This is a genomic window from Phytobacter palmae, from assembly GCF_039409775.1.
GTDB classification, from domain to species: Bacteria; Pseudomonadota; Gammaproteobacteria; order Enterobacterales; family Enterobacteriaceae; genus Phytobacter; species Phytobacter palmae.
Genome location: NZ_JBCIVJ010000006.1, coordinates 113,578 through 228,920, shown reverse-complemented (window position 1 = coordinate 228,920; position 115,343 = coordinate 113,578). Strand labels below are relative to the sequence as shown.

Below are 115,343 nucleotides of genomic sequence, written 5' to 3'. Positions count from 1 at the left end.
TTCAGTAAGCGGGTCAAACTCATGGCGCCCCTGCTGAAAGCCTGGAAAACTGCGCTTAAAGCGGAAAACGCTGTCGATTTTTCCGGATTAATTCATCAGGCGATTAACGTGCTGGATAAAGGTCGTTTTGTCAGTCCCTGGAAGCATATCCTGGTGGATGAGTTTCAGGACATTTCACCGCAACGCGCCGCGCTGCTGGCCGCATTACGGCGGCAAAATTCGCAAACCACCTTGTTTGCGGTCGGTGATGACTGGCAGGCTATTTACCGTTTCAGCGGCGCGCAATTGTCTCTGACCACAGCGTTTCATGACTATTTTGGCGAAGGCGATCTGTGCGCGCTGGATACCACCTATCGCTTTAATACGCGTATTGGCGAAGTCGCAAATGGATTTATTCAGCAGAATCCCCACCAGCTTAATAAACCCCTGAACAGCCTGAGCGCCGGGGATAAAAATGCGGTGACATTGCTGGCGGTAGACCAACTTGATGCGCTTCTCGATAAACTCAGCGGCTACGCCACCGAGGAGGATCGTATTCTTGTGCTGGCGCGTTATCACCACGGTAAACCCGCCAGTCTGGAGAAAGCCGCCACCCGCTGGCCAAAACTGCAGCTCGATTTTATGACTATTCACGCCAGCAAAGGGCAGCAGGCAGAGTATGTGATTGTGCTGGGGTTGCATGAAGGGCAGGACGGTTTTCCGGCTCCCGCCCGTGAATCCATTATGGAGCAAGCCCTGTTACCGGTGCCGGAGGACTTCCCTGACGCCGAAGAGCGTCGTTTGTTGTATGTCGCCATCACCCGAGCACGTAAGCGTGTCTGGTTGCTGTTTGATAAAGAAAACCCGTCGCGATTCGTTGAGGCGCTCAGGCAGCTTAATGTGCCAGTAGCGAAAAAACCCTGAGAACAGGCGGCACCAGCCGCCTGCATAGATTATTTCAGACGTTCAGCTAGGTAGCGCTGGTAATCCGGGATGAGGATTTCCACACTTTCCGCGAAACCGGGAGACTGGATAATGAAATCAGCGGTGGAAAGGTTCGTGGCCACCGGAATATTCCACACGGTCGCCAGACGCAGCAGCGCCTTAACATCCGGGTCGTGTGGTACTGCATTCAGCGGATCCCAGAAGAAAATCAGCACATCAATTTTCCCTTCCGAGATGAGTGCTCCAACCTGCTGGTCACCGCCCATCGGGCCGCTCAACATGGCATTAACTTCAAGACCGGTAGCGCGTTGAATCAGATTCCCGGTTGTCCCTGTGGCATAGAGAACATGATTTGCCAGTTTGGGCTGATGGCGTTCAACCCATTTCATCAGCATCTGCTTGCAGTGGTCGTGCGCAACCAGTGCGATGTGCTTACGCACGGGTAACGAACGTGTTGTGAGTTCCATAATTCGATTCCGTTAATGTAATTTCGCTACAGATTACTGGAAGCACCTGATGCTGCAAGAGAATGGCATAAAAAAATATGGGCTAATGCGCGTAATGTTAACTGGCGCGGATCATGACGGGGGTTGTTGCTTAATCCATTGCATAAAACGGTCGCGGGTTTGCGGATCTGCCTGTTGATACCAGAATTTCAGCCGCTGCTCTGTGAGAGTCTGCGAGTGCGTCTGTGGCGCGTCCAGCTCGGAGACACCGGAGAGCAAAGCGCTGTCGTCGGCCATTATCTGCGCAAATTTGGGCAGCGAAGCATATTTCCCCGCTTTGTTGTATTGCTCTGTCGCGCGTTCATAGTCAATGACTTTCGTGTTTGCACTGATCTCAAGAATATCCAGTTTCACCGGAATCGGTGTGGCGTTACCATCCAGTAAAGCCAGGTGAGGCGTGGCATTAAACGTCTCGGCCGCCTTTTGCGTGTCGATAGCGGGAAGATTGAAATTCACCTGGCTGATGCGCTGCGTGTCGAAGGTGGCAATCAGCGGTACGGAAACAAAGAGCCGGGATTCGCGATTCCCGGGCTCCACATTTTTTTCAACCCGGAATACCACCTGATGAACTCCGTTTTCCAGTTCGATACTTTCCGCGCCACGCAGCAGTGAGCTGGATACCTTTTTGCCATCAAGAACCAACAGGTCAATATCACCAGACAGACGAAGCGATGTGGCCAGTACATTAACCGGTATCAAACACGTGATAATGAATACTTTCCACCCGCACTTCATTGCGCGCTCCCATGATCGCTTTGCGAAGCAACCTTTCAATATATTTATTAACTTATAGACATATAACCTGCTCGCGCACTCATACTTCTGTATGGGATACATGGTTGTAGCGGAATGTTTGGCATACACTTTGGAAAACCGCAGGAGGAAACCATGAAAGAGACCGATATCGCCGAGATCCTGAAATCGACACGTACCATCGCGCTGGTGGGGGCCAGTGACAAACCTGACCGGCCGAGCTACCGCGTCATGAAATATCTGCTTGATCAGGGCTACCACGTCATTCCGGTATCACCAAAAGTAGCGGGTGAAACGCTTCTGGGGCAGCAAGGATACGCCACGCTGGCTGACGTGCCGGAAAAGGTGGATATGGTTGACGTATTCCGTAATTCCGAAGCGGCGTGGGGAGTTGCCCAGGAAGCTATTGCCATTGGTGCAAAAACATTATGGATGCAACTTGGCGTGATCAACGAACAGGCCGCAGTGTTAGCCTGTGAGGCTGGGTTGAAAGTAGTGATGGACAGATGTCCCGCGATTGAAATCCCGCGTTTAGGACTCGCAAAATAAAAACACCCCGCAGCGCGGGGTGTTGTCAGTTACGCAGGCGGGGGGCCTGCAGTTGCCTGCGGATCGTACGCGCCAGTTCATCCATCGAAGGTTGCTCAGGATGTTCTTGCTGAATCTCGCTGGTTAACTGCGCTTCGGCCAGATAGGTATGAACCGGCTGGCCGTCATCATCTTCCATCACTACATGGTACCAGGGCGCAGCCCGTAGTTCATCGTTGACCGCCAGTTCATCAACTGATGGTTCGTCGAGTGAATACTCAGGGTCAATATCCACCACTACGCCAAGGTAGCCCAGCAGCGAGTGGCGAACCTGCTGACCAATACCGTATTTGCTGGCAATCATTGTCACCTCCCGGGAACCTGTACATAACCCAGATATGCGGGCGAGGCTCCAAAAATCAAGTTACATGACGCGACAGGCAAAACCTTTCAGGTACAGTCCTTCCGGGTAGGGAGCGATCACCGGGTGATCGGCGGCCTGACGGAACTGCTCTATAAATTGTACATCACGACCAGCATCTATTGCGGCATCGGCGATGATTTTCTGAAATAAATCTGTGGTCATCAGGCCAGAGCAGGAGAATGTCAGCAACACGCCTCCGGGATTCAACAACTGGATAGCAAGCATGTTGATATCCTTATAGCCGCGGCACGCGCCCTGAAGCTGACTTTTGTTTTCCACGAACTTTGGCGGATCCATGACGATGACATCAAATTTCTCGCCCTGATCGCGATATTTGCGCAACAGTTTGAAGACGTCATCACGGATAAATTCAGCCTTACTGAGATCAAGCTGGTTTAGCTCAACGTTCTTTTTGGCAACGTCCAGCGCTTCCTGTGAGGTGTCCACGCTTACCACCTGACGGCAATTACCCATCAGTGCGGACACGGCGAAACCGCCAGTGTAAGAGAAGCAGTTAAGGACACGTTTATCGGCAACGTAACGGCGGGTTGCCAGGCGGCTGTCGCGTTGATCGAGATAGTATCCGGTTTTGTGACCAGCCTTGATATCGACATACAGCTTCATACCATTTTCTACGATAGGTAGCAGATCAGGCGGTAACTCACCCACAACCGGACCCTGTGCGAGTTCCAGCCCCTCTTTTTTACGTACTGCAACATCGCTGCGATCGTAGATGGAGCATTGCGGGTAGAGTGTCTGTAGCGCAGAGATAATGGCCGCGCGCTGATATTCTGCGCCAGCACTCAGCAATTGCAGCACCAGGAAATTACCGAAGCGATCGATGGTAACGCCCGGTAAACCATCAGATTCACCTGCGATCAGGCGATAGCTGTCCAGTCCGTCGCGCTGTGCCAGCCAGTCGCGCCATTGCTGTGCCTGCTGCAGGCGACGGGTGATGAACGCGGTGTCGATAATCTCACTTTGATCGAAGGTCCAGACGCGAGCGCGGATTTGCGATTCTGGCGAAAAGGCGCCGCGCGCCAGCCATTTACCCTGCGCATCGACGATGTCGATAGTCTCACCGGAACGGGCTTTTCCTTCCATACGGCTTACGGCACCGGAGAACACCCAGGGATGGCGGCGCAGCAAGGACTTCTCGCGCCCTTTGGCTAACACTAAACGGGGAAACCTTGCACTTGTAGATTCGGTCATACCGGGGAACCTCTGACGAACGTCAATATTAACCGGGGATATCGACCCGGCTCTTGATAGTTAAACGGCGCGTAGGGTAGCACACATGCCCGGGTCAGGCATCAGCCAGAAGGGGTGAGCGTTTCGGCACAAAATCAAAACGTTCAGGCACAACGTTTATGTACGCTAAACCTTAAATTGTATTTCTCAACATCCACGAGGAAATACAATGAAAAAAATCACCTTCACCGTCTTAAGTATTATGGCTGTCGGGAGCATGAATGCCTTTGCGGGCGAGACGTTTAGCCTCAGCAGCACGGATATTCAGAACCATCGCTTATCAGAACAACATGTTTTTGCGGGATTTGGCTGTCATGGCGGCAATAGATCACCGCAACTGAGCTGGCATAATCCACCCGCAGGAACAAAAAGTTTTGCCGTTACCGTTTATGATTCCGCAGCCCCGACGGGGAGTGGCTGGTGGCACTGGACAGTGGTGAACATACCTGCGCAGATACAGACACTGCCCAGCGGCGCGGGGGATACAAAGAGCCCTGTGCTGCCAGCCGGGGCAGTTCAGGGGCGAAACGATTATGGTTATGCGGGCTTCGGTGGCGCGTGCCCTCCCGTTGGCGATAAACCGCATCCGTATCAATTCACCGTATGGGCACTGAGTACTGATAAACTGCCTGTTGATAGCAATGCAAGTGGTGCTCTGGTTGGCTACATGCTCAACAGCAACGTCATTGCGAAAGCAAACTTAACCGCCACATACGGAAGATAAAGGTGACACGGTGCAGAAAGTCCAGTTTCAGCATAAAACGTTAACGGCGGCAGAAGTCCGTTCAAACCATATGCATCGTCTGCATCGCGTAAAGCTTTTTAGTGCTGCCATTTGTCATATTACTCAGGGGAGCAAGGTCATTATCCAGGAAGATAATCGGCTGGTCGCAACACCTGACGAGCTTATTATCATTCCGGCAAATACCGCTCTCGAAATCATTAATCAGCCTGTGCAAGGCCAGTTTCGTTCCGATTTATTATTGTTATCGCCAGAGCTGCTCGCAGAATTTAAAGCGCAATATGTACGTGATTTTCCTGCTGCCAGGCCTGCGTCTGTATGCACACCGCTGAGTAATGGCCTCGCATTTATGTGGAGCAATTTATTGCATGCGGTTCGCCATGATTTAGCGGAAAAGTTACAAAAACATCAGGCGATGGGGCTTTTGCTGGCACTGCTTGAAGATGGAATGGCGGGCCCGCTTCTGATTGAGCGACGCTTTAGTCTGACCGAGCAGGTACGACAAATTGTCATGCTGTCGCCGGCAAAGAACTGGAGCGTGCAGGAGATAGCAGGGCAACTTGCTGTTGGCGAATCCACTTTACGCAGACGGCTTAAAGATGAATCTCAAAGCTACCGGCAAATTGTCGAGGAGGTTCGCATGTCGCTTGCATTGTCCCAGCTACAATCGACCAGACTGCCCATTGGTGAAATCGCCTCCCGATGTGGATATCTTTCGGGTTCGCGTTTTACCGCCAGATTCCGGGAGCACTATGGATGTTTACCTAAAACTGTACGCTGATGATTAACGTTTCTACTATTAAAATAGAGCTGATCCCGCATTAGAGGAGGTCATTATGGCGAACGAAACAACATCGAATTGCGTAATATGCTGGGTTCATGGCATGGTCCAGGGCGTCGGGTTTCGTTATAGCACGCAACGTGAGGCGCAGCGCCTGGGGTTAACCGGCTACGCGCGCAATATGGACGACGGCAGCGTAGAAGTTGTCGCCTGTGGAAATAACGAGAAGGTAGAAGAGCTGATTAGCTGGCTGAAAGCGGGTGGGCCGCGTAGCGCCAGGGTTGAAAAGGTTTTAACAGAGCCTCATCAACCCGGCAGAGAATGGACGAATTTTGGGATTCGCTATTAAATGCACTTTACCGGTTTGGGCAGGCCAGCAATTTTCGTTGCCTGCTTTGCCGGTCCTTTCGGGAAGAGGCGATACAGATAACGGCTGTTGCCTTTTTCTTCACCGAATTTGTTAGCCATCGCTTTTACCAGCATGCGGATGGCGGGCGATGTATTGAACTCCAGATAAAACTCGCGCACAAAGCGCACCACTTCCCAGTGTTCTTCTGCGAGGGCGATACCTTCATTTTCGGCAATCGCTGATGCCAGTGCTTCGCTCCACAGAGTCGTGTCTTTCAGATAGCCTTCGCTATCGGTTTCAATTTCTTTACCGTCAAAGATCATGGTCGTTCGCAAGGTCAGTCAATAACGCGGGGAGTGTAGCAAAAAACAAAGCCCCGCATAAGCGGGGCCTGGTCATGCACGATGACGCGATTAGTCGCGGCTGGCGAAGCCCAGAATACTCAGCAGGCTTACAAAGATATTGTAGAGCGATACATACAGGCTCACGGTTGCACGAATATAGTTTGTCTCGCCACCGTGAATGATGTTGCTGGTTTCGAACAGGATTGCGCCTGAGGAAATCAGGATGAACACTGCGCTAATAGCCAGATGCAGCGCCGGCAGTTGCAGGAAGATGTTAGCTACCATTCCGATCAGCACAACCACGATACCTGCCATCAGCATACCGCCGAGGAAGGACATGTCTTTGCGTGTTGTCAGAACATATGCCGAGCAGCAGAAGAACACCAGTGCGGTTCCCCCCAGCGCCAGGCCGATGATATCGCCCATACCCGCAGAGAGATACGCATTCAGAATTGGGCCCAGGATATAACCCAGGAAGCCGGTAAAGGCGAAGGCAGAGAAAATACCCGCCGGTGAGTTCGCCGTTTTATAGGTCAGGAACATCAGGCCGTACATTCCCACCAGTGTCAGAATCAGACCCGGAGAGGGCAGCATCAGCACAGTGCTTGCGGTTGCCGTGATGGCGGAAAAGGCCAGCGTCAGGCTCAGTAAGAAATAGGTATTGCGCAGCACCTTATGGGTGCTAAGCAACGATGAACGGTCGCGCGAGGAGGTAATAATACGATCCATGAGGCACTCTCTTTTAACATAACAGATGTCATTAAATGTCGAGGATAGGAAATCCCCGTTTCCTTACAAAGTTGTTTTACCCATCTTTACTCAAAAAGCAAGCAAATCCATTTGGTTAAATATACTGCAAATGTTCAAGAATTAAGCATAAGTGCGCATTTGAAGAAAATAACCATACCAGTGTCTTATATGTCACTGAAAAATATTGCTCCGATGACTTTAGCGCGCTAAGAAAGAAGTCGCGTCGTCATCAGGAATATAATCAGGGCGAAAAAGATGAAATCACGACATTTTACCCGTTTTACCCTTAGCGCTTTAACGCTAGGCATTATGAGCGTCTCCGCGTCATTAAATGCAGCGACTGTTCCGGCAGGAACTGAGCTGGCGGCCCAGCAGGAACTGGTGCGTAACAATGGCAGTGAACCTGCATCCCTCGATCCTCATAAAGTAGAAAGCGATGTCGAATTCGGCATTATCAGAGATTTATTCGACGGGCTTGTTGCGATAAAAAAAGATGGCTCTGTTGAGCCACGTCTCGCGCAATCATGGGAAAACAAAGACAATACGGTGTGGATATTTCATCTGCGCCCCAACGTGACATGGTCTGATGGAACGGCCATTACAGCGAAAGATTTCGTCTGGAGCTGGCAGCGACTTGTCGATCCGAAAACCGCGTCACCTTATGCCAGCTACCCCGGCAATATGCACATCGAAAATGCCGCTGACATTGCTTTGGGTAAGAAAACGCCGGATACGCTCGGTGTTAAGGCACTGGATGATAATACGCTGGAGATTCGCCTGACTCAGCCGACATCGGCATTCCTTGCCATGTTGGGCCATCCGTCACTGGTGCCGCTGGATAAAATACTTATCAGCCGCTTTGGCGATAAATGGACCAAACCGGAACATATTGTGACCAGCGGTGCCTACAAACTTAGTGACTGGGTGGTAAATGAGCGCATTGTCGCGGTACGCAATCCGCGCTACTGGGACAATGGCGCCACGGTGATAAATAAAGTCACCTATCTGCCTGTCTCCTCTGAAACCGCCGATGTAAACCGCTATAAAGCCGGTGAGATAGACATCACCTATACCTTGCCGGTAAACCAGTTTGCCCAGTTAAAAAAGACGCTTGGCGATCAGGTCAAGGTCTCGCCGCTGCTGGCGACTTATTACTACGAATTTAATACCACTAAAGCACCGTTCAACGATCCTCGGGTGCGCCGGGCGCTCAATATGGCGCTGGATAAAGATATCATTGCCGATAAGGTGATGGGGCAGGGGCAGCGACCGGCCTGGTTAATCAGCCAGCCAGAAATCGGTGGCGTAACATTGTCCGCAACGGATTATGCCACCTGGCCACAGGAAAAACGGATTGCAGAAGCGAAGCGATTGCTCAAGGAAGCCGGGTTTAATGAAGCGCATCCACTGTCGTTTAATCTGCTTTATAACACCATGGAAACCCATCAGCGCATCGCCATTGCTGTCAGTTCGATGTGGAAGAAAAATCTGGGGGTAGAGGCAAAGCTGCAAAATCAGGAATGGAAAACGATGCTCGATGCCATGCACACAGGTCATTTCGATCTGGTGCGCTACGCCTGGAATGCTGACTATGATGATGCGGCAACCTTTTTAAATACTTTCCGCACGGGCGATAGCGAGAATACCTCGCAATACAGTAATCCGGCTTACGATGACGCACTGCGCAATGCCGCCAGGGCGAGCGATCTCGCCCAGCGAAGTAAGTATTATCAGCAGGCGGAAGATATCCTGGGGCAAGATGTCCCGGCGATTCCTGTCTATCACTATGTGAGAACGCACCTTGTGAAGCCGTGGGTCGGTGGGTTTGACCCGGACAAGCTTGGATATTATTTAACGAAGGATATGTACATCAAAAAACATTGAGGCGCCTGTCGCAAAAAGCGGTTGTAAAATGGTCAGTGTGTTGTTATTTCAGGCGATTAACGCACTTTTGGCTGTTTTTCAGGCATATGAACATTTCAGGGCTTTACAGATGCATCGGGGATGTTTATAGTGCGCCTCATTCCGGAAGTGTGGCCGAGCGGTTGAAGGCACCGGTCTTGAAAACCGGCGACCCGAAAGGGTTCCAGAGTTCGAATCTCTGCGCTTCCGCCAGATTAAACAAGGGCCTACCATTTGGTAGGCCCTTTGTTTTTCTGGTTCCCGGGATAATGTTTGTCTATTTTTCCGCATACCCTGGCACATTGTCAGTTGGCCGGAAGGCGATCTGCGTACAATCAACCCGCGCGGCGAATTGCCGTTGCTGGAGCGGCCTTTTGTGCTGGGGGTTTACGACTGCTGGGGCCTGGTGATGTCCTATTATCGGCAAACGTACGGCATTGAGCTGCCGGATTACCGTGTTGATTATCCGTGGTGGGAGGACCAATACCCCGACAATTTATATCAGGATAACTGGCATGAATGCGGGTTCAGGGAAGTGACTGATGCCCCTCAACCGGGTGATGTTGTGATCATGCAGGTGCAGGCCAACAAATGGAATCACGCCGGGGTGCTGCTGGAAGGTAATATGATGCTTCACCATCTGTACGGGCGTTTGAGCAATCGTGTTCCTTATGGGGGCTATTGGCAAGACAGAACTGTAATGCTCTTGCGGCATATAAATCTGCTATCATGATGCATGATTATCTATAAGGAATGTATCCATGAAGATATTAAAAGGATTGATTACCATATTCATCCTTTCCGGTTGTGTAAATATGCAGGACTTATGAAATAAAAAGCCGGATATTACATTTACTACGAACAAATCAGTGAATGAAGTATCCAGTTGTATATTGGCCGACTGGCAAGTAAAAGTATTTCGTTATGGTAATCCATTTATTCAAGATAACATTAATCTTAATGATGGAAAAACCGTTTACTCTGAAACGCAAAGTGAGATGGTAGTTGTATTCACAGATAACGGTATGACAAGGATTAACTTTTATAATCAAAGTGCTTTGTTTTTTATAGAGTAAATGATCGAATAGGCAGCATTAAAAGATGCTTGTGATTTCACTAAATCTGCTATGGCAGGGTTTTTTATTGGTGTCTTATGAAAGAAATAATGACTCGTATAGAACTATTTGGTGTTCTTGGTAAAACATTCGGCAAAGTTCATCATCGGTTAATAAGAAATACACATGAAGCCACCAGAGCGTTAGCAGCAACCATTACTGGCTTTGAAAAATTCATGATAACCAGTAAGCGACGCGGGCTTACCTACGCGGTATTCAAAGGCAAAAATAATATCGGAATGGATGATTTGGGATTTCCGGTTACCGGAGAGGTCATCCGTATAGTGCCTGTCATTATAGGTAGTAAGCGTGGAGGACTACTCCAGCCTATCCTCGGCGTTGCCCTTGTCACTGTGGCGGCGATTGCAACAAATGGTGTTGCTCTCGGCATTGGTGGCGGTGCCGCATTTGCTGGTGGCTGGGGGGCCGTTGCCGCTATGGGGGTATCTATGACACTCGGCGGTGTCATTCAACTGTTATCCCCTCAGCCTACCGGTTTGGCAAAAACACAATCAGTAGACAATAAACCGTCATATGCATTTGGTGGCGTAACCAATACGACATCGCAGGGGTATCCGGTGCCACTGTTGTACGGTAAGCGCCGTATCGGTGGCGCAATTATTTCTGCCGGGATTTACATTGAAGATCAGCAGTAAATTAACCTCGCAGTTAATTAATCTCACTTGAATAACCGCCTCCAGGCGGTTTTTTTATGGGCGAAATATGGCAAATAAGAAAATTCAGGGGCGAAAGGGCGGCTCTTCATCTCCCCGCACGCCGACAGAACAGCCCGACGATCTCCAGTCGGTCGCGAAAGCAAAAATCCTGCTGGCACTGGGTGAGGGTGAATTTTCAGGCGATCTCACCGGGCAATCTATTTTTCTGGATGGTACACCGCTACTGAGTGCTGATGGTTCGTCAAATTTCAGAGGTGTAACCTGGGAATTTCGCTCTGGTACTCAGGCGCAAACCTACATTCAGGGAATACCTGGCGGCGAAAACGAAATCAGTCTTGGCGGCGTGGTTGTTTCAAGTAAGTCGCCGTGGACCCGAACACTCACCAATACTCAACTTTCTGCAGTTCGTCTGCGTCTTAAATGGCCGTCCATTTTCCGACAGGAAGATGACGGAGACCTGGTGGGTTACACCATTAATTATGCGATTGATTTGCAGACGAATGGCGGCGCTTTTCAGACGGTAATCAGTGCTTCAGTTAACGGGAAAAATACGTCAGGTTATGAGCGCAGCCATCGCATCAATCTGCCAGCCGATGCCACAACGTGGACGGTTCGCCTGCGTAAAATAACTACGGACGCGAACAGCGCAAAAATCGGCGACACGATGACGCTCCAGAGCTACACGGAAGTGATCGACGCTAAGTTGCGTTATCCGAATACCGCTCTGTTGTACATCGAGTTCGACTCCAGCCAGTTTAATGGATCTGTCCCGCAGATTTCATGCGAGCCTCGCGGTCGAGTAATCCGCGTACCTGATACTTACGACCCTGAAACACGCACCTACAGCGGTACATGGTCAGGGGCATTTAAGTGGGCATGGACGGACAATCCGGCATGGATTTTTTATGATCTGGTGGTGAGTGACAGATTTGGCCTGGGTGACCGCCTGACAGCGTCGAACATCGATAAATGGATGCTGTATCAGGTTGCGCAGTACTGCGATCAACTTGTCCCTGACGGTAAAGGCGGTGGAGGAACTGAGCCACGTTATACCTGCAACGTTTACGTCCAGGACCGTAACGACGCTTATACCGTGCTGCGCGATTTTGCGGCCATTTTCCGGGGGATGACGTACTGGGGCGGCAATCAGATTGTTGCCCTGGCTGATATGCCGCGTGACGTCGATTACAGCTACACCAACGCAAATACCCTGGACGGTAAATTCACGTACAGCAGCAGCACCTCTAAAACCCGCTATACCTCTGCACTGGTTACATACTCCGACCCGGCGAATGCGTATTCCGACGCAATGGAGCCTGTATTCGAGCAGGATCTGGTGCGTCGCTTTGGCTTTAACCAGCTTGAAATGACGGCTATCGGCTGCACCCGGCAATCGGAGGCAAACCGTAAGGGGCGCTGGGGCATTCTGACCAATAACAAAGACCGTGTGGTCTCCTTCTCTGTTGGTCTTGACGGGAATATCCCGCAGCCGGGATACATCATTGCAGTCAGTGACAGGGACCTGGCCGGAAAAGTGACAGGTGGCCGCATCAGCGCGGTAAGTGGTCGGGTTCTGACGCTCGACCGCGTGCCGGATGCCGTGGCGGGTGATCGCATTATGGTTAACCTGCCGACAGGCGCATCACAAAGCCGCACCATTCAGGCTGTCAGCGGTAATAAAGTCACCGTTTCGACGGTGTTCACTACAACGCCCGAGGCTGAAGCGGTATGGGTTATTGAGTCAGATACGCTTTACGCAGAGCAATATCGTGTTGTCAGCGTTACGGAAAATGACGACGGCACCTTCACCATCGCGGGTGCCGCACACGACCCGGATAAATATGCTCGTATCGATACCGGAGCGGTAATTGATGAGCGTCCAATCAGCGTGATCCCTCCGGGTCACCAGTCCGCACCTGCGAGCATCGTCATTTCCAGCTACGCCGTTGTAAATCAGGGGATCAGTCTGGAGACGATGCGTGTCAGTTGGGACCAGGCACCAAACGCTATTTCGTACGAGGCCCAGTGGCGGCGCAACGATGGCGACTGGGTGAACGTCCCCCGCAGCTCTACCGCGTCGTTTGAGGTGCCAGCCATTTACACCGGGCGTTATCTTGCGCGGGTGCGGGCTATTAACGCGGCTGAAATTTCCTCCGGCTGGGGATACTCAACCGAGACAACACTGACCGGGAAAACGGGAAATCCGCCGAAACCTGTCGGTTTGATGGCATCAGACCATGTGGTTTTCGGCATTGAACTGAACTGGGGATTTCCTGCGAATACCGACGACACGCTGAAAACGGAAATTCAGTACAGCGCCACGGGGACGACTGATGAGGCGGTTTTGCTGGCGGACGTGCCGTATCCGCTACGTAAATATCAGCAGATTGGCCTCAAAGCGGGGCAGGTTTTCTGGTATCGCGCACAACTGGTGGACAGGACCGGGAACGAGTCGGGTTACACCGACTGGGTGAAGGGACAGGCCAGTATTGACGTGTCTGATATCACCGATGCCGTGCTTGAGCAGATCAAGGACACTGAACTGTTCAAGGATCTGATTGAAAATGCCGTGGAGAGCAGTGAAAAGGTTGCTGAACTGGCAGAGGCGGTCAGGCAAAACGCCGACCAACTGGCGGCTACAGTGGGCGCGAACCGGCAGACAGCAGAGGCCATCATTGGTAATGCCCTGGCCATCGCTGATGTGGTGGTGAGGCAGTCGGCGCAGAACGGGGCAAACTCGGCATCGTTCACTCAGTTGCGTGAGGTTATCGCCACCGAAACACAGGCCCGCGTTACCGACGTGACGCGCCTGGAGGCGAAAACTGACCAGAATGCGGCACAGGTAACGCAGCTCACGCAGGCGCTGGCTGATGAGACTCAGGCCCGCGCCACGGCGGTTAATACGCTGACGGTACAGACGGAGGACAATGCCGCTGACGTAACTCAGCTTACACAGGCTGTGTCCACCCTCGACAGCGCTACCGCGTCCCGGTTCGACGAACTGTCAGGGAAAACGGCTAATGCTGCTGGTGGGGTGCAAAACACGGCGGTGGCGTTGATTGAGAACACACTGGCGCAGGTGAGCCAGCAGGTAAAACAAAGCGTGCAGTATGGCGCCAGCGTCGCCAGTATCCAGCGCGTTGAGGACGTGGTCGCCAGCGGCAATGAGGCCACAGCGCAATCAATGCTCCAGCTTCGCACGGACGTGGCGGGGAATACTTCGACTATAAACAGTCTGTCTCAGTCCGTATCCAGTTATCAGCAGGCATCTGCCACGCAGATAAATGCGCTGAGTGTAACGGTTAACGGTCATACATCTTCTATTGCCACGAATGCCCAGGCAGTAGCGGATATCAGCGGCAACCTGAACGCAATGTACTCGATTAAAGTCGGTATCGATGCCAACGGTGTTCGGTACGCGGCAGGAATGGGGCTGGGCGTGCAGAATACGCCTGGTGGAATGCAAAGCCAGGTTGTCTTCCTGGCTGACCGTTTTGCTGTCATGTCTCAGGCTGGCGCCGCCGCCACACTGCCGTTTGTTATTCAGAACGGCCAGACGTTTATTCGTGACACGTTTATTCAATATGCGGCAATAACATTAGCGAAAATTGGTGAACTCAGGTCATCGAATTATGTTGCCGGACAGTCAGGTACGATTATGAAATCGGACGGAACGTTTGAGGTTAACGGCGCCACAGCAGGACAGGGAAGCCTTAAACTCACTAGCAACGCACTGATTATTAAAGACAGTGCAGGCCGTATCCGCGCTAAATTCGGTGACCTGAATGCAAGCTAAAGGAGGGTAAATGGCTTACGGCATAATTGTTTCGACCGCAAACAGAACATATCTCGATACATTACAGCCAGTGTGGTATCTGGATTTCAAAGTGATGATTTACGGTGCCGGCACTCTGTCATATGCATTTAACGCCAGCAAATTCAAAATGAGTGTGCTCGCTCTGTCGTGGCATTACGGTAGTGATCCTGTTTTTACCATAAATGGGAATTTATTGAATTATTCCGGGCTCGATGGCTGCACATTTTTAGTCAGAATGGAGAATCTATAATGCTAATTGGGATGGAAATATCGCGGGAAGATGGAACGGTGTATGCCAGCCCGGATACTCATTTCATGCATTTTACCGGAAAAATAACCTTTACAACCTCGACGAATAACGAATGGGGGAAAACGTATATCGATACAGGAGTTCCTGTATCTGCTGCGATGATGCCGTTTATGCGTCAGGTAACGCTGGGACCGGAGGGGGGCGGCGACGGGATTGGTATCGGACCACTTATTAATTATGCAGGGCAGTGGAGAATAGAAGTGTTGTCGTTTTTTCAGCAAGTGATCAACCTCTATATATTCAGCAGTATTAATCCTGTACCTGGCGATTACGGTGTTGCATTTTATAACGAAGCTGAAGAAATTATATATTCGTCCGATACGTGTCCCCTTGAGGTATATCCCCTCGGCGATATTCCATACAAGAACGGTCTTTTGGCCAATCTGACTTTCCCTTATAACGTCGCAGTGTGGCCTGGACCGTGGGGGGGCTATAAAGCTGCAGGGGGAGTCTGGTTTACTGTTATCCCCGCCGCGTTTGGAAATACGATAGCGCCTATGGCTTCATACTTGGATATTTATACGAAATTCGGTTACGCGGGCAACAACGCATTCAGAAGAAATTGGCAGGGAAGTCTGGTTTATATCAATTCAGACCTCTATGATTAATTCCTGACAGCAGAAATAACCGAAAACCGCTCAGGCGGTTTTTTGTCATTTCTAAATGGAGAAAATATGATTTACACAACTGGCACCATAGCTATCAACGGCAACATGCTCACAGGAACCGGTGCGAACTTTATAGCTGCAGGGTCACTGATCCGTGTTGGATGCACGTTAATTTCCCTGACTACTCCTCCGCAGGTTTTTCAGATAACGAACATTACCAGCGCCACCCAGCTCACCGTGACGCCAGCGGCAAACCCGACAATTGCTGCGGGTTCTGCTTACGCCATCCTCCTGAGTGATTCGCTGAGCGTGGACGGACTGGCGCAGAATATCGCTGAGACGCTGACGCTGTTTCAAAAAAATATGAGCGGTTTCGCCGACGTGATGAATGCGTCTGGTGACGTCACTATCACTACTAACGGCGTTGCAGTCACCGTTCCCGGTCAGAAATCGCTGGCAAAAAAAGGGGCAAACTCCGATATCACCAGTCTGTCAGGGCTATCAACACCGCTCAGCCAGACTCAGGGGGGGACGGGGTTAGCAAACCCGTTCGGCACCACCCCCGGAACGTTTTGCCCAGGAAATGATAATCGTCTCAATACAGTTGAAGGGAAAAGCGGTGGCACCATTAGCAGTAGTGTCTATTTGAGAGCCGCATCTCCTGTTGTCGCCCCCGCGGTCGGCACAGAAACAGTGACACCGTTAGCCAGCTCAGGCTGGAATAGCGGCGTGTATAACGGGGCACAATTCTTGTTTCACGGTCTGGCTGTTCAGGGCTCGGGGTCAAAGGCGATCATCGCTATCCAGCCAACGTCGAATTCAGGTTATACAAGGTATATGTTTGATCAGTTCGGTTCGGCAACAGCCCCTGGAACGTGGATTTCAAACTCTGACGAACGCCTGAAATACGACGTGGCAAGGATAGAAAATCCCCTGGAGAAAATGCAGGCTATTCGCGGTGTTTCGTGGAAACGTCTGGATGGCGTCGCGCCGGGTATCGGTTTTATTGCTCAGGAAGTTCAGTCCGTATTCCCGGATAACGTTTTTGTCACTGGTAACAGAGAGCTGGACGACGGTACCGTGATTAAAGACGTATTAAGCCCTGACACAGCGGGTGTGGCGGCAGCGCTTCATCATGAGGCCATTCTGGCGCTAATGGCTCAGGTTGATGCCTTGACCGCGCGCGTTGCGGAACTGGAAACAAAAAAATCTGATGGGCCTGTAACAGAGTAATTAATCCGCTATTCAGTGCAAAAAATTGCGCTAATGTGTCCACCATTTAAAACCTCTGCTTTCAGATAGAGCGTTTTAAAATGTAATTATCCCCCCGGCAGAAACGATGCTTTTGTCGCGTTCCGTGACGCCATTTAATCCCGAAGGTCGTACTTGCATACTGGCGATTTTGTTCATGAATTACGCATAACGGGCAGCACGCAAACAGATGATGGATCTGAACCAGCTATGCTTTGTCGACAACACGCCAGATTTCAGTGAAAACCATCTCTGGCTTTTGCGAAACGTGGGAATAGTGAGTTGATGCAAGCTCTTGATTAGCTTTGCGCTTCCGTCAGATTAAACAAAGGCCTACCATTTGGTAGGCCTTTGTCTTTTGACTCTTAAAACGCTCATAGAATGTAATCACTTCAAAGCTGGCGGTTCTCATGTCGACGCGACCTTAATTGTTCGGTCATACACCAATACTTGCCCCTGAGTTTTATACCCGCTGAATAGTTTTTTCTCGGTTTCCCGCTTTGTTTTGTTGCATCGGTGGTTTAGTGGTTTGGAATTGCATCTCCCTTTCTCACATCTGCCCACTTCGTATGCCCGGTTCGGGAAAAATGGGTTATCAGATGAACCAAACCTGAGCAAGTTTGCTAATGTGCTCAGGCATATGGCGGCCGGGATTCCCCGTGCAACCGATACATGGTCCCGTATCTTTTCATGTGTGAAGGATAAGCAGGCCACCTTTGCTGTAGGGCTAAAGCCCTACGATAGCGATAAACAGAAGATCTCAGTAAATACTCAAACACATGTTATTTTCGGAGTGATTTAATCGCTTCTTCCACCAGCGCGGCATGTCTTTTCATATCTGCTACGATATTTTTATCCTTATCCCCGGTAGATTTAGATGGATTGGTGATTTTGCAGATTATTTCTGCTCTCCTTACGATTTCATCGCTGATTTGAATCAATCTTTCGGACCTGGTAATTGCCATGACTTTCTCCCTGTTTGAATTAACCATATAACGGCGGTTTCAGAAAAGTCTTAAATTTATTCTTATCTCCCTTCCAGTGCAAGTGGGATTTTCTTGCAGGAGTCAGATAACAGAGTCTGTATTCATAGAATGAAGCATCCCTTTCGCAAATTTACGGTGATGAACTCATGTTGTACGGAGCAAATAGTGAGTTCCCAATGTTCCGGCTACTGGATAAGAGCGAAAGCTAGCACCACGGTAGCTGGGATTAAAAAAACGAGGAGCTGCGCTGGCAAACGAGATCATGAAAAATGACATTACCGCGACTTAATGATAACGAGGGCGGCAAGAAATAAACGAGGATATATATTATATCTTTCGGGTTCTTAAAGCTGATGCGAAACCGTAATTACAGCATGGAAATATAATGAATACCCGCACAGAATATCAGCTTATGAATCCGGGCGCAGCTTTGATTTTTCTGTAATTTAACCTTCATGTAGCACGGCTTAACTTTTTCATAAGGGGCACGGAGAGAGCGGAAATGCCAGGAAAAAAGAACTCTTTTCAACTGCTTACGTACTTCACTGGGATGAAGCATGGCATCGTTTTTTTATCATCAGCATAGCCGTCGCAGCGATAAATAAATGAACAATGTGGCAGTCCTGGCAAAGTGATTTTTCGGAAACCGAAAATAATGCTTGAAACCTCTCTTTTACGGGCTCGCAACGCAGAAAATACCTTTTTACAGATGGATATCATGCGCCCGGAGGTGGTGCGGCAGTTAAATTTTTGAGGTATGGAGTATGTAAATATTCCTCTCTTTGCCCGACCGCGTAAACTGGCTGGAAGAAAACATAGCCGATGCACTGCTTAATATCGCTATGCTATTCATGATGCTTATTCTCGTCCTGTTCGTGCTGCGCCAGATTAACGCAAATATGCGAAATCAGGCTGAGTTAGCCCTGGTGTGGAATGAAGTGACGACCATTCATCATACCGTCCAGTTGCTGGTACTGTTTAATGGGCTGACTGGCCTGGCTAATCGCAGACAATTTAATGAGCTTCTTGCCGGGAATACGCCCGCATTGCAGAAATTTCAGCTTCGTTATGATGTTGTGACCGCCATATCAGGACTTACAGAGTGGCTTTACTCTTTGCGTAAATTAAGATGTGTTGCTCGTTACAGCCGATCAAAAACCGTCGACCCAAAAGATTTCCAGAGCCCCGATCTCCGGGCTTCTGCTCAAAACGCGTAACCCTCTGCCCGCATCTCCTTGTGTTTTCTTTCCGCTGAATAACCTTTCGTTTACCGCCTTCCGCATACTCTCAAATCAACTGCCTCACGAGCACTCGCCGCTTCCAGACAAACCCATTCCCGCTCTTCTATAGAAAAAGTCTGCATTAGGCTAGCAATATTAAATCGTAGTTCCCCTGATATCGAAGTGCTATCACTCAGCAAATGACCGAATGCATTGACGCAAAAGGATAACGACGATGTCACTTTCTTCGATTTCTGCCATTACATCATCTTTAGCCGCAGAACAAGGGCTCGCCGCGCTGGAAGCCCGGGTAAAACAAGATCTGGAATGGCTGGCGTTGCCGGCTAAACGCTGGTTGCCGCAACAATCTGACGCACAGGCGCAGGACGTAGCGATCATAGGCGCAGGCATGGCAGGACTGGCGGCGGCATTCGCACTGCGTCTGCAGGGTATTGACGCCGTGCTGTATGACAAAGCGCCAAAAGATTATGAAGGTCCCTGGGCAACAACCGCACGCATGGAAACGCTCCGCTCGCCTAAACATCTGACCGGGCCAGCGCTCGATATTCCCTCGCTGACCTTTCGCGCCTGGTATGAAGCGCAATTTGGCCTGGATGCCTGGGATGCGCTGGATAAGATCCCTCGTTTGCAATGGGCTGCGTATTTGCGCTGGTACCGCGAGGTGCTGGCGCTGGATGTCCGTAACGACCACGCGCTGACCGGTTTGAATCTGCAGGACCCGCAGCGTGTCGGGCTGACCTTTTCGCACCATAACGAGACCCGACGAGTGAGTGCGCGCAAAGTAATCCTGGCTATCGGTATGGATGCGTTTGGCGGGCCTGCTATTCCTGATTTTGTCGCCGATGTGCCAAAGCAGTTTTGGGCACACTCAGAAGAGGCGATTGATTTTGCCGCTCTGGCCGGGCGCCGGATTGCGGTTGTTGGCGGGAGCGCCACCGCGATGGATGTTTCGGCCACGGCACTGGAAGCGGGGGCTGCGGGGGTTGAATTGCTGATTCGGCGCCCTGATTTTCCCCGCGTCAACCTGTCGAAAGGGGCTGGTAACCCGGGTTTTGAAGCGGGTTATTTTAACCTGCCGGATGAGTGGAAATGGCGACTGGCTCAGCATATCGCGACCGTTCAGATACCACCACCACACGGCAGCACGCTGCGCGTGTCGCGTCATCCCAACGCCTGGTTCAATTTTAACGCTCCGGTTGAGCGGGTGGAAACCCGGCAAGAGGGCATAGTTGTTCATACCCCTCAGGGCGAAGTGCCGGTAGATTTCCTCATCCTCGCCACGGGGTATGCCCTTAACTGGCATGCGCGTCCGGAATTTAATGCGTTGGTGGATCAGGTCAAAACCTGGGGCGATGCCTGGCAGCCACCCGCCGATAAGCAGAATGCTCAGCTGGCGAGTTATCCCTATCTGGGAGCCGATTTCGCGTTTCAGGCAAAACATGATGACAGCCCCTCTTCGCTGGCTCGCTTGCACTGTTTTAGCTATCCGGCGCTGTTAAGCAATGGTCATGTTGTCGGTCTTATTCCGGGCATCAGCCAGGGCGCACGCACTCTGGCACAGCATATTGCCGGGCAGCTTTATTTTGAGGATCGTGAACACCATTATCAGGCCATTATCCATTACGACGATCCCGAACTGTTGGGCGATGAGTGGCAGCCTGCCGTGCCGTATGCCTGGCGCGAACGCTAATGTCCTTGAGATGTTGCATGGGGCCCTGGCGGCATTTTCTTGCCTCCACTTTGCCCCATGTTGCGCCTTACCGTCTGATTACGAGCGCCGTCTGTTTGCTTTGCTCGCAGCATGGAGTCAGCTACGGACCCCGTACTAACGCCGCCCTGGCATTACATCTCGCTAACAAATTTACGCATATTCATTATCAGTATTGTTCTTTGCGGTTTACGAATCGCTGTGAAAATATCGACTCAGGTTTCGGACGGCTAGCCGCCTGTATCGCGAAGGCTGGCCGCGCTCAGCACGACGCTTAAACGGTAACTACAGGAAAAATAACAATGTCGATTTTGCACTCCACATACCGATTTCGTCTTTTCGCCACGATGGCGCTGGCAGGGATCAGTTCCGCTTCGGTTGCCGCAGAGAACGCGCCCAAAAATGGCGGCACGCTGATCTATCTGGAACAACAGGCACACACCAATCTCTATCCGCCTGCGGGTGGGTTTTATCCTAACGGCGGCATTCTTAATCAGATAACCGACAAGCTGACCTGGCAAAACCCGAAAACCCTGCAGATTGAGCCGTGGATTGCGCAATCCTGGACCACTAACGAGGATTACACGGAGTACACGTTTAAGCTTCGACCGGGCGTGACCTTCTCTGACGGCACTCCGCTTGACGCTAAGGCGGTGGCGAAAAATTTCGATACCTACGGTCTGGGCAATAAAGCCCTCAACCAGCCAGTTTCCGAGGTCATCAACAACTACCTGAAAAGCGAAGTGGTCGATCCGCTAACGGTGAAGTTCTTTTTTAAATCACCATCACCAGGCTTCCTGCAGGGCACCTCGGCCATTGGCTCCGGGCTGGTCTCACTCGCAACACTTGAGAAAAATTTTAACCAGCTTGGCAATGCGCGCAGCATTATCGGCTCCGGCCCGTTTGTGGTAGAGAGCGACCGTCCGGGGCGTGAGGTAAAACTGGTGGCGCGCAAGGACTATAACTGGGCTCCACCCAGCTTTGCCCACCAGGGGCGCCCTTATCTGGATGGTATTAACGTTCTGGTGACGCCCGAAGACAGCGTGCGCATTGGGGCCCTGCTTTCCGGCCAGGCGGATGCGATTCGCCAGATTCAGGCCTACGATGAGAAGCGGGTCTCCGACAAAGGTTTTGCCGTTTATGCTTCGCCCACGCGTGGGGTGAACAACAGCATTAACTTCCGCCCTGATAACCCGCTGGTGGCGGATCAAAAAGTGCGTGAGGCGCTGTTGCATGCCACCAATACCAAAGAGATAGTCCAGACCCTTTTTTCCGATCATTACCCGCAGGCCACATCAGTGTTAGCCAAAACGGCGGTGGGCTATGTGGATCTTTCCGACAAACTGAAATTTGACCCGGCGCTGGCGGCGCGTCTGCTGGACGACGCAGGCTGGAAAAGCGGCCCGGACGGAGTGCGTCAAAAAGGCGGCCAGTCTCTGACGCTGACGGCGTACGAATCACCACCACAACCGCAGAACAAAGAGACGCTACAGCTGGTAGCGCAACAGTGGGCCAAAGTGGGCGTCAAACTCAACGTCCTGGCGGGTGATGCGGGCAGCAAAACCCTGGATAACCTCGACCCGGCCAAAACGGGTGTCTATCCCAGCATGGTGGGTCGCGCAGATCCGGATGTCCTGAAAAGCCAGTACTATCCGACCCTGCGCAATGTGCTACTGCAAAAAGGGGGCATCAGCGACAAAGTGAAGCAGTTTGTGGAGAGCCATCTGAACGAGTTACTCAATGGTATCGCCTCCGCCACCTCGCAGGATAAACGTATCTCGCTGGTTAACGAGGTGCAGCAATACCTTATCGATAAAGCTTACGTCATCCCCATCTTTGAAGAGCCGCAGGTCTATGCCGGTGCGCCTTCCACAAAGGGACTGAGCTTCGAAGCCGTAGGACGTCCGAGCTTTTACAACACCTGGTTGGATAAATAACGCACGGGTTTTCTCTCGTCCTCGGACGAGAGGGCATCGAAAAGAGGACAAGCCATGGGCAGATATCTGACGGTTCGTTTTGGTCAGGCACTGATAGTGTTATGGGCCGCATTTACGCTCTCCTTTGTGCTGTTACAGGCGCTACCGGGCGACGCAATACTGATCAAATTTCAGAATCCAGATCTCGGGTTGAGTGCGGAGCAAATTGCCCAGTTGCGTCTGAGCTATGGCGCTGACACACCGGTAATGACGCAATATGTGCATGCTCTTGTCAGTCTGTTGCAGGGGGATTTTGGCCTTTCTCTCCAGTCCGGTGTGCCGGTCAGTGAGCTGCTGAGTGAGAATCTTCCTTCCACGTTACTGTTGGCGCTGTTAGGGTTGATAGTCGCTACGTTACTGGCTTTTCTCCTGGCCGCACTCTCATTCCTCTCGCCGTTTAGTTGGCTGCGTGCGGCATTGCAATCGCTGCCCTCACTGTTTATTTCGGTGCCGACTTTCTGGCTCGGTATCGTGTTAATTCAGATTTTCTCCTTCCAGTTGGGATGGATCCCGGTGATTAACCCAGGCCCGTGGCAGGGGCTTATCCTGCCCACATTGACGCTGGCGCTGCCGATTTCGGCACCGCTGGCGCAAATTCTGATGCGCAGTATCGACCAGGTACAAACCCAGCCGTATGTTGCCGTTGCGCGTGCAAAAGGTGCCAGCCGGGCCGGGGTATTATGGCGTCACGTATTAGGCAATGCGCTGTTGCCAACGCTGACCGTCGCCGGGCTGTTATTAGGCGAGCTTATTGCCGGTGCGCTGATAACCGAGACGGTATTTGGTCGCAGTGGCCTGGGACAACTCACTCAGGAAGCGGTCAATACTCAGGACGGTAGCGTGTTGCAGGCTATCGTGGTGATTTCCGCCAGCGCCTTCGTCGTGATCAACCTCGTCATCGATCTGCTGTACCCCTTGCTCGATCCCCGACTGAAAAACAGCACAGGAGTCGCCTTATGACGGTCGTTCCTCAGGGGAAGCTTAGTTTCCCGTCATTGCGCAAACGCGCTCGCATACCCCGTATTACGCTGCGTCCGGGACTGATTGCCGCCTGGCTGGTCTTGCTGACCGTTGTGCTCTGGGCGCTGTTTCCCGCCTGGTTCACCCATTTCAGCCCGACAGAGGGGATTGCGGGGGCCCAGCGTCTTGCTCCTGGCGACGGCTATCTGCTCGGCACTGACCAGTTGGGGCGCGACCTGTATACCCGTATTGTCTACGGCGCTGTGCACTCCCTCTCTGGTGCGCTCATCGCGGTAGGTCTTGGACTGGCGCTGGGGAGTTTATTTGGACTACTGGCAGGGGCAATCGGGGGCTGGTTTGATACCCTGACCATGCGCGTTATCGATATTTTGCTCGCTATCCCCGGGCTGCTGCTGGCGCTGAGCGTCATCATTCTGCTGGGGTTCGGCACGGTGAATGCTGCCATCGCGGTGGGGATCACCTCGATTGCCAGTTTTACGCGCCTGGTACGAGGTGAAACTCTGCGTGTACGCCACAGCGATTTCGTCGAAGCGGCGTGGGGCAGCGGCGGCACCTTCCTCACGGTACTGTTACGCCATATTGTGCCTAACGCCTTGAGTACCGTCTTTGCCTTTGCTGCACTGCAATTCGGTAGCGCCATTCTGGCCATTTCGACCCTCAGTTTCCTGGGGTATGGCGCGCCGCCGCCTACGCCGGAGTGGGGGTTGCTGATTGCCGAAGGACGTAATTACCTTTCAACGGCCTGGTGGCTGACCGCTTTCCCGGGAATAGTGGTTGTGCTGGTCGTGCTGGCGGCTAATCGTATCAGCCAGTCATTGCGCAGGGGGCAGCCATGAGCCTGAATATCAGTCTGCAACAGAGCAGCGCGACCTTGCCGGTACTGGAGCTTGAGGATGTCACCATCCGCTACCGCACCGCCGAAGGTGACCGTACGGTGGTGGAAGGGGTGTCATTTCAGATCAATCCCGGTGAAGTGGTGGCGCTGGTGGGCGAGTCCGGTTCCGGTAAGACCACCACGGCGCAGGCCGTCATTGGTCTGCTCAGTGAAAATGGTCGTCTGACGCAGGGGGCCATTCGCCTTAATGGCACCGATATCAGCCGCTGGTCGCAAAAGCAGCTGGACGGTATTCGTGGCGCGCGTATCAGTCTTATCCCTCAGGATCCGACCAGCTCGCTCAATCCGGTCAAAACCATCGGGGCGCAGGTTGATGAGATTCTGCGTTTGCACCAGCGTGCTTCCCGTCAGGTGATTCGTCAGCAAACTCTGGCGCTGCTGGCCCGCGTCGGATTGACCCATCCCGAACTTCGCGCGCAGCAATACCCCTATCAACTCTCGGGTGGTATGAAGCAGCGAGTCTTGATCGCTATCGCTATCGCGCTCAAACCTGCGCTGATTATCGCCGATGAGCCTACCAGCGCGCTGGACGTGACGGTACAAAAACGCGTGCTGGATTTGCTGGATGAACTTCGGCGGGAGAGTGGCACTGCCGTTCTCTTCGTGACCCATGATTTAGGCGTGGCAGCGGAGCGCGCCGATCGCCTGGTGGTCTTTCAGCGCGGACATGTGCAGGAGCAAGGCCCTGTACAGAAAGTATTGCAGGCACCCCGTAGCCAGTATGCCAGGGCGCTGCTGGCGGATGTTCCGTCGCTCAACGCTACATTCCGTACGCCACGAACAAGCGCTGGCGACCTGGTGATACGGGTGGAAAATCTGGTCCAGACTTATCCGTTATCAGGGGACAACAAAACCATCTTCCGTGCGGTGGATAATTTGTCGTTTACCGTTGAACGCGGCACCACGCATGCCATTGTGGGGGAGTCGGGGTCGGGGAAAACGACGACGGCGCGCAGTTTGCTTGGATTTCATCGCCCTACCAGCGGACAAATTCTGATTGATGGCACAGATATCACCCGCTTAAAAGTCGAGCCGCTGCGTCAGTTCCGATAAAAAATTCAACTGGTCTATCAGAACCCATTCAGTTCGCTCGATCCAGCACAGCGTCTGTTCGACATTGTGGCCGAGCCGCTGCGTAATTTTGGTCAGTCCGACCGGGCAACGCGCGTACATAAAGTACATGAGATGTTTGAGCGCGTGGCGCTGTCGCCGGAGCTGCTGACCCGCAAACCGCATGAGCTCTCCGGCGGCCAGCGCCAGCGCGTGGCCATTGCGCGGGCGCTGATTCTCGAACCCCAGGTGCTGGTGCTTGACGAAGCGGTTTCCGCTCTTGATGTGACGGTACAGGCGCAGATCCTGCGTCTGCTGGACACACTCCAGCGCGAGCTCGGTCTGACCTATCTGTTTATTTCTCACGACCTCTCCGTGGTGCGGCAGATCGCCGACACCGTGAGCGTGCTCCGGCATGGAAAGCAGGTCGAGTCCGGCCCGGTAGAACACATTTTTAGCCACTCCCGTGAACCGTACACGCGGGAGTTGATCGATGCCATTCCCGGCATGACGCACCGTACCCGAACACAGGAGATTTTATGACGTTGCATGACCCTCAGATTCCGGAAAAAGAGACGGCGTTTCACACGTACGACCTGCTCGATAACCTGGCCGGGATAGCGCCGGGAAGTGAACTGGCCGCCGCTCGCCAGACGCGGGAAGCGGCAACGCGCCATACCCAGGGCAGCTATGAGGCGCTTTTTTCCGCCCGGGCTGTACAGGGAAGGCTAACGCTTGCCGTGCGATTCTGGCTGGCGGCGCAGATTAGCAACTGGCTGCGGGACAGCGTACTGCAACGCTATTACGAGCAACGCGGCAAAGACTTTATTGCCCCGAATGTGACGCCGGCACTGAACGCGGCGCTGGCCCATGCCAGAACGCTGACACTACACCCGGTAAGCGCCCAGGAGAGTGACTTAACGGCTTTGCTGGCGGCGGGATGGTCAGAGGACGACATTGTTACGCTTTCGCAATTAACGGCCTTTATCAGTTTCCAGAGTCGCTTATTGCGGGGTTATCGTTTACTGGCGGGCATCGAGGTGGACACCCCACCGGCACAAGCAGTCAGCGCAGGGGAGTGGCATACCCAGGCCCGGACGCTTTCAGGTAAACGGGCACCGGTTGCCTTTACCCAGGCGGAGTTAGGCTGGGAACCGTGGATCTCGGCAAAAGCACTGAGTGATTTTAATGCCGGGGAACAGGCAACCCTGGCCCGCTTCGGTCATAGCGAGTCGGACTATTTCCGCCTGCTGGGGCGTAATCTCCTTGTGCTTGAGCAGCGCACGCTGACCGATAAAGGAATTTTTTATACTGCCTCAGGATTGCCACGTGCCGAACGTGAGCTCGCGGCAACCGTCGCCAGTAAGGTCAACGGTTGCATTTATTGCGCCTCGGTTCATGCCCGCAAAGCAAGCCAGCTCTCTAAACAGCAGGAGGCAGTGCAACGTCTGCTGGAGATAGCCCCAGGCGGCGATCTGACTCAGGGGCAGTCGCCACGCTGGCAGGCGGAGATCAATTTCGCTGCGCGTCTCTCCAGTACACCCGCACAGGCCAGCGCGCAGGATGTGGCGAAACTGCGTGAACAGGGGTTGAGCACCCTGGAGATCGTTGATCTTGTGCAATCAACGGCATTTTTCGCATGGGCCAACCGCCTTATGCTGACGCTGGGTGAACCCTTCTGGCCGCAGGAGTGAACTGTTAAGAGAATATAAGGGATGTTTCGCGATGATAAAAAGCGGATCATCCTTTCCCCCGCCTTTATTTCCCCGTAATAGTTTAAATATGTCAATTTCTGGCAACATCCCATTTCGGAAATGTGTTTTTCAACTTTGCATATGTTTTTTTCTTGTTTGTCTTTGCCGACCTCGCGGCAATATAGTTTTTGTAAAGAAATAAATGCCGCCGTTGCGCATTTATCAGGGATAGCCCGTTGCGAAAATATAATGATGATTGCCATTGAGAAAATCAGTAAAAGTTTTACTGGCGAAAAAATACTAAAAGAGGTGTCGCTTTCCATTAATGCAGGGGAAATTATCTGCATTATTGGCCCGAGTGGTTCGGGTAAAACGACACTGTTACGCACCCTGAATTTTCTGGAACCCGCCGACAGCGGAAAAATACAAATCGACGATGCCGTTGTGGATTGCGCCAAAGCAGGAAAAAAAGAGATTGAAAAAATACGCGCGAAAACTGCGATGGTCTTTCAATCCTGGAACCTGTTTCACAATCTCACCGCCCTGCAAAATATTACCGAAGGCCTGATCTATGCGCAAAAGCGCCCTCGTCAGGAGGCGGTGGCGACGGCGGAAGGTCTGCTCAAACAGGTCGGACTGTTGCATAAAAAAGATAACTATCCGAACAGCCTTTCTGGCGGGCAGAAACAGCGTATCGGGATTGCCCGTGCGCTGGCGATTAACCCGGCAGTGCTGTTACTCGATGAGCCCACGTCGGCTCTGGACCCGGAGAAAGTTGGCGAAGTTCTGACCCTTATTCAGGAGATTGCCGCTAATGGACAAACGATGATCATAGTGACTCATGAAATGGAATTCGCCCGTCAGGTCGCCTCCAGAGTGGTCTTTATGGAAAACGGCGAGATCGTGGAGCAAGGACCACCGGAGCAGATTTTTGGCGCGGCGTTGCATTCGCGCACGCAGGCGTTTCTTGCCCGGTTACGTTTCCACGCCTGAGGCTACTACAGTGAATTCACAACCCTTATTGAGTTTAAACGATCTGTTTTTCATTGTGCCTAAGTTACTGGAAAACCTGCCGGTCACGTTGGGCATCACGCTTGCCTCGCTATTGCTCGGTCTGGCGCTTGGCCTGGTGGCTACCGCCTTGCAGTTTAGCCACTCATCGCTATTGAGGTTGCTGGCGAAAGTGTATACCGATGTGCTGCGTGGCGCGCCGCTGGCTCTGCTAATTCTGCTCTTTTTCTTCGGGGGAAAATTGATTCTCTCGGCGCTGGAACTCCCCGCGCTACTGATAAGTGATACGACCTTTGCCATATTGTCTATTTCAGTCGGTATTAGCCCCTATTTTGCTGAAATGATGCGCTCGGCGTGGAATGCCGTGGATGTGGGACAAAAAGAGGCGATACGCAGTCTCAATATTCCCTGGCACATTGGAATAGCGCGCATTATTTTTCCACAAGGATTGATTATCGCCATTCCGAATTTCGGCAATCTTTTAATCAACCTCGTGAAGATGACATCACTGGTGAATATTATCGGCATTGTCGATATTTTTGGCCGCGCCCAGAAAATCTCGCAAAACAGTTATGGTGCAAAGCAGGTTGCGGCATTTATTAGCGTCATTCTTATCTACTGGCTGCTTAACATGATTATCTTTTATCTCACAAGCCGTATTGAGAAAAAGTATCAATATTTACTGGAGTAAAAGATGGCTATGTTTAGCTTTGATTTTATCCGGGATAATTTCACTTTTATATTAAGTGCACTACCGGTAACGTTACTGATCACCGTTTTATCATTAATATTTTCAACCTTAGCAGGTGGCGTTCTGGCCTGGGTGCTCATTCGCAATGTACCGTATGTGAAATATCTGGTAAGGGCGTTTATCTCTTTCGGCCGCTCAGTCCCCATGCTGGTGATGCTCTATTTTGTTTTTTACGTCTGGCCGTGGATTACCAGTGATCTTTTGGGCGGGCCGCAGGACACGCCATTCAGTTACAAACTCTCACCGCTGGTCGCCGCCGTGGCCGCTTTTTCTGTGGTCTTTAGTGCCTATTTCGCAGAGACCTTTCGTTCCGCGTGGAATGCTGTGGAAAAAGGGCAGAGAGAAGCCGCATGGTCGATAGGGCTGACCGGCTTTACCCAGTTTCGACGCATCATTTTTCCGCAGGCGGCGGTGTCCGCTTTACCCAACTATACCAGCGTCCTGATTGACCTGATCAAAGATACGTCGCTGGTTTATACCATTACGGTCGTGGATGTAATGGCAAAGGCGAATATCGCCGCGGCGCGCGGTTTTCATTATGTGGAGGCCTATTGCATTGTCCTGATTATTTATATTGCGCTCTGTCTGGTCCTGACCCGGATATTGCGACATATCGAGGTGTATCTCAGCAATCGGTGGAAAAGCCATGCACGAAAAGTGGTTCCATCTCACTCATTTTGGGGAAAGAAGTATGTTCAAAAATAAGTTGTTATTGATAAGTTCACTGCTCCTGACGATGAATATGACGGTGGCGCAGGCGGTTGAAAAAAGCTCTGATGCAGAAACTGTGGAAGTTGTGGTGAATGCAAACGGGTTCCCGTTTAGCTTTGTAGACGATAATAATAATATTACTGGTTATGACGGTGAATTATTAAAGATCATTGATCAGAAGCTCACCCACTATAAATTCCATTTTAATGCGGTCTCGCGTGATGCAATGATCGTTGGCTTATCCACCGGCGCGTATACTCTGGCGGCAGACCATTTTTATCTGACAAAAGAGCGCGCTGCGCAATACGCTTACTCTGGCCAGCCTTCGGGCATTAGCGACCTGCGTTTAATTGTGCGTAACAATGAAAACGATATTCATACGCTGGCCGATCTGGCAAGCGGTAAGAAGAAACTGGTGCCGATTCATACGTCCGATGCGCGCTATACCGTGATTGATAACTACAACAAAAAGCACCCAGACCAGCAAATCAATCTGCAGCCGAACGGTGAGCAGTCCGCGGCGGATATTTTCAAAGCCGTGGCTTCTGGTGAATACGATGCGGCTATCTATCCCATCGGTGCGTTGCTGGCGTTAAACAAAGCCCTGAACCTGAATCTGAAAGCCTCGGAGTCTGTCGGCCTGTTCCCTAATGTCTACTTATACAAAAAGAGTGCCGATCCGAAACTGATCAAAGCCATCGACACCGAACTTGAAGCCCTTAAAAAAGATGGCACGCTCGCCGCGTTGTCCCGCAAGTGGTATGACGAAGATGTCTACGCTCTGCCGGGTGCAGAAAATGTCAAAGTGAACACCGACTGGGAATAATCGTACAAGGGGAGTGCTGTCTGATGAGTACAAAACAGCCCGCTTCGGCGCATAACGCGCCGACCCTGGACGATGAGGTTACCCTGGCATTGCGTGCCATTACCGAAAAGCGCGCTGCCACGCTTGGCTATTTGCTTGATGAATCCCGGCAACGCAATCAATCCGACGATTATGCGCGTGACGCAATCCGCCGTTATGGCCGTGATATCGGGCACGCCGTGCGCGCGAAGATGCGTCATGGCGACGATTTACAGGAATTTGCCACTGTGTTTACCCGTGGGCTGGAGTCGCAGGTTTACGAAATGGAGACCGTTTCGGCCAGCCCGTCAGAGTTTATTGTGCTGTTCCATTATTGCCCTTACGTCAATTGCTGGCGTCAGCAGGGGCGCGATGCCCGCCAGATAGAGACGCTGTGTGATATCTGCATGGAAGGGGATCATGCGTTAACCGATGCGTTTAAGGGCATGCAGTTAACGGTTGAAGCTGCGCTGGCGCGGGGGGATCCTGCCTGCCGCCTGCGTTTCTACCAGACTCAGGAGGCGTAATGACAACATTAAAATGGGATCATGCCGTTCAGTTTGTTAACCATCCGCAAGAGGCAATCACAATTTTTACCGCACAGAGGCTCAACGCGCTTGCCGGTGGGCGGCACCCTGGCTGGGGTACCTGGAATGCGCTTAGTTACTTTGGGCTCACCTATATTGAATTCCTCGCTATCTATGACCAGGCTGAACTGGCGTCGGCGCAGACCGATTTTTTGCTCTCCCGCGATGCGGCTCAACTGTTGCCGGAAAACCAGGCGCTGCATCGGGTGGCGCTGCGCACAGACGATATTGATCGCACGCACGCGGATTTGCGCAGTAAAGGGTTGCAGGTCTCGCCCATTGTCGACGGCCAGCGTAACGACCCGCAGGGTAATGTGATTAGCTGGCGCATCTTTACCATCGAGGGGAATTTTAACGGCCTGCCTTATCCTTTTATTTTGCAATGGGGTGAGGACGATGACGCCCGGCTGGCGCGACTACGTGCTCAGGGGCTCGACGCGCCACATTCTGCAGGCGAGGTGATATTACAAAGCGCCATTTTTGACGTGCAGGATCCGCAGGCTGTGCGAGCGCACTGGCACGCATTGTTCGGTTTCAACGAGTTGCCGGAGGGGCTGGCGGTAGGTGAACAGAAATTTATCTTTCGCCAGAGCAGCGCTAATCGGCTAGTCGAACTGGTCTTTAACGTTTCTGATCCGGCGCTGAAGGGCCAACATTTTCGTGTGGGTAACGGCGAATATCGCTTTCAATAAGGAGGAGCGGCACATGGCAAAAGTCCACTTTATTGGTGCCGGGCAAATGGCAGAGGCGATCATTCGCGCCTCGCTGGCGGCGGGAACAGTCCGTGCGCAGGACATTTCGCTTGAAGATATTGACCCTGACCGTATCGCATTGCTCTCTGATCGTTATGGTCTGGCACAGGCGCGGCAGCGCGAGCATCTGCCGGGCGAGGCCGCGCTGGTGGTGCTGGGAATTCGTCCACAGGACGATTTAGCCAGTGTAGCCGCGCATATTCAGCCATATCTTTCTGCCACAACGACAGTCGTTTCTCTGATTGCCGGGGTGACACTGCGCCAACTGGAAGCCGTGTTGGGGGCGGGAACATCCATTGCCCGTGTTATCCCCAATACGCTCACCGATACCGGGTTTGGCTACAGTGGAGTGGTTCTCAATGCGCAGGCGAGCGCCGAACAGGTGGAACCGTTTCTCAATGGCTTTGGCAAGGTGCTCTACCTGCCGGAACGGCTTATCGATATTTTTACCGGCTTTGGCGTCGCCGGACCGAACTACATTTATTACTTTATCGAGTCGTTTACCGATGCGGGCGTACTGGCCGGTCTGTCTCGTGCTCAGGCAAGCGAGGTAGTACTGGAAAATCTGCTGGGGTCGGTGGAGATGTTGCGCCGGAGCCAGAAACACCCACGGCAGCTTCTGGATATTAATAATTCGCCGGCAGGCGTCGGGATTCATGGGTTATATGAGCTTAATAACAGCGATTTTGCCGCAGGTCTGCAACGCAGCGTGCTGGCGGCGGTAAAACGCACCCGTGAGCTGGGTGAGGCACATTAAACGTAATCAGGAGCGATTGCTATGAAGAGAAAAAATACCTTTATTCTTGCCGGGCTGCTTTGCGTGATGGGGGCGTTGAGCACGTCTGCGGTCTGGGCGGTTACGCCCAAATCCCCGATTGCCTGGGGGGAGCGCTGGAAAAAATTACCGCCAACACCTGCTCCTGTGGCCGGGCTTAAATCGGCGTATGCCAGCGTAAACGGAATTCAACTCTATTACGCAACAGCCGGAGAGGGGAAGCCTGTGGTGTTACTCCACGGCGGGCTGGCGAATTCTGATTACTGGGGCAAGCAAGTTGCCGCCCTGGCAAAAAATCATAAAGTTATCGTCGTCGACAGTCGGGGACATGGACGTAGCACGCGCGACGAACGGCCTTACAGCTACGACTTAATGAGTGATGATGTCGTGGCATTGCTCGATTACCTGAATATTCAGAAAGCGGATATTGTCGGCTGGAGCGACGGCGGGATTATTGGTATCGATCTCGCTATTCGCCATCCGACCCGCGTGAACCGTATTTTTTCCTTTGCCCCCAATACCAAAACCAGCGGTGTGAAACCGGATACGGAGAAGAACCCGGTCTTTGCCCGCTATATCGAGCGGGCGGGTAATGAGTACCGCAGGCTGTCCAGAACCCCGGACCAGTACGATGCTTTTGTCGATCAGATAAGCCATATGTGGGCAACGCAGCCCAACTGGAGCGATGAGGATCTTAAGAAAATCACCAGCCCTGTGCTGATTGTCGATGGCGATCATGATGAGGCCATTGTGCGCGAGCATCTGGAATATATCGCCAATACGATCCCAAAAGCCGGATTGCTGATTTTGCCGAACACCAGCCATTTCGCGTTTATTCAGGCACCGAAGGAGTTCAACGATGCCATCCTGAACTTTATCGATTACAAATAAGATTAAGGTCGGGCAACCGGCCTTAACACCCCTTCTTTTGCGTGCTGATTTATGTCCGGGCTTTTTGGCCCCACCTGACAAACAGTATGATTTAACAAAAGGCTGGCGATAACAATTTCACTGAACCTCTCTGAACAGGGAAAAGGTATAAATGAATCTGGCAACCTTTCCTGGTAAACAGGTGCCTGGCATATAAACGGCTTTCCACCAGGACAGTGTGGTTATCCATGTCTGCGGTGTTTTTATTCAGTCGGATAACAATCTGCGGGTTTACTTTCCAAAAGGGCATACCTTTACGGCAGGGGAGTTAGCAATCCTGCATCGGGATAACTTTTCGGGTGTTGATGAGTTCGGTGCGGCAATCTGCGTATATCGCGCTGCGCGATATGCCTGAACCTGAATCGAAAGATGCGGTAAATAAAGTTGGTGTATTGATCACGATGGCCAACGAGCAGCCCATACAACAATGCTGGCGTTTTATCTTCGGTTGAGGGTGATATTTCCCTCATCACCTTCCCGGAATTGTTCAAAGCCCGACTGCAAAAACGTAATCCACACTGCTTTTTTGCCATGGATGAAAGTGCTCACTATACGTTTGAGCGAGCGATAGAATGGAACTATACCAATCGACAGCTAGTCTGTTCTGAGTCAAAAAGAACACTACGCTCGTTTTTGCGATGTTTCTACCGGAGCCTGAAAGTGCGAACACTGTAGGGCCCGTCCGGGAAAGAGACTGGCTTTTGCGTTATGTGCTAAAGGCGCACTGCGGTACAAAAACGACAGTATACTCACCGGAGCGTATTTCCCCTTCTGATAGCTGAGTGCCATGACCCCGATTAAAACCCTTTGCCTGTGTATTCTTTGCATCATTGTGCTCTCTCTTATTGCCAGTCTCGCTCAGGCTATGCATCAGCGAGACTCGCGAGCGCAGGAGGGCTGGTGGTCTGCCAGGCGTGACTCTTCCGGCATGGCGCCCGACGCCCGGCAATTTGCTCAGCTGGCAATTGTTCAGGTTTATGTCGCCCCAACGTGGGGCTGGAAAGGGGTGGTGGCCGTCCATCCATGGATCGTCTTTAAGCGGGCGGGGGAAACGGAATATAACCGTTATGAGGTGATAAGCTGGGGCGGCGGTGAAAAAGTGCGGCGTAACCGCAATGCGCCGGATGGCTACTGGTACGGGGCGAAACCCCGTCTGCTTGTTGAACACCGGGGGGCGCAAGCTGAGGCGATGATCCCGCAGATTGAAGCGGCTATCGCCTCCTACCCGTGGCCGGATACCTACCACGCCTGGCCCGGTCCAAACAGCAATACGTTTATCGCTCATATTGGTCGCCAGGTGCCGGCTCTGAAACTGGATATGCCCGCTAATGCCGTGGGTAAAGATTTTCGCTCATTGCTCAACCCCGTCGGTTTACCTCCGTCCGGGCGCGGTATACAGGTGTCACTGTTGGGTGTTGCGGGCATTACTCTGGGGGCCGAAGAGGGGTTTGAGCTTAACGTACTTGGTCTGAGCATGGGAGTCGATTTCACGCCGTTGCGGTTACGACTACCGTTTATTGGCGGGGTGGGCCGCGATAATCTGCAAAACAGCGAATCGTAAGGCGACAGGATGCGATATTTTCAGGGTATTTCCTCGCAACGCTCCGTGATTTGCAACCATATCACTGCATCCGTCTTCGCCTGCCATCTGCGGTAATCGTACATTATGCCCGCTCCTTGCATCGCACTGCGTCTTATACACAGTCGATAAATAGTTACAACATACTAAAGAAGCAGACTACCTTGCCATCCTCTGATCCTTTTGATCCTTTATCTGGAAAATGCCGATTTTGCTGGTGATTGCCGCCACGCTTGTTTAAAGATTACTACGCTTATTAAGAACCATCTGTTTCCCGGAAAATACCTGAAATTTATGTTTTGTTTAATGTGGCAAATGTAGGGTTTATCGCCTTAAAACGAGTAACTGAAAGTAGACAGCGATGTTTTATTTCAGAATGATAAAAGTATTATGAGGTGTTAGATGTTCAGGCTATTCATTGTGTGCTGGGCTATCGTATGGGCAGCTTTCGTCCCGACTTATGCAGATGCGGCGATTTATGGCGAACAACGGATAGCGGAGTGGTGGGACGGGTTTAAACAAGATGTGACGGAAACCTGGGACCACCCACAGAATTATGATCTCTATTTACCCTTTCTCACCTGGCATAACCGTTTCACCTACGACAAAGAAAAAACGGACCGCTATAACGAGAGGCCCTGGGGCGGCGGTTTTGGTGTTTCCCGTTATAACGCCGACGGAAACTGGAGTTCGCTGTATGCCATGGCCTTTAAGGACTCACATAACAACTGGGAGCCTATTATTGGCTACGGCTGGGAGAAGGGCTGGTATCTGGATCAACGCCGCGATTTTCGTCTGGGGCTTGGTTTGACGGCGGCGGTAACCGCGCGACAAGATTTCGCTAATTATGTTCCTCTACCCGTCGTGCTGCCGCTGCTCTCTGCAAGCTATAAACAGGCCAGTGTGCAATTCACCTATATTCCCGGCACTTATAATAATGGCAATGTACTTTTCGCCTGGTTCCGCTACGGTTTTTAAGCGGTAGCGGATGATGCAAAAGGATGAATAACCGTCGAATGTCATCACTGCGCCTTGCGGGATAAGGCGCAATGTTTATCAGTGTGGTGCTCACCGGGTCTGACGAGTAAGCGATAGCCTATCAAATTTCGTCACACTGTTGACGTTGCGTTGCATTATGAAATGTTATTTTATAACACTTACTGGCGGTTGCGGGCTGCCGGTATCTGGCGACTTATCAAACGACGTCTTCCTTTTTGAGGGCATTACCCTATGAAAATCACTCAGATTTTAGCTATCTCGTTGTCGGTTATTTCTGGTAGCGCCATGGCGTTTCAGGCGAAAGATAAAGACCCCGCTGAATTTACCCGCCAGCAGGTCCGTGGGGCAGAGTTTGCTATCTATGATCAGGCCATTAGCTCGCAGGGAATGCCAGGTTTTAGCCAGCCGGGCAGTTGCGCGGCTACACCAGTGAGCGGCTGTAATTGTCCGTTCTGCACCATGTTGCGCAGCCAGCGCATCTGATTCAGGTCTTACCGGGCATTAACACACTATGCAAAACGGTTCAGGCGTGCCTGTCGTGCCTGAGCCGTTAGCCTCGAACGGTCACGATGCTGTTCCTGCCAGTCTGTCGTTGTCTTAAAAAATAGATGATTGGTCATACCGTCAATGCTCGATTTCATCAGCATCTGCCTGCTTTCGTCAGCTGTATGAGCTGCGCTATTCGTCGGGCTGGCCGCAGGCGTTAACGTTTTTCTCCCGCCGCTTTTTTGATGTGAAGCGGTACAGGCTGCGCCCCGCTAAGGCTTACAAACTGCCGGGAACGCCATCGGCCAGCAACGCTGTGTTGATGGGCTGACTGGGTTCGTCGGTTACAACGGCCTCAAGTCACCGCGTCATACGTGAAGAGTTCGCCAGTGATGGTCTCAACTGGCGAACCGGAGGTCACTTTCAGGCTATCGGGTAGCGAGAGGCAGGGGTCCCGTTACGTGACGCGTTGAATAATGTCAGACGCGCCTCTTCCCACCGCTGCCACAGCGCAAGATCTTCTACCGGTGGAATAGTCACCAGCTCACCCTGATCCAGGCCGGCCAGCGCCGCATCCACCAGATTTTCAGTGGTCATGACCGAACCGGCAGGCAGTGAGTCCAGCGTGACGCCAGAGTTCCCCCAAATTTCTGTCGCCGTCGCGGCAGGTAAAACTGCCTGAATACGCACCGCACTTTCAGCAAATTCTTCCTGTAAACCACGGGTGAAATTCAGTACCCAGGCTTTGGTGGCGCTGTATACGGCGCTGCCAGCCCGGGCGTGAAACGCCAGCACAGAAGCGATGTTGATAATGGTCCCGCGATTTTGTTCAACAAAGCGCGGCAGGACTGCCAGCGTAAGGCGCATCAGCGCCGTGGTATTGAGAGTATTGAGCGCCTCATGGGAGTCGGCGTCCGAGGAGAGAAACGGGGCGAGATTCGCGGCCCCGGCATTATTCACCAGCAGTTCAATGGCGCGCTCTTGCCGTAACGTCTCTTCAACGCGCTGTATACCTTCCGCTTTACTGAGATCGGCTATCAGCGTGGTCACGCGAACACCGTAGCGTTTTTCCAGCTCGCCGGAGAGAGCCTGTAAGCGGTCTGCACGCCGGGCAACCAGTACCAGGTCGTAATTGCGGGCCGCCAGTCGGTCGGCATAAACCGCGCCAATGCCGGATGATGCGCCAGTGATAAGCGCGGTAATGCGTTGCGTAGCCATTGTCATACCTCGTCAAAACGAAAGGGAGATAAAAGGTTTTATAATGAAACCAAATTCAGAATGGGATATTTGGTTTTATAATGCAACCATTTTAGGTGGCAAAATGTGCGATCCGGCGAGGTATGGCGTTAACCTTTTGATTTCACGGATTCAGGATAGCGGGGAGCAATCTCATCGGGTTGCAGGACGCGGCCATCTTCGGCCAGTAGTTGTATTTTTTGCAATGGCTGGCGCGACCGGGCATCAACAAGCACTGTGCCGTGCTCACCCTCGGCAAAAAGATGGTCGTTGCCCCATTGTGACAGGGCAACCAGCACGGTTTGCAGAGTGCGTCCTTTCGCCGTCAGTACATACTCCTGCCAGGCGCTGCCATCCGAGGCGGGCTGCAATTGCAGAATTCCCTCGTCGACCAGCAATTTCAGGCGCGCGGTGAGCATATTTTTGGCAATACCCAGGCTTTTTTGAAACTCGCCGAAACGCTTCACACCACGCAGCGCATCACGCACGATAAGTAAAGACCACCAGTCGCCAATCACATCCAGTGAACGGGCAACGGGGCAGGTGCTGGCTTCAAGTCGTGTACGTTTCATCATCACTCTCCGGTTAATGGTTTTATTATAAAACTACATAAGCACATGGGGAAGCGATGTTGCGGTCGGTCACTTCTATGCCGTAATTCACTGCAAAGGGTCACAAATGTGTCACACTTTCTCTTCACCAACGTCAGGATGAGGAAGTCACGATGAAGCAGTCACTATGGACACTCACGTTTGCCGCGATGCTACCGTTCACCACGACCGCGATGGCAGGGACCGCGCCACAAGGATATCAACTTGAACAAGTGCTGATTATGAGCCGCCATAACTTACGTGCGCCGCTGGCGAACAATGGTAGCGTGCTGGAACAATCGACCCCTAACGCGTGGCCGGAATGGGAAGTTCCAGGCGGACAATTGACCACCAAAGGCGGGGTGCTTGAAGTGTATATGGGCCACTATATGCGTGAGTGGCTGGCGGAGCAGAAACTGGTGACCACTGGGGAATGTCCGGCTCCGGGAACCGTTTATGCTTATGCCAACAGCCTGCAGCGTACGGTCGCAACCGCGCAGTTCTTTATCACCGGCGCCTTTCCGGGGTGCGATATTCCCGTGCATCATCAGGAAAAAATGGGGGCGATGGACCCGACATTTAACCCGGTTATCACGGATAGCTCCGCCGGGTTTGGCGAGAAGGCGATAAAAGCGATGGAGGCACAACATCAGCATGATGCGCTGGGTGAAAGCTATCAATTACTGGAAAAAATCGTCCGCTATGACCAGTCCCCTTCCTGTAAAGAGAAACAGGTCTGCTCACTGACCACGGCCAGCGATACCTTTAGTGCCTCAGTACAACAGGAGCCTGGCGTTTCCGGACCTCTGAAAATCGGTAATTCACTGGTGGATGCCTTCACGTTGCAGTATTACGAAGGCTTTCCGTTGGATCAGGTCGCATGGGGGGAGATCACTACCGACCAGCAATGGCGTTTGCTCTCAAAGATCAAAAACAGCTATCAGGATGCCCTGTTCACATCTCCCGATGTGGCGCGTAATGTGGCGAAACCACTGGTGAAATACATCGATAAAGCGCTGGTGACCGACGCGGCAAACACGCCGAAAGTGACACTGCTGGTGGGCCATGATTCTAATATCGCATCGTTACTGACCGCTCTTGATTTTGCCCCCTATCAGCTTCATGACCAGTATGAACGAACCCCTATTGGCGGCAAGATTGTCTTCCAGCGGTGGTATGACAGCCAGCGCAAACGCGAACTGATGAAAATCGAGTATGTCTACCAGAGCAGCACCCAGTTACGTAATGCGGATGTGCTGACCCTGAAAGCTCCGGCGCAACGTGTCACGCTGGCGCTGAAAGGCTGTCCGATTGATAGCGAAGGTTTTTGTCCACTGGAGAAATTCAATACGGTTGTAAATGCGGCAGCGAAATAAAAAAATCCCCCGCGCAGGCGGGGGAGTGTTTTATCAGACGTTTTGCCGTTCGATCGTTTGTTCACCCCAAAAGAGCGAATCTTTGTCGGTTTTTTTGAAGGCGCGGATCAGTACCTCGTCGCTCCCTTCCTCCCAAATTTTTTCCGCCAGCGCTTCGTCATAATCTGCAACCTCGAAGATCGCTTCTGCAATTTCCGGTGAGGTGTTGCGTAAGCTGGCCCATTCCCCAACATGGTGGGCTTTTGTATCTTGATTAGGCATTCATCTCCTCCTTTGGAAGCTTAGCCGTTCAGTTTGACTGCCAGACCGGCAACATATTCACCCTGATAGCGGGCAATCGCCAGTTCTTCGGGGCCTGGATGACGCGAACCGTCGCCCCCGGCGATGGTCGTTGCGCCGTAGGGGGTGCCGCCACGTACCTGAGAAACATCGAACAGCTCTTGCGCAGCGTAACCGATGGGTACAATGACCATGCCATGATGTGCAAGAGTAGTCCAGGTGGATGAAATGGTGTGTTCCTGGCCGCCGCCGGTTCCGGTAGAGCTAAAGACGCTGGCCAGTTTGCCGTAAAGCGCACCGGATGCCCACAGGCCGCCTGTCTGGTCAAGGAAGGTACGCATCTGGCCGGACATATTGCCAAAGCGGGTTGGGGTGCCAAAAATGATGGCGTCGTACTCTGCCAGCTCCTGAGGTGTGGCGACTGGCGCATTCTGGGTTTTGCCCCCGGCTTTCAAAAACAGTTCGGGTGGCATGGTTTCGGGCACACGCTTGATAACCACCTCTGCGCCTGACACCTTCTCTGCGCCTTCTGCTATTGCATGGGCCATGGTTTCGATGTGTCCATACATGGAATAATAAAGCACCAGTACCTTAGCCATTTTCATCACTCCTCGTTTTGACATTATCAGGCGGCATTTTGCCGCGTCCACTTAAGCGTATGCCCTGGCGGGCAGAGTGCAAATTTGAATGCCATTTCCTTGATTGATAACAATTCGGTTATGGAGAGTCTCTGGCTGTTGCGCCCGCAAGCATCGGCGGTGTTTTGCTGATGTTATCCGGAGCTGTTTACCGCTCCGCGTCAACAAAGCGGCTATTTGAAAGCCAGTGAGGGATAAGTCTCTGCAGGAAGAAAATGACTTCGTGTTTTCAATAAAAGTGATCGCTCATGATGAACGGAAGTCATCGCAATGAAACGGAAACAGACGTCTTGCGGGCCATTGAGTGGCTATTTTTAATGCTCTGGTCGCGTTGATAAGTGCGGATGAATGACGCTATAGCATTGATTAATAGCTTGTTAGTTGAACGGAATCTCTCTGTTGCAATTTGATACATTTCAAACGCAGCCGTTTTTTTAAAGCATAAGAGCGGCTTATCATTTTACCGCTGAAAAAATCAACGGTTTGCCCGATTTCCTGTTGCAGGATATTACGATCCGCTAGCCGATCAAGCCTGCTCTACTAAGCTTAGTTTCACGTGGCGAAGACATCAGTACAGCGATGTCGCCGCGCGGTGAAAGAATCCTCTTTTACTGAATGCAGTATGATGTCTAATGTTTCACAAAACCGGAGGTCAGAAATGGCAAACCATCGTGGTGGTTCAGGTAATTTCGCTGAAGATCGTGAAAGAGCATCAGAAGCAGGTCGTAAAGGTGGCCAGCATAGTGGGGGCAATTTTAAAAATGACCCTCAACGTGCCTCGGAAGCTGGTAAGAAAGGGGGCAAAAGCAGTCATGGTAGCCGCAGCAGCTAGTGCTTAAGTGTTGTGGTCACGGTTGAATATTTCACCGTCACCGTCTGCTCGCCGCCGGGTTTTGCCCGGCGGTTTTTTTTGGGTTGAAGAAATGTGCCACAGGTCGCAAACTAGGCGGTTTCTGTTAACCGGTTTGCAACATGCGTACATCGCGATTTCAGTTCTCCGTCAAGCCTCAGGAAGCCCTCCTGATCCTCATCACCATGTTCTGGGGCGGGACGTTCCTGGCCGTGCAATATGCCGTCACCATGAGCGGCCCGTTCTTTTTTGTCGGCCTGCGTTTTGCGACGGCCGCGCTGGCGGTGGCATTACTCTCCTTTAAGGTTCTCAAAGGTATCACCTGGCTTGAGGTTAAAGCTGGTATCGCCATCGGGGTGGCGATTGCGCTGGGTTACAGCCTGCAAACCTGGGGATTACAGTCTATTCCCAGTAGTAAATCGGCTTTTATCACCGCCATGTACGTCCCACTGGTACCGCTGTTGCAGTGGTTATGCCTGGGACGTATACCGGGACTGATGTCCTGCATGGGCATTTTGCTTGCGTTCATTGGACTGATTTTGCTGGCCGGGCCGGATGGCAACATGCTGGCGCTGGGGAAAGGCGAGATCATCACGCTGGTGGGCGCGGTGGCGATTGCCGCTGAGATCATTCTGATTAGCGCCTGGGCCGGAAAGGTGGATGTGCGGCGCGTTACTGTCGTACAACTGCTGACCGCATCGCTGGTAGCATTCGCGGCTATGGCTCCGGCCGGAGAATCGCTTCCGGAGATTTCTCCGGCGCTGCTGGGACTGGCGGCGGGGCTGGGCATTTTCAGCGCGATTATTCAGGTCACCATGAACTGGGCACAGCGCAGCGTCTCGCCAACCCGCGCCACGGTTATCTACACCGGGGAACCCGTATGGGCAGGTATTTTTGGCCGTATGGCGGGAGAGCGCTTGCCGCTACTGGCTATTCTGGGTGGGCTGTTTATTGTTGTTGGCGTGCTGGTCAGTGAGTTGAAGCTCAAAAAGAAAGCGGCGCCGTTAAAAGCGCCGGAAACTACAGCTGAACCGGAGTCCTGATCAGCAGGCCGGGCGCATCAGCGTGTGGTAATGACGATTAAACCACACCAGGCCTTCCGGGGCAGGGTGGTGGACGATAGCCTGAATTTCACAAAACAGAATATCGTGCGTCCCCACACTTACCACCTGGGTTATATGGCAGTCAAATGAGGCCAGCGCCCCTTCCAGGCGTGGACATCCGGTTTCCCCGGTTTGCCATTGCGCTGCGCCAAAGCGCTCGGCCATCGCCGTCTTCCCGCCAAACAAGTTCGACAGCGCCTCCTGGCCCGCGGCCAGGGTATTGACGCACAGCGCCCGGTTCTGGTTAAACACCGGCCAGACCGATGCCGCCCGGTTCAGGCAGACCAGAAGCGTTGGCGGTGAATCGGTGACGCTGCATACGGCGCTGGCAGTAAAACCCGCCTGGCCTGCTTCGCCGTCGGTGGTGATAATATTGACGGCAGCCCCTACACAGGCCATGGCGTCGCGAAATGTCTGTTGATTAATCGCCATCATCACCTCTCAAATAAGCTGGCAAGCGTCGTTGAACGCCAGTCGCGGCAGGCGGCCAAACAGCTTGTCGGGATCGCCATAGCCGATATTGACCAGCAGGTTACTGCGCCAGGGGGTATCGCTGAAAAATGTCTTATCCACCAGCGCACGGTCGAAGCCGGACATTGGCCCGGTATCCAGCCCTAAAGCCCGGCAGGCGGCAATAAGATAAGCGGCCTGCATACTGCTGTTACGAAACGCGGTCTCTTCTGCCAGTTGTGGGCTTGAGGTAAACCAGCTTCGCGCATCGCCATGGGGAAAGAGTTCTGGCAGCCGCTCGTAGAATTCAGCATCCCAGGCGACAATCGCGGTCACGGGCGCGCTGAGCGTTTTGGCCAGATTTCCGCTCGATAATGCCGGACGCAGCCGTTCTTTGCCTTCCTCGCTGCGAATAAATACAAAGCGTGCCGGGCTACAGTTAGCCGACGTCGGTCCCATTTTGACCAGTTCATAAATCTCGGCAAGCGTCGCATCGCTCACCGGCCTCTCCTGCCAGCCATTATGGGTGCGGGCTTCATAAAACAGGGTATTCAGCGCGCTTTGGCTCACGGCTTCACTCATAACAACTCCTTTTCGGCAACGGGCAGTAAGGTCGCCAGCCCGCTGAGTAACAGGGTATTGAAAGCGTCACTGTAGGTGACATTACAGGCGTGTCCGCCACGTTCCATCAGACGGATCTCACTGTGGGGTAACGCGTCGTGCAGTGCTTGCGAACAGGTCCAGGGCACCAGCAAATCGTCCTGTGAACAGATAATCAATACGGGGCAGCGAATCTGCGCTGCTGTGGCGCTAAAATCGGCGCGTTTTAAAGCGTTCAGGCGCCGGAGCAGGTTGTGCTCTCCCTGAAAATGGGCCAGCGCAAGGGCTTCTTCCGCTTCCATGCGCGGGGCGTGCTCCTCCAGCCAGTCGGCAGGGTAGAGAAACAGCGGCTGTGCCTCAACCCACGCCTGCGCGCCGCCAGCCTGCAATAAGCGCTCGCGAACGTGAAAACAGCGGCGGGTATGATCGCTCAGTTGCAGCCAACCGTTGACCAGCACCAGCGCACTGATGCAGCGGGGGTAATCCTGCGCCAGTTGCAACCCCACTAAGGCCCCCAGCGCGTGGCCTATCACACAAAAACGGTTGATACCTGCCTGTTGCAGGGCGCTCAGCAGCTCTGCGGCCATATCCGCCATACTGTAGCCGTCCGGCAGTGTCGCCGGGTTATTGCCGGTGCCGCATTGATCGTAGCTGACCACCTGAAACCGGGTTTGCAATGCCGCCGTTTGCGCCAGCCAGTAGCTGCCATTGCCGCCCAGCCCGGCAATCAACACCACCACGGGGGCGCCCGCAAAGGGCGGTTCACTGAGGATCAGTTTCATGCCTGCCTCACTTTGCGATATGCGCGACGGTGGCGATTTCGACCAGTGCCTCAGGCTTGACCAACCCGCACTGGATACAAAAGCGGGCGGGCTTATCGCCGGGGAAGAACTCTGCGTAGACTTCGTTAATCGCGGCGTAATTTTTCCAGTCGGTGATAAAAATACTGTTGAACGTCACGTCCTCCATCGAGCCGCCCGCCGTTTCGATAACAGTGCGAATCGTCTCCAGCACGTGACGGGTTTGCGCCTTTGGGTCGCCGGGGTAAACCACATTATTTTGCTTATCAAACGGCAGCGTACCGGAGACATAGACCACGCCATCCGCCAGCGTACCTGGTACAAACGGGGCGATCGGGGTGGTGGTTCCCGGGGGAATAATGACCTGTTTTGGCATGCTGTTCTCCTAAGCGATTTTGACCAGTGACCGGGGGGACAGGGCGCTGCAAAACGTCCCGACATCGCTGACCCAGCCAAAGAAAGTTTCAATGTTGAAAAGCGCGGCCTGTTGGGCGAAGGCCGGGCCCGCCTGATGGGTGGCGTCCTCCAGCACTACCCCGAAATACTCAAGGAAAAAGCCGTCGCGCAGTGTCGACTCCACGCAAACATTGGTGGCAATCCCGGTAAACACCAGATGACGGATGCCCCGACTGCGCAGGATGCTGTCCAGCGGCGTATTAAAAAAGCCGCTGTAACGGGGCTTCGGCAGCACAATATCGCCTTCCTGCGGTACCAGCTCGTCCACCAACTGGTAATCCCAGCCGCCTTTCGCCAGCAGTTTTCCCTGTAGCTCAGGATGTTTGCGCATGGTCTTGAGCGCATTGGATTTGTACCAGTTCGGCGAACCTGGTCCACCGGCCTCTACATACTGCTCATCCCAGCCATTCTGGAACCAGATAATGAGCATGCCTGCATCGCGTGCGGCGGCAACGGCGGTCTTAATCTTCTCAATCACCGGCGCGGTGGCGGAGACATCAAACCCCGCGAGGTCGAGATAACCCCCTTTTGTGGCGTAGGCGTTTTGCATATCCACCACAATCAGCGCGCTCTGCGCCGGGTCGAAACGCAGCGAATCGGGACGGGCATTAAGCGTAATCATCAGGCGACCTCACGGGTTGGAGCAGGGATCTGGCTGCGGCACTTCATCAGTGGCTGGATGCGCTCACCGAAGGCCTCAATACCGCCCAGGAAATCATCAAATGTCAGTAGCACGCCGTCGGTGCCAGGCACGGTGGCCACCTCATCGAGCAGGCGCGCGACGGTGGCATAAGAACCGACCAGGGTGCCCATATTGATATTGACGGCAGAGGTGGGGTCGGCCATCTGGCGCACGTTGGTATCGCTGCCGGAGCGGGTATCTTTCTGGCTTTGCTCGGTCAGCCACGCCAGAGCTTCGTCATCCGCGCCTGCTTTGTAGTGTTCCCATTTGGCGCGTGCGGCTTCGTCAGTTTCATCGGCAATGACCATAAACAGCACGTATGAGCCCACCTCGCGCCCGGTCTTTTGTGCCGCTTCACGCATCCTTTCTGCGGTAGGCGCAAAGGCTGTTGGGGTGTTGACCCCTTTGCCGAAGCAGAAGTTGTAATCAGCGTATTGCGCTGAAAACGCCATTCCGGCGTCGCTTTGCCCGGCGCAAATCACTTTCATGGGCTGCGTCGGCTGAGGGCTGACGCGACAGTCATTCATAGTGAAAAACTCACCTTTGAAGTCACTTTTTCCGGTGCCCCATAAATCCCGCAGGACCTGGACATATTCGGTCAGGTAGTCATAACGGCGTGAGAAGTACTCATCGCCGGGCCAGATACCCATCTGGTCGTACTCTGGTTTTTGCCAGCCAGTGACCAGGTTGACGCCAAAACGACCGCCGGAAATGGAGTCGATGGTGGAGGCCATGCGCGCCACAATGGCGGGCGGCAGCGTTAAGGTGGCAGCGGTGGCGTAGATCTGAATCCGTGATGTCACCGCAGCCAGTCCGGCCATCAAAGTGAAGGACTCCAGATTGTGATCCCAGAATTCTGTTTTGCCGCCAAAACCACGCAGCTTGATCATCGACAGAGCAAAGTCGAAGTGATAATGCTCGGCCTTTTGCACAATCGCCTTATTGAGTTCAAAGGTCGGTTTGTATTGCGGCGCATGGGTGGAAATCAGCCAGCCGTTGTTGCCAATCGGAACGAAAACACCAATTTTCATCTCGTACCTCGCGTTGTCGGTTGAACGTCGGGCGTGGCGTTGCATCCTGCACTCTCCTGTGAGCCTCGCATCAACCATTTAGCAAAGGTGATGCCAGTTTTGAAAAATGCATTGTTATTAACGTGTTAAACAAAGGTTGATAAATTGCAGGTTAAAAAAGTGGACTAAATGGTCAAAAACAGTGCACAAAAAACAGGCGACCTTGCGCCATGTCTGTGCAAGGGTCGAGTCGGCTCGCGCCATTTGATATGCTAAGAAAAATCTGTAAGGAGAAACGCATGGCGCAGGACAGGGCGAAAAAAACGGGAAAACGGACTCAGGCGGTGAACGAGAAAAAAGAGGCCATTCTGGCTGCGGCGCTCGAGACCTTTTCTCTGTATGGCATTCACGGCACGCGTATTGAAAAGGTGGCGGAGCGTGCGGGGGTATCAAAAACCAATCTTCTCTACTATTACCCCTCAAAAGAAGCGCTCTATCTTGCCGTGTTGCGGCACATTCTCGCTATCTGGCTGGCACCGTTAAAAGCGTTTCGCGAAGATCTCACTCCGCTGGTGGCGATTGGAGAGTACATTCGCTTAAAGCTTGAAGTCTCGCGTGACAATCCACAAGCGTCACGGCTGTTCTGCATGGAGATGTTGCAAGGCGCGCCGGTGCTCAAAGAGGAGCTGGAGGGATCGCTGAAAGCGTTAGTGGAAGAGAAATCGGCCATCATTGCCGGCTGGGTCGCCAGCGGCAAGCTGGCGCCGGTCGATCCGCATCATCTGATTTTTATGATTTGGGCCTCAACCCAGCATTATGCGGATTTTGCCACTCAGGTAGAGGCGGTGACCGGCACAACGTTACAGGATGAGGCCTTTTTTCAGCGCACGGTAGAAAACGTGCAACGGATGGTGACCGAAGGCATCCGCGTGCGTTAGTTGGCGGGCGGGAAAGGGCAGCTCAGGTCGCCCTCACCGCACTGCAGGAGCGAGGAGAGCCAGGCTTCGCGCTCATTGGTTTTATCGGTCAGGCACTGGTTGATGACCATGGGCTGTGCGCTGCCTTCTTCTGAGCCGGAGCCGATAAATGCGCAGTCGGCATCGCGCACGGCAATCCAGTTTTTCTGTGCTTTTTTAAGTAACTCCCGCTGCTGCGGCGCAGCGCGTTTTAATGCTGTCTGCCAGGTCTGGTTGAGCTTTTTGTCCGCCGCCTGGTATTGATCGGCGCTACACATGTTCATTTCTGTCTGCGATGTGGCGTTGTCGCAGTCCTCCGCCAGTGCGCTGGCGCTGACCAGCAAAACCACCCCTGCAATCAATAAACGTTTCATAGTTTCTCCGTATGAAAAAATGCCGGATAGCATTGTGCGTATCCGGCATACGGTACTACGGCATCGCGCTGAATTGTAGCCCCGACATGCAGTACATTATCGGGGAATGTGCGCCTTAGCCGATGGTCATCAGGCTGGCATTCCCACCAGCGGCCGCGGTATTAATACTCAGCGAACGCTCCAGCCATAAACGCTCCAGCAAGATATTGCTCTCACCGCGGGCGAAGCCCTGTACCGAGATGATGGCCCCATCGCGCGTGGCGATATGTCCGCACAGTTCGCGTAGCTGATCGGAGTCACCGTGGTAGATAACCGCATCAAACGGCTGTGAAAGCAGGCCATCGACCGCAGCCAGCGTAATCCTTGCGCTGACATTCTCGGGCAATGCGTTATGCAGGGTGCGGTGGAGTTCATCATCCGGCCACACTACCCGGCAGCCGCTGGCGAGCGCTGCCGCAAGTTGTGTCAGGCTATCCTCCGCGTTGTCGGCCATGCAGAGAACCGACTCGCGCGGCAGTAATGTCCAGGTATTGCGTTCACCGGTCGGGCCGGGTAAAACGCGCTGGATCCCGGTCTGGGCCAGTTCGCCAAACTGCTGGCAAAGTGCCTGCAATGCAGGTTTATCCTGCGCCCATTGTGTCAGCGCATCCAGCGGCTGAATCAGCGTCGGTTTAAGCTGTGCGTCAAGCGGGAAGCGGGAGTCATGACGTGACAGTGTCTGCTTGATGGCCGTTTCCGGGCGGCTGGCGAGCAGACGATACAGGTATAGCGGCCCGCCGGCTTTTGGCCCGGTGCCGGAAAGCCCTTCGCCGCCAAATGGCTGCACGCCCACAACCGCACCGACCATATTGCGGTTCACGTACAGATTGCCGACGTGCGCACTGCCGGTAACCTGGGCAATGGTCTCATCAATACGGGTGTGAACGCCCAGAGTCAGGCCATATCCCGCGGCATTAATCTGGCCAATAAGTTTGTCGAGATCGTTGCGGCGATAGCGCACCACATGCAGCACCGGACCGAAGACCTCTTTTTTCAGCTCGTCAACGCTCTCAAGCTCAATCAGCGTTGGCATTACAAAGGTACCGCTTCGCCATTCGCGGGCATCCAGAGGATTTTCATGGGCCGTCTGGAACACCGGGCGGCCTTTCTCGCGCATCGCCTGAATATGTTTCTCGATATTCTCTTTGGCTTCGCGGTCAATCACCGGACCGATGTCCGTTGTCAGGCGGCCTGGATTACCCATCCGGCATTCCGCCATCGCGCCGCGCAGCATGGTGAGTGTGTGTTCCGCTATCTCTTCCTGCAGGCAGAGTACGCGCAATGCCGAGCAGCGCTGTCCGGCGCTATCGAAGGCCGAGGCGAGCACATCGACCACCACCTGTTCAGTCAGCGCTGAAGAGTCGACAATCATCGCGTTCAGCCCGCCCGTTTCGGCGATAAGCGGCGTCGGGCGCCCTTGTGCATCCAGCCGCGTGGCAATATTGCGCTGCAACAGGCTTGCCACGTCGGTTGAGCCGGTGAACATCACCCCGCGTACGCGGTTGTCTGCCGTCAGTTGCGCACCTACGGTTTCGCCACGGCCTGGCAGCAGTTGCAGCACGCCCGGCGGTACGCCCGCTTCCCGCAGAATGGCAACGCCCTGGGCGGCAATCAGCGGCGTCTGTTCGGCCGGTTTTGCCAGCACAGTGTTACCGGCTGCCAGCGCGGCAGCGATTTGCCCGGTGAAAATGGCCAGCGGAAAGTTCCACGGACTGATACAGACTACCGGGCCCAGCGGACGGTGAGTTTCGTTAGCAAAGTCCTCCCGGACCTGGCCTGCGTAATAGCGCAGAAAATCAACCGCTTCGCGGACTTCGGCAATCGCATTACTGAACGTTTTCCCCGCTTCGCGTACCAGAATGCCGAGCAGCGTTTGCATCTGATCTTCCATCAGTACCGCCGCACGCTCAAGGATTGCCGCGCGCTCCTGAGGCGGGGTGGCAAACCAGATAGGCGCGTTATTCACCGCACTTTCCAGCGCTCGCGCCACTTCACTTCCCGTAGCTTCCCGGACATAGCCAACAATATCTTTCGGCTCCGCCGGGTTTACCACGGCCTCCATTTCACCCTCTGCTACCGGAGCTTCCAGCAGCGGTTTGGCCTGCCATTTCTGCGTCGTGCTGTTCAACAGAGAAGAGGAGAGGGAGGCCAGTCTATGTTCATTAGCCAGATCCAGGCCTGCTGAGTTGATGCGCCCCTGACCGTACAGCCAACGCGGCAGCGGAATTTTCGGATGCGGCAGGCCAACATGGCCTTCTTGTATCGCCAGTTTCTCGACCGCCAGTACCGGGTCGGCCACCAGTTCGTCCAGCGGCAAAGACGTATCGGCAATGCGGTTAACAAAGGAGGTATTGGCCCCATTCTCCAGCAGGCGACGTACCAGATAAGCCAGCAATGTCTCATGTGTCCCCACCGGGGCATAAATGCGACAAGGGCGGTTCAGCTTGCCGTCAGAGATTTTCCCTACCACCTGTTCGTAGAGCGGTTCGCCCATGCCGTGCAGACACTGAAATTCATACTGACCCGGATAGTAGTTCTGGCCCGCGAGTTGATAGATAGCGGCCAGGGTGTGGGCGTTATGGGTGGCGAATTGCGGGTAGATCAAATTCGGTACGGCGAGCAATTTTTTCGCGCAGGCCAGATATGAGACGTCGGTATAGACCTTGCGCGTATAGACCGGATAGCCCTCCAGTCCTTCCATTTGCGCGCGTTTGATCTCGCTATCCCAGTATGCGCCTTTCACCAGGCGAATCATCAGACGACGGCGGCTACGCGAAGCCAGATCCGTCAGGTAATCGATGACAAAAGGACACCGTTTCTGGTAGGCCTGAATAACAAAACCAATGCCATTCCAGCCCGCCAGTTCTGGTTCGAAACAGAGTTTTTCCAGCAGATCGAGGGAGATCTCCAGCCGGTCGGCCTCTTCGGCGTCGATATTAATCCCGATATCATACTGACAGGCCAGCAGCGCCAGCGATTTCAGGCGCGGGTAAAGCTCATCCATCATTCTGTCGTACTGAGCGCGGTTGTAGCGCGGGTGCAGGGCAGAGAGCTTAATGGAGATCCCCGGCCCTTCGTAAATACCGCGGCCATTGGAGGCTTTGCCAATGGCATGGATCGCCTGCTGGTAAGAGACCATATAGGCTTGCGCATCAGCGGCAGTCAGTGCGGCCTCGCCCAGCATGTCGTAGGAGTAGCGGAACCCTTTTTCTTCCAGTTTGCGGGCGTTAGCCAGCGCTTCGGCAATGGTTTCCCCGGTGACGAACTGCTCGCCCATCAGACGCATTGCCATGTCCACGCCTTTGCGGATCAGCGGCTCGCCGCTCTTGCCGATAATGCGGTTGAGCGAGTGTGACAGGCTGGCTTCGTTATGAGTGGAGACCAGTTTTCCGGTAAAGAGCAGACCCCAGGTGGCGGCATTAACGAACAGCGAGGCGCTGCGGCCAATATGCGATTGCCAGTTGCCATTGCTGATTTTGTCGCGGATAAGCGCATCGCGGGTGGCCTTATCGGGAATGCGCAACAGCGCTTCCGCCAGACACATCAGCGCCACCCCTTCCTGAGAGGAGAGGGAAAATTCCTGCAACAAGCTCTGTACCATACCCGCCCGGCCGGACGCGGTCTTTTGGTTACGCAGCTTCGCCGCCAGTTGGGTGGCTAATTGCTGGGTGCTTTCTGCTATTGGCTGCGGAAGGCGGGCCTGCTCCAGTAGCATCGGCACCGCATCGGTTTCCGGGCGGCGCCAGGCGGCAGTGATAGCGGCACGTGAGACCGACTGCGGCAAAATATTCTCGGCGAATTCGAGGAAGGGCTGGGCGCTTTCATCAGCGTTGCTATCTGCCTCGTCGCTTTCGGCGTACTGACCAGCATGGGTTGCAGGCAGCTCAGGAATCATTTCGTTATTTTCGAGTTTTTCCAGGTAGCTAAAAATGGCCTGCTTAATCAGCCAGTGTGGTGTGCGGTCAATCGATGCAGCAGCGGCTTTTAGTCGCTCACGCGTCGCATCATCAAGTTTAACGCCCATGGTGGTGGTACCCATGTTTTTCTCCTGCAATTTTTGTTGTGAGCAGACTATCCGTCATGTTGCAACTTTGTGCAACCTTGTTAAATGTGACAGGGTTAACAAGGTGAATATTGAACGATAAGTTAATTGTATGTAACTGGAATTCATATGCTGAATTACTGTTAAAGGCGGGTTAGTTTGCGGTAGTTAACACTTTTTTAAGGTGCAACCTTTAAAAGTGTGACATGGTGCAACCTGGCGGAAAATAGTAAAGGTTTCGGGATGAAATTAATGTAAATGCTGTGTTAAATCATTTGTGAATAACCGGGGCTTCCGGCAGGATACGGTCGCTTCATAACAACAATCACTTCGCTACCCCGTTCCGGTGGTGAATATAACGGGTAAAATCCTGGAGACTTTTATTGATGGCAATTAGCACACCGCTGCTGGTGACTTTTCTCATTTATATCTTTGGCATGATTCTCATCGGGTTCTTTGCCTGGCGTTCTACGAAAAACTTTGATGACTATATTTTAGGTGGTCGTAGTCTGGGGCCGTTAGTGACTGCGTTGTCGGCAGGGGCATCAGACATGAGTGGCTGGCTGCTGATGGGGCTGCCCGGCGCCATTTTCATCTCCGGCATTTCTGAAAGCTGGATTGCCATTGGCCTGACGCTCGGCGCATGGGTCAACTGGAAGCTGGTGGCAGGCCGTCTGCGCGTGCATACCGAGGCCAATAATAATGCCCTGACGCTTCCGGACTACTTTACCGGGCGCTTTGAAGACCAAAGCCGCCTGCTGCGTATTATCTCAGCGGTGGTCATTCTGGTATTTTTCACGATTTACTGTGCTTCGGGCATCGTGGCCGGTGCGCGTCTGTTTGAAAGTACCTTTGGACTGACCTACGAGCACGCGCTATGGGCGGGAGCTGCGGCAACCATCATCTATACCTTTATTGGCGGTTTCCTGGCAGTAAGCTGGACCGATACCGTACAGGCGAGCCTGATGATTTTCGCCCTGATCCTCACCCCGGTGATTGTGATCCTCTCCGTTGGCGGCCTTGCGGACTCGCTGGAGGTTATCAAACAGAAAAGCATCGAGAATGTCGACATGCTGAAGGGGCTGAATTTTGTCGCCATTATTTCTCTGATGGGCTGGGGGCTGGGATACTTTGGTCAGCCGCATATCCTGGCGCGCTTTATGGCGGCGGATTCCCACCACAGCATCGTACATGCCCGCCGTATCAGCATGACCTGGATGATCCTGTGTCTTGCCGGGGCCGTTGCCGTGGGCTTCTTTGGGATTGCTTATTTTAATAACCACCCTGAGCAGGCTGGCGCGGTCAATCAGAACGCCGAGCGCGTGTTCATTGAACTGGCGCAGATCCTGTTTAATCCGTGGATTGCCGGGGTGCTGCTGTCGGCGATTCTGGCGGCAGTCATGTCTACCCTGAGCTGCCAGCTGCTGGTGTGCTCCAGCGCGCTGACGGAAGACTTCTACAAAGCATTCTTGCGTAAAAAAGCCGGGCAGACCGAGCTGGTCTGGGTTGGTCGCGTGATGGTGCTGCTGGTAGCGCTGGTGTCGATTGCGCTGGCGGCGAACCCGGAAAACCGCGTGCTGGGCCTGGTCAGCTACGCATGGGCGGGTTTTGGCGCAGCGTTTGGCCCGGTGGTGCTGTTCTCGGTCATGTGGTCGAAAATGACCCGTAATGGCGCGCTGGCCGGGATGGTTATCGGTGCGGTGACCGTTATCGTCTGGAAACAGTTTGCCTGGCTGGGGCTCTATGAAATTATCCCAGGCTTCGTGTTCGGTAGCCTTGGGATTGTAGTGTTTAGCCTGCTGGGTAAAGCACCGTCCCGCGCAATGCAGGAACGCTTCGCCGAAGCAGACGCGCATTATCACTCGGCACCACCGACGCGCTTGCAGGCTGACTAATCTTTCTTGCAAAACCCGCTTCGGCGGGTTTTTTCTTGATAAAACAGGGCATTTACGTTCTTATCACAATGCTTATAACAATGCTTATAACAATGAGGATAGCGAGATGAAGATGAAGACAGGGGTCACTGCACTGGTATTTGCAGGTTTACTGGCAGGCTGCGTCGCACAGCCTGCAAAACAGGCGGTTCCTGCACAGAGTTGCAAAGCCGACAATCAGATGGAACAGACCACGCTCTATTTCGGTTTAAGTCGTCCGGCAGGGAAAGACATTACCGCCCAGGAGTGGCAGCAGTTTGTCGACACGGACGTGACGCCGCGTTTTCGTGATGGCCTGACGGTGTTTGATGCGCGCGGACAGTGGCTGGGTAACGACGGCAAAGTGGCGAAGGAAGCGAGCAAAGCGTTAATGCTGATCCACGGTAAAGATGCCGGCAGCGAAAGCAATATCGAAACGCTGCGCACACGCTACAAGACCCGTTTCGGACAGGAGTCCGTCATGCGTGTTGATCAGCCGGTTTGCGTACAGTTCTGATAAAAACGGCGGGTGTGAAGCCCGCCGTCGGGATTACAGCACGACGCCTGCAAAGGCGGCGGAAAGCAGACTCACCAGCGTTGCACCATAGACCAGACGCAAACCGAAGCGAGATACGACATTTCCCTGCTGCTCGTTAAGCCCTTTAATGGCGCCCGCCACGATACCGATTGAGGCGAAGTTGGCGAACGACACCAGGAAGACGGAGAGGATCCCAAGCCCACGCGGCGTCATTTCAGCGGCAACTTTCTGCAGCTCGATCATTGCCACAAATTCGTTAGCCACCAGTTTAGTCGCCATAATGCTACCCGCATGCAGAGCATCGGAAAGCGGAATACCGACCAGCCACGCAAGCGGGTAGAATACATAGCCAAGAATTTGCTGGAAACTAATTCCAAACAGGGCAGAGAACAGAGCATTGACCGCGCTAATCAGGGCAATAAAACCAATCAGCATCGCCAGAATAATCATCGCAACTTTGAAACCGGCCAGAATATACTCTCCGAGCATCTCAAAGAAACTTTGTGACTCGTGAAGTTTTTCCAGTTTAATTTCCGGTTCGGCTTCCGGTCGCGTCGGGTTGATGACCGACAGAATAATAAAGGTGCTGAACATATTAAGGATTAACGCCGCCACCACATATTTGGCATCCAGCATCGTCATATAGGCGCCGACGATCGACAGTGATACCGTCGACATAGCTGTTGCAGCCATGGTGAACAGGCGACGTGAGGAGAGGTCGGCCAGAATCCCTTTATACGCAATGAAGTTTTCCGACTGACCAAGGATCAGCGAGCTGACCGCGTTAAATGACTCCAGCTTGCCCATACCGTTGAGTTTTGACAGCAGCGTACCGATAAGGCGAATAAAAACCGGCAGAATACGCCAGTGCTGCAAAATACCGATCAGTGCGGAAATAAAGATGATAGGGCACAGGACGCCGAGGAAAATAAACGCCAGCCCTTTTTCACTCATTCCGCCAAAGACAAATCCGGAACCTTCACCCGCGAATTTAAGCAGTGTTTCGAAAAAGCCTGAGACATATTTAATGAGCGTCAGTCCGCTTTGTGCATGCAAAAAGAACCATGCCAGCGCCAGTTCAATAATCACCAGTTGTAGAATAAAACGCACGCGAACTTTGCGGCGGTCAAAGCTGGTGAGCCATGCCAGTGCCAGAATAACGGCCAGCGCCAGCAGAAAATGTAGGAAGTTGATCATGTCGGAAATTGTGCAGGTAAATGGGGCGCTCATTTAGCCACAGCCCGTATACTCAGTAAACAAAAAGTTAATGATTTGTAAGCTATCTTTTTGCCATATACCTTCGGATTCTGCATAACTACCGTTTCAGGCATCCTTCGCCGCCCCGCCAGTTACATCCTTTCATTATTCATATCATTTTTCGCTTGAGTTTCCTTTTGCCGTAATGATAATCACTATCAAAGAAATTTACTTTTCTTTTCAGCAATTGACCATTGATGACAGCAGAGGCGTCCGCATGTTTGTTCCATTTCTCATTATGTTACGTGAAGGTCTCGAAGCGGCACTGATCGTAAGTTTGATTGCCAGTTATCTCAAGCGCACCCAGCGCGGACGCTGGATTGGCGTAATGTGGATAGGCGTATTCCTTGCCGCGGCGCTATGTCTGGCGCTTGGCATCATCATTAACGAAACCACCGGTGAGTTCCCCCAGAAAGAGCAGGAACTGTTTGAAGGTATTGTCGCGGTGATTGCCGTGGTGATCCTGACGTGGATGGTCTTCTGGATGCGCAAAGTCTCCCGCAACGTCAAAGTGCAACTGGAGCAGGCGGTGGATAATGCTCTCGCAAGCCGTAATAACCATGGCTGGGCGCTGATTATGATGGTCTTCTTCGCTGTGGCGCGCGAAGGGCTGGAATCGGTCTTCTTTCTGCTGGCGGCATTTCAGCAAGATGTGGGGATCTGGCCGCCGGTGGGCGCAATTCTCGGGCTGGTAACGGCAGTGGTGCTGGGCTTTCTGCTCTACTGGGGCGGCATTCGTCTGAATCTTGGCGCGTTCTTCAAATGGACCAGCCTGTTTATTTTGCTGGTTGCTGCGGGTCTGGCGGCAGGGGCCATTCGCGCCTTTCACGAGGCCGGACTGTGGAACCACTTCCAGGATGTGGCGTTCGATCTGAGTAACGTGCTGACCACGCACTCCCTGACGGGCACGCTGCTCGAAGGTATTTTTGGATATCAGGAAACACCGAGCGTTAGCGAAGTTGGCGTCTGGATCCTCTACTTAATTCCTGCGCTGGTGCTGTACGTGATGCCAACGCGTTCAGGTTCGCAGCCTTCCAGAGCTGCACAGTGATAGCGGTATCGGGTGAGTTTTAGTTACAACATACTTTAAGAAGGGAAGGGGTCATGGCAATTCATTTTCGTCGTAGTGCGTTACAGGCAGGGATCGCAACGCTGCTTTCTTGCGCGTTTGCTGCCCATGCAGCGGATGTTCCTCAGGTAAAGGTGACCGTCACGGATAAGCAGTGTGAGCCGATGAATCTGACGGTAAATGCGGGGAAAACGCAGTTTCTCATCGTCAACCAGAGTCAGAAGGCGCTGGAGTGGGAAATCCTTAAAGGAGTGTTGGTGGTTGAAGAGCGCGAAAACATTGCGCCGGGCTTTAGCCAGAAGCTGACCGCTAACCTGCAACCGGGTGAATATGACATGACCTGCGGCCTGCTTACCAACCCGAAAGGCAAACTGATAGTGAAAGGCCAGGCGACGGCGGATGCAGCAAAAAGCGATGCGCTGCTGAGTCTTGGCACCGCTATTACTGAATACAAAGCCTACGTGACGGCCGAGACCGCCGAACTGGTGAAAGGGACCAAAGCCTTTACCGATGCAGTGAAAGCGGGCGATATCGAAAAAGCGAAAGCCCTCTATGCGCCGACGCGTCAGCATTATGAGCGTATCGAACCGATTGCTGAGCTGTTCTCTGATCTGGACGGCAGTATTGATGCCCGTGAAGACGATTACGAGAAGAAGGCGGACGATCCGAAATTCACCGGTTTCCACCGTCTGGAAAAAGCCCTGTTTGGCGACAACTCGGTGAAAGGTATGGATACCTATGCTGATCAACTCTATACCGATGTGCAGGATCTGCAAAAACGTATTAGCGAACTGGCTTTCCCGCCGTCAAAAGTGGTTGGTGGTGCGGCAGGTCTGATTGAAGAAGTCGCAGCGACCAAAATCAGCGGCGAAGAAGACCGTTACAGCCATACCGATCTATGGGATTTCCAGGCTAACGTCGATGGCGCACAGAAAATTGTGAACCTGTTGCGTCCGCAGTTGCAGAAAAACAACGCCGAACTGCTCGGCAAAGTGGATGCAAACTTTAAGAAAGTCGACGCTATCCTGGCGAAATACCGTACCAAAGACGGCTATGAGACCTATGACAAGCTGACGGATGCTGACCGTAACGCGCTAAAAGGGCCTATTACGACACTGGCGGAAGATCTCGCTCAATTGCGCGGTGTGCTCGGTCTGGACTAACTATCATGAATGACAAAGAACAGTACGGCGTTAGCGAGCCTTCGCGTCGCCGTTTATTAAAAGGTATGGGCGCGCTGGGAGGCGCGCTGGCCCTGGCTGGGGGATGTCCGGTGGCGCATGCGGCCAAACCGCAAAGTGCACCAGGGACGCTTTCCCCGGATGCGCGCATGGAAAAACAACCGTTTTACGGCGTACATCAGGCGGGGATTTTGACGCCGCAACAGGCGTCAATGATGCTGGTTGCTTTTGATGTGCTGGCGTCGGACGAAGCTGATTTGCAGCGCCTGTTTCGCCTGTTAACGCAACGTATTGCTTTTCTTACCGAAGGTGGCCCGGCGCCGGAGACGCCAAATCCACGCCTGCCGCCAATGGACTCCGGTATTCTCGGGCCGTTTATTGCACCAGATAATCTGACCATCACGGTTTCGTTGGGCGATTCCCTGTTCGACGATCGTTTTGGTCTGCGTGCGCAAAAGCCGAAAAAATTGCAAAAGATGGAGCGCTTTCCCAACGATGCGCTGGTCTCTTCATTAAGCCATGGTGATCTGCTGGTGCAAATCTGCGCCAACACCCAGGATACCGTGATACATGCTCTGCGCGATCTGATTAAGCACACCCCTGATTTACTGAGTGTTCGCTGGAAACGAGAAGGGTTTATCTCCGATCATGCCGCACGCAGTAAAGGAAAGGAGACGCCAGTCAACCTGTTGGGTTTTAAAGATGGTACGGCTAACCCGGACAGCAGCGAAAACGCGCTGATGGACAAGGTGGTGTGGGTGACGAACGATCAGGCGGAGCCTGCATGGGCCGTCGGCGGCAGTTATCAGGCTGTACGTATCATTCAGTTTCACGTTGAGTTCTGGGATCGTACCCCACTTAAAGAGCAGCAGACTATCTTTGGTCGCGACAAGCAAACCGGCGCACCGCTGGGGATGCACAATGAGCATGATGTCCCTGATTACGCCAGCGATCCTGACGGCGATGTGATTGCCCTGGACAGCCATATTCGTCTGGCCAATCCACGCACCCCGCAGACGCAGTCCAGTCTGATGATGCGTCGGGGTTATAGTTATTCCCTGGGGGTCACCAACTCCGGGCAGCTCGATATGGGGCTGCTGTTTGTCTGCTACCAGCACGATCTGGAAAAGGGATTTCTGACCGTGCAAAAACGTCTCAATGGCGAAGCGCTGGAGGAGTATATTAAGCCCATCGGCGGCGGCTACTTCTTCGTGCTGCCAGGCGTGAAAGACCAAAACCACTATCTCGGACAAGCACTGCTCGAAGCCTGAAAAAGAATCCTGCCTGAAGCCGGGCAGGATAATCTCTTATCTGTCGTATCTGTACACACTTTTTCTGCCATCAAACTATCGATTTTTCGTATGAGAAAGTATCTGTTATTTTTCTGTAATATTCTTCGTAGACACTCTTTTCCATAGCGCAGGGTAAACGTTCGTTATCTTTTAGTGAAAATAATGTTGCGTTTATGCTAATTCCTGATGTACTTATTACATAGAATTACTGCCCTGCGGTGATGTCGTCACCTGGAGATCGCGGATGGTAAAGTCCACAACTGGACGTAACACCAACAAACAGCGCAACACCCGGCTCGGGGATGCACACTCCGGCAGTAAACGCTTCACCTCTGAATTTCTCTCCTTCATTCCTGTTTCTGATTTAACCGACATGGCAGGCGCTGATGCCAGTTGCTTTGTTATGTCAATTTCAAAGGCAAGACATGGCTTACAAGGAAGCCAAACCTCAGACGTTCGTGCGCATAATCGTGCCGATTTTGGTGCGTGTGATGTAAACCAACAACTCAAGGTGCTATCCATGGGAAGACAGAAAGCAGTGATCAAAGCTCGTCGTGAAGCTAAACGTGTGCTGAGACGCGATTCGCGCAGTCACAAACAGCGTGAAGAAGAGTCGGTCACCTCGCTTGTGCAGATGAGTGGCGTTGAAGCAATTGGAATGGCAAGGGATAGCCGGGATAATTCACCAATTGTTGCGCGTAATGAAGCTCAGGCGCAGTACCTGAATGCTATCGAGAGTAAACAACTGATATTCGCGACCGGGGAAGCCGGCTGCGGTAAAACATGGATCAGCGCGGCGAAAGCGGCGGAAGCCCTGATTCATAAGGATGTGGACAGGATAATTGTAACCCGACCAGTACTGCAGGCCGACGAAGATCTCGGCTTCTTACCCGGTGACATTTCGGAGAAGTTCGCCCCTTACTTCCGGCCCGTCTATGATGTGCTGGTGAAACGGCTGGGTGCGTCCTTCATGCAATACTGCCTGCGACCAGAGATTGGTAAGGTAGAGATCGCGCCGTTCGCCTATATGCGCGGACGTACCTTTGAAAATGCGGTTGTCATTCTTGACGAGGCTCAGAATGTGACTGCTGCGCAAATGAAAATGTTCTTAACGCGCCTCGGGGAGAATGTGACGGTCATCGTCAACGGTGATGTGACTCAGTGTGACTTGCCTCGCGGGGTGCAGTCCGGTCTGAGCGATGCGCTGTCGCGTTTTGAGGAAGATGAGATGGTAGGTGTGGTGCGTTTCACCACAGACGATTGCGTCCGCTCCGCACTCTGCCAGAGAACGCTGAAAGCATACTACTAAGCCTTTTAGCGTACGATGAAGCCCGGGAAACCGGGCTTTTTTTTGCTTTAAACAAAATCAACGGGTTATGTAACTCTGACGGGCAACTCCTGTACTAAAACAGGTGGGTACATAACGTCTGATAATCCTGTTAGTGTTATGCGCCGCTTTTTAATTATCAACATTGCCGTTGGCTATTTCGCCTTACCTGTCATGTGACAACTTCTGCGGATCGGGTGCTGCTACTGATTGTCTTTAGGTGATGCTGATAAATGCGGAACATAAAGTAAAAGTGTCATTATTTTAAGAGGGAATTATGCGCGGGATTGTATGTATTTTAGGGCTATCAGTCGTATTGGCCGGCTGTGATAAAGCGGTTGAAGACAAAAAGATTTCTGAACTGACAAGCGAAGAAGCTCAGACATTATGTAAGTCTCCACAGGCAATTGAGCAATTAACAAACAACTTCAAAGCCAGTACCAGTGAGTTTTTAACCCAACATCCCTTTAACTATTATCCTTTTATTGATCGTAACACTGACTCGGCTAAAAGCGTTACCGATTCCGAACTGAGAAGAAAAAGTCGTATTGATGACAGCTTTCTCTATTCTGCTGATACCTTTAACAAAGGCTTTGGCCAGACAGACGTTCTGAAAATCAGTAACCCGACGCTTTCCGCTACAGGCCAGGAAAGTCTGACCTGCAGCGCGCAGGCAGATTTCAGCAGTGATGAAATTTATGGCAAAGCATTCTCCACGCCGGTCTCCTGGACTATCACTAAAGCGGACAAGAAAATTATCGTCGACGGTAAACTTGCGCTGACCGACATGAAGCAAAGTAAAGTCGAGCCAACGGCGGGTCAAAAGGCGTGGCGTGATAAATACGAAGCGGAATTAAATGCAAAAGATAAGGCACTAAAAGATATTGCCGACAGTGAATATCAGCCGATTTCGACAAAAGACCTCTTTTATGTCTATTTTGCCCAGACATCTCGCCAGTTTAGCGATGATGAACTGATGGGACTCTTTAGCAACAAATGGAATAACACCAGCGATTCATTTGCCAAAGAAGACATTAAAAAAGAAGAACTGCCGCAAATTAAAGCCAAAATTGCTGAATATAAAGACGTCAAAAATATTCTGCTTTATTCCACCAGCGATGGCTCTTACCACGATGAGGACTTCCTGAAACTGAAAACTGCATCCGGTGAGAACGGCATCAAAATTAACGATATGGGTATTTTTACCCTTACCGGTAGTAGCTATGATTTCTCAAAGAAAGGGTATGAATATCATAACTTCCTTTGCAACATGAACGGCGGTATCACGGTCAACGAACGCGGTGTGTCGTTATCCGTCGATAAGACAATCCGTGGCTGTACAGTTCAGGTCCCGGACGATCAGGCCCGTGATATTTCAGCGAAGTTTGCTGCTTTGAACGGTAAAGGCAAAAATGTCAGTACTACGGCGAAATATTTCATCCATATCGACAGCATTAATGGCGATCGCAATACCATTGACGCTACGCTGGTAAAAGATGATATACAGCTTATCGACCCTGACACTAAAGACGTGATTTTGCATACGGTAATCAATTAAAAGGGCTCAGCGCGCAACGAAAAATTGCCGCCTGTTTCGCCAGAATTAAAGCCGGGCTTGTCCCGGCTTTTTTACGATTATCGTTTCTGTGATACCCTTCTTTTTTTCTATCCCTTATGCCATCAGGAGAGTCGTAAATGACCGAAGGCCCGTTAAATGAAAATGAATTGCAGTGGCTGGAAGAGACATTAGTCGCTTATGGCCACAGTGATGAGTCCGTACTCGATGTGGCGGAGCTGGATGGCATGCTGACAGCCGTACTGTCCGGCCCGGTGGTTGTCGAGCCGGATCGCTGGCTGGTGGCCGTTTGGGGTGGCGAAAAAAACATACCGCGCTGGAAAAATGATCGCGAGATGAATCGTTTTATCGATCTTTGCTTTAAGCACCTGAACGATATTGCCGAGCGCCTGAGTGATTACCCGGATCAGTTTGAACCCGTCTTTGGTTATAACGAAGTGGACGGCCAGAGCTATACCGTTGTTGAAGAGTGGTGTTTTGGCTATATGCGCGGCGTGGCGCTGACCGACTGGTCAGGCTTACCGGAGGAACGTAAGGCCGATCTGGATGTTATTGCCTTGCACGGACTGGAAGAAAACTTCGCGCGTCTGGATGAATTCACCGAAGAGGAATTCAATGAAAGCGTTGAGGCTATCAGGCCTGCGGCCCTGCGGCTGTATGACTACTGGTCGGCTAATCCACAACAAGCCGTTACTCAGCAACCGCAGGTCAATGGCGTAAAAGTCGGGCGTAACGATCCTTGTCCGTGCGGCAGCGGCAAGAAATTCAAAAACTGCTGCCTGCACTAAAAAAACCGGGCTCCTGATGAGCCCGATTTCTTATCCGGGCTCCGGCAGCATGCCTGCTGAAATCGCAAACTGCACCGCAATAATGACGACACCGCAGGCGATGACCAGGCATAGCGCTGGTTTCCCACCGACAACACGATACACCGCCGTTGGATGGGCTTTACGGCTCTGCCACGTCAGCAGGGCGGGTATCAGCAGTGCCAGTACCGCAAGGGCCACGCCAGCATAACCGAGTGCCATCACAAAACCACGCGGATAGAAGAGGGCGAATGCCAGCGGGGGCAGAAAGGTTATCGCGCCGGTTTGCAGACGTCCGACGGCTGTGTTACGGCGCTGGAACAGATCCGCCAGGTAATCAAACAGCCCAAGCGAAACGCCTAAAAATGAAGTGGCGAGCGCCAGATCGGCGAACAGATGGACAGCCAGTTCCACATGCGCAGAAGCAACCACTGCGCGCAACGCCTCAAGAAGGCCATTCAGTCCGGCATGATTGGCCAGCATCCCCATAAAAGTGGAAGATTCGATGCTGCCAAGGGTGGCCAGTTGCCAGAAAATATACGCCACAAGTGGGATCGCGCTGCCGGTAATAAATATCCCGCGCAGTCTGCGCACGTTACCGCCCATATAGCTGACAATGCTCGGCACGCTGCCGTGAAAGCCAAAAGAGGTAAAAATTACTGGCATGGCGGAAAGGGCAAGCCCTTTTTCCAGCGGCAGGGTGAGTAAATTCATATGATGGACATGCGGCAGTAACAGCACGAGCATCACCACCAGGAAAATAATCTTGGCACTAAACAGGAAGCGGTTGAACAAATCGACCAGCGATGTACCAATACAGACCACGCCACCCGCGATAAAGGTAAACAGACATACTCCGCCTGGTGACGAGACATTTATGCCAGTCCATGCCGTGAGGCTGGATGACAGCAGTTCGCCAGCACCGCTTATATAAGCCGCCGTCAGAGCGTACATCAAAAACATCATGCTAAAACCGGTGACCCACTGCCCGTAACGTCCCAGATAGCGTCGTGCCAGACTACCGAGCCCCGTGTCGGCGGGGACATTCTGATAGACTTCGAGTAATAGCAGCGCGGTATAACACATCAACCCCCACAGGGCGAAGAGTAAAACCAGCGTTACACTAAATCCGACCCCGGCGGCAGCCAGCGGCATAGCGAGCATTCCTGCGCCAATTGTGGTGCCAGCCACAATAAAAACACTACCAAGTGTTCGATTTTTCACACTTTCCTCTGTATTTAATCCACATTCTTTTGTAAATCTGCGGCGCAGAGTATGTGAAAAACGGATCTTCGTCAAACCGGGCTTACAATAGGTGTAAACCAATGATTACAGGGGCGAGTTTTAATTTTTGAATATTTGCCTGGTCGCGCAAAAAGTTGATGCGATGTATCCAAACCTGTCAGAACGCAAAAAATGATCCTGAAGATGTGTTTATCATGCATCTTTTGAGCGGAGGGTATATGACGTCAATTCATGGTCACGAAGTGCTTAATATGATGCTGGAATCAGGGGAGCGATATTCACAGGAGAGTCTGGAAGCGGCAATCTCTGCGCGCTTTGGTAAGGATGCCCGTTTTCATACCTGTTCAGCAGAAGATATGACAGCAGCGGAATTGGTGGCGTTTCTGGCATCGCGTGGAAAATTCATTCCCGCCGCAGACGGGTTTTCAACCCACGAAAGTAAAATTTGCCAGCACTAAAAATAATGCGGTAATGAGTCATCATTACCGCATTTTGCTTAATTTGCCGTGTCGAGAGTAGACAGTTCTTTATCGATAAAATAGAGACCTTCGCCGCTTTTACCGGCCAGTGTCAGTTTATCAATAACCGATTTAAAGAGTTTCTCTTCTTCGTGTTGTTCCGCTACGTACCATTGCAGGAAATTAAACGTCGGATAATCCTGTGAGGTCATTGCCACGTGAGCCAGTTCGTTAATTTTCTGGGTGATTAACTGCTCATGTTCGTAAGTTGCACGGAACAATTCATCCAGCGATGCATATTCGGCAAACGGCGACTGGATAGTGTTAATACGCGGTAAGCTGCCGGTATCTGCCAGATAATCAAACAGACGCTGCATATGCGTCATCTCTTCCTGCGCATGGCGACGCAGAAATGCGGCGGCACCTTCAAAGCTGTTATAGCTGCACCAGGCGCTCATTTGTTGATAAAGCAGAGACGAAAAAAGCTCGAGGTTCATCTGCTCATTTAGTTTTTCAATCATTTCAGCTTTAAGCATGGCGCCGCTCCAGAAAATAATAAAAGAAGTAAGAAGCGGCCACTATAATTTGTTATTTAATTATTTGCAAAAGGTAAAATAAAAAATATTTTTTATTAAAAATGAGAATGGGAATAACACGCATTGCAGGGAAGTAATCAGGTAAATGATAATTATTCTTTAATTTAAATAAAAAGTAATGCCAGTAATAATGCACTGGCATTAACTTTTACCAGGTCCGGGTGCCCGTTGTTGGGGTGAGCGCCATACCACGGCACTGATATTGAATAGTAATAGTCGTATTCATGCAGACAGAGCCACTGATCAGGCTACAGGTCGAAATTGGCTGACCATAGGCCACCGCTGTTGCATAACCCATCTGTTGGCACTGTTTGTTGGCGGTACCCTGCGTGGTGTATTCGTCATAATGCGCGTTTTGCATCATGGCCTGATTGAAACTAAGGCGGATCAGACCATTGGTCGTATCGACATTGCTCACTTTGGGTTCTTTTGTTATTGAGCACCCGGCGAGCAGTAGCAGCGAGGCGGCGACAAGGATTTTGTTCATGAAATCGCTCTGATTCTTATAGGCATTCTTGCATCTTACCGACTTATTACGCGGGCAATCGGCAGAATAGCCAACGTAACTGGCCTTTTTACGCGCAACGGCGCTCAGTCTGCCAGGAGGTATAGATTCTGGCAAACAGGTGTTGTTGCCGACGAAATAAAGCCACCAGATGTAAGTTGAAATGCCAGCCGCTACCAGCCTTGATGTCTGCATTGCCTCTTTCTGGGTGAAAGTGGCTTTATAAAGACGTTTTGTTGTAGCGCGTCATAAACATCGCCAGAGCAAGAACGCTACCCGTAATAAAAGAGAGAACAGCGAGGAGGTCAGCGCCCTCCGACAGTGCATTGAGATTCTTACAGACAAAACTGTGAAGGCAATTTGCTTTTTTAAAACTATTTTTCATTAAATTTGAAAGTATGTTTATCAGGTAGTAAGGTTGATTCATATTGGCTACTTGATGCATTAACCAGGAGATGAATATGAAGATTGCACTGATGATGGAAAACAGCCAGGCAGGGAAAAACGCCATCATCCTTAAAGAATTGAAAGCGGTTGCGGATGAAAGAGATTTTCCGGTCTTTAACGTGGGCATGAGTGACGAAAACGATCATCACCTGACCTATATCCACCTTGGTATTATGGCCAGCATTCTGCTGAATGCTAAAGCGGTCGACTTTGTGGTGACAGGCTGTGGAACCGGGCAGGGTGCACTGATGTCGCTGAACATTCATCCAGGTGTGGTCTGTGGTTACTGTATTGATCCAGCTGATGCTTTTCTGTTTGCCCAGATTAACAACGGCAACGCGCTCTCTTTGCCGTTTGCTAAAGGTTTTGGCTGGGGAGCGGAACTCAATGTGCGCTTTATCTTTGAAAAAGCGTTCACGGGACGTAAAGGTGAAGGCTATCCGCCCGAACGCAAAGAGCCGCAGGTCCGTAATGCCGGTATCCTCAACCAGGTGAAAGCGGCTGTGGTAAAAGAGAACTACCTTGATACGTTACGTGCCATCGATCCGGAACTGGTAAAAACCGCCGTTTCCGGCCCGCGCTTCCAGCAATGTTTCTTTGAAAACTGCCAGGACAAAGCAATCGAAGCCTTTGTGCGTGAGATCCTTGCCTGATATCGCGGAGGGCCAGCTCAGCTGGCCTCTGCTTTCCCCACCAGTAGTAACCCGCCACGTTTTTTCCTGCACTCTCTAAATAGTTTTTAAAAATACTCAAAAAATTTTAGTTTGTAAGTTTCAGATTCGAAACCAGTTTTTAACAAAAATACGCTTCCTGAAAAAATAAAACGTGATTTCTATCACGGAAATATTGCTTTTTGTGATGGAGGTCATATTATATGCACATCAACCGATAACACTTGCATAACAAATCGCCGGAGCAAAACATGAAACTGCGCAAAATTCTGAAAAGCATTTTTGAAACCTACTGCAAAACGTTCAAAGATGTACCGCCGGGCGCGATGTTCTGATGATAAAAAAACCTGCCGAGGCAGGTTTTTTATGTCCGAAAAGACAAAAAAAGCGGCGCTCTCGCCGCTTTTTACTTATCAGAAGAAGGCCGAGACCAGCATGTAGCTGGCAGCGCAGGCGCAACTGACGCCAATCAGACCCGGAATAATAAAGCTGTGGTTAATGATAAATTTGCCGATACGCGTGGTACCCGAGCGGTCAAAACCGATACAGGCGAGGTCACTTGGGTAGGTCGGCAGGACAAAATAGCCGTACGAGGCCGGGAAGAATGCGATCAACATTTTAGGTTCAACGCCCAGCATCAGGCCCATTGGCGCAACAGCGGTAAGCGCGGCAGCCTGGCTATTTACCAGCTTCGAAACGAGGAACAGTACGATAGCGTAGGTCCATGGATGGCTTTTCACCACCCCTTCCAGCGCCATTTTCAGTTCGTTTAAATGAGCCTGGAAAAAAGTATCACTCATCCATGCAACACCAAAGACCGAGAAAATAGCCACCATTCCCGCTTTGAATACCGCACCGCCTGAAATGGCGGAAGCGTTGACCTTACAGACCATCAGCATCACGGCGCCAGCAATCAACATCATCATCTGAATGACCAGATTCATTGAAAGTGGCGAGAGTTTCCCTTTTACGTCAAAAGCCGGGCGCAATTGCGGGAGCGCCCCGAGTAACACCACGACCAGGATGCCGGCAAAGAAGATCCATGTTGACCAGTAGGCCTCTTTTGGGAAGCGCTGATTCATCAGGGTTTCACTACTGCCGTAAATGAATTCACGCTGTTTTGGATCTTTTAATTTTTCCTGAAACTCCTTGTCATCAGCCAGATCTTTACCGCGACGCAGACTCCACAGCGCCGCAATAGCTACACCGAAAAGCGATGCCGGAACAGAGACAGCCAATATTTCAAGAATGCTCCACGCATGACCAATACCGTGCTGCGCGCCAAGGATTGAGACCAGCGATACAACGGCAACGGAAACTGGCGACGCGGTAATTGCCATTTGCGAGGCAACTGAAGCTACGGCCATCGGGCGTTCCGGGCGGATATTTTTCTTAAGCGCAATGTCGGCGATAATAGGAAACATCGTGTAAACCACATGCCCGGTGCCGCAAAGAAACGTTAATGTCCAGGTAGTGAAGGGCGCCAGCAACGTAATATGCTGGGGGTGGCGACGTAATAACCGCTCCGCAAATTGCATCATCACGTTCAAACCGCCTGCGGTTTGCAGCGTCGCCGCGCAACCAATAACGGCAAGAATCGTGAGCATAACATCAACCGGCGGCTTGCCCGGTTCCAGACCAAATACAAAGCTCAGGATAAAAAGGCCAATCCCGCTGATTAAACCCAGCCCCATCCCGCCAAAACGTGTCCCTATTAATAAACAGAGAATTATTATGATAAATTCAATGGTAATCATGACTCACCTGTCCTTGACATTAATACATTGCATAAATCATTACATTTTGTAACGTCTCCCAATGAGAGCCAGATCCAATTTAAGCAAATTTAATAAAAGCAATAAGTTATATACCTTTTATTAACATTTAATTCATACCCTGGCAAAGTAACAGGGCAGCCGATGAAGAAAAATTAAACATCTGCTGACTATTCTCTGTGGGGTTATGAGCGATTATTTACAGGCGAGAAAAATTGATACGAAACAGTACAGTGACCATTTTTTAATTTATGATGATTGTTTTGCAATTCCGCGTAACTTTTTTATCCGATCCAGCATAGCCACATTCATCTCTTCGGCCAGAGATTTCATCGCACAGATGGACAGCACCTGGTTTTCAATAAACTGCCTGATGATATTCTCAACAGAGACAACATTGTTGTCTGCATAGTGACTGGCTTGCTAACCGATCAGACCCCTGATGCCTTGATATTTGAACACCTGCTTCATTCGGGCCACGCGTTTTAGTATCTGAATGTGCAGTAACACCCACCACGCCCGGCAGGTGATGTCTCATGGACCTGTTGCCAGGAGAGATATAAAAAGGCGCCGCATGAAACTCAGGGTTCACAGGAGTCTTCAGTTTTTCCCCATTAAACAGCTCATCATAATAATATTATTAAAAAGAAATTTTTGACCGTAATAAAATGAAAACAGCAAATTACTGGGATATCCCTCTACCTCAATTTGCGTTGCATAGCGAGCCCGGAGAAATAAAAATATCCTGACCTATATTACGTTACCGTTCGTTACGCCCCTATGGCACAGGATTGAAAGTTTTTTATTCTGTTACAGCTCGTCGTTTCTCCTTTCAGGTGGGGCAAATATTCTGGCAAAGGAAAACAGATATTCTGTTCCTCTGGAAAATGTTCCCCTGATCGTTGGAAACGAAATAGTGGTACGCCTCAGGCGGCAAGAATGTGATTTGAGAGTTATTTTGAAACAGTGTTTTGATTTATGATAAGGATAATTATCTACAACAACAGGATCAGGAGGATGTAATGAAAAAAGTGGCAGTGTTATTAGCGCCGGGGTTCGAAGAGGCAGAAGCGATTATTACTATCGACATTCTGAGGCGCCTGCATATCGAGGTTGAAACGCTAGCCTGCGCGGAATCGCGGGCGGTGGTCAGCTATCACAACATTCCGATGGTGGCAGATAGTACGCTGACCGAGCGCGCGGAAACGCTTTACGACGCCGTCGTGCTTCCGGGCGGACCGCAGGGCAGTGTGAACCTTGCCGCGAATGCGGACGTTATCGCTTTTGTTAAGCATCATGATGCACAAAATAAGCTGATTTGCCCGATTTGCTCCGCAGCAGCAAGGGTGCTCGGTGGCAATGATCTGCTGAACGGCCGCCGCTACGTCTGCTCCGGCGATCTGTGGCAAGGCGTCCGGAACGGTGAATATGTTGATGCCCCGGTGGTTGAAGACCGCAACCTGCTGAGCGGCAAAGGCCTTGGGCACGCCTTTGATTTTGCATTCGCCCTGTCGGCGCGCTTGCTGGGTAATGAAGCCCCCGTTCGCGATCACGCAGACCACATTTATTACCGTTGGTAATTTGTACACCCCGATGCACCTTGTATCGGGGACAAGGATAACCGAGCTGGAGCTATGGATTATTCTGCTAGTGCCTTTCTCATTTGTATGACAAAACCCCTCATTTTTATGTCTAAATCCGCTGAATTTATGTACGGAATTACTGTAATTCTGCGGTGTGATATTGCTCTCCTATGGAGAATCAATTTCCCGCTAAAACTACTGCCAGAACAGGTATCCAGGGAAGTACGGATCCTAATGCCTTGTTTTATGACCTTTTAAGTGAACCGATAGTTATTTTTCCCTACAGAAAAGAAAGTCAAAGCTGGAGTTAACCATGCACAAATTCACTAAAGCGTTAGCAGCCATTGGCCTGGCAGCCGTTATGTCACAATCCGCTATTGCTGAAACAATGAAACTGGGTTTTTTGGTGAAACAACCAGAAGAACCCTGGTTCCAGACTGAATGGAAATTCGCCGATAAGGCGGGCAAGGATTTAGGGTTTGAGGTAATTAAAATTGCCGTTCCGGATGGCGAAAAAACGCTTAACGCTATCGACAGCCTGGCAGCCAGCGGAGCAAAAGGCTTCGTTATCTGTACGCCGGACCCGAAATTAGGTTCCGCGATTGTTGCTAAAGCGCGCGGTTATGACATGAAAGTCATTACCGTGGATGATCAGTTCGTGAACGCGAAAGGCGAACCGATGACCTCCGTTCCTCTGGTCATGATGGCCGCCAGCGAAATCGGCGCGCGTCAGGGACAGGAGTTGTACAAAGAGATGCAAAAACGCGGCTGGGATGTAAAAACAACCGCTGTTATGGCCATTACTGCCAATGAACTGGATACCGCGCGTCGTCGCACCACTGGTTCAATGGATGCACTGAAAGCTGCCGGCTTCCCGGAAAAACAAATTTACCAGGTCCCGACAAAATCAAACGATATCCCCGGCGCATTTGATGCCGGTAACTCTCTGCTGGTGCAGCATCCGGAAGTGAAACACTGGCTGGTGCTGGGTATGAACGATAACACCGTCCTTGGCGGCGTGCGCGCCACCGAAGGTCAGGGTTTTAAAGCTGCTGATGTGATCGGCATTGGTATTAATGGTGTGGACGCGGTCAGCGAACTCTCTAAAGCACAGGCGACCGGCTTCTACGGTTCTCTGCTGCCAAGCCCGGATGTTCATGGCTACAAAACCAGCGAGCTGCTCTACAACTGGGTCACCAAAGGTGTTGAGCCGCCGAAATTCACTGCGGTTACCGATGTGGTGCTGATCACTCGCGATAACTTCAAAGAAGAGCTGGCGAAAAAAGGGTTAGGCGTGAAGTAAATCTCTGATGGTTGTGCCCTCCCTTGCGAGGGAGGGCCAGAAGTACACTGAACTGATTCACGGAGACGTTATGCAAGACTCTACTCCTTATCTTTCCTTCCGCGGCATCGGCAAGACGTTCCCCGGCGTCAAGGCCCTGAGCGATATCAGCTTTGACTGCCATGCCGGCCAGGTCCACGCGTTGATGGGGGAGAATGGCGCGGGTAAGTCGACCCTGTTAAAAATTCTCAGCGGCAATTACGCGCCGACCACCGGTACGCTGGCAATTAAAGGACAGGATGTTAGCTTCGCCGATACCACGGCAGCGCTCAATGCTGGTGTAGCTATCATCTACCAGGAACTGCATCTGGTACCGGAAATGACGGTGGCGGAGAATATCTATCTCGGCCAGTTACCCCATAAAAGCGGAATCGTTAACCGCTCACTCCTCAATTACGAAGCGGGTCTGCAACTGAAACACCTGGGACTGGATATCGACCCACAGACGCCGCTCAAATATCTCTCCATCGGCCAGTGGCAGATGGTTGAAATCGCAAAGGCGCTGGCACGTAATGCCAAAATTATCGCCTTTGATGAACCGACGAGTTCCCTGTCGGCGCGCGAAATCGAAAACCTGTTCAGGGTCATTCGCGAGCTGCGTAAAGAAGGGCGCGTCATTTTATATGTCTCGCACCGCATGGAAGAGATCTTCGCGCTCAGCGATGCCATCACCGTGTTTAAAGATGGACGTTATGTACGTACCTTCACGGATATGCAACAGGTTAACCATGACCAGCTGGTTCAGGCGATGGTTGGACGCGACCTGGGGGATATCTACGGCTGGCAGCCGCGCGACTATGGCGAGGAGCGGCTACGACTCGATCAGGTAAAAGCGCCGGGTGTTCGCACACCGATTAGCCTGACCGTGCGCAGCGGTGAGATTGTTGGCCTGTTCGGTCTGGTGGGAGCAGGGCGCAGCGAATTAATGAAAGGTCTGTTCGGCGGTACGCGCATTACCGAAGGGCAGGTCTTTATCGACGGTGCTGCGGTTAACATCCAGAAACCGTCACATGCTATCCGCGCCGGTATGATGCTCTGCCCGGAAGATCGTAAAGCAGAGGGGATTATTCCTGTTCACTCCGTACAGGAGAATATCAATATCAGCGCCCGGCGTAAGTTTATCCATGCAGGATGTTTGATCAATAACGGCTGGGAGGCGCAGAACGCCGAGCATCACATTCGCAGTCTGAATATCAAAACGCCCAGTGCCGATCAGTTAATTATGAATCTTTCCGGGGGTAATCAGCAGAAGGCCATTCTGGGACGCTGGTTATCGGAAGAGATGAAAGTCATTTTGCTCGATGAACCCACACGCGGGATTGATGTGGGGGCCAAGCATGAAATCTATAACGTTATCTATGCGCTGGCAGCCCGCGGTGTCGCGGTGCTGTTTGCCTCCAGCGACCTGCCGGAAGTACTTGGTGTCGCCGACCGTATCGTGGTGATGCGCGAAGGTGAAATTGCCGGTGAACTGCTTCATGGTCAGGCCGATGAACAGCGAGCGCTCAGCCTCGCGATGCCTAAAGTTAGCCAGGCTGTCGCCTGAGCAAGGAGAATATGATGTCATCTGTAACTTCTTCTGGCGCACCGAAGTCGCCATCGCAATTTAGCCTGGGCCGCATCTGGGATCAGTTCGGCATGCTGGTCGTGTTTGCCGCACTGTTTATTGGCTGTGCGGTCTTTGTGCCGAACTTCGCCTCGTTTGTGAATATGAAAGGGCTGGGTCTTGCAATCTCCATGTCCGGCATGGTGGCCTGCGGGATGTTGTTCTGTCTGGCCTCCGGTGACTTCGACCTTTCAGTTGCATCTGTTATCGCCTGTGCGGGCGTCACCACCGCTGTGGTGATCAACATGTCGGGTAGCCTGTGGCTGGGCGTATTTGCTGGCCTGATGTTGGGCGTGGTTAGCGGGTTTATTAACGGTTTTGTTATCGCCAGGCTAAAAATTAACGCCCTGATCACGACCCTTGCCACGATGCAAATCGTACGCGGGCTGGCTTATATCATTTCTGATGGTAAAGCGGTCGGTATTGAAGACGAGAGCTTCTTTACCCTCGGTTATGCCAACTGGCTGGGGCTGCCTGCGCCGATCTGGCTGACTGTCGCGTGCCTGATCATTTTTGGCTTCCTGTTAAATAAAACGACGTTCGGTCGAAACACGCTGGCGATTGGCGGTAATGAAGAAGCGGCTCGTCTGGCAGGCGTTCCCGTGGTTCGCACGAAGATCATTATCTTTGTTCTGTCCGGGCTGGTATCCGCAGCGGCCGGGATTATCCTCGCCTCGCGCATGACAAGCGGCCAGCCGATGACGTCTATCGGATATGAGCTGATTGTCATTTCAGCCTGCGTATTAGGTGGGGTATCGCTCAAAGGCGGCATCGGCAAGATCTCCTACGTGGTCGCCGGGATCCTGATTCTCGGAACCGTAGAGAACGCGATGAACCTGCTGAACATCTCGCCGTTTGCCCAGTATGTGGTGCGTGGTTTGATCTTGCTGGCGGCGGTGATTTTTGACCGCTACAAACAAAAGGCTAAACGGACGGTTTAACCCCCTACATCACTCTGATGCTTGATCTTTAAGCATACTTCCAGTAACCCATCAACCGCCAGAATGGTTGATGGGTTATGTATAAAATGGCGAGCAGCGTCACACTGTCTATACTTACATGGCTAATGATAATGAAAGGTTATCGAACGAGACCTTTCACCGTTGACCATTAAGGAGGAAACCAGGGTGGCTGACCTGTTATCTGAACCGCCTGTCTTTTCCGGGAATTTTGCTTTTTTCTTCGATCTTGACGGAACCCTCGCCGATATCAAACCTCACCCTGACCAGGTTTTTGTACCGCCGGATGTTCTCAGACGGCTCGCACGCCTTGCTGAAATGAATGATGGCGCGGTGGCATTGATTTCAGGGCGCTCAATGGCAGAGCTGGACGAGCTTGCCAGACCTTACCGTTTTCCCCTGGCTGGGGTTCATGGGGCGGAGCGTCGCGATATCAATGGTCAAATACATCGGGTCACATTGCCAGAAGAGATCATCGAGCCACTGGAACAGGCACTGAACACGGGGATGGCAGCGCTTAAAGGCGCCGAGCTGGAAACCAAGGGGATGGCGTTCGCTCTGCATTATCGGCAGGCACCGGAGCATGAAGAGGCAATCTTTGCACTGGCGCGCAAAATGGTGGAGACCTGGGGACAACTGGCGATGCAGCCAGGTAAATGTGTCATTGAACTTAAGCCGTCTGGCATCAACAAGGGTGCCGCTATCGACGCGTTTTTACAGGAATCGCCGTTTAAGGGCAGAAAACCGATATTTATTGGTGATGATCTGACGGATGAGCACGGCTTTGAAGTCGTGAATGCGAGATCAGGTATTTCAGTGAAAGTAGGGGCTGGTGCAACTCAGGCGCAATGGCGTCTGGGTTGCGTGAATGACGTTCATCAGTGGCTTAAACGTATAACTGACCATCAAGAAAAAGAAAAAAAGGCGCTAACAAACAGGAGAGATGGCTATGAGTCGCTTAGTCGTAGTATCTAATCGCATTGCTCCGCCTGATGATAAAAAGACCAGCGCAGGCGGGCTGGCCGTAGGGATTCTGGGAGCATTAAAAGCCACGGGCGGATTGTGGTTCGGCTGGAGTGGAGAAATTGGTGATGAGGATGCACCGCTTAAAAAGGTCTCCCGCGGAAATATTACATGGGCTTCCTTTAACCTCAGCGAAGAGAATTACGATCAATATTATTCTCAATTTTCCAACGCCGTGTTATGGCCCGCTTTCCATTACCGCCTGGACCTGGTGAAATTCCAGCGCGAGGCGTGGGAGGGGTATCAGCGGGTAAATTCTCTGCTGGCGGATAAATTATTACCGCTGGTCGAAGATGACGACATTCTGTGGATCCATGATTACCATCTGCTGCCTTTTGCCAGTGAGTTACGCAAGCGCGGTGTGAACAACCGTATTGGTTTTTTCCTGCATATTCCTTTCCCAACGCCGGAAATCTTCAACGCGCTACCGCCGAATGCTGAGCTACTTGAGCAGTTGTGCGACTACGATCTGCTGGGCTTCCAGACCGAGAGTGATCGTCTGGCGTTTCTTGACTGCCTGTCTATGCAAACGCGACTGACAACACGAGGCGGTAAGCACCACAGCGCATGGGGTAAAACGTTCCAGACCGAGGTTTACCCTATCGGTATCGAACCGAAAGAGATTGCCCGGCAGGCTTCGGGGCCACTGCCCCCCAAACTGGCTCAGATCAAAAATGAGCTGAAAAACGTGAAGAACATCTTCTCCGTAGAGCGTCTGGATTACTCCAAGGGGTTGCCGGAACGTTTCCTTGCCTATGAAACATTGCTGGAGAAGTATCCTCAGCACCACGGCAAGATTCGCTATACGCAGATTGCGCCGACCTCACGTGGTGAGGTACAGGCTTATCAGGACATTCGTCATCAACTGGAAACGGAAGCAGGGCGCATTAACGGGAAGTATGGCCAGCTTGGATGGACGCCGCTCTACTATCTGAACCAGCACTTTGATCGCAAAGTGTTAATGAAGGTCTTCAGATATGCGGAAGTCGGGCTGGTGACACCATTGCGTGACGGGATGAATCTGGTTGCGAAAGAGTATGTCGCCGCGCAGGATCCTGCGAATCCGGGCGTACTGGTGCTCTCGCAGTTTGCCGGTGCGGCCAACGAGCTAACCTCGGCACTGATTGTGAACCCCTACGACCAGGATGATGTGGCCGCCGCAATGGACAGGGCATTGACGATGCCGCTGGCAGAGCGTATTGCGCGCCATGCAGAAATGCTTAAGGTGATTGAGCAAAATGACATCAACCACTGGCAAGAAAGGTTTATCAGCGATTTAAAGCTCATCACGCCACGTAGCGCACAAAGTAGCCTACAAAACAAAGTGGCGACTTTCCCGAAAATGGCCTGACCATAGCCCCTTCCGCAGCGCGGGAGGGGTTATTCGCTCAAGGGCACCAGCAAGACATCCACTTTACACGAACCGACTATCGCTTTAGCGGAGCAGGCTGCTCGCGCAAAGAAACTCTGATTGTGATTCCCACAGATAACCAGGTCTACACCTTGTGTACGGCAAGTATGCAGGACGTGCTCGCTGAGCTCACCGGAGGTCATAATTACCTGTTCAATGGGGTAATCAGCACGGCTTACCAGTTCGTCCATAAATTGCTGTGTCTCTTCCTGCAGAATTTCACGCACGTTTTCCATCATCGGCGCTGCAAGCTGATTATACATTTCGGGATCGGACGTTAGTGTGATGAGAGTTAAGCGGGACTGAAACGGACGTGCTATTGACACCGCTTTTGCCACCAGCGCGTGGCTTTCCGGAGAGGCCGATACCGCAACCAACAGATGTGTGTAACCCATGACTGGCTCCTTATCTATGAGGTTCACATATCACCATTACTCCGTTTGCGCCAACGTAGCAATAGACGATTATGGCAAACTTGTGAAGAAAGTCATAAATATTCATTAATTAAACTTATGAAATGGACAGCATGAAGTTTAACCATCTTAATTATAATTAAGCGCTTAAGTGAAATTTTAAGAATTTAAAGTTAAATCTTTAAATTATTAATCGTCTTGATTAACAAATTTAAAATGATCCCGCACGGCAATTAATAAGCGATGCTGTATTTCTAATTTGTTGTTTTATATGGATATTTATTATTGTCTCTTTATTAGAAACGTATCGCCTATTTTAAACGCGTAAAGATAGTACACATCTGACCACTGTGCCGCATTTTGATATGTCATATGAATGAGTATTCGCATTAAAAGAATAGAAAAATGTGTTGTTAGAACAAAAAATAATCAATTCAGAAGCAGGACTGATAGATTTCTTACCAGGAAATGCGTAAATTATGTGACGTGGATCACATTTTTTCCAAAATTTCACTCTGGTCACATTGTATGTCTCTGCACCTACGAGTACAGTTGCGTCGAATTAGGAAAAATCTTAGTTCTTTGTAAGAAATGATTAAGAGTGTGGCAAGGTAAAAACATTTGAGCGAGAGACCTGCCGCACGAGATCCTAAGTCTGTTATGCATTTAGCCTTTCTTTTTATACCGGGTTTTTCCCGGCGACATCACGGGGTGCGGTTTATCCGCATAAGATACAAGTTGGTTATTCGGGATGGGAAAAATGCATACATCCGAGTTGCTGAAACACATTTATGACATCAATCTGTCATATCTGCTCCTTGCTCAGCGTTTAATTAGTCAGGACAAAGCGTCCGCCATGTTCCGCTTAGGCGTTAACGAAGAAATGGCTAACACGCTGGGGGAGTTAACACTTCCGCAGATGGTTAAGCTCGCTGAAACGAATCAAGTCATTTGTCAGTTCCGTTTTGACAATCATCAGACTATTACGCGTCTGACTCAGGAATCACGTGTGGATGATTTACAGCAAATCCATACCGGCATTCTGCTCTCTACTCGCCTGTTGAATGAATCCAGCCAGTCAGGTGAACCAGCCCGGAAGAAAAGGGCGTAATCATGAGCGAGAAAAGTATTGTTCAGGAAGCCCGCGACATTCAGTTAGCAATGGAACTGATCACGCTGGGCGCACGTTTGCAAATGCTGGAGAGTGAGACGCAACTGAGCCGTGGTCGTCTCATCAAGCTTTATAAAGAGCTGCGTGGTAGCCCGCCGCCGAAAGGTATGCTGCCATTCTCCACCGACTGGTTTATGACGTGGGAGCAAAATATTCATGCTTCAATGTTCTGTAATGCCTGGCAATTCTTACTAAAAACCGGGTTATGCAGCGGCGTTGATGCAGTAATCAAAGCTTATCGACTCTATCTCGAACAATGCCCTCAGCCTGAGGAAGGGCCACTGCTGGCTCTGACTCGTGCCTGGACTTTGGTACGTTTCGTGGAAAGCGGAATGCTGGAGTTGTCTCGCTGTAACTGCTGTGGTGGTAACTTTATCACCCACGCGCATCAGCCTGTTGGCAGTTTCGCCTGTAGTTTATGCCAGCCGCCTTCTCGTGCGGTAAAAAGACGTAAACTTTCCCGGGATGCTGCCGATATTATTCCACAACTGCTGGAAGAACAGATCGATCAGGCTGTTTGACCGAATAAGGTGTGGGACAAACTCCAGCAGCGGTGAAGTTATACCGCTGCTTTTTTTTTCCCTGCCATTCGTCAAAACCCTGCGATTTGTCTTCCTTGCCATAGTCATTAGCGGAAGGATGATGTCGTGCTTATCGTATTAGGTTACATAGTGGTTGTGGGTGCTGTCCTTGGCGGGTATATGATGACCGGCGGGCACCTTGGCGCACTTTATCAACCGTCCGAGCTTATCATCATTGGTGGCGCTGGCATCGGTGCGTTTATCGTCGGCAACAATGGTAAAGCCATCAAGGGCACCATCAAGGCGTTACCTTTGCTGTTTCGCCGCTCCAAATATACAAAAAGTATGTACATGGATTTGCTGGCGCTGCTCTATCGCCTGATGGCGAAGTCCCGCCAGCAGGGGATGTTCTCCCTCGAACGGGATATTGAAAACCCGAAAGAGAGCGAGATTTTTGCCAGCTACCCGCGCATCATCGCCGATGCCACCATGCTCGAATTTATTGTTGATTATCTGCGCCTTATCATCAGCGGCAATATGAACACCTTCGAAATTGAAGCGCTGATGGACGAAGAGATCGAAACCCACGAAAGCGAAGCGGAAGTTCCGGCAAACGCCCTGGCGGCGGTCGGGGACTCATTGCCCGCATTTGGTATCGTTGCGGCGGTTATGGGCGTGGTTCACGCACTGGCCTCAGCGGATCGCCCGGCAGCGGAGCTTGGTGCGCTAATTGCCCACGCGATGGTGGGAACCTTCCTTGGTATTTTGTTGGCGTACGGCTTTATCTCTCCACTGGCCAGCGTGTTGCGTCAGAAAAGCGCCGAAACCACCAAAATGATGCAGTGCGTCAAGATAACTCTGTTGTCGAATCTGAACGGCTACGCGCCGCCAATTGCCGTCGAGTTTGGGCGTAAAACGCTGTACTCAACCGAACGTCCGTCGTTTGTCGAACTCGATGAACACGTGCGCGCGGTAAGAAACCCTAACCAACAGACAACGACTGAGGACGCATGAAAAATCAGTCCCATCCTATCGTCGTCGTAAGACGCAAGAAACATAAAGGACATGGCGGGGGAGCACACGGCTCCTGGAAGATTGCCTATGCCGACTTTATGACGGCGATGATGGCTTTTTTCCTGGTTATGTGGCTTATCTCAATTTCTAGCCCTAAAGAACTGATTCAGATTGCCGAATACTTTCGTACACCCCTTGCAACAGCAGTAACGGGTGGACCAAGAATTTCGAATAGCGACAGTCCTATTCCGGGCGGTGGCGATGACTACACACAGCAGCAGGGTGAAGTTAAAAAACAGCCGAACATTGATGATCTCAAGCAACGTATGGAGCAAGCGCGGCTGAAAAAATTGCGCGGCGATCTGGACCAACTGATCGAAGCCGATCCGAAATTGCGTGCTCTGCGCCCGCACCTCAAGATCGATCTTGTTCAGGAAGGTTTGCGTATTCAGATTATCGATAGCCAGAATCGCCCGATGTTTAAAACCGGCCGAGCAGAAGTGGAGCCCTATATGCGTGACATTTTGCGGGCTATAGCACCGGTACTAAATGGTATTCCGAACAAAATTAGCATTTCCGGACACACCGATGACTATCCCTACGCCAACGGTGAGAAAGGATACAGCAACTGGGAACTTTCAGCGGATCGTGCAAACGCATCGCGACGAGAACTGGTTGCTGGGGGTCTCGACGATGGAAAAATGCTTCGAGTCATTGGCATGGCAGCCACAATGAGGCTGGCAGAGCGCGGACCGAATGAGGCGATCAACCGCCGTATCAGCCTGTTGGTGCTAAACAAACAAGCAGAAGAAGCCATTCTGCATGAAAACGCCGAAAGCCAGAATGTGCCAATAAGCGTCATTACACAGCCGGAGGCAGAAGCGGCGCCAGCGCCAGCATCCGAGCCTGCGGCGGCAGTTACAACATCGCCACAACCCGAGTCGAGGTGATTGCGTGAGCATGGATATTAGCGATTTTTATCAGACGTTCTTTGATGAAGCTGACGAGTTGTTGGCCGACATGGAGCAGCATTTGTTAGATCTGGTGCCAGAAGCGCCGGACTCTGAACAACTCAATGCCATCTTTCGTGCCGCCCACTCTATTAAAGGCGGTGCGGGCACGTTTGGCTTCACCATTTTGCAGGAAACCACGCACCTGATGGAAAACCTGCTTGATGAAGCCCGCCGTGGGGAAATGCAGCTCAACACTGACATCATTAACCTGTTTTTGGAAACCAAAGATATTATGCAGGAACAGCTCGATGCCTATAAAAGCTCTTCGGAGCCGGATGCCGCCAGCTTTGAATATATCTGCAATGCGTTGCGTCAGTTAGCGTTGGAAGCCAAAGGGCAAGCTGTTCCGGCCGCAACCAATAGCGCCAAATTGTCCGTTGTTGAAAGCGCCGTACAGGAGGCAGAGGCTGCCGCTCCGGCGACCGCCGCCGATGACGGAAAGCTGCGTATTGTGCTGTCGCGTCTAAAAGAGAACGAAGTCAGCCTTCTGGAAGAAGAGCTGGGTAACCTCGGCACGCTTACTGACGTTGTTAAAGGGACCGATACCTTAAGCGTCACGCTGGACGGCGGCGTAAGCCAGGAAGATATCATTGCGGTGCTGTGCTTCGTTATAGAAGCAGATCAGATTGCCTTTGAAAACGCCAGCGTACCTGTGGAAGCCGCCCCTGCGGAAAGCGCACCGGTCGATGCCGTTGAAGAAGCCGCACCGACAGCAGCTCCGGCTCCGGTTGTCCAGGCGGCTCCCGCCCCGGCACTGAAAGCGGTCGCCAAAGAGCAACCCGCAGGCCGTGAAAAACCGGCACGCGCCAGTGAGTCAACCAGTATCCGTGTTGCGGTAGAAAAAGTTGACCAACTGATTAACCTCGTCGGCGAGCTGGTTATTACTCAGTCGATGCTGGCTCAGCGTTCAAACGAACTGGACCCGGTCACCCACGGCGACCTTATTACCAGTATGACGCAGTTGCAGCGTAACGCACGCGATCTGCAAGAATCGGTAATGTCTATCCGTATGATGCCGATGGAATACGTATTCAGCCGCTTCCCGCGTCTGGTGCGTGATCTGGCGAGCAAGCTGGATAAGCAGGTTGAACTGACGCTGCAAGGTAGCTCGACAGAACTGGATAAGAGTCTGATTGAACGCATCATTGACCCGTTAACGCACCTGGTGCGTAACAGCCTTGACCATGGGATCGAAGTTCCGGAAAAACGCGTTGCAGCAGGCAAATCGCCGGTCGGCAACCTGATCCTTTCCGCTGAACATCAGGGTGGCAATATCTGCATTGAAGTTACCGATGATGGTGCGGGCCTCAACCGTGAGCGTATCCTGGCAAAAGCCATATCGCAGGGCATGCCGGTCCACGAAAACATGAGCGACGAAGAGGTCGGCATGTTGATCTTCGCACCAGGCTTCTCTACCGCTGAGCAGGTAACCGATGTCTCAGGGCGTGGTGTAGGCATGGATGTGGTGAAACGTAACATCCAGGAGATGGGCGGGCACGTTGAGATCAAATCACGTCAGGGTGCAGGTACGACGATTCGCATTCTCCTGCCGTTGACGCTGGCAATCCTTGACGGCATGTCCGTTAAAGTGAGCGATGAAGTCTTCATCCTGCCGCTGAACGCGGTGATGGAGTCGCTGCAACCTCGCGAAGAAGATTTGCACCCACTGGCTGGTGGTGAGCGTGTACTTGAAGTACGCGGCGAGTACCTGCCGCTGGTAGAGTTGTGGAAAGTATTTGATGTTAATGGCGCGAAAACCGAAGCTACGCAGGGGATTGTCGTTATCCTGCAAAGCGCAGGCCGTCGCTATGCATTGCTGGTCGATCAGCTGATTGGTCAGCATCAGGTAGTAGTGAAAAACCTTGAAAGCAATTACCGCAAAGTGCCGGGAATTTCCGCGGCAACTATCCTTGGGGATGGTAGCGTTGCGCTGATTGTTGACGTTTCGGCACTACAGGGATTAAACCGTGAACAACGTGTGGCGCACACTGCCGCCTGACTGAGTTAAAAGAAGGTAAAAACATGACCGGTATGAGCAATGTAACAAAACTGGCTGGCGAGCCATCGGGCCAGGAATTCCTGGTATTTACCCTGGGCGATGAAGAATACGGTATCGATATTCTGAAAGTGCAGGAAATTCGTGGCTATGATCAGGTCACCCGTATCGCCAATACCCCTGACTTTATTAAGGGAGTCACTAACTTACGCGGCGTTATCGTTCCTATCGTCGACCTGCGCGTGAAATTCAGCCAGGGCGAAGTTGAATACAACGATAACACGGTGGTCATCGTACTGAACTTTGGTCAGCGTGTGGTGGGGATTGTTGTCGATGGTGTCTCTGACGTGCTGTCGCTGGCGGCTGATCAAATCCGCCCGGCGCCGGAATTCGCGGTTACTCTGTCCACTGAATACCTGACAGGTCTTGGCGCGCTCGGTGAGCGTATGCTGATTCTGGTGAATATCGAAAAACTGCTGAACAGCGAAGAAATGGCTCTTCTGGATATCGCGGCTACCCACGTCGCGTAATTTCCACCTCCATAAACCCCTGCGTCATTGCGTGGGGGTTTATTTCCCTTCCTGCCGTTTATGCGCGCTTCTTGTCTCTTTATATTTATCTGTCCTGTTTCGAGTATTTATCACCGTTAATATTGCGGCGCTAAAAAATAGATGACGATAAGTAATGAGGGTGACCGTTAGGTAGCGTATTGGTACTTACGGTACATTATATATTTACCAGATAAAGACGCCTTATACACACAGGGTTTTCTTTAAAGGAGACCACGGGCAGTATAACTCTGGATTTGTTTTAGCGTATGTAAATAATGTTTTCTTCCGGCTTAAGTTACTATATTATAGAAATCAGTTACGCAACTGAATTATTTCGAATCTAACTTATTGCTTGGCTGCTAAGTAATAATCAATAATTCATTGAATAACTTCGATATTTACAATTTCTGTAATTATAAGTGATACGCATTTTAATAATGCCGGCGTTATGCAGTGATGGAAGTGCGATTTTTAAATCGTGACTGCGTGATAAATAACCTGCGCTATTTCCGGAACTGTACTATGAAAAAATACCTGTTTATATTGGCCTGCCTGCTGCCGCTGGCGTTACCCGTTAAGGGCTCGGCAAGCAGCAATGGCACCATTGGCGTATCCCTGACGCTGACAAATGGCTGCCTGGTTAATGGTTCCGCCAGCCAGAACGGTATTTCCTTCGGTACGCTCAATTTTGGCGACCATTCAGCCACGTTTTCCGATCTCTCCACTCAACTGTCGAACAGCGGGCCGGGCGGTAATGCATTTGGGATCCAGTGCACCACCAATAGCTACAGCGTACAGATAACCGGTAATGCCAACACCGCTGCACCCACGTCACTTGTCGGGATCCCCGGCACTACGGCACGCTATCTGCGAAGCGCTAATAACAGTACGCAGGGTGTTGCCTACAGTCTTTATAGCGACAGTAGTTTTACCAGTGAGATTGCTAATAACACGCAACTCCCCCGCCTGTCGACAGTTGACGGCGTGGACTACTACACGCTGTATGGCCGCATTCGGGGTGACGGTAAAAATAGCGGAATTGCGCCGGGTAACTATACAGATACTATTTATGTCAGTGTGAATTATTGAATTTCGCTTGTTTAAATCATCTCGTTATTTTTATGCCCGCATTTTCTGCGGGTTTTATTTTGTGAAAATGCTTAATGCCCGAATACAGTTAATAAAAGGTAATCTTATTTTTTAAAGTTTAAGCATTGCTTAATTGCTGATGCTTCATCGACACTGAATCACCATTTTAAATATGCTAATGCTGTATATTCGCTATACTATATATTGTGAAATTCGTCACAATATTGCTGATATATCCTTTTCCGACCTCTGCTCCGTTGCGCTTAAGTATACTTAACTGTCTGAAATTTAATTGAAATATATGTCAATACAACCGTTGATATGGTTGGCTATATTCAGTGGTTGAAGCTCCGTAGATCAACTAAATTTCTGTTATTACTACTTTTGAATTACAAGCATCCGTTTTCAATGACCTTGTTTTTTATTTTGGAATAATGCCTGTCTTTTCCGGAGATATAATATGAAGAACATACGCCTTATCCTGTTAACTGGATTGGTGGCAATGTCGGTAAATAATGCCGGCGCGGTTACCAGTAACGGTATTATTGGTGCGACGTTGACATTATCAAACGGATGCTTAATTAATGGATCTCCCTCTCAAAGTGGTATCAACTTCGGTACACTGGACTTTGGTACCCAACCCGCCACATTTTCTCAATTAACCACTCAGCTTTCTAACACAGGGGCTGGTGGCAGTTCGTTCACCATCCAATGCACGACCGCCAGCTATACCGTCCAGATAACCGGCAACACCAATACAGCAACACCAGGCACCACGGTGGGGACGCCGGGTACAGTGGCGCGGTATTTACGTTCCGCAACGCCAACGAACACGCAAGGGGTGGCGTACAGTGTCTTTAGCGACAGCGCATTCAGTAATGAGATCGTTAACGGTGCCGCCATCCCGCGAACCTCTACCAGCGGTGGAGTGGATTCTTATACGTTGTACGGGCGAATTACGGGTGGGGGTAATAGCGTAACGGTATTGCCGGGTACCTATACGGACACCCTGAACGTGAGCGTGACTTACTAGCGTCATCATAATGATGCCGCCAGAAGGAAAGTGCGCTTCTCTTGCGAGAAGTCGCGGGATATTGCGCGCCATTTTTGGACTGTTGCTGAGCCTTATTGTACTGCCAGAGGCTGCACTTGCCGTCACGGTGACGCAACAAACATTTACCGTTGGTGCGACCATTACGCCTGGATGTTCTGTAACCAGTGGCGTTGGTGGGGTACTGGGCTCGCTTGATTTTGGTACCCATACCGCAGTGGAGAGCGGACAGATCTCCACCAGTTTTGTACCCAATGCCGCAATGTCACTCGCCTGCACGCCGGGCGTAGCCTTAACCATGAGCATCAACGGTGGGCTGTACTACTCAACGGTACGCAATATGCAGTTAAACGGTGGAACACAGCGGGTTCCGTATCGTATCTACCGCAGCAGCTCTCTGGCAGCAAACACAGAAATCGGTGTTAATCAGTCGGTTTCAGTCACCTATAGCGATGCCAATAATATCGCGCTCAGCATCTTTGGCGCCGCGCAACTTTCCCCGTTCGGCACAGCGGGCACTTATTCTGATCAATTGACTGTGACATTGACATGGTAAAGGGAGAAGGGAAATGAGCGTCACCTCTGGCGCCGCAAGGGCGCTAGGTTTACTTATGATGGCATCGTTGAGTACTGCGGTGGCAGATGCAAATGCGGCAGCCACAATTTTACTCTGGCCGATTGATCCCTGGCTAGGGTCAGAGACTAAAGCCACCGAATTGTGGATCCAGAACCAGGGCAACGAGCCTGCAACTATGCAGGTACGTATCGTCCGCTGGCGCCAGGAGAGCGGCGATGAGCGCTATCAACCGCAGACGGATGTTGTCGCCAGCCCACCCATTGTCACGATACAAAAAGGGGCCAGGCAGCTTATCCGCCTGATAAAACAGACGGAGGTTCCACCGGGTAAAGAGCAGGCATACCGAATCATTGTTGATGAAATTCCCCCATACAGCTCATCCCAGGGACAGATGGGGATTAAACTGCAAATGCGTTACTCCATCCCGCTCTTTGTATATGGCCGGGGGATTACTACTTATCCTGAGAGTGCAAACCATGCGCTGGTGGAGCCGCGCGATCTCAGCTGGCAAGTGGTACGAGAAAATGGCAAACCTGCGCTGCAGATACGCAACCAGGGTGATGTTCATGTCAGGCTGACGGCAGTCTCCGCCAGACAAGGCGGGCAAACACGGGCAATTGCTGACGGGCTGCTGGGATATGTTCTGCCAGGGGAAACGCGTTCATGGCCGCTTCCAGCCGGGTTGACCGCCCCTGTAGAGCTTAAAGCGACAATCAATGCCAGGGAAAGCAAATGGCAGTCTCCCGCCAGGTAATTATCCCGGCGATGATCATGCTGCTAGGCAATCCGGCTGGTGTCAGAGCGCAGCAGGGCGACGACATACTTCCGCCACCGCCGGATGAACAAGTCGTAAATGAACAGGCGGTGTTTCATCTAAACCTTGTAGTAAATCATTATGATACGCAACAAGTTGTCCCGGTGATGCGTCGCGATGGCGCTTATTTTGTAGCCAGTGCCGATCTGCTGCGTGCCGGCATCTCCGCAGATCATATTCCTCAGGGAGATGTAAATGTGTCTGCGCTACCCAACGTACGCACTGATTACGATAGCGAACGCCAACGGTTGCTGCTCTTTGTTCCTGATGGGTGGCTGCCGGAGCGGTTTACCGCTTTCAACGGCCCACAGCAGCGTAGTCCCTTACCCAACGGGCGTGGCGCGCTGCTGAATTACGATGTCTACACCAGCAATACGGAAAATATTGGTACGCGTGCCTCTCTTTGGCATGAGTTTCGCTATTTCTCCGGGAATATGACCTTTTCCTCTACCGGGACAGCCATCTCCACCCTTTCGGGGCAACCTGCGCAACAGGATGGCTATACCCGTTACGACACCACTGTCCATTTGACCGATGAAGACAATGCTATCCAGTGGAGCGTGGGGGATGTGATTTCCGACGCGCTAAGCTGGAGTAACAGCGTACGCGTAGGAGGAATTAGTTATGGGCGTGACTTTTCGCTACGTCCGGATCTGGTGACCTGGCCCATCCCGTCATTTTCCGGTGAAGCGGCGGTTCCAACTTCGGTCGATGTATTCATCAATGGCTACCGCGCCGGGTCAACCCAAATTGAACCTGGTCCTTTTACCCTGACCAATTTGCCCTATATCAACGGCGCAGGTAATGCAGTACTGGTCACCACTGATGCTTTAGGGCGGCAGGTCAGTACCACCATGCCGTTTTATGTCGCCAGCGATTTGCTTAAAGCGGGGCTCAGTGATGGCGCGGCAACGCTGGGGAGCCTGCGGCGTAATTATGGGATCGACAGTTTCGACTATGGTCCGGTGGTGGGAAGTGGGTCTTATCGTTACGGTCTGACTGATTATTTGACTCTGGAGGCTCATGGTGAAGGGGCGAAGCAACTGGCGTCAGGCGGCGTGGGCGCTGTAGCGAAGTTATGGCGTCTTGGGGTTGTGAATACGTCCTGGACGCAAAGTCAGATGCGGGGCGAGAGCGGTAGTCAATTGAACTGGGGATATCAGTACAGTACCAGTCTGTTCAGTCTCGCCACCCAGCATATCCGTCGCGATCGCGGCTTCGGCAACCTGGCGTTGTATGAACAAAACTACTATTACGACCATTCCATTAACGATAACAGGTCGCCAATTGCCAGTTTGAGTCGTAAAACGGATCAATACTCCCTTTCTTTTACTCTGGGTGAGTTTGGCAATATTGGTGCGGCATGGATTGGTGTTCGCAATTTTGACAGCAGCAAGACTGAATTACTTAACCTCTCATGGAGTCGCAATCTGTGGGGAGACAGCAATGTTTATGTTTCGGCAAGCCATGACAATGAGCGCGGTGACTGGACCGCCGCAGTCTCGGTGCAAATTCCGCTGGGCGAGCGGGACAGCGTGTCTCTGAGCGTGGATAACACTGCGGATGCTGGCACGGCGCAGCGGATTAACTACGGCCACTCAATGCCCTCTGACGGCGGATTGAGCTGGAATATGGCACTGGCGCGACAGACCAAAGGCAACAGTTATCAACAGGGGACGCTCGGCTGGCGCAACAACAACGTTGAATTGCAGGGGGGAGTGTACGGCTACAGCGACATGCGGACATGGTGGGGAGAGGTGATGGGTTCGCTGGTGCTGATGGATAACGAACTCTTCTTCGCCAAAAAAATCAATGATGCCTTTGTGGTCGTCAGTACGGGAGGAGAACCGGAAATTCCGGTGAATTATGAAAATCAGCTCATTGGGAAAACAAATAAAAATGGCTACCTGCTCATAAGCGGTGTGTCCTCTTATTATCCGGCCAGTTACAGCATTAACACCCTGAATTTACCCGCCGACACGCGAATCACCGAAACCGAGCGGCGGCTTGCTCTGCGTCGTCAATCGGGCTATCTGGTGGAATTTCCAATGGTGCGTGAACGGGTAGCGAGTGTGATCCTGCATGATGAGCAAAACAATCCGTTACCGCTAACCAGTGAAGTGAGCCGTCAGGGCAAACCGACGGCCATTGTGGGCTATGACGGTATTGCCTGGCTGGAAAATCTGGATGAAGTCAGTGTGCTTAATGTCCGACTACCCGATGGCACGCGCTGCACCGCTAACCTGACCCTGAATGCCAACCCCGGGCATAAGCTGGAAACATACGGTCCGCTTATGTGCAAGAGGAGCAACTGATGCGCCATATCATGTTAATGCTGTTATTACTGTCGGGAATGAGTTCGCAGGTCTGGGCTGCCTGTACCGCCAGCTTTTCCAATGCCAGCCCGTCATTTGGCTCATCCGTGACATCTTTTACTCTGAATAGCACCGAGCAACCGGTGTCGACCAATATCTACCTCGATTGCGACTCCGCGCTGACGCTTCTGACAAATGACTCCGTGACGCTCACCATGACAGGCGCCTCAACGCTGATCGCCAGTCGTGGCGCGATGAAGCGTACCGATGATTTAACCGTGACGGATACCATTGCGGTGAAGCTATGCGGTGTGTCTGGCTGTTCATCGGGAGAAGTCACGAACGGCGGGGCGGGATATACCTGGAATGGCACTTTTCTTTTGACAGTACTGGGAGCCAAGCGCTATACGCTGCCACTTTATCTTCGCACGGTGACCGGTCAAAGCGTTTCGGCTGGCCCCTATTCGGGCACGTTAAATCTGAATCTTTACTACAACATATGTGCGGTGGGGACCATTTTAACCGGTTGCACGCAGTCGCAAAGCGGTAACCTGCCGCTGAATCTGGCGGTAAGCATCACAGTGACCAATGATTGCACCGCGATTTCAGCACCGAATGTAAATTTCGGCAGTGCGCCAATCGCGAAGACGTTCCCGAATATTTCACAGTCGATTAGCGTGACCTGCACCAAAGGGTACGCCTATACCATCGGTATCAATAATGGCAACAATGCCAGTGGGACGGTACGACAGATGGCAAGCGGTTCAAATCGGCTGAGTTATGAAATCTATAAAGGCAGTACATCATCCCGCTGGGGTTCCACCGGGGCAGAGCGCTGGTCCAGCGGGACCTCTTCATCGATCAGCACCGATGGCACGTTACGTACCTATAACTATACGGCGCGGGTAATGCAGAATCAGACGACCCCACCAGGGGGGACATACAATGACACATTACTTATCGATCTCGCTTTTTAGTTGCCTTATCGCTTTTTAACATTCCGGACGAAAGATATTTCTACGGTTAATAGTGAGACGGTTTAATTCCTTTTCGCAAATGTAAAGTTCTATTGCCCCTTGCCGATAACACCGTTAACAAGTTTTCAGGAAGGTGTAGCATGTTGAACCGTATTCGCGTTGTCACAATGCTGATGAGTGTACTGGTAGTGTTTGCGCTGCTGCAGTTGCTCTCGGGCGGGCTTTTATTCTCTTCTCTTAATCAAAATCAGCAAAGCTTTGCGGTTTCCAACGATCTGCGCATGCAACAGACCGAACTGACGAAAACCTGGGAACTGATGCTACAAACACGTATCAACCTGAGCCGTTCGTCTGCCCGCATGATGATGGACCCGAACAACCAACAAAGTAGCGCTAAAACTGAATTATTAAAAAGCGCGAAAACCAGCCTGGCTGATGCTGCTAAACACTACGATGCCTTCCGTGCCATGCCATCGGTACCTGCGATGGAAGAGGCGCGCCAGACGCTCGACGAAAAGTATAAAACCTATGCGGCGGGCCTTGCGGAACTGGTGCAGTTCCTGGAAGGCGGCAACATGGATGGCTACTTTGCCCAGCCAACGCAGGGCATGCAAAATGGTCTCGGTGATGCGATGGGCAAATATGCCCAGTTAAGCGAAACGCTTTACCGCAAAGCCTATGACGAAAGCGTGAGTGATTATAATTTTGCAAAATGGCAGATGGCAGCACTCGCCCTGGCCCTGGTCGTGGTGCTGGTTTTGGTCTGGTACGGCATCCGCCGCATTCTGCTGGCGCCATTATCCGCTGTCATTAAACATATTCGCGAAATCGCCAGCGGCAACCTGACCGACAAACTGGTGGTTGAAGGACGCAGCGAGATTACCGATCTTGCCGAAAGCGTTGACCATATGCAGCGCTCGCTGATTGATACGGTAACCAATGTGCGTGCCGGTTCCGATGCTATCCATTCTGGCACCAGCGAAATCGCGGCGGGTAACAATGACCTGTCATCCCGTACCGAAGAACAAGCTTCGGCACTGGAAGAGACGGCTGCGAGTATGGAAGAACTGACCGCCACGGTGAAACAGAACGCCGAAAACGCCCGTCAGGCATCGCTGCTGGCGAAGAGTGCCTCTGATACCGCTGAGCGCGGCGGTAAAGTGGTAGATGGCGTGGTAAAAACAATGCATGACATTGCCGCCAGTTCGCAAAAAATTGCCGATATTACCGGCGTCATCGACGGTATTGCCTTCCAGACCAACATTCTCGCACTCAATGCGGCCGTTGAAGCCGCCCGCGCCGGTGAGCAGGGGCGTGGTTTTGCGGTGGTTGCTGGCGAAGTGCGTAACCTTGCCAGCCGTAGCGCCCAGGCGGCAAAAGAGATCAAAGCGCTGATTGAAGACTCCGTCTCCCGCGTGGATACCGGCTCGGTACTGGTCGAAAGCGCCGGTGAGACGATGGGCGATATCGTGAGCGCAGTAACCCGTGTAAATGACATTATGGGTGAGATTGCTTCGGCCTCTGATGAGCAGAGCCGTGGCATCGACCAGGTTGCGCTGGCGGTATCCGAAATGGATCGCGTCACGCAGCAAAACGCCTCGCTGGTACAACAATCTGCAGCCGCTGCGGCTGCATTAGAAGAACAAGCCAGCAGGTTGACGCAAGCGGTTTCTACTTTCCGTCTCTCTTCTGTCCCTACAAAAACCGCGCAAGGAGCGCTTAATCCGGCGGCAGCCATTACTTCGGCTCCTTCCAGAGCCCGTCAGCTAACTACCGGACAAAACGATAACTGGGAAACTTTTTAACTGCTTTAACCCGTGGCAATTTGCCACCTGATGGGAGCGTTGATGTTAAACCGTATTCGAATTTCTACGACACTTTTTTTGATCTTAATCGTTTGTGGCATTTTGCAGGTAGGGAGCAACGGGTTGTCGTTTTGGGCATTTCGCCAAAGCACCGCCCATTTAGCGGAAGTTGAAAAAAGTAATATCCAGCGTAACGCACTTATGCAAACTCGCGGCTGGTTATTACAGGCAAGTACATCACTGAATAAAGCCGGTACGTTAACGGCACTGAGTTATCCGCCGGATGATATCAAAGCGCTAATGAAACAGGCGAAAGATAATCTGAAAGATGCCGATAACAGTATTAATGAGTTTTTGAATATCCCGGCGTTGACCGATGAAGGTAAGCGTCTGCAGGACGGAACGAAAGCCGCTTATGCCGCATGGCACGCCGATCTGGAACACCAGGCCGCATGGCTTGAAAGTAATCAGCTATCCGACTTCATGTCGGCGCCGGTTCAGCAGTCGCAGGATGCGTTTAATAAAAACTTTACGGCCTGGCAGGAGCATATTAACCACTTTGTGGAGTTAGCTAAGGTAGAGGGGCAAAGTAACTACCAGCGGTCGGCGGCAATTTTTGTCGTAGTGGTCATTTTGGCCGCGCTACTGACCTCAGCCGCGCTGTGGTGGTCACGCAAAATGATTGTTCAGCCGCTGGCCATTATCAGTAGTCACTTTGACAGTATTTCCGAGGGCAATCTGGCGCGATCGATTGCGGTATTTGGTAAAAATGAAATTTCGGCCATTTTTGCCAGCCTCAAAAAGATGCAGACTGCACTGCGTTCTACAGTGACCGATGTTCGCCAGGGAAGTTATGCCATGCATACCGGGATTTCGGAGATTGCCGAAGGCAACAACGATCTGTCGGCGCGTACCGAACAACAGGCGGCGTCACTGGCGCAAACGGCGGCCAGCATGGAAGAGCTGACGGCGACCGTCGGGCAAAACGCTGATAATGCCCGTCAGGCATCTGGTCTGGCACAGAGCGCGGCGGAGACGGCGCGTAAAGGCGGGCAGCAGGCGTCAAACGTGGCAAGCACTATGCATGAGATTGCCGCCAGTTCGCAAAAGATTGGCGATATTATCAGCGTGATTGACGGTATTGCCTTCCAGACCAATATTCTGGCCTTGAACGCGGCGGTAGAAGCGGCGCGGGCAGGGGAGCAGGGACGTGGTTTCGCCGTGGTGGCAGGGGAGGTGCGTAACCTCGCCAGCCGAAGCGCGCAGGCTGCGAAAGAGATCAAAGGCCTGATTGAAGAGTCGGTTTCCCGCGTTCAACAGGGCTCTGTACTGGTAGATACCTCTGCCAAAACGATGATGGAGATCGTCCACTCTGTTACGCAGGTGAACGATATTATGGGCGAAATTGCCTCTGCTTCGGATGAACAACGCCGGGGTATTGAGCAGGTCGCACTGGCTGTAAGCCAGATGGATCAGGTGACCCAACAGAATGCTGCGCTCGTTGAAGAAGCCGCCGCGGCCACCGATCAGTTAGCGCATCAGGCAGATCATCTGACCTCCCTGGTGGCTGTGTTTAAGTTAGAAGAACATGTCGTAACATCAGACGTGGCGCCCCCTAAAGGGGTGCCAGTTGTATCCTAAATCAGAATGAGAAGGCGCTATGACATCATCAATGCCTACCGGGCAAACGTCATCACTCATGCAACAGATGACTCAGCGTCTTGCGCTGTCTGACGCGCATTTTCGTCGAATATGTCAGTTGATTTATCAGCGTGCAGGGATCGTGCTCGCCGACCATAAGCGGGACATGGTCTATAACCGCCTGGTTCGTCGTTTACGTACCCTCGGGCTGGATGATTTTGGTCGCTACCTGAGCATGCTGGAAGCGAACCAGAATAGCGCCGAGTGGCAGGCTTTTATAAACTCGCTGACCACTAACCTCACTGCCTTTTTCCGGGAAGCTCACCACTTCCCGGTGCTTGCAGAGCATGCACGCAAGCGTACCGGCGAGTACCGCGTCTGGAGTGCCGCGGCATCGACCGGTGAAGAACCTTATTCCATTGCGATTACGTTAGCGGATTCACTGGGAATGGCGCCGGGTCGTTTTAAGGTGATTGCCAGCGATATTGATACAGAAGTTCTGGAAAAAGCCCGAAACGGTGTTTATCGCCAGGATGAATTGAAAACGCTGTCGCCGCAACAGTTACAGCGTTACTTCATGCGCGGAACCGGACCTCATGCTGGTCTGGTGCGCGTGCGTCAGGAACTGGCGAATTATGTTGATTTCACGTCAGTGAATTTGCTGGATAAACAATATAACGTCCCCGGACCGTTTGACGCGATTTTTTGCCGTAACGTAATGATTTATTTTGATAAAACGACGCAGCAGGATATCTTGCATCGTTTTGCACCATTGCTTAAGCCTGACGGACTTCTTTTTGCCGGGCATTCGGAGAATTTCAGCAACCTTGTGCGTGAGTTTAGCCTGCGTGGGCAGACCGTTTACGCGCTGAGTAAGGATAAAGCATGAGTAAAATCAGGGTAATGTCCGTCGATGATTCTGCATTGATGCGCCAAATCATGACCGAAATTATCAATAGCCACAGCGATATGGAAATGGTGGCGACGGCGCCGGATCCGTTGGTTGCACGGGATTTAATTAAAAAATTTAACCCTGATGTGCTGACACTTGATGTGGAAATGCCGCGGATGGACGGTCTGGATTTCCTGGAAAAACTGATGCGTCTGCGCCCGATGCCGGTGGTGATGGTCTCTTCCCTGACGGGGAAAGGGTCAGAGGTGACGCTGCGGGCGCTGGAATTGGGGGCGATTGATTTCGTCACCAAGCCTCAGCTCGGTATTCGCGAAGGTATGCTGGCCTACAGTGAGATGATTGCCGAAAAAGTGCGAACGGCCTCGCGCGCACGTCTTGCGGCACATAAACCGATGGCAGCAGCACCGGCAGCGCTGAAGTCTGGTCCGCTGTTAAGTTCGGAAAAATTGCTGGCAATTGGTGCTTCAACCGGAGGAACAGAGGCAATTCGTCATGTACTCCAGCCATTGCCGCTTTCCAGTCCGGGTATTCTTATTACTCAGCACATGCCGCCAGGGTTCACCCGTTCGTTTGCTGAACGCCTGAATAAGCTGTGCCAGATTACCGTCAAAGAGGCGGAAGATGGTGAACGTGTCCTGCCGGGGCATGCGTACATTGCGCCGGGCGACAAGCATATGGAGCTGGCGCGTAGCGGGGCCAACTACCAGATTAAAATCCACGATGGGCCGCCGGTGAATCGTCACCGTCCTGCCGTGGACGTACTGTTTCATTCGGTCGCGAAATACGCCGGGCGCAATGCCGTGGGGGTTATCCTCACCGGGATGGGCAACGACGGTGCGGCCGGAATGTTAGCGATGCACCAGGCTGGTGCCTGGACCATTGCACAAAATGAGGCAAGTTGTGTGGTGTTCGGCATGCCGCGCGAAGCTATCAATATGGGTGGCGTCAGCGAAGTGGTCGATCTTAGCCAGGTAAGCCAGCAGATGTTGGCAAAAATTAGTGCCGGACAGGCAATACGTATTTAACGAGGAGTGATGTTTTATGGCGGATAAAGAGCTCAAATTTCTGGTTGTGGACGACTTTTCCACGATGCGTCGTATCGTGCGCAACCTGTTAAAAGAGCTGGGGTTCAACAACGTCGAGGAAGCCGAAGACGGCGTTGACGCGCTGAACAAACTCCAGACCGGTGGTTTTGGGTTCGTCATTTCCGACTGGAACATGCCGAACATGGACGGACTGGAACTGCTTAAGACGATTCGTGCTGACGGCAATATGTCTTCGCTGCCGGTGCTGATGGTCACGGCAGAAGCGAAAAAAGAAAACATTATCGCGGCGGCTCAGGCTGGCGCGAGCGGCTATGTAGTGAAACCTTTCACTGCTGCAACCCTGGAAGAGAAACTCGGTAAGATTTTCGAGAAACTCGGCATGTGAGGACTGGACGATGATTCAACCTTCAATTAAACCTACGGAAGAACATTCAGCCAGCGATATCATTGCCCGTATCGGTAGCCTGACACGTATGTTGCGTGACAGTTTGCGTGAGTTGGGATTGGATCAGGCGATTGCTGAAGCGGCGGAAGCCATCCCGGATGCCCGTGATCGTCTCGATTATGTGGTACAGATGACCGCGCAGGCAGCTGAACGCGCACTCAATAGCGTTGAAGCGTCGCAACCGCACCAGGATGCGATGGAAAAAGGGGCGAAATCGCTGTCGAAGCGTTGGGATGAGTGGTTTGAAAATCCTATCGAGCTTAAAGACGCCCGTGAACTGGTGACCGACACCCGCAAATTCCTTGGGGATGTGCCGGGGCACACCAGCTTCACCAACGCGCAACTGTTAGACATCATGATGGCGCAGGATTTCCAGGACCTTACCGGTCAGGTTATCAAGCGTATGATGGATGTGATTCAGGAAATTGAACGACAGCTGCTGATGGTGCTGATCGAAAACATTCCCGATCAGTCTGCGCGTCCGAAACGTGAAAACGAAAGTCTGCTCAATGGGCCGCAGCTTGATGCGACTAAAGCGGGCGTGGTGGCAAGCCAGGATCAGGTTGACGATCTGCTCGACAGTCTCGGTTTCTGATGTCTCTGCACTGAGCCATATTGAGAAACGGGAAGCTGCAATGCTTCCCGTTTTTTTAGCTCATGGTGGACAAGGAAAAAGAGGCGGCATTATTCAACATATGCAGCAGCATTGGCAGCAGTAGCCCGCCTGAGGCCATTCTTACCACGCACAGCAGGGCCGAAAACGTAAACAGCCAGATAAAGGTGGCCGGGGCATGGTATTGGGTGTGCATAAGCGCAAACACTACTGATGTCACCACGATGCTCTGCTGCCTGGCAAAGCGTCCTGTGCGAATAAACGCATTGAGTAAGAAGCCGCGAAAAATCACCTCTTCACAAAACGGGGCAATCAAACAAATAGCGAACGCCAGTCCCCAACGCGCAGAAAGCGAGTACTCTTTGAGGGAGTCCACCCACTCTTCTTCGATCCCCAGAAACTGCCAGACAATATTCAGTACGATGATGGCCAGTAAACCCAGTGAGAAATAACCGACATTAAATTTCCCCAACGGCATAAAAGGGTAGTGATGGTTATAGTGTTGCCATAGCAATAGCGTGCAAGGCAAACTGGCTATCAGGCCAACAAACAGCGCAGCAAAACCTGACTGATAGAGAGCGGTATAATTGGGTAGCAGCGCCACAATAAAGAAAAAACAGTGATAAATCAGTACAGCTGCGAGACAGATCAATGTGTGATGACGTCTCTGCTCCTGACTGGACAGCATGGTAATCATCCTTGTCTTAATGAAGTTTTAAAAGGTTTATGCCGCAATAAGCAGGTTTACTGACCCGCGCGGTAGTATATCGTTGACCAATAAGTACATACACTTTGCCTTTTCTCAAATCGCGAAAACCCCGTGTTTTTATGCCTTACTCTGCCCATTAGACCGACTTGACTCTGGCATTATGTCATCAAACATCTACCCGTGGATTTGAGCCGTGGCAGACGATAGCGACGACAAAACAGAAGCCCCCACACCCCACCGAAAAGAGAAGGCCCGTGAGGAAGGGCAAGTTCCCCGATCGAAAGAGCTGACATCAATACTGATGCTCTTTGTTGGCGTGGGCGTACTCTGGATGGGGGGAGACGCGTTTGCCCGCAAATTATCGGGCATTATGTCGTCGGGTTTACGTTTTGATCATGCCATTATCAACGACCAGAAAATGATCCTTGGGCATCTGATTGAGTTGCTTAAGAATGCGGTGCTGGCGCTGTTACCGCTGGTAACTGGCGTGGTGCTGGTGGCACTGGCTGCGCCGCCGGTACTGGGTGGTCTGGTGTTAAGCGGAAAATCGGTACAGTTTAATTTTTCCAAGATTAACCCGTTGAGCGGCCTCAAGCGTCTGTTTTCAGCGCAGGTCGTGGCGGAACTGGTCAAGGCCATAATGAAAACGGCCCTGATGGGCAGCGTGGCCGCCTTTTATCTGTGGCATAAATGGCCGGAAATCATGCGCCTGATGATGGAAGCTCCGGTCACTGCAATGGCCAGCGCGCTGAATCTGGCCGGGATGTGTTGTCTGTTGGTCGTGCTGTCGATAATCCCGATGGTGGGATTCGACGTCTTCTGGCAGATCTACAGCCACCTGAAAAAATTGCGTATGTCCAAACAGGATATCCGTGACGAATTTAAACAGCAGGAGGGGGACCCGCATGTTAAGGGGCGTATCCGCCAGCTGCAACGCGCTGCGGCGCGCCGTCGCATGATGGCTGATGTGCCAAAAGCCGATGTGATTGTAACGAACCCGACGCACTACTCTGTCGCGCTGCAATATGACGAGAATAAAATGAGTGCGCCAAAAGTGATTGCGAAGGGGTCGGGTTTGATAGCGCTGCGTATTCGTGAAATCGGCAGCGAAAACCGTATCCCGATTCTTGAAGCGCCGCCGCTGGCGCGCGCCCTGTACCGCCATGCTGAAATCGGTCAGCAGATCCCAGGACAGCTTTACTCGGCCGTGGCTGAGGTTCTTGCCTGGGTATGGCAATTGAAACGCTGGAATCTTGCCGGGGGCAAACGCCCGGCAAGACCTGAAAATCTCCCAGTGCCAGAGTCGCTGGATTTTATGAACGAGAAGGACACTGATGGCTAATCTGGTGGCAATGTTGCGTCTGCCCGGCAACCTGAAATCTACACAATGGCAAATTCTGGCGGGGCCTCTGCTGATTTTGTTGATTCTGTCGATGATGGTTTTGCCGTTGCCGGCATTCGTGCTCGACCTGCTTTTTACCTTCAACATTGCGCTCTCGATTATGGTGCTTCTGGTGGCGATGTTCACCCAGAAAACCCTCGACTTCGCGGCCTTTCCCACCGTGTTGCTGTTTACCACGTTGCTGCGCCTGGCGCTGAACGTTGCTTCAACCCGTATCATTCTGCTTGAAGGCCATACCGGCACGGCCGCAGCGGGTAGGGTGGTTGAAGCCTTTGGTCACTTCCTTGTTGGCGGTAACTTTGCCATCGGTATCGTGGTGTTCATCATCCTCGTTATCATCAACTTTATGGTTATCACCAAAGGTGCGGGGCGTATCGCAGAAGTCGGTGCGCGCTTTGTGCTGGATGGGATGCCGGGTAAACAGATGGCGATCGACGCCGACCTTAACGCCGGTCTTATCGGGGAAGATGAGGCAAAACGTCGTCGTTCTGATGTGACCCAGGAAGCTGATTTCTACGGCTCCATGGACGGTGCGAGTAAGTTTGTGCGCGGTGACGCCGTCGCGGGCATTCTTATCATGGTTATTAACGTCATTGGTGGCCTGCTGGTGGGCGTATTGCAGCATGGCTTGTCGATGGGGGATGCAGCGCAAAGTTATACCCTGTTGACCATTGGTGACGGCCTGGTTGCGCAAATCCCGGCACTGGTCATTTCCACCGCAGCCGGTGTGATTGTGACCCGCGTGGCGAACGATGAAGATGTCGGTCAGCAGATGGTTAGCCAGCTGTTTACTAACCCTCGCGTAATGGTGCTCAGTGCCGCAGTGCTGGGGCTGTTCGGCCTCGTGCCAGGTATGCCGAACTTTGTCTTCCTGCTCTTTACCGTGGGTCTGCTGGCGCTGGCCTGGTGGCTGCGCGGCAAAGAAGAGAAGGCGCCGGCGGAAGCAACGCCAGTCAAAATGCCTGAAAACAACCAGGCGGTGGAAGCGACCTGGAATGATGTGCAACTGGAAGATTCGCTGGGTATGGAAGTGGGGTATCGCCTGATTCCAATGGTCGATTTCCAGCAGGATGGCGAGCTGTTGGGGCGTATCCGCAGTATTCGTAAAAAATTCGCCCAGGATATGGGATTCCTGCCGCCAGTGGTGCATATCCGTGACAACATGGACTTGCCGCCAGCCCGTTACCGCATCCTGATGAAAGGGGTGGAAGTGGGAAGCGGTGATGCTTATCCGGGGCGCTGGCTGGCGATTAACCCGGGCACCGCGGCAGGTTCATTGCCTGGCGAACAGACCGTTGATCCAGCCTTTGGCCTGGCGGCTATCTGGATTGAGAGCGCGCTGAAAGAGCAGGCGCAGATCCAGGGCTTCACCGTGGTGGAGGCCAGTACTGTTGTCGCAACACACCTGAACCACCTGATTGGTCAGTTTGCGCCGGAACTGTTTGGTCGTCAGGAAGCTCAACAACTGCTGGATCGCGTGACCCAGGAGATGCCGAAACTCACCGAAGATCTGGTACCGGGCGTCCTTACACTGACAACGCTGCATAAAGTACTGCAAAACCTGCTGGCAGAAAAAGTGCCGATCCGCGATATGCGCACCATTCTGGAGACACTGGCAGAACATGCGCCGTTGCAAACCGATCCATATGAACTGACCACGGTCGTTCGCGTGGCGCTGGGACGTGCGATTACCCAGCAATGGTTCCCTGGCAGTGGCGAAGTGCAGGTTATTGGCCTGGATACGCCACTGGAGCGTCTGCTGCTACAGGCATTGCAAGGCGGCGGTGGGCTGGAGCCGGGCCTTGCCGATCGTCTGCTGGAACAAACTCAGGAAGCGTTGCAGCGTCAGGAGATGCTTGGCGCGCCGCCGGTACTGCTGGTCAATCATGCGCTGCGTCCGCTGCTGTCTCGTTTCCTGCGTCGCAGCCTGCCGCAGCTGGTGGTGTTGTCGAATATGGAAATGTCAGATAACCGTCCGATTCGGATGACGGCGACCATTGGAGGCAAATAATGCGTAAGCTGGCCGGGTTACTCCTTGCGCTGCCCTTGTTTGTCCATGCAGCCGGAAACGGCGCGTGGCAGGCAAGCAATATCGGGGTCATTCTCAGCAATCGTGGGCAGGCCATGTCATCGCGTGTTCTCGCACCTTCGCAACCGGTCAATGGCCTGATGACGGTGGTATCGTGGCGTTATGAGCTAAACGGTCCGACGCCTGCGGGATTAAACACGCGCTTATGTTCCCAGACGCGTTGTGTACAACTTGACGCCCAAAGCGGCACCACTGTCGCCTTCGCCGATGTACCCGCTATTGAGCCATTACGCTTTATCTGGGAAGTCCCCGGCGGAGGACGATTGATTCCCGCCCTGAATGTTCGCAGTATCCAGGTTATCGTTAACTACCGCTAACCGCTCGCCTTTTTCCCAGCCATCGACGCTCCTCTCAGGAATTTGATGGCTGACTCTCAAATTATGACCCCACCTTTTGAATCAAAAGAAACACTGTTTTATAAATCAGTGAAGCGCGTTGCGGCACTCTTTGTGATTTTGCCATTAGCCTTCTGGTCGTGGCAGAAACAGAAAGGTATCCCGGAGCGCATACTCTTACTTTAGCCGTGTAAGCATTACCTTTGGCGAAGCCGGATTGCCAGAGGTCCCTCACTAATAAACAGGGTTAACGGCAATGAAAACACGTAAAATTGGATTGGTTAACTACCTCGCCTATGGCTCGGGCGATTTTCTGGGAGCGGGCACGACAGCACTTACCGCTGCCTGGCTACTCTATTTCTACACCACCTTCTGTGGCCTGACGCCTATCGAAGCAACGTTTATTTTTGCTGCCGCCAGGGTACTGGATGCGGTAGTCAGTCCACTGATGGGCTTTTTAACCGACAACTTCGGCTCCACCTGGCTGGGTAAACGCTTTGGTCGTCGTAAATTCTTTATCATGTTAGGTATTCCCTGTGTGTTCAGCTACTCCATTATGTGGGTAGGTGACATGAGCTTCTGGTATTACCTGCTGACATACCTGCTGTTTGATGTCGTCTATACCATGATCCTGGTGCCTTACGAAACGCTGGTGCCGGAAATGACCGATGATTTCAAACAGAAAACCAAATTCTCCGGCGCGCGTATCTCGATGGCGCAGATGTCTGCCATCCTGGCCTCGTTCCTGCCTGGCATCCTTCTGGCGCACTTCGGTAAAGACAACCCGGTATCCTTCTTTTACGCAAGCCTGGTCTTCTCTGTCCTGTGCGCGCTGATGCTGACTTTTGTCTGGTGCTTTACCTGGGAGCGTCCACGTGAAGAGTGGACCGAAGCCGCGCTGCGTGCCGAAGCGGAGAAAAAGCATCTGACCCTGGGCCAGAGTCTGCGCCGCCTGTTTGTGGAGCTGAGTTCGACCCTGCGTATTAAGATTTTCCGTCAGCATCTGGGTATGTATCTGGGTGGCTATATCGCGCAGGACGTCTTTAACGCCGTCTTTACCTACTATGTGGTCTTCGTTCTGATGCAGGAAGCGTCTGTCGCCTCCAGTTTGCTGGGCACGATGGCTATCTTCCAGTTTATCGCCGTTATCGCCATGATCCCGCTGTGTATCCGTTTTGGACCGGCGCCGTCTTACCGCATGGTTGTGGTGCTGTTTGGTCTGAGCGCGGCTTCTTTCGCCATCCTCTACTGGGCGGGCCTGAGCGACATCTATGCCTTGCTGCTGCTGGTGTCTGCCATTGCCGGTCTGGGCCGTGGCGGTATCAACTATGTTCCGTGGAACACTTACACCTATATTGCGGATGTTGATGAGGTGGTTACCGGGCAGCGCCGTGAAGGTATTTTCGCGGGCATTATGACCCTGACCCGTAAAGCCTCTCAGGCTGGCGCGGTCATGCTGGTAGGAATAGTGATGCAGACATCCGGGTTTGTCTCCGGCCAGAAAACGCAGGTTCCGGAAGTCAGCCACACCATCCTGATGATCATGTGTTTTGGTACGTTGCTGGTTCTCGCCTGCGGTTTCCTGGTTTCGCTGCGCTTTAAACTGAACCTGAGGACGCACAGCATCCTGCGTGCAGAGACGGCCAAAATGCGTGAGTCCGGTCGTGTGATACCGGAAAGCGCAACGCCGGAAGCGCGTGCCACCGTTGAAATGCTGGCAGGCATGCCGTTTGAGTCCCTGTGGGGCAATAACAACATCGGCTATCTGAATCGTAATAAACCTGCCGCGCCTTCCCTGAAAGAAAACGCGTCACTGAAATCGACTTACAACAGAGGTTAAGAATATGAAGGTTTGGCCTGTCAAACATAGCCCGTTACTTTGTCAGCCAGAGCGTTTTATCGCCCGCGATGAGCTGAAATCATTGATACAGAAGATCACACATAATCTGGTCAATATTCACGACACCACCGGCGAGTTTTTACTGCGGCTTGACGACGGGCGGGTGATTGACACCAAAGGGTGGGCGGGCTGGGAATGGACGCATGGCGTCGGCCTGTATGGCATGTATCAGTATTACCAGCAGACCGGCGACCAGACGGTGCGTGACATCATTGACAGCTGGTTCGCTGACCGCTTTGCCGAAGGTGCGACGACCAAGAATGTGAATACCATGGCGCCTTTCCTGACGCTGGCCTGTCGCTACGAAGAGACCCGCAATCCAGGCTACCTGCCGTGGCTGGAGAGCTGGGCCGAATGGGCGATGAATGAGATGCCGCGCACGGATCATGGCGGTATGCAGCACATCACTCTGGCAGAAGAGAACCATCAACAGATGTGGGATGACACCCTGATGATGACCGTTCTGCCGCTGGCGAAAATCGGTAAACTGCTTAACCGTCCTGAGTATGTGGAAGAGGCGACCTATCAGTTTCTGCTGCATGTGCAAAACCTGATGGACAGAGAGACAGGTCTGTGGTTCCACGGCTGGAATTACGAAGGCTGCCATAACTTTGCGCATGCCCGCTGGGCGCGCGGCAACAGCTGGCTGACTATTGTGATCCCGGACTTTCTGGAACTGGTGGATCTACCGGCAAACAATGCGGTACGCCGTTATCTGGTACAGGTACTGAACGCACAAATCGCTGCGCTGGCGAAATGCCAGGATGAGAGTGGGATGTGGCATACGCTGCTCGACGATCCGACATCGTATCTTGAAGCGTCAGCAACCGCCGGGTTTGCCTACGGTATCCTGAAAGCAGTACGTAAGCGTTATGTGGGTAAGGAGTATGCGCAAGTTGCCGAGAAAGCCATCAAAGCAGTGGTGAAGAACATCTCACCGGAAGGCGAACTGCTGCAGGTCTCTTTTGGCACCGGCATGGGTAGCGATCTTGATTTCTATCGCCAGATCCCGCTGACCTCCATGCCCTATGGCCAGGCGATGGCGATGTTGTGTCTGACTGAGTATCTGCGTAAGTATTTTTAACGCACTCCCCCGGCGGCGCCAGGCTTGCCGGGCTAAGTGAAGGCGCTGGGGGTGTTGAGAACCATCCTCAACCGTGGCCCGGATAAGGCATTTATGCGGCATTCGGAAACGCTCTGGCTGTAAAAAAACAAAAACCCGGCAGTTGCCGGGTTTCTTATACATATCTTTGATTTACATACGTTCGACGGTTTCGATACCGAGTGTATCGAGGCCCAGTTTTAGCGTCTTCGCGGTCAGCAGCGCCAGTTTCAGGCGGCTGTTACGGACCTCTTCATTCTCAGCACTGAGGATCGGACAATGTTCATAGAAGCCAGAGAACAGGCCCGCCAGATCGTACAGATAGGCGCACATCACGTGCGGCGTGCCTTCACGGGCAACCACATTCAGCGTCTCTTCAAACTGCATCAGGCGTGCGGCCAGCTGGGCTTCGCGATCTTCATTGATCACCACATTCGCGGCAAGAAGGGCGCTTTCGTCGACATTGGCTTTACGGAATACAGACAATACGCGCGTGTAGGCGTATTGCATATACGGCGCGGTGTTGCCTTCAAACGCCAGCATATTGTCCCAGTCAAAAACATAATCGGTGGTACGGCTTTTAGACAGATCCGCATATTTCACCGCGCCGATACCCACGGCATTAGCCAGTTTTTCCAGCTCGTCTGCGGGCATATCCGGGTTTTTCTCAGCCACCAGACGACGTGCACGCTCCAGCGCTTCATCCAGTAGATCAGCCAGTTTCACCGTGCCGCCCGCACGGGTTTTGAACGGCTTGCCGTCTTTACCCAGCATCATGCCGAACATATGGTGTTCGAGCGAAACAGACTCCGGTACATAACCGGCTTTACGCACGATAGTCCAGGCCTGCATCAGGTGTTGATGCTGACGGGAGTCGATGTAATAAAGCACGCGATCTGCATGCAGGGTTTCATAACGGTATTTGGCACAGGCAATGTCGGTGGTGGTGTAGAGGTAGCCGCCATCTTTCTTCTGGATGATCACACCCATCGGCTCGCCTTCTTTGTTCTTGAACTCGTCCAGGAACACCACAGTTGCGCCTTCGCTCTCAACCGCCAGACCTTTGGCTTTCAGATCGGCCACGATACCTGGCAGCATTGAGTTATACAAACTTTCGCCCATCACATCTTTACGCGTCAGGGTAACGTTCAGACGGTCATAGGTAATCTGGTTCTGGGACATGGTGATGTCGACCAGTTTGCGCCACATCTGCAGGAAGTATTCATCGCCGCCTTGCAGTTTCACGACATAGCTACGGGCGCGCTCGGCGAAGACTTCATCTTCGTCATAATGTTTTTTGGCTTCGCGATAGAAACCTTCGAGATCCGCCAGCGCCATTTCACCCGCGTTTTCCTGCTGCTGTAGCTCCAGATACGCAATCAGCATACCGAACTGGGTTCCCCAGTCACCCACATGGTTCGCGCGGATCACGTTATGGCCGAGGAACTCCAGGGTACGCACGGAGGCATCGCCGATGATGGTTGAACGCAGGTGGCCAACGTGCATCTCTTTCGCCACGTTCGGCGCTGAATAATCCACAACGATGGTTTGTGCCTGAGGCTTCGTGATGCCCAGACGGTCAGACTGCAGCGCCAGGTTTACCTGGTCTGCCAGAAACGCCGGGGCAAGGAAGATATTGATAAAGCCCGGTCCGGCGATTTCAACTTTGCTGGCGATCCCGCTGAGATCGAGATGAGTCAGTACCTTCTCGGCCAGTTGTCGTGGTGCCATGCCCAGTTTTTTGGCAATTGCCATCACGCCATTGGCCTGATAGTCGCCAAACTGGACTTTTGCAGACTGGCGGACCTGCGGTTCGCAATCCGCATCCGCACCTGCGGCAATGAGCGCCTGACCGACTTTTTCTGAGAGTAGAGCCTGAATATTCACCGGGATACCTTACATTGATGACGCAGCAGATAAGGGCTGGCTGCGTCCGGGTGTTGATTATGAAAGGCGGGAGTATACTGCAAATGCCAGCAGGCGTCAGCACCGGAACCCGCTGCTTCATGTCAAAAAGCGTGGCCTGTTGGCGGTGAGATTAACGCTTCACACATTCGACCATCGCCTTCTGTTCAGGCTTATCATTCGAACCGCCAGGCGCCTGATCTTACTCAGTATCCTGCGTGTGGGAGTTATCCGTAGTATAGTAAGAGGAGTTAATTTCTTTGAGCGTACTATGACTTATTCCATTGGCGAATTTGCCCGGCTTTGCGGGATAACGGCAACCACACTTCGCGCCTGGCAGCGCCGCTACGGTCTGCTCAAACCGATGCGCACGGAGGGTGGGCACCGGCTTTACAGCGATGACGACGTGCAGCAGGCGCTCAAAATTCTCGACTGGGTGAAAAAAGGGGTGCCTGTCAGCCAGGTTAAACCGCTGCTGGCAAGACCTGAAATGCGGCGGACCAACAACTGGGTCACCCTGCAAGAGAGCATGCTGTCGCGGCTGAAAGAAGGAAAGATTGACTCTCTGCGCCAGCTTATCTACGACTCCGGGCGTGAGTATCCTCGCCCGGAACTGGTCACAGAAGTGTTGCGCCCGTTGCGCAGCAAAATGTCCGCCAATGTTGCCGCAATGATGACGCTACGTGAAATCCTCGATGGCATTATTATCTCCTACACCTCGTTTTGTCTTGAAGGGGATAAACGCGCGCCGGGAGATAATTATTTAATTACCGGCTGGCATCTGACAGATCCTTGTGAAATCTGGCTTGAAGCGCTTCGGCTAACGGGGCAGGGGCATCGCATTGATATCCTTCCGGTGCCACCGGCGATGCTGGCGCCGGAGATTTTGCCGACAAGGAAATGGTTGCTGGTCACCAGCGGTAAATTATCGGCCGCGCGAAAAAAACAAATTGAACTGTGGCAATCGCAGGTCAGTTCCCTCGACGTTATCACTCTCTGAATCCTCTCTTGTGCCTGGGTCCATGGTCGCTACATTGCGGCCTGGACACTTATGCCTTTCTTTTTTTACCCTGATTAAGCACAAAAAATAACAGCAATAACTATTTGATAATTAATCAATATAAAAAATTTACACAACAAAACTTGGACAAATATAAGTAATTGTGTAAGTTTTAAATCAGGCGATCTCCGCGTATTGTCACCGGAAAGGGTAAGGCCCATGAGCACCATGCAGTCCGTCATCGATCGGTTTATTCATTACTATGCAGAACTGGACAGCCAGCCGCCTTCGGCGCTGAGCGCGCTCTATCATCCCGATGCTGTGTTGCAGGATCCGTTTGGCGAGCATCAGGGGTTCGTCGCTATCCATCGTTACTTCACCCATCTGCTGGCAAATGTTGAACAGTGTCGTTTCTCCATTGATTCCCCTCTTTGTGACGGTCAGCGTTTTGCGGTGACCTGGACCATGCACTGGTCGCATCCCCATATCCGGGGGAACGAACTGCTCTCTCTGCCTGGGTGTTCGGTGGTGGAAGTTCAGGGAGAGCAAGTCTTGCATCAGCGCGATTATTACGACGCCGGAGAGATGCTTTATGAGCACCTTCCCGTACTGGGTTGGGCGGTCCGCGGTGTGAAAAAGAGGGTCCGCGCATGAAAACGGTGCTTATTACAGGCGCCAGTTCGGGTATTGGCGCCGGGCTGGCTAACTCCTTCGCTGCGGATGGTTACCATGTCATCGCCTGCGGGCGCGATCCATCGCGTCTGGAAACACTACAACAGCTCAGTCCCAACATCAGTGTGCGTCTTTTCGATATGACAGGCAGGGACGCTAGTCGCCAGGCGCTGGCCGACTGTCACCCCGACATGGTTATTCTCTGTGCGGGCACCTGTGAATACCTGGACCACGGTGTGGTGGATGCCGACCTTATAGAAAGGGTGATGCGTACCAATTTTCTTGGGCCGGTGAATTGCCTTGCCGCGCTACAGACACAGCTCAAACCCGGCAGCCACGTTGTGCTGGTCAGCTCGATGGCGCACTGGCTGCCTTTTCCCCGTGCCGAAGCTTATGGCGCATCAAAGGCAGCGCTCAGTTGGTTTGCTGACAGTTTACGCCTTGACTGGGAACCCAAAGGCATAGCCGTCTCCGTCGTCTCTCCGGGTTTTGTTGACACACCGCTGACCCGTAAAAATGATTTTGCGATGCCCGCTCAGGTGAGCGTCGGGCAAGCGGTTACGGCAATTCGCCGCGGTCTCGCAAAAGGCAAAAAACATATCGCGTTTCCAGGCGCCTTTGGCTTGCTGCTGCGCTTGCTCTCATCACTTCCCGCGTTTATGCAGCGCGCTTTGTTGCGCAGGATGGTACGGCCATGAATATTGCAATTATTGGCAGCGGCATTGCCGGGCTGACCTGTGCATGGCGGCTGGCGGGCCATCACAAGGTGACGTTGTTTGAAGCGCAAGCCACACCCGGCGGCCACACGGCGACAGTGGATGTCACCACCCCACAGGGAAGCTGGGCTATTGATACTGGTTTTATCGTCTACAACGATCGCACCTACCCACGTTTTATGGGGCTGCTGAGCGAACTGGGTATTACCGGGCAAAAGACGCAAATGAGTTTTTCCGTCCACAACCCCCAAAGTGGGCTGGAATATAACGGGCACACCCTTGCTTCGCTGTTTGCCCAGCGCCGAAATCTCATTAACCCGGCTTTCTGGCGTTTGCTCAGCGATATCGTGCGTTTTAATCGTCAGGCAAAAGAGGCTCTCGCAAGCAACATAGATGAGAAGGCCACACTACAAAGCTTTCTCGGTGAGCACCGGTTCAGCGCCTTTTTTGCCCGCCATTATATTCTGCCGATGGGGGCGGCTATCTGGTCATCATCCCTGCAGGAGATGCGGCGTTTTCCGTTGCCGCTTTTTTTACGCTTCTTTGAGAATCACGGCCTGCTGGATGTGACCCACCGCCCGCAGTGGTATGTGGTACCCGGTGGTTCGCGTGAGTACATCCATGCCATGCTCGCCCGACTCGGCGACCGTCTGACGTTGCACCTTAATACGCCCGTGCAGAGCGTTATCCGCCATGATAAGCGCGTGGAAATCCAACTTGCCGACGCGACCTCCACCTTTGATCACGTTATTTTTGCCTGTCATTCCGCACAGGCGCTGGCGATGCTGGCGGATCCCACGGCTGCTGAAACAAAAATTCTGGGCGGTATCGGCTGGCAGCGTAACGAGGTGATCCTGCACAGCGACCGACGTTGGCTACCGCAACGGGAACGCGCGTGGGCAAGCTGGAACTACCGCCTGAGTGAGCAGGATCAGGCCAGTGCGTGCGTGACCTATAACATGAATATTCTGCAGGGGCTGCCAGCAGACGCTCCCCTGTTTTGCGTCACCCTCAATCCGGACAGGCCCGTGGACGAGCGCTACGTCTGGAAACGCTTTGTTTATGAGCATCCGCTGTTTAACCCGCAAAGCTGGCAGGCACAGGCGCGGCGCAGTGAGATCAACGGCCATAAACGTAGCTGGTTCTGTGGCGCTTACTGGTACAACGGTTTTCACGAGGATGGTGTGCGCAGCGCGCTGGATGTGGTACATGCCATCGCATCCGGGGAGGGCCAGTAAAATGAACAGCTGTCTTTATGAAGGTGTTTTACGCCACCGGCGTCATCAGCCCCGTGAGCACCATTTCCAGTATCGCGTATTTATGGCATGGCTCGATCTGGATGAGCTGGATGCGCTATCGACGGCAGGTATTCGTCGTAACCGTTTTGCTGCCGCCGCTTTTTATGACGAGGATTATCCGCTGGGCTCGCCGCTTAAAGCGAAAGTTCTTGAACGGCTGGATGCGCTGACAGGTGTTCGGCTGGAGGGGCGCGTGATGTTGCTCACTCAACTGCGTTATTTCGGCTTTCACTTTAATCCGGTCAATTTCTATTACTGCTACGACCAGAACGAGACCCTGCGCTGGGTACTGGCGGAGGTGCGCAATACGCCCTGGAATGAACGGCATTACTATGCCGTTGACGGTCAAAATGCTTCTCCGCTGGAAAAAGCGTTCCACGTTTCGCCGTTTAACCCGATGGATATGGTCTATCACTGGCGCTTTAACCGTCCTGGCAAAACATTGCATATGCATATCGAAAACCATCAGGAGGCAAAGGTCTTCGACGCCACGCTGCTCCTGACCCGGCGCCCTTTGACTCGCGCAACACTCACCTCCTTGCTGTTGCGTATTCCGCTCATGACGCTCAAGACCGTGATGGCCATTTACTGGCAGGCGCTGCGTCTGTGGCTTAAGCGTGTACCTCTTTATAACCATCCCGTCAGCAGGAGTGAACGCTCATGACCGATCCCGTGTTTGCGCTTGAACCCGACATCCCGCGTAATGCCCGTGTCGCGCGCTGGTTGCTCTTTCGCCTTCTGAACGGTTTACGTGTGGGATCTCTCACGCTTCGTGAAGGGGGGCAAACTTTTCATTTTGGCGACCCGAGCGCAGCGTTGCGCGCAGAAGTGCAGATCCTTTCCCCGGTCGTCTACTGGCGTTTGCTGACCGGCGGTAGTCTTGCGGCGGCGGAAGCCTGGATAGATGGCGAGTGGGAGACGCATCAGCTTACCCCGCTGTTACAGATTCTGGCGCTCAACAGCCAGGTGTTGGGCAAGCTGGAAACCGGCTTTCGTTTGCTGGGCCGCCCCGTTGAGCGGCTACGCCACTGGACACGGCGCAACGATCGTCAGCAGGCGCGGGAAAACATCGCCGCGCACTACGACCTGGGGAATCTTTTTTACGCCCATTTCCTTGACGAGCAGTTGCTCTACTCCAGCGCACTGTTTACCGCGCCCGAGCAGGATCTCGCCAGTGCTCAGCAGGCAAAAATGGCGCGATTGTGTGAACAACTGGCGCTGACATCTGACGATCATCTGCTGGAGATCGGTACAGGGTGGGGAGCGATGGCCGAGTATGCCGCTCGCCATTATGGCTGTCGGGTGACCACTACCACGCTGTCGCGCGAGCAGTACAAGTGGGCCCAGGCACGCATTGTTGAGGCAGGTTTGCAGGATAGGGTTGAGGTTTTGCTGTGTGATTATCGCGACCTGACCGGGCAGTTCGACAAACTGGTTTCGATTGAGATGATTGAGGCGGTAGGAAAACGCTATCTCCCGACCTTCTTTCGGACCTGTCAGGCGCGCCTGCGCGCAGGGGGAAAAATGGCGATTCAGGCCATCACCATTCAGGATCAGCGCTACAGCGATTACAGCAAAAGCGTCGATTTTATCCAGCGTTACATCTTTCCCGGTGGTTTCTTACCGAGCATAACGGCGATGAACAACCTGATGACCCGCCATACCGATTTTGTGGTGCGCAATATCTTCGATATGGGGCCTGATTATGCCCGCACCCTTGCGCACTGGCGTCAGCGTTTCGTTCAGGCCTGGCAGGACATTGAAAAGCTGGGATTTGACGAACGTTTCCGCCGTATGTGGCTTTACTATTTTGGCTACTGCGAAGCGGGTTTCAATGCGCGCACCATCAGTGTGGTGCAACTGACTGCGGAACGTGTATGAACCGCCATTTGCAGATTTTCTTAATGGCAATAGCGTTCGATCTCTACTGGACGCTGGTGGTGCTGTTTCGTGAGCGCGGCGTTATCGTCTGGCTCGCGCTGGCGATGCTGGCCTGCGTCATGCTTGCGCCCGCGCTGCGCATATATGCTCTGCTGCTGGCCGCCGCTGGCAGCTCGCTGGATGCCGTCTGGGCGCTGACAGGATTAATCAGTTTCAGTGGCGATGGGGTATTGCCACTGTGGATGGTGGCGCTGTGGCTTATGTTTGCTGTCGTCTGGACCCGTCTTACCCGCACCAGCGCATTGCCGGGCTGGACGCTGGCGCTGCTGGCGACGCTCGGTGGCCCGGTTGCTTACTATATGGGCGAGCGTCTGGGAGCGATTACGTTCCTGCAACCTGACTTTATCGTACTGAGCTGGCTCGGACTCGGATGGCTGGTACTGGCGCTTTTTTTCCATTTATTCATGGGGAGGCGACAATGAGGTTTCTGCGCTTTGCTCTGCTTTTGCTGATAGCCGCCGCTCCCTTTGCCAGTGCCGCTGACTGGCTAAGCTGGCGCAAAACCGGTGACGCTACCTTAACCTGGGGGCCCTTTACCGTTTATACCTCGCAGCTACGCACTCCGCAGGGGCGCTATATCGTAGCGGATCAGGACCAGGCGTTAATCATCACCTACGCACGGGATATTACGCGCGATGAACTGGTCGATGCGACTCGCGAACAGTGGCAGGCGCTGGGAATCATGACGCGGGAAGCGCAGAGCGAGGCCTGGCTCCGCACCCTTGCAATGCTCTGGCCGGATGTCAGACCGGGCACGCAACTGGCGTTTGTTCTTCGCCAGAAGCAAGGGCAGTTCTGGTATCGCGCATCGGCGGCGCAAAAAAGCTTTACCCCGCTGGGGCCGCAGCAATCGCTGGCGTTCAGCACCAGCTTTCTGGCCATCTGGCTCGATCCTCATACGCAATACCCCGAGCTGCGTAAGCAGCTCATCGGAGGTGGAAAATGAAACGTATTCTGGCCCTTGGGTTGACGCTGCTCTTACTGCTGACAGGCTGCAGTAGCGAAATAAATGACTACCAGCATCAACAGCCACCGCTGGATATTTTTCACTATTTTCAGGGCAAGACAGAAGCCTGGGGCATGGTACAAGATCGCAGTGGCAAACAGTTGCGTCGTTTCCATGTGGAGATAGAAGGCGACGTGGTGGGCGACACGCTGACGCTCAACGAAAACTTTGTGTATGACGATGGCGAAAAACAGCAGCGGGTGTGGCATATCCGGCGTAACGGTAATGACCGCTATGAAGGTACCGCCGGAGATATCGAGGGTGTCGCACGTGGCCAGGCGGCAGGCAATGCCTTTAACTGGCGCTACAGCATGAACGTAAAGGCTGACGGGAATACCTGGCTGCTACACTTTGATGACTGGATGTATCTGCAGGACGATACACACCTTTTCAACAAAACCGCCATGAAGAAATTCGGCATCACCGTTGCAACGGTCACGCTCTTTTTCACCCGAAAAACACAATAAAAAGGAGAGGGGTATGAAAACTCAACCGACGATTGGTATTAGCGGCTGTTTGACCGGCTCGGCCGTGCGTTTCGATGGCGGCCATAAGCGCATGGGGTTTGTGATGGACGAACTCGCCCAGTGGGTGACGTTCAGCCCGGTTTGCCCGGAAATGGCTATGGGGTTACCCGTTCCCCGCCCGGCATTGCGTCTGGTTCAGACCACCAGCGGAGAGATACGGATGCGCTTTAGCCAGGCGCCGAATGAGGATGTCACACAGAAAATAGATGACTTTACCGCCGCGTATCTGCCGCGGGTTGCCGAACTGGCTGGTTTCATCGTCTGTGCGAAATCACCGAGTTGCGGTATGGAACGTGTGCGACTGTATGATGAAAAAGGGGGGCGCGGGCGTAAAGAGGGAGTGGGGCGTTTCACCGGCGCGTTACTCGCGGCGTACCCCTGGCTGCCGGTCGAGGAAGACGGTCGCCTGCATGACCCGGTATTGCGTGAGAACTTTGTGGAGCGGGTATTCGCTCTGCATGAACTCAATAGTCTGCGGGCACGAGGTCTGACCCGTCATAGCCTGCTCGATTTTCATAGTCGCTACAAACTACAGCTGCTGGCGCACCATCAGGCAGGATATCGTGAAATCGGGCCGTTTGTAGCCTCACTTTCTGAGTGGGACAATCTGGATGCGTTTTTCGAAGCTTACCGGGAAAAGCTGATGGCGATCCTCAAACATCCGGCGTCCCGCAAGAATCACACTAACGTGTTGATGCACATTCAGGGCTATTTTCACGGCAAGCTGACGCCTCGCCAGCGCGGTGAACTCCGGGAGGTTATCCTCCATTATCGTGCCGGACTGTTGCCGATACTTGCCCCTTTAACATTGCTCAAACACTATCTTGGTGAGTATCCAGACCACTACCTGCTGGCACAAAACTATTTTAATCCCTATCCCAACGATCTCGGGCTTCGCCTGAACCTCAAATAAGCGGATTGCAGTGACGTCAGGCGCGGGTGATGTCACTGCATAACCTGAGTTGGTGGTGCGCACATTACAGGGTAAAGTATCGCCCGAATTCATCGCATGGGAATAAACAATGGCTGGCTGGCAACATATCGACGAACTGCAGGATATTGCTGCGGATCTCCCGCGTTTCATTGAGGATCTGACACACCTTGTAACCCGCCTGGGGCTGGATATCCGTGACCTCAGTGCTGACCATATCTCGCTACGCTGCCATCAGAATGCGACGGCTGAACGCTGGCGTCGCGGCTTTGAACAGTGCGGCGAACTGCTCTCAGAAAACGTTATCAATGGCCGACCTATCTGCCTGTTCACCTTATCGCAGCCGGTGCAGGTAGCGCACTGGGCATTTACCGTGGTCGAACTGCCGTGGCCGGGGGAAAAACGTTACCCGCACGAGGGGTGGGAGCATATCGAAATTGTCCTGTCGGGGGCGCCGGAAACCCTCAATGCCCGCGCACTGGCGCTGCTTTCGGATGAAGGGTTGAGCCAGCCGGGGATTGTTGTGAAGACCAGTTCGCCAAAAGGCGAGCGCGAGCGCCTGCCAAACCCCACGCTTGCTGTGACGGATGGCAAAGTTACCGTCAAATTTCACCCCTGGTCGATAGAGGAAATTGTCGCCAGCGAGCAATAGAATCTCACTGTGTGAGGCGGCTCCGTATGTATGTTGTTAAAAAATGCCATGCTGAGAAGGCTGCATCTTCAAGGGAGAAGAGATGACGTTACTGGAGATATGTTGTTATAGCGCAAGCTGCGCGGAGACTGCGCAGAAAAACGG

At 52.4% G+C, this 115,343-nt stretch carries 110 protein-coding genes, 1 tRNA gene and 3 pseudogenes (2 of these 114 only partly in view); 87 read left to right on the top strand and 27 right to left on the bottom strand.

Going from position 1 to position 115,343, the window contains the following annotated elements:
* On the top strand, positions 1-903 hold the 3' portion of the coding sequence (gene helD / locus AAIG39_RS10265) for a DNA helicase IV (protein ID WP_090085679.1). Its footprint begins 1,152 nt before the window's first position; 903 of the gene's 2,055 nt are visible here — the last part of the coding sequence; the start codon falls outside the window, past its left edge; it ends in the stop codon at positions 901-903.
* A 29-nt stretch (positions 904-932) separates the two neighbouring features.
* Here helD and mgsA read toward each other — a convergent pair whose 3' ends face one another.
* Positions 933-1,391, bottom strand: a complete 459-nt coding sequence (mgsA, locus tag AAIG39_RS10260) for a methylglyoxal synthase (RefSeq protein ID WP_090085682.1) — start codon at positions 1,389-1,391, stop codon at positions 933-935.
* A 111-nt stretch (positions 1,392-1,502) separates the two neighbouring features.
* Positions 1,503-2,165 (bottom strand): curli synthesis inhibitor, encoded by a 663-nt coding sequence (gene csgI, locus AAIG39_RS10255; protein ID WP_343193768.1) that lies wholly within the window; start codon positions 2,163-2,165, stop codon positions 1,503-1,505.
* Positions 2,166-2,318: 153 nt separating this feature from the next.
* Here csgI and AAIG39_RS10250 point away from each other — a divergent pair, with 153 nt between their 5' ends.
* A complete protein-coding gene (locus AAIG39_RS10250; RefSeq protein WP_047370993.1) occupies positions 2,319-2,732 on the top strand; it encodes a CoA-binding protein in 414 nt (137 codons plus the stop codon).
* 25 nt (positions 2,733-2,757) lie between these two features.
* Here AAIG39_RS10250 and hspQ read toward each other — a convergent pair whose 3' ends face one another.
* Both hspQ and rlmI read right to left on the bottom strand, forming a co-directional pair.
* Positions 2,758-3,075, bottom strand: coding sequence for a heat shock protein HspQ (gene hspQ, locus AAIG39_RS10245; protein ID WP_039078594.1), 318 nt, complete (start codon positions 3,073-3,075; stop codon positions 2,758-2,760).
* 60 nt (positions 3,076-3,135) lie between these two features.
* On the bottom strand, positions 3,136-4,347 hold the full coding sequence (gene rlmI, locus AAIG39_RS10240; protein WP_343193767.1) for a 23S rRNA (cytosine(1962)-C(5))-methyltransferase RlmI: 1,212 nt from the start codon (positions 4,345-4,347) through the stop codon (positions 3,136-3,138).
* A 208-nt stretch (positions 4,348-4,555) separates the two neighbouring features.
* Here rlmI and AAIG39_RS10235 point away from each other — a divergent pair, with 208 nt between their 5' ends.
* The 3 genes from AAIG39_RS10235 (at position 4,556) to yccX (ending at position 6,258) form a co-directional block, all read left to right on the top strand.
* Positions 4,556-5,110, top strand: coding sequence for a kinase inhibitor (locus tag AAIG39_RS10235; protein WP_343193766.1), 555 nt, complete (start codon positions 4,556-4,558; stop codon positions 5,108-5,110).
* A gap of 70 nt (positions 5,111-5,180) precedes the next feature.
* Positions 5,181-5,909, top strand: coding sequence for a helix-turn-helix transcriptional regulator (locus AAIG39_RS10230; protein ID WP_343193781.1), 729 nt, complete (start codon positions 5,181-5,183; stop codon positions 5,907-5,909).
* A 55-nt stretch (positions 5,910-5,964) separates the two neighbouring features.
* Positions 5,965-6,258: an acylphosphatase gene (gene yccX, locus AAIG39_RS10225; protein ID WP_090086042.1), complete on the top strand. Its 294-nt coding sequence runs from the start codon at positions 5,965-5,967 to the stop codon at positions 6,256-6,258.
* Here yccX and tusE read toward each other — a convergent pair.
* Both tusE and yccA read right to left on the bottom strand, forming a co-directional pair.
* Positions 6,255-6,581: a sulfurtransferase TusE gene (gene tusE / locus AAIG39_RS10220; RefSeq protein WP_090085690.1), complete on the bottom strand. Its 327-nt coding sequence runs from the start codon at positions 6,579-6,581 to the stop codon at positions 6,255-6,257. The genes yccX and tusE overlap by 4 nt on opposite strands.
* A 90-nt stretch (positions 6,582-6,671) precedes the next feature.
* Positions 6,672-7,331, bottom strand: coding sequence for an FtsH protease modulator YccA (gene yccA / locus AAIG39_RS10215; RefSeq protein WP_090085691.1), 660 nt, complete (start codon positions 7,329-7,331; stop codon positions 6,672-6,674).
* A gap of 276 nt (positions 7,332-7,607) precedes the next feature.
* Here yccA and AAIG39_RS10210 point away from each other — a divergent pair, with 276 nt between their 5' ends.
* The 7 genes and pseudogenes from AAIG39_RS10210 (at position 7,608) to AAIG39_RS10180 (ending at position 17,014) form a co-directional block, all read left to right on the top strand.
* The gene (locus AAIG39_RS10210) at positions 7,608-9,236 is read left to right on the top strand and encodes an ABC transporter substrate-binding protein (protein WP_249572965.1); all 1,629 of its coding nucleotides are present in this window, start codon (positions 7,608-7,610) and stop codon (positions 9,234-9,236) included.
* 143 nt (positions 9,237-9,379) lie between these two features.
* Positions 9,380-9,467: transfer RNA gene (locus AAIG39_RS10205), tRNA-Ser, on the top strand.
* 76 nt (positions 9,468-9,543) lie between these two features.
* A pseudogene (locus tag AAIG39_RS10200) lies at positions 9,544-9,987 on the top strand (C40 family peptidase); the annotation flags it as partial.
* Positions 9,988-10,407: 420 nt separating this feature from the next.
* Positions 10,408-11,025 (top strand): tail assembly protein, encoded by a 618-nt coding sequence (locus tag AAIG39_RS10195; protein WP_343193765.1) that lies wholly within the window; start codon positions 10,408-10,410, stop codon positions 11,023-11,025.
* A gap of 67 nt (positions 11,026-11,092) precedes the next feature.
* The gene (locus AAIG39_RS10190) at positions 11,093-14,842 is read left to right on the top strand and encodes a TipJ family phage tail tip protein (RefSeq protein WP_343193764.1); all 3,750 of its coding nucleotides are present in this window, start codon (positions 11,093-11,095) and stop codon (positions 14,840-14,842) included.
* 270 nt (positions 14,843-15,112) lie between these two features.
* The gene (locus tag AAIG39_RS10185) at positions 15,113-15,781 is read left to right on the top strand and encodes a hypothetical protein (RefSeq protein WP_343193763.1); all 669 of its coding nucleotides are present in this window, start codon (positions 15,113-15,115) and stop codon (positions 15,779-15,781) included.
* A gap of 66 nt (positions 15,782-15,847) precedes the next feature.
* Positions 15,848-17,014 carry a tail fiber domain-containing protein gene (locus AAIG39_RS10180; RefSeq protein ID WP_343193762.1) on the top strand — a complete coding sequence of 389 codons (1,167 nt, stop codon included), beginning with the start codon at positions 15,848-15,850 and terminating at the stop codon, positions 17,012-17,014.
* Between the two features lie 800 nt (positions 17,015-17,814).
* Here the strand turns inward: AAIG39_RS10180 and AAIG39_RS10175 are convergent.
* Complete coding sequence (locus tag AAIG39_RS10175; protein WP_343193761.1) at positions 17,815-17,997, bottom strand: hypothetical protein; 183 nt, start codon at positions 17,995-17,997, stop codon at positions 17,815-17,817.
* A gap of 803 nt (positions 17,998-18,800) precedes the next feature.
* Between AAIG39_RS10175 and AAIG39_RS10170 the strand changes: the two genes are divergently transcribed.
* The 19 genes and pseudogenes from AAIG39_RS10170 (at position 18,801) to AAIG39_RS10080 (ending at position 36,985) form a co-directional block, all read left to right on the top strand.
* On the top strand, positions 18,801-19,235 hold the full coding sequence (locus AAIG39_RS10170; RefSeq protein WP_343193760.1) for a hypothetical protein: 435 nt from the start codon (positions 18,801-18,803) through the stop codon (positions 19,233-19,235).
* Between the two features lie 238 nt (positions 19,236-19,473).
* A complete protein-coding gene (locus AAIG39_RS10165; RefSeq protein ID WP_343193759.1) occupies positions 19,474-20,949 on the top strand; it encodes an FAD-dependent oxidoreductase in 1,476 nt (491 codons plus the stop codon).
* A gap of 329 nt (positions 20,950-21,278) precedes the next feature.
* A complete protein-coding gene (locus AAIG39_RS10160) occupies positions 21,279-22,904 on the top strand; it encodes a TIGR04028 family ABC transporter substrate-binding protein (protein ID WP_425503299.1) in 1,626 nt (541 codons plus the stop codon).
* A 54-nt stretch (positions 22,905-22,958) separates the two neighbouring features.
* Positions 22,959-23,903, top strand: coding sequence for an ABC transporter permease (locus AAIG39_RS10155; protein ID WP_090085703.1), 945 nt, complete (start codon positions 22,959-22,961; stop codon positions 23,901-23,903).
* A complete protein-coding gene (locus AAIG39_RS10150; protein ID WP_090085704.1) occupies positions 23,900-24,760 on the top strand; it encodes an ABC transporter permease in 861 nt (286 codons plus the stop codon). The genes AAIG39_RS10155 and AAIG39_RS10150 overlap by 4 nt, the downstream gene beginning before the upstream one ends.
* Positions 24,757-26,412: pseudogene (locus AAIG39_RS10145) on the top strand (dipeptide ABC transporter ATP-binding protein). The gene AAIG39_RS10150 and the pseudogene AAIG39_RS10145 overlap by 4 nt, the downstream one beginning before the upstream one ends.
* Positions 26,409-27,563 (top strand): alkylhydroperoxidase domain protein, encoded by a 1,155-nt coding sequence (locus AAIG39_RS10140; protein ID WP_343193758.1) that lies wholly within the window; start codon positions 26,409-26,411, stop codon positions 27,561-27,563. Before AAIG39_RS10145 ends, AAIG39_RS10140 begins: the two are co-directional and overlap by 4 nt.
* A 252-nt stretch (positions 27,564-27,815) precedes the next feature.
* A complete protein-coding gene (locus tag AAIG39_RS10135; protein ID WP_249572745.1) occupies positions 27,816-28,556 on the top strand; it encodes an amino acid ABC transporter ATP-binding protein in 741 nt (246 codons plus the stop codon).
* Between the two features lie 10 nt (positions 28,557-28,566).
* A complete protein-coding gene (locus AAIG39_RS10130) occupies positions 28,567-29,265 on the top strand; it encodes an ABC transporter permease subunit (protein WP_343193757.1) in 699 nt (232 codons plus the stop codon).
* Positions 29,266-29,268: 3 nt separating this feature from the next.
* Complete coding sequence (locus AAIG39_RS10125; RefSeq protein WP_343193756.1) at positions 29,269-30,030, top strand: amino acid ABC transporter permease; 762 nt, start codon at positions 29,269-29,271, stop codon at positions 30,028-30,030.
* Positions 30,017-30,862, top strand: coding sequence for a transporter substrate-binding domain-containing protein (locus AAIG39_RS10120; RefSeq protein WP_343193755.1), 846 nt, complete (start codon positions 30,017-30,019; stop codon positions 30,860-30,862). Before AAIG39_RS10125 ends, AAIG39_RS10120 begins: the two co-directional genes overlap by 14 nt.
* A gap of 23 nt (positions 30,863-30,885) precedes the next feature.
* Positions 30,886-31,407: an L-2-amino-thiazoline-4-carboxylic acid hydrolase gene (locus tag AAIG39_RS10115; RefSeq protein ID WP_343193754.1), complete on the top strand. Its 522-nt coding sequence runs from the start codon at positions 30,886-30,888 to the stop codon at positions 31,405-31,407.
* Positions 31,407-32,159, top strand: coding sequence for a VOC family protein (locus AAIG39_RS10110; RefSeq protein ID WP_249572734.1), 753 nt, complete (start codon positions 31,407-31,409; stop codon positions 32,157-32,159). The genes AAIG39_RS10115 and AAIG39_RS10110 overlap by 1 nt, the downstream gene beginning before the upstream one ends.
* Before the next feature lie 13 nt (positions 32,160-32,172).
* Complete coding sequence (locus tag AAIG39_RS10105; protein ID WP_343193753.1) at positions 32,173-32,976, top strand: pyrroline-5-carboxylate reductase family protein; 804 nt, start codon at positions 32,173-32,175, stop codon at positions 32,974-32,976.
* A gap of 21 nt (positions 32,977-32,997) precedes the next feature.
* Entirely contained in the window at positions 32,998-33,885 is an 888-nt protein-coding gene (locus AAIG39_RS10100) for an alpha/beta fold hydrolase (RefSeq protein WP_343193752.1), read from the top strand.
* 151 nt (positions 33,886-34,036) lie between these two features.
* Positions 34,037-34,509, top strand: a pseudogene (locus tag AAIG39_RS25690) (hypothetical protein); the annotation flags it as partial.
* 202 nt (positions 34,510-34,711) lie between these two features.
* Positions 34,712-35,485, top strand: coding sequence for a DUF3750 domain-containing protein (locus tag AAIG39_RS10090; RefSeq protein ID WP_249572731.1), 774 nt, complete (start codon positions 34,712-34,714; stop codon positions 35,483-35,485).
* A gap of 420 nt (positions 35,486-35,905) precedes the next feature.
* A complete protein-coding gene (gene pagP / locus AAIG39_RS10085; protein ID WP_343193750.1) occupies positions 35,906-36,481 on the top strand; it encodes a lipid IV(A) palmitoyltransferase PagP in 576 nt (191 codons plus the stop codon).
* A gap of 252 nt (positions 36,482-36,733) precedes the next feature.
* The gene (locus tag AAIG39_RS10080; protein WP_343193749.1) at positions 36,734-36,985 is read left to right on the top strand and encodes a hypothetical protein; all 252 of its coding nucleotides are present in this window, start codon (positions 36,734-36,736) and stop codon (positions 36,983-36,985) included.
* Positions 36,986-37,411: 426 nt separating this feature from the next.
* Here AAIG39_RS10080 and AAIG39_RS10075 read toward each other — a convergent pair whose 3' ends face one another.
* Together AAIG39_RS10075 and AAIG39_RS10070 are read right to left on the bottom strand one after the other, a co-directional pair.
* Positions 37,412-38,206 carry an SDR family NAD(P)-dependent oxidoreductase gene (locus tag AAIG39_RS10075; protein WP_343193748.1) on the bottom strand — a complete coding sequence of 265 codons (795 nt, stop codon included), beginning with the start codon at positions 38,204-38,206 and terminating at the stop codon, positions 37,412-37,414.
* Positions 38,207-38,334: 128 nt separating this feature from the next.
* Positions 38,335-38,796, bottom strand: coding sequence for a winged helix-turn-helix transcriptional regulator (locus tag AAIG39_RS10070; protein ID WP_090085727.1), 462 nt, complete (start codon positions 38,794-38,796; stop codon positions 38,335-38,337).
* 152 nt (positions 38,797-38,948) lie between these two features.
* Here AAIG39_RS10070 and agp point away from each other — a divergent pair, with 152 nt between their 5' ends.
* A complete protein-coding gene (agp, locus tag AAIG39_RS10065; protein ID WP_343193747.1) occupies positions 38,949-40,190 on the top strand; it encodes a bifunctional glucose-1-phosphatase/inositol phosphatase in 1,242 nt (413 codons plus the stop codon).
* A 33-nt stretch (positions 40,191-40,223) separates the two neighbouring features.
* Here agp and AAIG39_RS10060 read toward each other — a convergent pair whose 3' ends face one another.
* A complete protein-coding gene (locus tag AAIG39_RS10060; RefSeq protein ID WP_090085731.1) occupies positions 40,224-40,451 on the bottom strand; it encodes a YccJ family protein in 228 nt (75 codons plus the stop codon).
* A 20-nt stretch (positions 40,452-40,471) separates the two neighbouring features.
* Entirely contained in the window at positions 40,472-41,068 is a 597-nt protein-coding gene (gene wrbA, locus AAIG39_RS10055; RefSeq protein WP_090085733.1) for an NAD(P)H:quinone oxidoreductase, read from the bottom strand.
* Between the two features lie 697 nt (positions 41,069-41,765).
* On the opposite strand from wrbA, the gene AAIG39_RS10050 reads away from it, so the two are divergent.
* Complete coding sequence (locus AAIG39_RS10050) at positions 41,766-41,939, top strand: con-10 family general stress protein (RefSeq protein ID WP_071845896.1); 174 nt, start codon at positions 41,766-41,768, stop codon at positions 41,937-41,939.
* Positions 41,940-42,079: 140 nt separating this feature from the next.
* Entirely contained in the window at positions 42,080-43,000 is a 921-nt protein-coding gene (locus tag AAIG39_RS10045; RefSeq protein ID WP_343193746.1) for a DMT family transporter, read from the top strand.
* Here the strand turns inward: AAIG39_RS10045 and rutF are convergent, their stop codons facing one another.
* The 6 genes from rutF to rutA are packed head-to-tail and all read right to left on the bottom strand — an operon-like array spanning position 43,001 to position 47,079.
* On the bottom strand, positions 43,001-43,492 hold the full coding sequence (gene rutF / locus AAIG39_RS10040; RefSeq protein ID WP_425503298.1) for an NADH-dependent FMN reductase RutF: 492 nt from the start codon (positions 43,490-43,492) through the stop codon (positions 43,001-43,003).
* A 9-nt stretch (positions 43,493-43,501) separates the two neighbouring features.
* On the bottom strand, positions 43,502-44,092 hold the full coding sequence (locus tag AAIG39_RS10035; RefSeq protein ID WP_090085738.1) for a malonic semialdehyde reductase: 591 nt from the start codon (positions 44,090-44,092) through the stop codon (positions 43,502-43,504).
* Entirely contained in the window at positions 44,089-44,892 is an 804-nt protein-coding gene (gene rutD / locus AAIG39_RS10030) for a pyrimidine utilization protein D (RefSeq protein WP_090085740.1), read from the bottom strand. Before rutD ends, AAIG39_RS10035 begins: the two co-directional genes overlap by 4 nt.
* A 7-nt stretch (positions 44,893-44,899) precedes the next feature.
* Positions 44,900-45,286 (bottom strand): pyrimidine utilization protein C, encoded by a 387-nt coding sequence (gene rutC / locus AAIG39_RS10025; protein WP_039078653.1) that lies wholly within the window; start codon positions 45,284-45,286, stop codon positions 44,900-44,902.
* Between the two features lie 9 nt (positions 45,287-45,295).
* Entirely contained in the window at positions 45,296-45,988 is a 693-nt protein-coding gene (gene rutB, locus AAIG39_RS10020) for a pyrimidine utilization protein B (RefSeq protein ID WP_343193744.1), read from the bottom strand.
* Positions 45,988-47,079, bottom strand: coding sequence for a pyrimidine utilization protein A (gene rutA, locus AAIG39_RS10015; protein WP_090086050.1), 1,092 nt, complete (start codon positions 47,077-47,079; stop codon positions 45,988-45,990). Before rutA ends, rutB begins: the two co-directional genes overlap by 1 nt.
* A 278-nt stretch (positions 47,080-47,357) precedes the next feature.
* Here rutA and rutR point away from each other — a divergent pair, with 278 nt between their 5' ends.
* Positions 47,358-47,996, top strand: coding sequence for an HTH-type transcriptional regulator RutR (rutR, locus tag AAIG39_RS10010; RefSeq protein WP_090085744.1), 639 nt, complete (start codon positions 47,358-47,360; stop codon positions 47,994-47,996).
* Here rutR and AAIG39_RS10005 read toward each other — a convergent pair.
* A complete protein-coding gene (locus AAIG39_RS10005) occupies positions 47,993-48,388 on the bottom strand; it encodes a lysozyme inhibitor LprI family protein (protein ID WP_090085746.1) in 396 nt (131 codons plus the stop codon). The genes rutR and AAIG39_RS10005 overlap by 4 nt on opposite strands.
* A 115-nt stretch (positions 48,389-48,503) precedes the next feature.
* Positions 48,504-52,466 (bottom strand): trifunctional transcriptional regulator/proline dehydrogenase/L-glutamate gamma-semialdehyde dehydrogenase, encoded by a 3,963-nt coding sequence (putA, locus tag AAIG39_RS10000; protein WP_343193743.1) that lies wholly within the window; start codon positions 52,464-52,466, stop codon positions 48,504-48,506.
* A gap of 389 nt (positions 52,467-52,855) precedes the next feature.
* Between putA and putP the strand changes: the two genes are divergently transcribed.
* Entirely contained in the window at positions 52,856-54,364 is a 1,509-nt protein-coding gene (gene putP, locus AAIG39_RS09995) for a sodium/proline symporter PutP (protein ID WP_090085749.1), read from the top strand.
* Between the two features lie 106 nt (positions 54,365-54,470).
* The gene (locus tag AAIG39_RS09990) at positions 54,471-54,899 is read left to right on the top strand and encodes a DUF3574 domain-containing protein (protein ID WP_090085751.1); all 429 of its coding nucleotides are present in this window, start codon (positions 54,471-54,473) and stop codon (positions 54,897-54,899) included.
* Positions 54,900-54,932: 33 nt separating this feature from the next.
* On the opposite strand, the gene AAIG39_RS09985 is transcribed toward AAIG39_RS09990, so the two are convergent.
* Complete coding sequence (locus AAIG39_RS09985) at positions 54,933-56,117, bottom strand: NupC/NupG family nucleoside CNT transporter (protein WP_090085753.1); 1,185 nt, start codon at positions 56,115-56,117, stop codon at positions 54,933-54,935.
* A 277-nt stretch (positions 56,118-56,394) separates the two neighbouring features.
* Between AAIG39_RS09985 and efeU the strand changes: the two genes are divergently transcribed.
* From efeU to AAIG39_RS09955, 6 genes are all read left to right on the top strand, one after another.
* Complete coding sequence (gene efeU / locus AAIG39_RS09980; protein WP_090086052.1) at positions 56,395-57,228, top strand: iron uptake transporter permease EfeU; 834 nt, start codon at positions 56,395-56,397, stop codon at positions 57,226-57,228.
* A 53-nt stretch (positions 57,229-57,281) separates the two neighbouring features.
* Positions 57,282-58,409, top strand: coding sequence for an iron uptake system protein EfeO (gene efeO / locus AAIG39_RS09975; protein WP_249572726.1), 1,128 nt, complete (start codon positions 57,282-57,284; stop codon positions 58,407-58,409).
* 5 nt (positions 58,410-58,414) lie between these two features.
* Complete coding sequence (gene efeB, locus AAIG39_RS09970) at positions 58,415-59,698, top strand: iron uptake transporter deferrochelatase/peroxidase subunit (RefSeq protein WP_343193742.1); 1,284 nt, start codon at positions 58,415-58,417, stop codon at positions 59,696-59,698.
* 541 nt (positions 59,699-60,239) lie between these two features.
* On the top strand, positions 60,240-61,028 hold the full coding sequence (gene phoH / locus AAIG39_RS09965) for a phosphate starvation-inducible protein PhoH (RefSeq protein ID WP_039078777.1): 789 nt from the start codon (positions 60,240-60,242) through the stop codon (positions 61,026-61,028).
* 295 nt (positions 61,029-61,323) lie between these two features.
* A complete protein-coding gene (locus AAIG39_RS09960) occupies positions 61,324-62,604 on the top strand; it encodes a hypothetical protein (protein WP_090085760.1) in 1,281 nt (426 codons plus the stop codon).
* Positions 62,605-62,741: 137 nt separating this feature from the next.
* Positions 62,742-63,410, top strand: coding sequence for a YecA/YgfB family protein (locus AAIG39_RS09955; RefSeq protein WP_249572724.1), 669 nt, complete (start codon positions 62,742-62,744; stop codon positions 63,408-63,410).
* A 30-nt stretch (positions 63,411-63,440) separates the two neighbouring features.
* Here the strand turns inward: AAIG39_RS09955 and tyrP are convergent, their stop codons facing one another.
* A complete protein-coding gene (gene tyrP / locus AAIG39_RS09950) occupies positions 63,441-64,652 on the bottom strand; it encodes a tyrosine transporter TyrP (RefSeq protein WP_343193741.1) in 1,212 nt (403 codons plus the stop codon).
* Between the two features lie 239 nt (positions 64,653-64,891).
* Here tyrP and AAIG39_RS09945 point away from each other — a divergent pair, with 239 nt between their 5' ends.
* Positions 64,892-65,131, top strand: a complete 240-nt coding sequence (locus AAIG39_RS09945) for a YecH family metal-binding protein (protein ID WP_090085765.1) — start codon at positions 64,892-64,894, stop codon at positions 65,129-65,131.
* Between the two features lie 38 nt (positions 65,132-65,169).
* On the opposite strand, the gene ftnA is transcribed toward AAIG39_RS09945, so the two are convergent.
* Both ftnA and yecR read right to left on the bottom strand, forming a co-directional pair.
* Positions 65,170-65,667: a non-heme ferritin gene (ftnA, locus tag AAIG39_RS09940; RefSeq protein WP_039078667.1), complete on the bottom strand. Its 498-nt coding sequence runs from the start codon at positions 65,665-65,667 to the stop codon at positions 65,170-65,172.
* A 208-nt stretch (positions 65,668-65,875) separates the two neighbouring features.
* Positions 65,876-66,214, bottom strand: a complete 339-nt coding sequence (yecR, locus tag AAIG39_RS09935; protein ID WP_090085767.1) for a YecR family lipoprotein — start codon at positions 66,212-66,214, stop codon at positions 65,876-65,878.
* Positions 66,215-66,693: 479 nt separating this feature from the next.
* Between yecR and AAIG39_RS09930 the strand changes: the two genes are divergently transcribed.
* Together AAIG39_RS09930 and azuC are read left to right on the top strand one after the other, a co-directional pair.
* Positions 66,694-67,332, top strand: a complete 639-nt coding sequence (locus AAIG39_RS09930; RefSeq protein WP_090085769.1) for an RpiB/LacA/LacB family sugar-phosphate isomerase — start codon at positions 66,694-66,696, stop codon at positions 67,330-67,332.
* A 269-nt stretch (positions 67,333-67,601) separates the two neighbouring features.
* Positions 67,602-67,685, top strand: coding sequence for a stress response protein AzuC (azuC, locus tag AAIG39_RS09925; protein ID WP_088218881.1), 84 nt, complete (start codon positions 67,602-67,604; stop codon positions 67,683-67,685).
* A gap of 78 nt (positions 67,686-67,763) precedes the next feature.
* On the opposite strand, the gene AAIG39_RS09920 is transcribed toward azuC, so the two are convergent.
* Positions 67,764-69,107, bottom strand: a complete 1,344-nt coding sequence (locus AAIG39_RS09920; RefSeq protein WP_343193740.1) for an anaerobic C4-dicarboxylate transporter — start codon at positions 69,105-69,107, stop codon at positions 67,764-67,766.
* Between the two features lie 1,040 nt (positions 69,108-70,147).
* Between AAIG39_RS09920 and AAIG39_RS09915 the strand changes: the two genes are divergently transcribed.
* From AAIG39_RS09915 to otsA, 6 genes are all read left to right on the top strand, one after another.
* Positions 70,148-70,705 (top strand): DJ-1/PfpI family protein, encoded by a 558-nt coding sequence (locus AAIG39_RS09915; protein ID WP_249572722.1) that lies wholly within the window; start codon positions 70,148-70,150, stop codon positions 70,703-70,705.
* 316 nt (positions 70,706-71,021) lie between these two features.
* Positions 71,022-72,011, top strand: a complete 990-nt coding sequence (locus tag AAIG39_RS09910) for an arabinose ABC transporter substrate-binding protein (RefSeq protein ID WP_090085778.1) — start codon at positions 71,022-71,024, stop codon at positions 72,009-72,011.
* Positions 72,012-72,081: 70 nt separating this feature from the next.
* The gene (araG, locus tag AAIG39_RS09905) at positions 72,082-73,596 is read left to right on the top strand and encodes an L-arabinose ABC transporter ATP-binding protein AraG (RefSeq protein ID WP_090085780.1); all 1,515 of its coding nucleotides are present in this window, start codon (positions 72,082-72,084) and stop codon (positions 73,594-73,596) included.
* An 11-nt stretch (positions 73,597-73,607) separates the two neighbouring features.
* On the top strand, positions 73,608-74,597 hold the full coding sequence (gene araH, locus AAIG39_RS09900) for an L-arabinose ABC transporter permease AraH (protein ID WP_343193739.1): 990 nt from the start codon (positions 73,608-73,610) through the stop codon (positions 74,595-74,597).
* Between the two features lie 186 nt (positions 74,598-74,783).
* Positions 74,784-75,590, top strand: coding sequence for a trehalose-phosphatase (gene otsB, locus AAIG39_RS09895; RefSeq protein WP_090085784.1), 807 nt, complete (start codon positions 74,784-74,786; stop codon positions 75,588-75,590).
* Positions 75,565-76,989 carry an alpha,alpha-trehalose-phosphate synthase gene (otsA, locus tag AAIG39_RS09890; protein ID WP_343193738.1) on the top strand — a complete coding sequence of 475 codons (1,425 nt, stop codon included), beginning with the start codon at positions 75,565-75,567 and terminating at the stop codon, positions 76,987-76,989. The genes otsB and otsA overlap by 26 nt, the downstream gene beginning before the upstream one ends.
* Before the next feature lie 29 nt (positions 76,990-77,018).
* On the opposite strand, the gene uspC is transcribed toward otsA, so the two are convergent.
* On the bottom strand, positions 77,019-77,444 hold the full coding sequence (gene uspC / locus AAIG39_RS09885) for a universal stress protein UspC (protein ID WP_090085788.1): 426 nt from the start codon (positions 77,442-77,444) through the stop codon (positions 77,019-77,021).
* Between the two features lie 778 nt (positions 77,445-78,222).
* On the opposite strand from uspC, the gene flhD reads away from it, so the two are divergent.
* The 18 genes from flhD (at position 78,223) to cheZ (ending at position 96,996) form a co-directional block, all read left to right on the top strand.
* Positions 78,223-78,573 carry a flagellar transcriptional regulator FlhD gene (flhD, locus tag AAIG39_RS09880; protein WP_249572721.1) on the top strand — a complete coding sequence of 117 codons (351 nt, stop codon included), beginning with the start codon at positions 78,223-78,225 and terminating at the stop codon, positions 78,571-78,573.
* 2 nt (positions 78,574-78,575) lie between these two features.
* The gene (gene flhC / locus AAIG39_RS09875) at positions 78,576-79,154 is read left to right on the top strand and encodes a flagellar transcriptional regulator FlhC (RefSeq protein ID WP_039078678.1); all 579 of its coding nucleotides are present in this window, start codon (positions 78,576-78,578) and stop codon (positions 79,152-79,154) included.
* A 126-nt stretch (positions 79,155-79,280) separates the two neighbouring features.
* On the top strand, positions 79,281-80,168 hold the full coding sequence (motA, locus tag AAIG39_RS09870; protein ID WP_047370943.1) for a flagellar motor stator protein MotA: 888 nt from the start codon (positions 79,281-79,283) through the stop codon (positions 80,166-80,168).
* A complete protein-coding gene (gene motB / locus AAIG39_RS09865; RefSeq protein ID WP_090085793.1) occupies positions 80,165-81,118 on the top strand; it encodes a flagellar motor protein MotB in 954 nt (317 codons plus the stop codon). The genes motA and motB overlap by 4 nt, the downstream gene beginning before the upstream one ends.
* A 4-nt stretch (positions 81,119-81,122) precedes the next feature.
* Positions 81,123-83,180: a chemotaxis protein CheA gene (gene cheA / locus AAIG39_RS09860; RefSeq protein WP_090085795.1), complete on the top strand. Its 2,058-nt coding sequence runs from the start codon at positions 81,123-81,125 to the stop codon at positions 83,178-83,180.
* Positions 83,181-83,203: 23 nt separating this feature from the next.
* A complete protein-coding gene (gene cheW, locus AAIG39_RS09855; RefSeq protein ID WP_047370941.1) occupies positions 83,204-83,707 on the top strand; it encodes a chemotaxis protein CheW in 504 nt (167 codons plus the stop codon).
* 543 nt (positions 83,708-84,250) lie between these two features.
* Positions 84,251-84,817, top strand: coding sequence for a Csu type fimbrial protein (locus tag AAIG39_RS09850; protein ID WP_090085797.1), 567 nt, complete (start codon positions 84,251-84,253; stop codon positions 84,815-84,817).
* Positions 84,818-85,277: 460 nt separating this feature from the next.
* Positions 85,278-85,850, top strand: coding sequence for a spore coat protein U domain-containing protein (locus AAIG39_RS09845; RefSeq protein WP_090085798.1), 573 nt, complete (start codon positions 85,278-85,280; stop codon positions 85,848-85,850).
* 61 nt (positions 85,851-85,911) lie between these two features.
* Positions 85,912-86,424 carry a Csu type fimbrial protein gene (locus tag AAIG39_RS09840; protein ID WP_343193737.1) on the top strand — a complete coding sequence of 171 codons (513 nt, stop codon included), beginning with the start codon at positions 85,912-85,914 and terminating at the stop codon, positions 86,422-86,424.
* A 55-nt stretch (positions 86,425-86,479) separates the two neighbouring features.
* Positions 86,480-87,199, top strand: coding sequence for a fimbrial biogenesis chaperone (locus AAIG39_RS09835; protein WP_343193779.1), 720 nt, complete (start codon positions 86,480-86,482; stop codon positions 87,197-87,199).
* Positions 87,178-89,574 carry a fimbria/pilus outer membrane usher protein gene (locus AAIG39_RS09830; protein ID WP_343193736.1) on the top strand — a complete coding sequence of 799 codons (2,397 nt, stop codon included), beginning with the start codon at positions 87,178-87,180 and terminating at the stop codon, positions 89,572-89,574. The genes AAIG39_RS09835 and AAIG39_RS09830 overlap by 22 nt, the downstream gene beginning before the upstream one ends.
* Positions 89,574-90,551 (top strand): Csu type fimbrial protein, encoded by a 978-nt coding sequence (locus tag AAIG39_RS09825; protein WP_343193735.1) that lies wholly within the window; start codon positions 89,574-89,576, stop codon positions 90,549-90,551. Before AAIG39_RS09830 ends, AAIG39_RS09825 begins: the two co-directional genes overlap by 1 nt.
* Before the next feature lie 140 nt (positions 90,552-90,691).
* A complete protein-coding gene (gene tar, locus AAIG39_RS09820; protein WP_249569156.1) occupies positions 90,692-92,356 on the top strand; it encodes a methyl-accepting chemotaxis protein II in 1,665 nt (554 codons plus the stop codon).
* A 42-nt stretch (positions 92,357-92,398) separates the two neighbouring features.
* Positions 92,399-93,997: a methyl-accepting chemotaxis protein IV gene (gene tap, locus AAIG39_RS09815; RefSeq protein ID WP_343193734.1), complete on the top strand. Its 1,599-nt coding sequence runs from the start codon at positions 92,399-92,401 to the stop codon at positions 93,995-93,997.
* Between the two features lie 19 nt (positions 93,998-94,016).
* Entirely contained in the window at positions 94,017-94,886 is an 870-nt protein-coding gene (cheR, locus tag AAIG39_RS09810; RefSeq protein ID WP_085005932.1) for a protein-glutamate O-methyltransferase CheR, read from the top strand.
* A complete protein-coding gene (locus AAIG39_RS09805; protein WP_047370937.1) occupies positions 94,883-95,935 on the top strand; it encodes a protein-glutamate methylesterase/protein-glutamine glutaminase in 1,053 nt (350 codons plus the stop codon). Before cheR ends, AAIG39_RS09805 begins: the two co-directional genes overlap by 4 nt.
* 16 nt (positions 95,936-95,951) lie before the next feature.
* On the top strand, positions 95,952-96,341 hold the full coding sequence (gene cheY / locus AAIG39_RS09800) for a chemotaxis response regulator CheY (RefSeq protein ID WP_039078693.1): 390 nt from the start codon (positions 95,952-95,954) through the stop codon (positions 96,339-96,341).
* A 10-nt stretch (positions 96,342-96,351) separates the two neighbouring features.
* Positions 96,352-96,996: a protein phosphatase CheZ gene (cheZ, locus tag AAIG39_RS09795; protein ID WP_039078694.1), complete on the top strand. Its 645-nt coding sequence runs from the start codon at positions 96,352-96,354 to the stop codon at positions 96,994-96,996.
* A 55-nt stretch (positions 96,997-97,051) separates the two neighbouring features.
* On the opposite strand, the gene AAIG39_RS09790 is transcribed toward cheZ, so the two are convergent.
* Complete coding sequence (locus AAIG39_RS09790) at positions 97,052-97,702, bottom strand: CPBP family glutamic-type intramembrane protease (RefSeq protein ID WP_343193733.1); 651 nt, start codon at positions 97,700-97,702, stop codon at positions 97,052-97,054.
* Positions 97,703-97,916: 214 nt separating this feature from the next.
* Between AAIG39_RS09790 and flhB the strand changes: the two genes are divergently transcribed.
* From flhB to bglB, 5 genes are all read left to right on the top strand, one after another.
* Entirely contained in the window at positions 97,917-99,065 is a 1,149-nt protein-coding gene (flhB, locus tag AAIG39_RS09785) for a flagellar biosynthesis protein FlhB (RefSeq protein ID WP_047370934.1), read from the top strand.
* On the top strand, positions 99,058-101,136 hold the full coding sequence (flhA, locus tag AAIG39_RS09780) for a flagellar biosynthesis protein FlhA (protein WP_343193732.1): 2,079 nt from the start codon (positions 99,058-99,060) through the stop codon (positions 101,134-101,136). The genes flhB and flhA overlap by 8 nt, the downstream gene beginning before the upstream one ends.
* Entirely contained in the window at positions 101,136-101,531 is a 396-nt protein-coding gene (gene flhE, locus AAIG39_RS09775) for a flagellar protein FlhE (protein ID WP_090085814.1), read from the top strand. Before flhA ends, flhE begins: the two co-directional genes overlap by 1 nt.
* A 274-nt stretch (positions 101,532-101,805) precedes the next feature.
* Positions 101,806-103,389: an MFS transporter gene (locus tag AAIG39_RS09770; RefSeq protein ID WP_343193731.1), complete on the top strand. Its 1,584-nt coding sequence runs from the start codon at positions 101,806-101,808 to the stop codon at positions 103,387-103,389.
* Positions 103,390-103,393: 4 nt separating this feature from the next.
* Positions 103,394-104,533, top strand: coding sequence for a beta-galactosidase BglB (gene bglB, locus AAIG39_RS09765; protein WP_343193730.1), 1,140 nt, complete (start codon positions 103,394-103,396; stop codon positions 104,531-104,533).
* Between the two features lie 171 nt (positions 104,534-104,704).
* Here the strand turns inward: bglB and argS are convergent, their stop codons facing one another.
* On the bottom strand, positions 104,705-106,438 hold the full coding sequence (argS, locus tag AAIG39_RS09760) for an arginine--tRNA ligase (RefSeq protein WP_343193729.1): 1,734 nt from the start codon (positions 106,436-106,438) through the stop codon (positions 104,705-104,707).
* Positions 106,439-106,727: 289 nt separating this feature from the next.
* On the opposite strand from argS, the gene AAIG39_RS09755 reads away from it, so the two are divergent.
* The 12 genes from AAIG39_RS09755 to cutC all read left to right on the top strand — a co-directional run.
* The gene (locus tag AAIG39_RS09755; protein WP_090085819.1) at positions 106,728-107,456 is read left to right on the top strand and encodes a MerR family transcriptional regulator; all 729 of its coding nucleotides are present in this window, start codon (positions 106,728-106,730) and stop codon (positions 107,454-107,456) included.
* Between the two features lie 219 nt (positions 107,457-107,675).
* Entirely contained in the window at positions 107,676-108,110 is a 435-nt protein-coding gene (locus AAIG39_RS09750; protein ID WP_249569148.1) for a nuclear transport factor 2 family protein, read from the top strand.
* Positions 108,107-108,826 carry an SDR family NAD(P)-dependent oxidoreductase gene (locus tag AAIG39_RS09745; RefSeq protein WP_090085822.1) on the top strand — a complete coding sequence of 240 codons (720 nt, stop codon included), beginning with the start codon at positions 108,107-108,109 and terminating at the stop codon, positions 108,824-108,826. Before AAIG39_RS09750 ends, AAIG39_RS09745 begins: the two co-directional genes overlap by 4 nt.
* Complete coding sequence (locus tag AAIG39_RS09740) at positions 108,823-110,082, top strand: NAD(P)/FAD-dependent oxidoreductase (protein ID WP_343193728.1); 1,260 nt, start codon at positions 108,823-108,825, stop codon at positions 110,080-110,082. Before AAIG39_RS09745 ends, AAIG39_RS09740 begins: the two co-directional genes overlap by 4 nt.
* A gap of 1 nt (position 110,083) precedes the next feature.
* On the top strand, positions 110,084-110,806 hold the full coding sequence (locus AAIG39_RS09735) for a DUF1365 domain-containing protein (protein WP_343193727.1): 723 nt from the start codon (positions 110,084-110,086) through the stop codon (positions 110,804-110,806).
* Positions 110,803-112,023 (top strand): SAM-dependent methyltransferase, encoded by a 1,221-nt coding sequence (locus AAIG39_RS09730; RefSeq protein ID WP_090085827.1) that lies wholly within the window; start codon positions 110,803-110,805, stop codon positions 112,021-112,023. Before AAIG39_RS09735 ends, AAIG39_RS09730 begins: the two co-directional genes overlap by 4 nt.
* Positions 112,020-112,505: a DUF2878 domain-containing protein gene (locus AAIG39_RS09725; RefSeq protein ID WP_090085829.1), complete on the top strand. Its 486-nt coding sequence runs from the start codon at positions 112,020-112,022 to the stop codon at positions 112,503-112,505. Before AAIG39_RS09730 ends, AAIG39_RS09725 begins: the two co-directional genes overlap by 4 nt.
* 5 nt (positions 112,506-112,510) lie before the next feature.
* A complete protein-coding gene (locus AAIG39_RS09720; protein WP_343193778.1) occupies positions 112,511-113,029 on the top strand; it encodes a chalcone isomerase family protein in 519 nt (172 codons plus the stop codon).
* Positions 113,026-113,556, top strand: coding sequence for a DUF3833 domain-containing protein (locus AAIG39_RS09715; protein WP_343193726.1), 531 nt, complete (start codon positions 113,026-113,028; stop codon positions 113,554-113,556). The genes AAIG39_RS09720 and AAIG39_RS09715 overlap by 4 nt, the downstream gene beginning before the upstream one ends.
* Before the next feature lie 13 nt (positions 113,557-113,569).
* Positions 113,570-114,529, top strand: a complete 960-nt coding sequence (locus AAIG39_RS09710) for a YbgA family protein (RefSeq protein WP_090085834.1) — start codon at positions 113,570-113,572, stop codon at positions 114,527-114,529.
* Positions 114,530-114,638: 109 nt separating this feature from the next.
* On the top strand, positions 114,639-115,199 hold the full coding sequence (locus AAIG39_RS09705; RefSeq protein ID WP_090085836.1) for a VOC family protein: 561 nt from the start codon (positions 114,639-114,641) through the stop codon (positions 115,197-115,199).
* Between the two features lie 82 nt (positions 115,200-115,281).
* Positions 115,282-115,343, top strand: partial view of a copper homeostasis protein CutC gene (gene cutC / locus AAIG39_RS09700; protein WP_343193725.1) — the 5' portion only. It continues 682 nt past the right edge of the window; 62 of the gene's 744 nt are visible here — the first part of the coding sequence; it begins with the start codon at positions 115,282-115,284; the stop codon falls past the right edge of the window.

Bases quoted from the DNA above. Each gene is read 5' to 3' on its own strand.
- AAIG39_RS10115 (WP_343193754.1), top strand. From the start codon at position 30,886: ATGAGTACAAAACAGCCCGCTTCGGCGCATAACGCGCCGACCCTGGAC.
- AAIG39_RS10120 (WP_343193755.1), top strand. From the start codon at position 30,017: ATGTTCAAAAATAAGTTGTTATTGATAAGTTCACTGCTCCTGACGATG.
- cheW (WP_047370941.1), top strand. From the start codon at position 83,204: ATGACCGGTATGAGCAATGTAACAAAACTGGCTGGCGAGCCATCGGGC.
- AAIG39_RS09845 (WP_090085798.1), top strand. From the start codon at position 85,278: ATGAAGAACATACGCCTTATCCTGTTAACTGGATTGGTGGCAATGTCG.
- AAIG39_RS09990 (WP_090085751.1), top strand. From the start codon at position 54,471: ATGAAGATGAAGACAGGGGTCACTGCACTGGTATTTGCAGGTTTACTG.
- phoH (WP_039078777.1), top strand. From the start codon at position 60,240: ATGGGAAGACAGAAAGCAGTGATCAAAGCTCGTCGTGAAGCTAAACGT.
- AAIG39_RS09790 (WP_343193733.1), bottom strand. From the start codon at position 97,702: ATGCTGTCCAGTCAGGAGCAGAGACGTCATCACACATTGATCTGTCTC.
- AAIG39_RS10195 (WP_343193765.1), top strand. From the start codon at position 10,408: ATGAAAGAAATAATGACTCGTATAGAACTATTTGGTGTTCTTGGTAAA.
- AAIG39_RS09830 (WP_343193736.1), top strand. From the start codon at position 87,178: ATGGCAGTCTCCCGCCAGGTAATTATCCCGGCGATGATCATGCTGCTA.
- AAIG39_RS09945 (WP_090085765.1), top strand. From the start codon at position 64,892: ATGACGTCAATTCATGGTCACGAAGTGCTTAATATGATGCTGGAATCA.
- otsA (WP_343193738.1), top strand. From the start codon at position 75,565: ATGAGTCGCTTAGTCGTAGTATCTAATCGCATTGCTCCGCCTGATGAT.
- AAIG39_RS09710 (WP_090085834.1), top strand. From the start codon at position 113,570: ATGAAAACTCAACCGACGATTGGTATTAGCGGCTGTTTGACCGGCTCG.
- AAIG39_RS10180 (WP_343193762.1), top strand. From the start codon at position 15,848: ATGATTTACACAACTGGCACCATAGCTATCAACGGCAACATGCTCACA.
- AAIG39_RS09805 (WP_047370937.1), top strand. From the start codon at position 94,883: ATGAGTAAAATCAGGGTAATGTCCGTCGATGATTCTGCATTGATGCGC.
- AAIG39_RS10165 (WP_343193759.1), top strand. From the start codon at position 19,474: ATGTCACTTTCTTCGATTTCTGCCATTACATCATCTTTAGCCGCAGAA.
- cheY (WP_039078693.1), top strand. From the start codon at position 95,952: ATGGCGGATAAAGAGCTCAAATTTCTGGTTGTGGACGACTTTTCCACG.
- efeB (WP_343193742.1), top strand. From the start codon at position 58,415: ATGAATGACAAAGAACAGTACGGCGTTAGCGAGCCTTCGCGTCGCCGT.
- AAIG39_RS09825 (WP_343193735.1), top strand. From the start codon at position 89,574: ATGCGCCATATCATGTTAATGCTGTTATTACTGTCGGGAATGAGTTCG.
- tap (WP_343193734.1), top strand. From the start codon at position 92,399: ATGTTAAACCGTATTCGAATTTCTACGACACTTTTTTTGATCTTAATC.
- AAIG39_RS09730 (WP_090085827.1), top strand. From the start codon at position 110,803: ATGACCGATCCCGTGTTTGCGCTTGAACCCGACATCCCGCGTAATGCC.
- AAIG39_RS09705 (WP_090085836.1), top strand. From the start codon at position 114,639: ATGGCTGGCTGGCAACATATCGACGAACTGCAGGATATTGCTGCGGAT.
- AAIG39_RS10050 (WP_071845896.1), top strand. From the start codon at position 41,766: ATGGCAAACCATCGTGGTGGTTCAGGTAATTTCGCTGAAGATCGTGAA.
- AAIG39_RS09745 (WP_090085822.1), top strand. From the start codon at position 108,107: ATGAAAACGGTGCTTATTACAGGCGCCAGTTCGGGTATTGGCGCCGGG.
- rutA (WP_090086050.1), bottom strand. From the start codon at position 47,079: ATGAAAATTGGTGTTTTCGTTCCGATTGGCAACAACGGCTGGCTGATT.
- AAIG39_RS10235 (WP_343193766.1), top strand. From the start codon at position 4,556: ATGAAAAAAATCACCTTCACCGTCTTAAGTATTATGGCTGTCGGGAGC.
- AAIG39_RS10175 (WP_343193761.1), bottom strand. From the start codon at position 17,997: ATGGCAATTACCAGGTCCGAAAGATTGATTCAAATCAGCGATGAAATC.
- pagP (WP_343193750.1), top strand. From the start codon at position 35,906: ATGTTCAGGCTATTCATTGTGTGCTGGGCTATCGTATGGGCAGCTTTC.
- efeU (WP_090086052.1), top strand. From the start codon at position 56,395: ATGTTTGTTCCATTTCTCATTATGTTACGTGAAGGTCTCGAAGCGGCA.
- AAIG39_RS09735 (WP_343193727.1), top strand. From the start codon at position 110,084: ATGAACAGCTGTCTTTATGAAGGTGTTTTACGCCACCGGCGTCATCAG.
- yccX (WP_090086042.1), top strand. From the start codon at position 5,965: ATGGCGAACGAAACAACATCGAATTGCGTAATATGCTGGGTTCATGGC.
- rutB (WP_343193744.1), bottom strand. From the start codon at position 45,988: ATGATTACGCTTAATGCCCGTCCCGATTCGCTGCGTTTCGACCCGGCG.
- rutF (WP_425503298.1), bottom strand. From the start codon at position 43,492: ATGGCGATTAATCAACAGACATTTCGCGACGCCATGGCCTGTGTAGGG.
- AAIG39_RS10105 (WP_343193753.1), top strand. From the start codon at position 32,173: ATGGCAAAAGTCCACTTTATTGGTGCCGGGCAAATGGCAGAGGCGATC.
- araH (WP_343193739.1), top strand. From the start codon at position 73,608: ATGATGTCATCTGTAACTTCTTCTGGCGCACCGAAGTCGCCATCGCAA.
- putP (WP_090085749.1), top strand. From the start codon at position 52,856: ATGGCAATTAGCACACCGCTGCTGGTGACTTTTCTCATTTATATCTTT.
- AAIG39_RS10190 (WP_343193764.1), top strand. From the start codon at position 11,093: ATGGCAAATAAGAAAATTCAGGGGCGAAAGGGCGGCTCTTCATCTCCC.
- AAIG39_RS09850 (WP_090085797.1), top strand. From the start codon at position 84,251: ATGAAAAAATACCTGTTTATATTGGCCTGCCTGCTGCCGCTGGCGTTA.
- AAIG39_RS10090 (WP_249572731.1), top strand. From the start codon at position 34,712: ATGACCCCGATTAAAACCCTTTGCCTGTGTATTCTTTGCATCATTGTG.
- AAIG39_RS09955 (WP_249572724.1), top strand. From the start codon at position 62,742: ATGACCGAAGGCCCGTTAAATGAAAATGAATTGCAGTGGCTGGAAGAG.
- flhA (WP_343193732.1), top strand. From the start codon at position 99,058: ATGGCTAATCTGGTGGCAATGTTGCGTCTGCCCGGCAACCTGAAATCT.
- araG (WP_090085780.1), top strand. From the start codon at position 72,082: ATGCAAGACTCTACTCCTTATCTTTCCTTCCGCGGCATCGGCAAGACG.
- AAIG39_RS10230 (WP_343193781.1), top strand. From the start codon at position 5,181: ATGCATCGTCTGCATCGCGTAAAGCTTTTTAGTGCTGCCATTTGTCAT.
- AAIG39_RS10250 (WP_047370993.1), top strand. From the start codon at position 2,319: ATGAAAGAGACCGATATCGCCGAGATCCTGAAATCGACACGTACCATC.
- AAIG39_RS09715 (WP_343193726.1), top strand. From the start codon at position 113,026: ATGAAACGTATTCTGGCCCTTGGGTTGACGCTGCTCTTACTGCTGACA.
- flhD (WP_249572721.1), top strand. From the start codon at position 78,223: ATGCATACATCCGAGTTGCTGAAACACATTTATGACATCAATCTGTCA.
- AAIG39_RS10075 (WP_343193748.1), bottom strand. From the start codon at position 38,206: ATGGCTACGCAACGCATTACCGCGCTTATCACTGGCGCATCATCCGGC.
- AAIG39_RS10110 (WP_249572734.1), top strand. From the start codon at position 31,407: ATGACAACATTAAAATGGGATCATGCCGTTCAGTTTGTTAACCATCCG.
- rutD (WP_090085740.1), bottom strand. From the start codon at position 44,892: ATGAAACTGATCCTCAGTGAACCGCCCTTTGCGGGCGCCCCCGTGGTG.
- AAIG39_RS10035 (WP_090085738.1), bottom strand. From the start codon at position 44,092: ATGAGTGAAGCCGTGAGCCAAAGCGCGCTGAATACCCTGTTTTATGAA.
- yccA (WP_090085691.1), bottom strand. From the start codon at position 7,331: ATGGATCGTATTATTACCTCCTCGCGCGACCGTTCATCGTTGCTTAGC.
- AAIG39_RS09960 (WP_090085760.1), top strand. From the start codon at position 61,324: ATGCGCGGGATTGTATGTATTTTAGGGCTATCAGTCGTATTGGCCGGC.
- AAIG39_RS09835 (WP_343193779.1), top strand. From the start codon at position 86,480: ATGATGGCATCGTTGAGTACTGCGGTGGCAGATGCAAATGCGGCAGCC.
- AAIG39_RS10045 (WP_343193746.1), top strand. From the start codon at position 42,080: ATGCGTACATCGCGATTTCAGTTCTCCGTCAAGCCTCAGGAAGCCCTC.
- rlmI (WP_343193767.1), bottom strand. From the start codon at position 4,347: ATGACCGAATCTACAAGTGCAAGGTTTCCCCGTTTAGTGTTAGCCAAA.
- agp (WP_343193747.1), top strand. From the start codon at position 38,949: ATGAAGCAGTCACTATGGACACTCACGTTTGCCGCGATGCTACCGTTC.
- rutR (WP_090085744.1), top strand. From the start codon at position 47,358: ATGGCGCAGGACAGGGCGAAAAAAACGGGAAAACGGACTCAGGCGGTG.
- AAIG39_RS09770 (WP_343193731.1), top strand. From the start codon at position 101,806: ATGAAAACACGTAAAATTGGATTGGTTAACTACCTCGCCTATGGCTCG.
- AAIG39_RS09740 (WP_343193728.1), top strand. From the start codon at position 108,823: ATGAATATTGCAATTATTGGCAGCGGCATTGCCGGGCTGACCTGTGCA.
- tusE (WP_090085690.1), bottom strand. From the start codon at position 6,581: ATGATCTTTGACGGTAAAGAAATTGAAACCGATAGCGAAGGCTATCTG.
- AAIG39_RS09985 (WP_090085753.1), bottom strand. From the start codon at position 56,117: ATGATCAACTTCCTACATTTTCTGCTGGCGCTGGCCGTTATTCTGGCA.
- AAIG39_RS09725 (WP_090085829.1), top strand. From the start codon at position 112,020: ATGAACCGCCATTTGCAGATTTTCTTAATGGCAATAGCGTTCGATCTC.
- AAIG39_RS10135 (WP_249572745.1), top strand. From the start codon at position 27,816: ATGATTGCCATTGAGAAAATCAGTAAAAGTTTTACTGGCGAAAAAATA.
- wrbA (WP_090085733.1), bottom strand. From the start codon at position 41,068: ATGGCTAAGGTACTGGTGCTTTATTATTCCATGTATGGACACATCGAA.
- AAIG39_RS10005 (WP_090085746.1), bottom strand. From the start codon at position 48,388: ATGAAACGTTTATTGATTGCAGGGGTGGTTTTGCTGGTCAGCGCCAGC.
- AAIG39_RS10150 (WP_090085704.1), top strand. From the start codon at position 23,900: ATGACGGTCGTTCCTCAGGGGAAGCTTAGTTTCCCGTCATTGCGCAAA.
- putA (WP_343193743.1), bottom strand. From the start codon at position 52,466: ATGGGTACCACCACCATGGGCGTTAAACTTGATGATGCGACGCGTGAG.
- motB (WP_090085793.1), top strand. From the start codon at position 80,165: ATGAAAAATCAGTCCCATCCTATCGTCGTCGTAAGACGCAAGAAACAT.
- csgI (WP_343193768.1), bottom strand. From the start codon at position 2,165: ATGAAGTGCGGGTGGAAAGTATTCATTATCACGTGTTTGATACCGGTT.
- bglB (WP_343193730.1), top strand. From the start codon at position 103,394: ATGAAGGTTTGGCCTGTCAAACATAGCCCGTTACTTTGTCAGCCAGAG.
- AAIG39_RS09930 (WP_090085769.1), top strand. From the start codon at position 66,694: ATGAAGATTGCACTGATGATGGAAAACAGCCAGGCAGGGAAAAACGCC.
- AAIG39_RS10210 (WP_249572965.1), top strand. From the start codon at position 7,608: ATGAAATCACGACATTTTACCCGTTTTACCCTTAGCGCTTTAACGCTA.
- AAIG39_RS10060 (WP_090085731.1), bottom strand. From the start codon at position 40,451: ATGCCTAATCAAGATACAAAAGCCCACCATGTTGGGGAATGGGCCAGC.
- yecR (WP_090085767.1), bottom strand. From the start codon at position 66,214: ATGAACAAAATCCTTGTCGCCGCCTCGCTGCTACTGCTCGCCGGGTGC.
- AAIG39_RS09910 (WP_090085778.1), top strand. From the start codon at position 71,022: ATGCACAAATTCACTAAAGCGTTAGCAGCCATTGGCCTGGCAGCCGTT.
- AAIG39_RS09750 (WP_249569148.1), top strand. From the start codon at position 107,676: ATGAGCACCATGCAGTCCGTCATCGATCGGTTTATTCATTACTATGCA.
- flhC (WP_039078678.1), top strand. From the start codon at position 78,576: ATGAGCGAGAAAAGTATTGTTCAGGAAGCCCGCGACATTCAGTTAGCA.
- AAIG39_RS10070 (WP_090085727.1), bottom strand. From the start codon at position 38,796: ATGAAACGTACACGACTTGAAGCCAGCACCTGCCCCGTTGCCCGTTCA.
- AAIG39_RS10155 (WP_090085703.1), top strand. From the start codon at position 22,959: ATGGGCAGATATCTGACGGTTCGTTTTGGTCAGGCACTGATAGTGTTA.
- cheZ (WP_039078694.1), top strand. From the start codon at position 96,352: ATGATTCAACCTTCAATTAAACCTACGGAAGAACATTCAGCCAGCGAT.
- mgsA (WP_090085682.1), bottom strand. From the start codon at position 1,391: ATGGAACTCACAACACGTTCGTTACCCGTGCGTAAGCACATCGCACTG.
- rutC (WP_039078653.1), bottom strand. From the start codon at position 45,286: ATGCCAAAACAGGTCATTATTCCCCCGGGAACCACCACCCCGATCGCC.
- azuC (WP_088218881.1), top strand. From the start codon at position 67,602: ATGAAACTGCGCAAAATTCTGAAAAGCATTTTTGAAACCTACTGCAAA.
- tar (WP_249569156.1), top strand. From the start codon at position 90,692: ATGTTGAACCGTATTCGCGTTGTCACAATGCTGATGAGTGTACTGGTA.
- hspQ (WP_039078594.1), bottom strand. From the start codon at position 3,075: ATGATTGCCAGCAAATACGGTATTGGTCAGCAGGTTCGCCACTCGCTG.
- AAIG39_RS09755 (WP_090085819.1), top strand. From the start codon at position 106,728: ATGACTTATTCCATTGGCGAATTTGCCCGGCTTTGCGGGATAACGGCA.
- AAIG39_RS10080 (WP_343193749.1), top strand. From the start codon at position 36,734: ATGAAAATCACTCAGATTTTAGCTATCTCGTTGTCGGTTATTTCTGGT.
- AAIG39_RS10125 (WP_343193756.1), top strand. From the start codon at position 29,269: ATGGCTATGTTTAGCTTTGATTTTATCCGGGATAATTTCACTTTTATA.
- ftnA (WP_039078667.1), bottom strand. From the start codon at position 65,667: ATGCTTAAAGCTGAAATGATTGAAAAACTAAATGAGCAGATGAACCTC.
- AAIG39_RS09915 (WP_249572722.1), top strand. From the start codon at position 70,148: ATGAAAAAAGTGGCAGTGTTATTAGCGCCGGGGTTCGAAGAGGCAGAA.
- uspC (WP_090085788.1), bottom strand. From the start codon at position 77,444: ATGGGTTACACACATCTGTTGGTTGCGGTATCGGCCTCTCCGGAAAGC.
- AAIG39_RS10185 (WP_343193763.1), top strand. From the start codon at position 15,113: ATGCTAATTGGGATGGAAATATCGCGGGAAGATGGAACGGTGTATGCC.
- AAIG39_RS10100 (WP_343193752.1), top strand. From the start codon at position 32,998: ATGAAGAGAAAAAATACCTTTATTCTTGCCGGGCTGCTTTGCGTGATG.
- AAIG39_RS09920 (WP_343193740.1), bottom strand. From the start codon at position 69,107: ATGATTACCATTGAATTTATCATAATAATTCTCTGTTTATTAATAGGG.
- AAIG39_RS10140 (WP_343193758.1), top strand. From the start codon at position 26,409: ATGACGTTGCATGACCCTCAGATTCCGGAAAAAGAGACGGCGTTTCAC.
- flhE (WP_090085814.1), top strand. From the start codon at position 101,136: ATGCGTAAGCTGGCCGGGTTACTCCTTGCGCTGCCCTTGTTTGTCCAT.
- efeO (WP_249572726.1), top strand. From the start codon at position 57,282: ATGGCAATTCATTTTCGTCGTAGTGCGTTACAGGCAGGGATCGCAACG.
- cheR (WP_085005932.1), top strand. From the start codon at position 94,017: ATGACATCATCAATGCCTACCGGGCAAACGTCATCACTCATGCAACAG.